Source organism: Methylomarinum vadi, from assembly GCF_000733935.1.
GTDB lineage: Bacteria > Pseudomonadota > Gammaproteobacteria > Methylococcales > Methylomonadaceae > Methylomarinum > Methylomarinum vadi.
In genome coordinates this window covers 3,172,501-3,287,843 of record NZ_JPON01000001.1, presented here as the reverse complement: position 1 = coordinate 3,287,843, position 115,343 = coordinate 3,172,501, and the positions used below count along the sequence as shown (strand labels likewise).

The following is a 115,343-nucleotide window of genomic DNA, read 5'->3' as shown; positions in this document are numbered from 1 at the left end:
TCGGCAAGGATTATCAGGTCCTTGCGTCCTATGGCCATGTCAGGGATCTGATTCCGAAGGAAGGCGCGGTCGATCCGAATAACCATTTCGCGATGAAATATCAGGTCATCGAACGAAACCTGCGTCATTTACAGGAAATCGGCAAAGCCATGAAAAAGGCCGATACCTTGTATCTGGCAACCGACCCAGATCGCGAGGGAGAAGCAATTTCCTGGCATGTATTCGAACACTTAAAGGAAAAAAACCTTTTGAAAAACAAGGAAGTTCACCGAGTCGTCTTTCACGAAATCACCAAAAAAGCGGTTACCGAAGCTATCGCCCACCCGACCGAACTCTCCACCAAACTGATTAACGCACAACAGGCGCGCCGGGCATTGGATTATTTAGTGGGGTTCAACCTATCGCCGCTGCTGTGGAAGAAAATTCGCCGCGGCTTGTCGGCCGGTCGCGTACAAAGTCCCGCCCTGCGCATGATTGTGGAGCGAGAGCTGGAAATCGAGGCATTTAAAAGCCGCGAATACTGGAGCCATACCGCCGACGTCAGTTCACAGGGGCAACCGTTCAAAGCCAAACTGACCCATTTTGCCGGCGAGAAGCTCGAACAATTCAGCATCACCGACGAAAAACGCGCCAACGAGGTTAAGCAAACCTTGCTCGAAGCCGCGGACGGTAAACTGATTGTCGCCAAACTGGAGAAAAAGCAGCGCCGGCGCAACCCGGCCGCCCCGTTCATTACGTCGACCTTGCAACAGGAAGCCGCCCGTAAACTGGGGTTTACCACCAAACGTACGATGATGGTGGCGCAGCAACTTTACGAAGGTATCGATCTAGGAGGCGAAACCGCCGGCCTGATCACCTACATGCGTACCGATTCGGTTAATCTGGCGGATGAGGCGGTGGCCGAAATCCGCGAACTGATCGTGGAAAAATACGGCGCCGACAATTTACCGAAAGAACCGCGTTCCTTCAAAACCAAATCGAAGAATGCGCAGGAAGCGCACGAGGCAATCCGCCCCACCTCGATCAGACGACTGCCGGAACAAGTCAAGGAAAGGCTCTCTGCCGATCAGTTAAAATTGTATGAATTGATCTGGAAGCGCACCATCGCCTGCCAAATGATCCATGCGACCCTGAACCTTGTCGCGGTGGACCTCCACTGCGGCGGCCCCGAAAACGTATTCCGCGCCACCGGTTCTACGATCGCCAAACCGGGCTTCATGGCCGTTTACCTGGAAGGCCGCGATGACAGCAAGGAAAGCGACGATAAGGAAAGTTTTTTGCCGCCGATGGAGGAAGGCCGCCCGGTCGATCTGCACGACATACTCGCCGCCCAGCACTTTACCGAACCGCCGCCGCGCTACAGCGAGGCAAGCCTGGTCAAGGCCCTGGAAGAGCATGGCATCGGCCGCCCTTCCACTTACGCGACGATCATTTCGACACTGCAAAATCGCGACTATGTCATTTTGGAAAACAAACGTTTCCATCCGACCGATGTCGGCCGAATCGTCAATAAATTCCTGACCGAGCATTTCACCAAATATGTGGATTACAGCTTTACCGCCAATCTGGAAGACGAACTGGATGCCGTATCGCGGGGCGAAAAAGACTGGATCCCATTGATGAACGACTTTTGGCAGCCCTTCAGCAAACTGATTGGCGAAAAAGAACAAAGCGTGCAACGCAAAGACGTGACCCAGGAAGTCATCGAGGAAAAATGTCCCGAATGCGGAGGGCAACTATCGATCCGCTTGGGGCGTAATGGCCGCTTCATCGGCTGCACCAATTATCCCGATTGCTCCTACACCCGGAATCTCAACGAAGACGGCAATCAAGCGGCCGAGGCGGAAGTCGTGGAAGGTCGCAGCTGTCCGAAGTGCGGCTCTAACTTGGTCATCAAAACCGGTCGTTACGGAAAATTCATCGGCTGCAGTAATTATCCTGCCTGCAAACATATCGAACCACTGGAAAAACCGGTCGATACCGGCATCGAATGCCCCAAATGCCATAAGGGCACGATATTCAAACGCAAATCGCGTTCCGGGAAAATTTTTTATTCTTGCTCGGAATATCCCAAATGCGATTATGCCTTGTGGAATGCGCCGATCAAGGAAAGCTGCCCAGATTGCGGCTGGCCGATCCTTACCTTGAAAACCACCAAACGACGCGGCACCGAAAAAGTCTGCCCGCAAAAGGATTGTAAATACGCGACGCCTTACGAGGGCGACCCGGAGGATGCTAACGGCCCATCATTGGAAACAGCCTAAATTTGCGTGCGAGCGGAAGCTCCGATGCGCTTTTTCCCAGCGACAAAAGGATAGAGATATGGCATTGGACACAAAAAAGGCAGCTACCGCTGCCTTTTTTGTCCGGCCAATTGCGGACGGTTTGTTTTAAACAATACCGACTATGGATTGATTTCCAGATACAAGGCTCGAAACTCCTCGGTCAGTTTATGATTCGGCGCGAAATGAACCAGCGGCTTGGACAAGCTGTGGGACTCGCGGATCTTGACCGATGGCGATATTTTCGGCTCGAGCACGGCATGCCCTTCCTGGATCAATTCCTCGACCAATTGCCGCGGCAGATTGGCCTGTTTTTGATACTGGTTAACGACGATGCCTTCGACTTCCAAGTCCTGATTATGGTCGGCCTTGACTTCGGAAACGGCGTTCAGCAACGTGTATAGCGCTTCCCGAGCGAAGGTATCGCAGTCGAACGGAATCAGGCATTTTTGCGCGGCGATCAGCGCCGATTGACTATAGAAGTTCAGCGTCGGCGGCGTATCCATGTAGATATGGTCGAACCCTTCCAACTTTTCCAACGCTTCCTTCAATTTGAAAATCTTATAGCGGGCATCCAATCGGCTTTGCAAGGCTTCCAAATCGGGGTGCGCAGGGATGATATAAAGATTAGGAAAAGGCGTTTCGTGGATTACCGCGCTCAAATCCTCCTTGCTGCCGCCAAACAATGCCACACCCAAGCAATCCTTGAAAAAGTGAGCGATGGTCCTATCCGCGTCCTCAACTTTTTCGCCAAGCAAATATTGGGTCGAGTTGCACTGAATATCGAGATCGATCACCAGCGTTTTTTTGCCTTCAACCGCACTGATGGCAGCCAGATTACAGGTAATTGTCGATTTGCCTACCCCACCTTTTTGATTGAAGATGACCCTGCGCATGTTTTTCCTCATTAAAGCTAATGGATTGAAGTCTGCATTATCAGACTTTTAACCTTTGATATCAACAGCGTGTAAAGTTTTCCCCGCCGCAGGCCGGACACTTGGGAATGACGCCAGGTGATTTGAAGGCAATCTGTTTACCGCACGAGTCGCAAACCAGCGTGCCGGGGCCGGCGATTTCGCCGCTTTTATAAGGATGATACTGTTTGGCCTGGTTTTCCAGCCTGGCCAATTCGATCCGGGTTTTATCGGCCACATCCATAAACGCATCGAGGGCGAAATTTTCGATCAAATCGATGTCGAATTTCAGCCATTCCGCCAACGAATCATCTTCCTTCTTGATCGGGGTCGGGTTGGCCGCCGCGTGTTCGATATCGCGCATCACATAATGAGCAAGCCGGTCGAGTTCCTCCTGGGTGAATTCCTGGGCATGGCCGCCGATTTCGCTGATTTTCTCCTTGGCGATTTCCATCGCCTCGGCAGCGGTATGCAAGGTGTCATCCATCGCTTCGTACAGATGTTCCATTAATTTGTTATAGGCATCGATAAATTTATTTTCGCTCATGTCTTGCTCCATTAAATGACACTTTAGATTTGTGCGTCTGTAAGGTATTCTAACGCTTTTGACCGGTAAAAGACGAGCAGGATGGAAGAAAATTACAAACCGTTAGCCATAGAGCAAAAAGTTCAGGAACAATGGGAGCAATCGGGAGTGTTCAATGCTTCCGAGGACACGGGCAAAGAGAAATATTACTGTCTGTCGATGTTTCCATATCCCAGCGGCAAATTGCATATGGGGCATGTTAGAAATTACACCATCGGAGACGTCATCAGCCGCTTTCAACGCATGCAGGGGAAAAACGTCATGCAACCGATGGGCTGGGACGCCTTCGGCCTGCCGGCGGAAAACGCCGCCATGCAGAACAAGGTACATCCTGCCGATTGGACCTACGAGAACATCGCCTACATGCGTGATCAATTGAAACGTCTCGGCTTCGGTTACGATTGGAACCGCGAACTGGCGACCTGCGACCCGGACTATTACCGCTGGGAGCAATGGTTTTTCATCAAGCTATTGGAAAAAGACCTGGTTTATAAAAAAGTATCTCCGGTCAACTGGTGCCCGAACGACATGACCGTACTGGCAAACGAACAAGTCATCGACGGTTGCTGCTGGCGCTGCGACACCAAGGTCGAGAAAAAGGAAATCTCGCAATGGTTTCTGAAAATCACCGCTTACGCCGACGAACTGTTACAGGACCTGGAAAAACTGGAAGGCTGGCCGGAACAGGTCAGAACGATGCAGGCCAACTGGATCGGCCGTTCCGAAGGTGTGGAAATGGATTTCGTCGTGCCCGGGCAAGAACAGCCGATCCGCATTTACACGACCCGACCCGATACCTTGATGGGCGTCACCTATGTCGCCGTGGCCGCGGAGCATCCGGTAGCTCTAACCGCAGCCGAACACAACCCAGACATCGCCGCGTTCCTGGAAGAATGCAAGCTTATGGAGACTTCCGAGGCGGCCCTGGAAACGATGGAAAAACGCGGCATCGATTCCGGCGTCAAGGCCACCCACCCGATCACCGGCGAGGAAGTCCCGGTATGGATCGCCAATTTCGTGCTGATGAGCTACGGCACGGGCGCGGTGATGTCGGTACCGGGGCACGACCAACGCGATTACGAATTCGCCAAGAAATACGGAATTCCGATCAAACAAGTCATTTTCGCCGCCGACGGCGCCGATGACAGCATTGCCGAACAGGCCTTTACGGACAAAGGCGTGTTGAAGCATTCCGCCCAGTTCGACGGTCTGACCTCGGCCGAAGCCTTCGAGGCCATCGCCAAGCATTTGGAAAAGGCCGGCAAGGGCGAGCGCCGGACCAATTTCCGCCTGCGCGACTGGGGCGTCTCCAGACAGCGCTATTGGGGCGCGCCGGTGCCGGTCATTTACTGCGACGATTGCGGCATGGTGCCCGTGCCCGAGCAGGATTTGCCGGTGACGCTGCCGCGCGATGTTGTGTTGGACGGCTCGCAGTCGCCCCTGGCCGCGCACCCGACTTTCCCGCATGCCGCTTGCCCACAGTGCGGTCAGGCCGCGAAACGGGATACCGATACCTTCGACACCTTCATGGAATCGTCCTGGTATTTCGCCCGCTATGCCGGCGCCAGCGACAAATCCATGTTGGCCGAATCGGTCGATTACTGGCTGCCGGTCGACCATTATATCGGCGGCATCGAACACGCCATTCTGCATTTGCTTTATGCCCGCTTCTACACCAAGTTGCTGCGCGACGAAGGCCTGGTCAAGGTCGACGAACCGTTCAAGAACCTCTTGACCCAAGGCATGGTGGTCGCCGAGACGTTTTATCAAACGGACGAGCACGGGCACAAACGCTATTTCAACATGACCCAAGTCGATGTCGAGCGCGATGACAAAGGACGCATCGTCGGCGCCAAACTGCGGGAAGACGGTTCGCCGGTTACGGTCGGCCCGATCGAAAAAATGTCCAAATCCAAAAATAACGGCGTCGACCCGCAAATGCTGATCGATCAATACGGCGCCGATACCGTTCGCTTGTACACCATGTTCACGTCGCCGCCCGATCAATCCCTGGAGTGGTCCGACAGCGGCGTGGAAGGGGCTTTCCGTTTCCTGAGGAGACTATGGCGCCAGGTCTATCTGCATGCCGAAAGCGGACAACCCGGCCCGGCATTGGCCAAAAACGCACTGAACGAAGCGCAAAAGGCCCTCCGCCGGCAATTGCACCAGACCTTAAGCAAGGTGACGGACGACCTGAGCCGCCGCCATACCTTCAACACCGCCATTGCCGCCAACATGGAGTTGATCAACGCCCTATCCAAATTCGAAGACGATTCAGACAACGGCAGAGCGGTCAAACAGGAGGCTTTGGAAGCGGTCGTGCTGATGCTGGCGCCGATCATCCCGCACATCTGCCAGCAACTCTGGCAGGAACTGGGCCATGACGGCGATATCGCCACGGAAAGCTGGCCCACGATCGACCAGTCGGCCATGCAACAAGACAGCCTGCAAATGGTCATACAGGTGAACGGCAAACTGCGCAGCAGACTGGAAGTCGCCCTGACGGCCAGCAAGGAAGAAATCGAAGCGCAGGCATTGGGCGATGAAAACGTCAAACGCTATGTCGAAGACAAGCCGATCAAAAAAGTCATCGTGGTGCCGAAAAAACTGGTCAATATTGTTGTTTAACGCGAAAAGAAAGATAGTCATGGGAACCAAGTCATTTATTAGTGCCGCGCTTGTGGCGTCGATGCTGTCGCTGACGGCCTGCGGCTATCATCTGCGCGGCGCCGTCGATATTCCCGAGGAAATGAAAAGCGTCTATGTCGAAGGCGCAGGCTCGCAATTGCAGCGTGAAATGAAACAATCGTTGCGCTATTCCGACGGCCGACTGGTCAGTTCTCCCTCCCAGGCCGGAATGGTCATCAAGGTCCTCAAAGACGATATGAGAAGGCGTGTACTGGCTCTGGATTCTCAAGGCAAGGCGATTGAGTTCGAATTGACCTACACGGTCAATTACTCGCTACTCGACCCTCAAGGCAAAGTGCTGCTCAAGCAACAAGACCTGGAAATCGATCGCGAATACTTCAATAGTCAGCAAGACATCCTGGCCAAGAACAATGAAGAAGCCGTGATTCGCGATGAAATGTACCGACAAGCGGTGCGTTCGATTATTTCACGGGCACGCGCCATACTGAAAAACTAGAACGGCATGCGTTTACGTCTCGAGCAATTGCCCACCGACCTGCAAAAAAAATTACATCCGGTCTATTTGCTGTGTGGCGATGAGCCGCTGCAACTCGGCGAGGCAGCGGATGAAATCCGTGCATACGCCAAACAGGCCGGATACACGGTAAGGGAGGTATTGAACGCCGAAGGCAATTTCGACTGGCAACGGTTATCGGTGGAAGCCGATTCCCTATCCATTTTCGCCGAAAAAAAAATCATCGACCTGCGTATTCCGTCCGGCAAACCGGGTAACGAAGGCGCCAAGGCATTGCTGGAATATTGCAGCCGTCTACCGCCCGAAACGCTGTTATTGATTACGTGCGGAAAATTATCCCCGCAGGCGCAAAAATCACGTTGGTTCCAGGCACTGGACAAAGCCGGCGCGGTGCTACAGGTTTGGCCATTGCAGGGAGCCGCGCTGGTACAATGTTTACAGCGACGGAGCCAAAAAAAAGGCATGCACATCGATCCGGACGGATTGAAAGCGCTTGCCTCGCGGATCGAGGGAAACCTGCTGGCCGCCGCCCAGGAAATTGAAAAGCTTTATATCCTGCACGGCGACAACGCCGTTTCCGCGCAAGATGTTGAACAGTTGGTCGCCGACAACGCCCGTTACGACGTCTTCAAACTGATGGACAGCTTGTTACCGGGACGCATTAACCGGGCCGCCAAAATTCTACAAGGATTGAAGGCCGAAGGAATCGCCGAGCCGGTACTGCTGTGGGCCTTAAGCCGCGAAGCCAGGAATCTGTTCAACATCAAGACGGACCTGGCGCAAGGCGGCCGCAAAGACAGCGTTTTCGCCAAACACCAGGTCTGGGACAAAAGAAAACAACTGGTTGGGGCAGCCTTGAAACGGTTGTCGCTGACGCAACTAGAAGATATTTTATTATTGTGCGCCAGCGCCGACAGGCAGATAAAGGGGCAAAGTCCGGGCGATAGCTGGGAGACTTTGTTCAACATTTGCCAACGCTTTTGTGGCGCACCGCTCATGGCAGAAACAGCCTGAAACGCGCGCCGCCGAGGCGACTGTCGTTATCGATTCGGATATGGCCCCGTTTATCGCCATTGCTATGTAATGACGCAATCGTGGCAACAAAATAAAGTCCCAAGCCCGTGCTGCCGCTAATCCAGTCCATTCGCCCCTGGTCGGCCGGATCGATCGCCAGCAATTCTTCCGAATACCCCTCGCCATCGTCCTCGATGACAAAACAGACATAATCCCGCTGTTGACTGGCGGACAACTCGATCTTACGGCGGCTATAACGGCGTGCATTGTTTAGCACCGTGCCAAGCGCATTGCAGACCTGGGTGAAATCGCAGAAACACATCAATTCGTCCGGGCATGCCACGGTCAATGCGATATCGTCCAAGCGCAACAAGGGCGCCTGTTCGGCACGCACTTCATCGAAAATTTCCTGTACCGCATATTCGTCGATCTCGAGATTAAATTTATTGTTATCGATTTTATACAGGGCCAGCAATTGCATCATGCTGTGATTCATGCGATTGGCCTCGAACTCCAACTGAAGCAGATCGGGGTCGTCATGGCCGCGACTGGCGGAAATTCGCCGAATACGATCATGCAAAACCGTCAGCGAGTTTTTAATGTCATGAACCGTCGAGGCGAGAATGGTGGCAAAATGCTGGGATTGATTAAGCTGCATTATTGCTATTAGCCGACCGAGCATGAGTCAGTTTGGCGAATTCCATTTGCAGGTTACCCAGTTTATCTTCCGCGACCCCTACTTGTTTGGCTCTATTTAGGAGGGCATGGGCACGCAAGATGCGTTCTTCGTTGGGACCGGACGATTTCAACTCGTGCATCGCGATGCGGGTCATATTGAGCACGATAGTCTTGTTAGCCGGCATTTTAGCGGAGGCCTTCTCAAACAAACTCATCGCTTCGTTAGGCTTGCCCTGTTTAAACAAGGAAACGCCCTGGTTGTTAATTTCGATCAATTGCTGCCGAGTTTTTTGCATCAGGGTTTCGGAATAGTTATCGCGCCCGACACTGCTCTGCATCTGGCGAATATCATCCATGAAGGCGTCATCGTCGATATGGTTGATTATCAACGACTCGAGCACCTTATCGGCAGTTTCATGGTCGTCATTCAGAAAACAGGCCTTGGCCAGATCCAATTGCAGGTCTTTGGGCATGCTCTTGCCCATCGACTCACTCAAGTCACGCACCTTGGAAAAGGCCTCTTTCGCCAGCTTTTCATCGCCCAATTGCTGGTATAATTCCGTTTCCAGCGTGGCGGCGCGCAATTCCGCTTCCGGATTTTTGATAAATTCCTGACGCATATCATCGAGCGTTTTCAGCGCCTGCTTGGCATCGTTGGTCCGGGAGTACAACCGGGCCAATTTGGAAAAATCGCTGCTGGATTTATGGACTGAATGCTTACCCAACTTGACGACCGCCTTGTAGGCCTGTTCGGCCACGTCCAGGCTATTGTTTTTATCGGCCGTTTCCGCCAGCTTTTTTTGCCGCAAAATCGCCGTGGGCGAAAGTTCGACCGCCTGATTCAAGATATCCTGGGCCTGAATCGGTTGGTCGTCGGCCTGATAAGCCTGGCTTAACCAGTCATAGCTATCCATGTACAAAGGATTGCTGGCGATCAGTCGTTCAAAAATAGCGATCGCACTAGAAAAATTATTCTCCTTGAAGGCGATAATCCCCAACCCCAACCGGGCCCAGGGTAATTCTCGTTGCGCCAATACTTCCTGATAAATCTCTCCCGCCTTGACCAAGTCACCGACTTTCAACGCCAGATCGGCGCGGATTTTCAGCAGCAACGTACGCATTTTCTTGTCGTTTTCCTGCAGCAATTTATCGCATTGGTGAATGGCTAACGCCAGGTTCCCGCGGTCGAGCTCCCTTTCCACCGGGTACAAATAGGCTTTACGTTTGAAATTTTTTTCCAGGCGGGTACGCAATTGCAATGCATTAAAGGGCTTGGTCAAGTATTCGTCCGGCTTGTTTTCCATCGCTCCCAGCACCATGCCTGGGGCCTGTTCTCCGCTGATAATGATGAATACGGCGCTAAATGGCAGCAATTTTCGCTGCCGCGCTTCTTCCAGTACCTGCTGTCCGTTTTTCCCCTTGCCCAGATTGTAATCGCACAAGACGATATCGAATTTTTCCCTGGCCATTTCCTTGAGCGCATTCAAACCATTGTCGCTTTCCACGACATAATGTGCGTCCAGCGTGCCGAGCATGTCCTTAATGGCTTTACGCATTGTCGGAAAATCCTCGACCAAGAGTATTTTTTTATTCGATAATTTCAGCGTCATCACATGGCAAATCCGGTTAGCAAGGCTTGGTTGACGATAAAAAGCACGTGCGGAAAGGTATATAACCAATTTTAACTGCAGATTCCCAACTGTCCATACTTGAAAAATAAAAATACCATCCCCACTTTACATGCCATCTGATTCGAAAACTACCAGAGAGTAAACAATGACTGTTGAGGCAAAAAAAGAAACCTTAGGCTTTCAAACCGAAGTTAAACATTTATTGCACCTGATGATCCACTCCTTGTACAGCAATAAGGAGATTTTTCTACGTGAATTGATTTCCAACGGTTCCGATGCCGCCGACAAATTGCGTTTCCAAGCGCTATCCAACGACAGCCTGTACGAAGGCGACAGCGAACTGAAAATCCGCCTGGAAATCGACAAAGATGCCAAAACCATTAGTGTCATCGATAACGGCATCGGCATGAGCCGCGAGGAAGTTCAGGAACATATCGGCACCATCGCCAAATCTGGCACCAAACAGTTTTTCGAAAAATTGACCGGCGACCAAGCCAAAGACAGTGAGCTCATCGGCCAGTTCGGCGTCGGTTTCTACTCCGCCTTCATCGTCGCGGACAAAGTCACTTTGACTACCCGCAAAGCAGGGGAAAAAGAAGGCGTGCGCTGGGAATCCACCGGCGAAGGCGAATATACGCTGGAAACGGTGGAAAAAGCCAAACGCGGCACCGAGATCGTCCTGCACCTGAAAGAGGGTGAAGAGGAATTTCTGGAAGACTACCGCCTGCGCTCCATCGTCAAAAAATATTCCGACCATATTTCGATTCCGGTGGTCATGGATCGTGAAATTCCTGCCGAAAAAGATGACGAAGGCAACGAAACGGCTCCAGCACGCGTCGAGGAGGAAACCGTCAACGAAGCATCGGCATTGTGGAAAATGTCCCGGGACGAGATCACCGAGGAACAATACAACGAATTCTATAAACACGTCGGCCACGACTTCCAGGACCCTTTGGCCTATCTCCATAGCAAGGTCGAAGGCACCAACGAATACACGATGCTTTTGTACGTACCGTCCCGCGCACCGTTCGACCTGTGGGACCGAGACGCCAAGCACGGCGTCAAATTGTATATCCGCAAAGTCTTCATCACCGACGACGCCGAACAGCTGATGCCACGCTACCTGCGTTTCATCCGCGGCGTCATCGACGCCGATTCGCTGCCGCTGAACGTCTCCCGCGAAATGTTGCAGCAAAGCAAGCAAATCGCCAGCATCAAGGCCGGCGCCGTGAAAAAAGTATTGGGCCTGCTGGAAAGCGTCGCCAATGACGACGCCGAGAAATACGGCAACCTATGGGAACAATTCGGTAATGTGCTGAAAGAAGGCCCGATCGAAGACCACAAAAACAAGGACCGCATCGCCAAGTTGCTGCGTTTTTCCACCACCCATACCGACAGCGTAAAACAAGACGTGTCGTTAACCGATTACGTCAGCCGCATGAAAGAAGGCCAGGATAAAATTTACTATGTCACGGCCGACAGCTTCTCGGCGGCGAAAAACAGCCCGCATCTGGAAATCTTCCGTAAGAAAGGCATCGAAGTGCTGCTGTTGTCCGACCGTGTCGACGAATGGCTGGTATCCAACCTGACCGAATTCGACGGCAAGCACCTGCAATCTGTCGCCAAGGGCGATCTTGATCTGGACAAACTGGACAGCGAAGAAGAGAAAAAAGAACAGGAAGAAATCAACAAGGATTTCGAATCGGTCGTTAACCAAATCAAGGAAGTCTTGAGCGACAAGGTTGAAGACGTCAAGATCAGCCACCGCCTGACCGACTCGCCGGCTTGCCTGGTCACCGGCGCTTACGACATGAGCCTGAATATGCAACGCATCATGAAGGAAGCCGGACAATCGATGAATATGATGGGCATGGGCGGCAGCAAACCGACCCTGGAAATCAACCCTTCCCACGGCTTAGTCAATGCTTTGAAAGACGAACAAGACGATGCCCGCTTCGCCGACATCGCCAACATTCTGTTCGACCAGGCCATCCTCAGCGAGGGCGGTCAGCTGGACGATCCAGCGGCGTTCGTGCATAAGCTGAATGGACTATTGCAGGGACTGTTGAAGTAAGAAATATCATCAAAAAAAGGCCGGTTTTCAATCGGCCTTTTTTATTGCCGCCTACAACGCGATGCTATCCCAAGAAACATCAGGAAACGCGGCGCTTACATCCCCGCTTCACGTTTTATCAGGGTGAACGCCCGTTAAAAGCTCCGCTGCTTGCCGGACATTCGTCATGACGCTGCAAAACGCTGAGTGGAAAATGGATTACATGGAAAATGAATAAGTATCAGCAAAATTGTTTTAAGCATTTTTATCACCGCATTAATCAACCCTGAAAAGAGGTTACAACGGTTTGAAAAAATCTCAAGTTTATAGAAGATAAACCAAAAGTAGACCCAAGCCGATTGCCGCAAGCAACGTTCTAACCTAAAACCACCTCCAATATCGGCACCTCCCATTGCTCAACTTTACAACGTGATTGATAAGCTTCTTCGCTGTCGCTTCGGTAACGGGTAATCATGGCGATCACGCCCGCGGAGCGAATGTTGTCGACTCGCGGCGACCATCGTTGACAGGCTTTTTTCGACAGCGCCGCGACGATTACTTCCCCGTTTAACATTAAGATCTTGTCGCCTCGGCGGCAAATGTCCACCGCCGAACCGACCTCGAGTTCGGCCAAAGCCTGGTGTATCGGATGCTTGGCATCGAAACTGCCGGCATAACTGAGATCGAAGTCCTGCAACCCTAGAAATTCATAGGAATTGTCCGCCTGCTCCGGAAATTCCTCGTCCAGAAATTCAGCGCTGCGCGGCAAGAGGAAGTCGCCCTGCAGCGCCGGCAAGTAAGGATTGCGCCAATCCCCTCTTTGCATCAGACTGAGGGTTTCCCTGGCCCGCGTCATCGCCACGTACAGCAAGCGGCGCTGCTCCTCGCTAGCGACAGAAGCCCAGCCGCCGTCCAGGATGAAAACGTGGTTGAACTCCATGCCCTTGACCGAATGGATCGTGCTGAGAAAAATACCCTGCCCCAGCCGGCAGTCGCGGCGCTGTTCCGCCAGCGATTCATACAAGTATTCCAGCAATGCTTGCTTGCCGGTTTCGGCATCGCCGGTTTCATCGCGCCAGCTAAGCAGCAGTTTCTGCAACTGACGACGCCAAAGATTGTCCGGCTTGTTCGCCAAATATTCCAGCCACTCGCTCGCCGCGCACAAGCGGTCCGGGCTTTGCTTGATCGCATTGAGCAAGTCCAGGTTTTCGCGAATGCGGAACGGCGGCGGCAATGCCTGTTTGGGTAAGGCCAGGCTGAGCGGAATGTCTTGCGCTTCCAGACAGGCCCTGACCGGATTCAACAGGCGCCATTCGGTCGTCAAGATGGCGCATTGCGACCAATCCAGGCTGGGGTCCAACTGGCGCAAGCGCCGCAATTCCCCCACCAACGCCTTGGCCTGTCGATTGGCGTCGGGACAATGCAACACCTGTACCCGCCCCTTGGCCAGCGGGTCCAGTTTTTCCCAGCGGCCGCCCGCCGGCAGCGTTGCCCGGCCTCGGTTGATGCGGATCGGATGCTGCCGTTTCATCCGGTCCCGGTTAGCCTCGATCAATTGATTGGCGGCGGCAATGATATGGGCGCTGGAGCGGTAATTCTCGACCAGATAATGTTTAGTGGCCCGATAGTCCTCCTCGAACCGGCGGATAAAGACGATATTGGCGCCGCGGAACTGGTATATGTTCTGGTCGTCGTCGCCGACCGCCAGTATCGTCAACTTGCTGTCTTCGTCCCGGTTACGTCCGGCCAGCGCCGAAATCAACTGGTACTGCAAATCGTCGATGTCCTGATATTCGTCCACCAGGATGAAACGGTAGCCCGCCAGCAAGCGGTCGCGCATCTCGTCGCGATCGACATTCAAACAAGGCTTGTCGCCGTTCAATAAGTCGATTGCGTCCCTGATCATCGTCTGAAACTGTTGCTCGCTTTGCTCGGGGTCGCCGCCGTCGATGCCGGCCAAGGCGTGGCCGGTCAGGCGCAGGCTGAGGCCGTGATAGGTTTGTATCGTCACCGCCTTGGCCTCGGCGCCGACCAGTTCGAACAGGCGTTGCCGCACTTCGGCGGCGGCATTGCGGTTGAAGCACAGCACCAGGATGCTGCCGGCCTGAACCTGCTTGACCCGCAGCAAATAGGCGCAGCGGTGAACGACGACCCGCGTCTTGCCGGAACCGGGGCCGGCCAGAATCAGCTGGTTGTCGTCTTCGTGAGCGGCCACCAACGCCTGTTGCTGCGGGTTCTGCAGGTCGCTGACGATGCGTTGGAAAGACTGCTGGCTGGTGGCGCGCTGCAAAATCTCGGCGCGTCCCTTGAAATAGCGTTTGACGAACTCGGTCTTGTCCTGGGAAAAATAGGCGACGACGAAAGCCAGAGCCTGACCGATTTTCTCCAGGCCTTTGCGGGCGTATTCGTTCATGACATGGACCTGAAATATCCGCTCGCCGTAATGCTGGGACAAGGGTTCGTAATCGCCTTTGTTGTAGCGCCGTCCCTTGGCTTCCGGCAACACCTTGATCGTCATCGCCTGGCGAAACACCGCCAACCCCTTTTGCAACGTGATGATCTTTTGTTCGTGGAGAAAGTTCAGTCCTCGCTCCACCGCCGCCAAAGGGTCCTTCAAGGCCGAGCGCATGTCGATATCCTGATTCAACGCCGCCAGCAGTTCCTCGACCGCAAACTCGACCAGCACATCGGCGCTCGGCTTGGTTTCCGGCGGAATTTTGTCTATTATCGCCCGCAACGCGATTTGGGCGACGCTTTGCCGGCGCTGTACCGTTTCCAACAACGCTTGCCAGCCACGGTTCAACTTGACCCGATATTGGTCCTGCGAGTAATGACGCAGATGCAAGCTGCCTTTATTGCCGGCCATCCCCTGACCGTCCCGGCTCATCGACACCAACAACAGCCGCAGCACTTCCGGATTGCATTCGCTAAACCCCAAATCCAACAGATGTTGATTGACATGCCGCAGCGACAATACTTGCCAATCACCTTCCTCCGCATCCGGCGCCTGCTCCTGCAACACCTCGATTAGCGCCTTTTCCAAACGACAAATTTGCGGCAACAATCCGAGCGAAGTATTGGCGACCTTGTAGCGAACGAACGCGGTCAATAGCAGGTTTTTCTGGATCAATCCCTGCTCGGACATCTGGTATAAGGTGCGGATCACGCGCTGACTGGCGCTGATCCGCTGTTCCTCGTCGTCGGCCGGCGCAAACTCGCCCGATAAAGCCAATTCGTCGGCACTGAAACCCTCGTCGCTGTCGGCGTTGAACAAGGCATCCAGTATCGACAGCCAGCGTTTTTGTTGCCGTTCGGACAATCCCAGCCGGGCGATTTTTTGCTCGGCTTTCTCGCGGTTCTTCACCAGCGGTCTGCCCTGAAACACCTGGGTCTTGTTCTCGTTGCGCTCGATGAAGCCAGCCCGCTCCAACCACGACACGGCGGTGATGACCTTGGTTGCGGCATTATGGTCCTCGGCGTCGAACGAGGTCTCCACGTCGTCGTGCTGCAGCAATTCGCCGGTGGTGATGACGACATTGCCGTTGCGGTCCTTGCGCACGCGCCTGAGGCCCTTCAGAATCTGGGCGATATCGCGCTGATCCAGCTGCGAAGTGGCCGACAGCTTGAATTGGGTGTCGATGTCGTTTTCATCGAACAACAAGATGCATTCGGCGTCCTGTTGGTCGCGTCCGGCGCGTCCGGCCTCCTGCAGATAATTTTCCAGCGACCCCGGTATGTCGGCGTGAATCACCAACCTGACATCCTCTTTGTCGATGCCCATGCCGAAGGCGTTGGTCGCGGTGATGATCCGGGTCGAACCGGTGATGAAGTTATCCTGGATATGTTTTTTTTCGGCCGCGTTCTTTCCGGCATGAAAGGCCTCGACCCGCCAGTCTTGTTGCTGCAGAAACTCGGCGATTTCCTCGGTTTTCGTGCGCGTGGCGCAATAAATAATCGCGCTGCCGCTTTCCAGCCCGTCGAGACGTTCATGCAACAGCGTATTGATGCGCGGATATTTATCGACGGAATTGACCGTCTGCACCTCGAAATGCAGGTTGTTGCGTTCGACGCCGCCTTCGAATACCGTCAATTCCTGGCCCAAGTTGGCCCGGAAGTAATCGACGATCTCGTCCTTGACGTCCTGCTTGGCGGTCGCGGTAAAGCATTGCACCGGCGGCAACAGGGCTTGCTGTTTGTCGGCAAATTCCTTGATGAAGCGGGCGACATAGAGATAATCCGGCCTGAAATCGTGGCCCCATTTCGACAAGCAATGGGCCTCGTCGAACACCCAGCAACCGATTTCGCGCTGCTCGATCGCATGTTGAAATCCGACATTGCGCAACTGTTCCGGCGACACATAGAGCAAGGCGATGTCGCCCAGCTGTATCGCCTTCAGCACTTCGCCGCGTTCCGGCCCGGTCAATAGGCCGTACAAGGCCGCGACGCTGGGCGCGCCGGTCTTGTTGCGCAAGTTATCGACCTGGTCCTTCATCAAGGCCTGCAATGGCGATATGACGATGGTCAACACGCCGCGGCGCTGGTAACGCACCAGAGCCGGCAGTTGATAACACAGCGATTTGCCGCCGCCGGTCGGCAGCACCGCGAACATCGGCGTATCGGCCATGCCCGCCCTGACGATATCCTGCTGCAGGCTGCCTCCCTCGTCGTTTTCCGGTTGCGGGCGGAACGCGGAAAAACCGAAATAACGTTTTAATTGCGCGACCGGATCGTGGACTCCTCGGCAATAACCGCAATCCGGCGCCTGGCAGGGAATATCGCGTAACTGCCTCAGCGCCGGCGCGACATCGGGAAATTGCTGGCGCACCCAAGGCGGCAACACCGAGTTACCGCCGGCGACGCGCAGCCAGGCCAGACAATAGGCCAATGCCGGACGCAATTGTGGATTCGGTAAATAGGACAGAATCACCTTGTTGAAAGCGGTCTTGCATACTCTGTCCTGCGTCAGGGCTTTCAACAAATCGAATGCGGCCGAGGCCTTCATCTCCTCCGCACCCATCGCCGCCAACGCCCGTTGCAAACCGGAATAGACCGGGTTGTCGGCGAAAGCGTAATGATAAAAAGATAATACCGCCGTTTCGCTGTGCTGCTCCAGCAAGGCCTGAAACTGGTCCTGAAACAACGACAAGGCCAATTTGGCGTCGGCCAGGGGATCGTTCAGGCTGTCGCGCACCAGCTTGTAGTTTTTCACCAGGCGATGATAGGGATTTTCCGGAAAGGCCAGCGGCGACAAAAACAAGGTATCGATCACCGGCTTGGCGAACAATGCCAGTTGCGGATCGACCGCCCGGCACAACGGCAGATCGTGCCGCAGGATGTTGTGGCCGAGAATGAATTTGGCGTCGTTTGCGAAAGCGTCGAGCTCGCTCAGGGTCTTATTGCTATCGAACGGCGCCCGGCGCTGAAATTGACGCTGTTGGAAAACCGCGCCGAACGCAAAGATCTCCCCGTGTTCATCGGCCTCCAGATCCAAACTGCAGATGTTGTGTTGTAGTGTATCCCAATCCATTGTCTTGCTCGGCGAAACGTAATTCTTAACTAACAATCATAACTTACCAGCCGACCGCTGCCCATTTCCTTAAACCGTCTATAGCCATATCGGCAATATAATTGCTTGAAATCGGAAAATTCGCCCTTATCTTTCTGTCGAATCAATCGTTTGACACTTTGTTTTCAGGGAATCGCCCCTCGGACACAGGAAGATAAAACAATGTTTTTTACGACTGAAATGCCCCGCTCGGCGCGTCCTCCGCCCTGCTGTTGGCGAAAAAATAAGAATCCGCGAATGACTTGGCAACAAGTCTACATTTTTGAACGGGCTATTTGGGAAATTTATTACTCCGCAACCCGAACATTCTTAGAAAAATCCACATCCAATGAGGAGGACAACATGCTGCATGTCAGCGGTTTGACCCGTCTTTACGGCGACTTCGTGGCCGTCGACCAGGTCGGTTTCGATATCGGCAAGGGCGAAATCGTCGGCCTGCTCGGCCACAACGGCGCCGGCAAGACTACGATCATGAAGATGATCAGCGGCTATCTCGAACCCAATCAAGGTCGAATCGACATCGACGGCACCGATCTGGCCGACGATGCCAAGAAAGTACAACAAACTCTCGGCTACCTGCCGGAAAGCCTGCCGCTTTATCCGGAAATGAGCGTGGCAGATTATCTGGACTATGCCGCCGAACTGAAAGGCCTGCAAGGCGATAACAAATTTCAGGAAATCAAACGGGCAATCCGCGCCACGGCGATCGCCGATCGTCTGCTCTCGCCGATAGCGACGCTATCCAGAGGTTACAAGCAACGGGTCGGCGTCGCCCAGGCGATACTCGGCCGCCCCAAGCTGTTGATCCTCGACGAACCGACCAACGGTCTCGACCCCACCCAGACCGAACAGATGCGCCAGCTGATCCGCGATCTCGCCCAAGATGCGACGGTCATCCTTTCCACCCACATCATGCAGGAAGTCGACGCCCTGTGCGACCGGGTGCTGATCCTGCGCAGCGGCCGGCTGGTCGTGGACGCCAGACTCGACGAGTTGCGCCACAGCAATCATCTGCTGTTGGCGACGACACTGGCTCCAGACACCGCCGCCCGGCAATTACGCCCGCTGGACGGCATCGAAAACCTGGAAATCCTGAGCCATGTCGCCGAGTCGGACGACGCCTACCGCTACCGCCTGACCCTGTCCGACCTGAACGCCAGCAAAACCATCAGCGCGGCGCTGGCGAAAACCATCATCGAGAGCGGCGCCGAACTCTATCAACTGCAACCGGAACTGCGCGATCTGGAAACGCTGTTTCGGGAAGTCAACAACGCGCCGGTCGAGAAACCAGCAAAGGAGGAATTAAGCAATGCAGCCTGACAGCCCTGCCCTGCCGATGATTCGCCGGATCGCCGGCAAGGAAACCACCCTGTTTTTCGCCTCGCCGATCGCCTATTTGTTCCTGGCGAGCTTCGCGGCGATCACCTTGTTCATTTTTTTCTGGGGCGAGGCCTTTTTCGCCCGCAATATCGCCGACGTGCGGCCGTTGTTCGAATGGATGCCGGTGCTGCTGATTTTCCTCGCCAGCACGTTGACGATGCGTTTATGGAGCGAGGAAAGGCGCAGCGGCACATTGGAGCATGTGCTGACCCAGCCGGTGCCGCTATGGCATTTCGTGCTCGGCAAGTTCGCGGGCTGCCTGGCCTTGCTGGCCATCGCCCTGCTGATTACCTTGCCGCTACCGTTCACCGTATCGATGATCGGCGAATTGGATTGGGGCCCGGTTTGGGCCGGTTATCTGGCCACGCTGCTGTTGGGCGCGGCCTATCTGAGCATCGGCCTGTTCGTCTCGGCCCGCAGCGACAATCAGATCGTCAGTCTGATCAGTTCTACCGCGCTGTGCGGCGTGTTCTACCTGCTCGGCAACAGCGCCATCACCGATTTATTTGGCAATCAGGCCAGCGAATGGTTGCGCCTGCTCGGCTCCGGCTCGCGCTTCGATGCTATCACCCGCGGCGTCATCGACCTGCGCGACCTGTATTATTACCTCAGCATTATCGCCGTGTTCCTGACCTTGAACACCTACGTGTTGGAAAAAGAACGCTGGGCGACGACCGCCACGACGCCGCATCACAAGAACTGGCGCATCGCCACCACCTTGCTGCTGGCCAACGCGCTGGGCGCCAACCTTTGGCTGGGCCAGATCCACTCCTTGCGCGTCGATGTCACCGAAGGCGACCAATATTCGATCTCGCCCGCGACCGAAGGCTATCTTCGGCAACTGCGGGAACCGTTGCTGCTGCGCGGCTATTTCAGCAGCAAGACCCATCCGTTGCTAGCGCCGCTGGTGCCGCAATTGCAGGATCTGATGCGCGAATACGAAATCGCCGGCGACGGCAAGGTGCGGGTGGAATTCGTCGATCCGTTGAAGGAGCCGGAACTGGAACAGGAGGCCAATCAGAAATACGGCATCCAACCGGTGCCGTTCCAGGTCGCAGACCGTTATCAATCGGCCATCGTCAGTTCCTACTTCAACGTGCTGGTGCAATACGGCGACGAATATCAGATCCTCGGCTTCCGCGACCTGATCGAGATCCAGGCGCGCAGCGAGACCGACCTGGACGTGCAGTTGCGCAATCCGGAGCACGATTTGACTCGGGCGATCAAGAAGGTGCTCAACGCCTATCAATCCGGCGGCAATCTGTTCGATACCGTCAAGGGTAAACTGGTCTTCACCGCCTATGTTTCGGCCGACGATACGCTGCCCGAAACACTGGTGGCATTCCGCCAAACCGTACAAAAGGAACTCGAAGAGATGCGGAAGCAAGCCGGCGGTCGCCTCGAGGCGAACTTCATCGACCCGAACGCCGACGGCGGCAAGGTCGCCCGGCAGATAGGCGAGGATTACGGCTTTCAACCGATGGCCGCCAGCTTGTTCAGCGATCAAAGCTTTTACTTCTACCTGACCCTGGCCAATAACGATCAGATCGTGCAGATCCCGCTAGACGACATGAGCGAGGACAGCTTTAAACGCAACCTGGAGGCCGGCATCAAACGCTTCGCCAGCGGCTTCACCAAAACCGTGGCGCTGGTGACGCCGCCCTCCAATCCGGCGTATGCCCAATACGGCATGGGCGGACCGCAATACAGCGAGCTGGAAAACTTTCTCGGCGCCGAGCTGAACGTTCAGCCGGAAGACCTGAGCGACGGCTCCGTATCCGGTGATGCCGATATCCTGTTGCTGTTGTCGCCGAAGGACCTGGACGAGAAGCAAGTGTTCGCGGTCGATCAGTTCCTGATGCAGGGCGGCACGGTGGTCGCGGCCACTTCGCCGTTCAGCGCCACATTGACGCCGCGCAACATCAGCCTGGAAAAACAAGACAGCGGCCTGTCCGACTGGCTGGCCCATCACGGCCTGAGCATGACCGACAAGCTGGTCATGGACGCGCAGAATTCGGCCTTTCCGTTGCCGGTTACCCGCAATGTCGCGGGCTTCGTGTTGCAGGAATTGCGCATGCTCGATTACCCCTACTTCATCGACGTCCGCGGCGACGGCCTTAACCGGGACAACCCGATCACGGTGGACCTGCCGCAACTGACCCTGGCCTGGGCGTCGCCTATCGTGATTGATAAGGACAAGCAAGGGCAACGCACCATCACCGAGTTGCTGCACAGTTCCGAGCAATCCTGGCTGTCCGCTTCGACCGACGTGATGCCGCGCATCGACGCCAGCGGCCAAACCCACTATACGCCGGAAGGCGATACCGGTTCGCAACCGCTGGGCGTGATCAGCGCCGGCCGGTTCGATTCCTATTTCGCCGGCAAGCCATCGCCGTTGCTTCAACAGGAGAAATCGTCTGCAAACGAGGACAACGAACAAGCGGAGCAAGAACCGACCGTCTCCGGCGTGATCGAACATTCGCCGGAATCGGCGCGCATCATTCTTTTCTCGTCCAACGATTTCCTCAGCGATCAGGTGATTCGCGTCGCCGGCTCCACCAGCCGCAGCGAATATCTGAATACGCTGCAACTGGTCGCCAATACCATCGATTGGTCGTTGGAGGACGCCGGCTTGCTGAGCATCCGCGCCCGCGGCCACTTTAACCGCACCCTGCCGCCAATGGAGCACGGCGCGCAATTGTTCTGGGAATATCTGAACTATGCGCTGGCGGCCCTGGCACTGGGCCTGGTTGCCTTGCTGCAACGCCAGCGGCACAAGATGCGGCAACGTGACTATTTACGCTTATTGGCAGAATAACGGAGGAAGTCGATGACGAAATTACAAACAGGATTGAGCGGCCTGCTGGTATTGCAACTGCTGATCGCGGCCGCCTTGTTTTGGGGCCAGCAACAGCCCGGGCAACAAAGCAAGCGGCAGGCGTTGTTGAGTTTTCAAGCGCAGCAATTGGACCGGGTGGTCGTCAGCGATGCCGACCACAGTATCACACTGACCAAGAGCGGCGATACCTGGTTACTTCCCGACCTGCAGCGACTACCGGCCGATGACGGCAAGTTGCAGGGGTTGCTGGACAAGCTGCAACACCTGCAAACCGGCTGGCCGGTCGCGACCACCGACGCCAGCCAGCACCGCTTCGAAGTCGCGAAAGACAAGTTCCAACGCAAGCTGCAGCTGTATCAGGCCGATAAGCTGGTCGGAGAACTGTTGATCGGCACCTCGCCCGGCTTCAGGAAATCGCATGTCCGCCGAGCCGGGGATGACGCCGTTTATGCGGTGAAGCTGAACAGCTTCGATTGGCCGGCCAAGGCGGAAGACTGGCTGGACAAGGCGCTGCTCGCGGCCTCAGACATCAAGCGCATCGAAGGTCCGGATTACGTTCTGGCGAAACAAGAGGACGGTTGGCATTTCAACGCCGAACAGTCGGCAGAGGATCAGCCCGAGAATACGCCGCCGGCGCTAAACCAGGAAAAAGCCAAGCAATTGGCCTCCGCATTGACGAATCTGAGCGTGCAAGCGCTGGCCGACAATCCACCCGACTTCGACGCCGCCGACAGCAAGGCGGTGACGCTGCAAGTTTCCGGCCCCAAAGGAGACCGGCGCTATCGTCTATTGCAGAACGACGACAAGTACTATGTCAGCCGTGATGACCGGAAACCGATCTTTACGATCAGCCAGTTCGACTATGACCGGATCGCAAAGGTTGATTTGTCGCAACTGGCGATAAAAAAATCCGATAGTATTGAAGAGGCTGAAACGGAAACTGATGAGCAGTCTAGTGATGCTCAATAGAGTTTGTTCACCTACCTTCAATTGACTTAGAGAAAACCGCTTAAGTCCCTCAAATAAAGGGGATCTGTTTAGGACAAAAAGCTGGGTTGTGTAAACCATCAACCCAGCCTTTTCCGATGCACTATTCATCGCCCGGAATCTTTGCCAAAGGTTATTATACTCGTCGTTAATGTAATTTAGGCACGGGTGTCCATCAGAGGACGTCGTTCACCCAGCAACTATATTCTATAGACTATTGGCTGTGTTCATCATGTTCGTTAATTTAGGTGCAGGGGGCTTTACGTCAGCATCTGACCGCCAGGGACGCCATGAAAGGAAGAGTTTGCCGGTGCAATCCCGTCAAAGCAACGTGTTCCAGGAATGAAGACTTATGGTTGGCATCCCAGCCCCCTCCAGACAAACGGCGGCGCACAAGCCCTCGCCCAATTCGATGGCAGACACCTGCCATTGTTCAGTCTCCCCGTATTGAACCGGAATCCGAACCAACGCTAGCTCTGCAGCGGCAGCGAAAACGACTTGGTCCAGACCGAGGGCGATACCGCGCCCGGTCGCCTTGACGAAGGCTTCCTTGGCCGTCCACAAGCGGTAAAAAGCGATTGTTTGCCGTTCCTCCGGCAGCGATCGCCAATAATTCAGTTCCGTATCGGCGAAACATTTACGCGCCAGGCCGTCTAACCCTTTTCGCGGTCGTATCGTTTCGACGTCGACACCGATTTGTGCTCGGCTCGTGACCGCCAGCAACAGATTTTCGCCGCTATGGGACAGATTGAAACTCAGCTCGGGATGATCCGGCAAATAGGGCTTGCCGTGCTCGGTTCGGGCTATTTGAATCTTCGCTGGATCATGTCCCAGGTATTCGCTTAGTTTTAGACGCAAGCGGGCGCGGGTTTCCAGATAGCGGCTAAGAACTTCCGGCCTGCGCATCCTTTCCACGGCCTGGCGTTCCTGTTCATCCAGCAATGCATAGTAAAAGTCATGCTGTTGTTCCGTTCGGCAAAAAGTGCCATGCCACAATTGGACAGCGCCTTGCTTAGGTAATGTAATCACTTCGCTCAGCGCACCAACGCCAGTCCTTCCCCCCTGGGATCGCTGGCGGCCGATAATCGGCCGGTTTTTTTATGATATTGCACCGCCTGCATATTGCCGTAGCGATAACGCACTTCCTTGAGTCGATGCCCGAGAGCCTTCAAACCGGCGATTTCCTCCTCGGTCAACCCGCCCTTCTCGTATTGAATAACATCCGGCAGATATTGATGATGATAGCGCGGCACGTTGACCCAGGAATCCGGTTCGTGACCCGCGGCGAAATCCAGCACCGCCAATAACACCATCGAAATGATCCGGCTGCCGCCCGGGGTGCCGACAACGGCGATGCGTTCATCGTCTTCCAAGAAAGTTGGTGACATGCTGGACAACATGCGTTTGCCGGGCTCGATCGCGTTGGCGACACCGCCCACCAAACCGTAACCGTTCATCGAACCGGCCTTGCTGACGAAATCGTCCATTTCATCGTTCAACAACACCCCGGTTCCTTCGGCCATGGCCGCCGCACCGAACGGAAAATTGACGCTCAAGGTACCGGCCACTCGATTGCCGTCTTTATCGATAATGGAAAAATGCGTGGTATGCGGGCCGTCGTTGTTTTCCTCGATCTCGCCGGCCAGCCAAGTGCTGGGCATGGCTTTGTCCAGGCGTATCGAACGTCGGATACCGGCGGCATAATCCAGGCTCAACAATTGCGCTTGCGGAATCTCGACGAAATCGGCATCGCCCAAAAACATGGCGCGGTCATGGTAGGCGCGTTGCATCGCTGCGCTGACCAAGTGTATCCGCCCCACTCTGTCCAGTTCATCCAACGAATAAGCCGACAATATGTTCAAGGCCTGCAGCATGACGATGCCGCCGGACGACGGGGGCGCGGCGCTGACGACATCGATCCCTCGATAATTGCCGCGAATCGGCCGCCTTTCCACCACCTTATATTGATCCAGGTCGTCTTGCGTCCAGATGCCGCCGCCCTGCTTGACGCTGGCCAGCAGTTTTTCCGCGACCTCGCCGGCATAAAAACCGTCCCGACCCTGTTCGGCTAACCTGGACAAGGTCTTGGCCAGATCGCTCTGGCGCAAGACGCTTCCCGCGTCCGGTATGCGCCCATTCTGCAACAGCACCTCGCTGGCCGCCGCATCCTTAAGCAATTGCTTCAGCCGAAACGCCAGCAACTTGCGATGGCGCTCGCCGATTTGGAAACCCTGCTCGGCATAACGCATCGCGGGCCGCAAAACCTGGGGCAACGGCAGTGCGCCATAATTTTCCGATAAATGCACCAACGCCGCCGGCAGTCCCGGAATTCCGGCGGCCAACGCGCCATCGCGGGACAATCCGGGAATCACCTCGCCGTTCTGATCCAGATACATGTTCTTATGCGCCGCCAAAGGTGCCTTCTCGCGGCCGTCGACCATGGTCTCGAAACCGTCTTTCTCTCGGTGCAGCAACCAGAAACCGCCACCGCCAAGGCCGGAACCGGCCGGCTCGACGACGGCAAGCGCCGCGCTGACCGCGACCGCCGCATCGAAGGCGTTGCCACCTTGTTCGAGGATTTCGAAGCCGGCCAGCGTCGCTAAAGGATGTGCGCTGGCGATCGCCGCCTTGTCATTAGCCGCCCAGGCAGGCGTTACGCAGCAAAATAATAGAAACAAACTAACGCCGTTCAAGCGTCGTATCAGTACCGTCATGTCGAGAGCCTTGTCATTCAGAAATTTGCATAATCTTCACCGATAAAGCAGCGCAGTTCAACTAACAGATAAACAGACTCGTCAATGGCCGTCTTTATGTTTAAATAGCTTTTAAAAAACCGGTTCTGCATGTTGAAGTTGAAATCGCCAGCACAACATAGTAGATGGGGTATTCGGTGACGGTAGACAGTTTCATGCGCTATTTTTTCTTTCGGACCCGCACACCATGATTTCAATTCACTAGGAGCGATCTATGAATTACATCAACAAATTCCGCGTGGAACCTGGTAATCAAGTCAAACTCGACAAGATTGATGCCAGTTTCACGGACAAACATGAATCCCATAAACACGCCCTGCCCGAAATCCAGGCTCTTAGCCAATATATGTATGATTACCAGTATTTGATGTATGCCGAAGGCAAAAGATCGTTGCTCATTTGCTTGCAAGGGCGAGATGCCTCAGGAAAAGACGGCACTATCAATCATGTATTGAGCTCAATGAACTAGCAGGGCTGTACCGTGACCGGATTTAAAGTGCCTTCCTCAGAAGAAGCCGCTCACGATTTCCTCTGGCGTTATCACCAGCACACTCCGGCAAAAGGACAAGTCGCCATTTTCAACCGTTCGCATTACGAAGACGTGCTGGTTCAGCGCGTGCATAATATGGTGCCCAAGAACGTTTGGTCCCAACGTTATGAACATATCAATAATTTCGAGAAAATGTTGTACGACAACGGCACCCATATTCTGAAGTTTTACCTGCATATCGATTCCGACGAACAGCTTGAACGTTTCAAACAACGCATTACCGACAAGTCTCGACACTGGAAAATCAGCGAAAGCGACTATGCCGAACGCCCGTTCTGGGATAGTTATACCGAAGCTTTTGAAGACGCCTTAAGCAAGTGCAGCACCGACTACGCGCCATGGTTTGTTATTCCGTCCAACCACAAATGGTTTCGAAATCTCGCCATCTCCAAAATCGTAGTGGAAACGCTGGAATCGCTGCACATGAAATTCCCAGAACCGTCGGTCGACATCGAACAAATCAAAAAGAAATATCATGAAATCATCGCAGGGGAAGAAGTGAAAGCAAACGGCAAGAAGCACAAAAAAGATAAAAAAAAGCAAATAACTTGAATACAGCTCGGCACTCAACGAACTGATTTCATTGTGAACTTGATTGCCCTGCTTCTGGGCAAGGCCAACGAACAAAACAGAGAACCGTATAAAGCCCGGGCTACCGGCCTCTTGAGAAATCACCATGTTCACAGAAAAAACGGCAACGGAAATTTTCGGTTTCCAATTCTTCAGAATATAAAGAAGGTTTCACACAAAACACCAGACGCCTCGTTCAAGGGCCTCGAATCCGGCCAGAGCCGCCAGCGGGTGCGAGTTGGCGATCGCCCCTTGTGATAGGACATAAATCTAAATAATCAAACTAACGCGGACGGTTGACTTTTAAAATTCACCTCACCCCGAAAGCAACCGTTACGATAGGACGTTAAATCGCCCCGCCAGCTCGAATTTTAAACCGTTATCCAATACAACCTGTTCCCAATTCCGGTAGGGTTTTGGTGGCTCATAGACGGTCCGTTCGGCGTTATATTTTCCCGTCACCCCGGTCATCGCTTTCATGGAATCGGTGGCGGCGGCTTTAACGCCATCGTCTGTTGCCCGCGATCCGGCATAAAAGTCGTTTCCCGGCCAGGAAACATGGTCCCAGGCGACGATACTGAAAAGCATGAATTCGCGGAAGTCGTCGCCCGATTCCTGGTAGATTTCAGGGCGGCATAGTTGAGGTTTATCTTGGTTGCCTTGAGTCAAAGGGCGGACCATAAACACGATATGGCCAATCTCGATGCGCTGGTTTTGACATTCGTTGTAGGGGTCGAAATAAACCACCCGGATATTGCTCAAGCGTCCGCCGTGCTCGGTCAACAATCGCTGCAGTGTCGCTTTCAACACATCACCCAACGCCCCTATGAACCTTCCGGCGAATTGGCCGCAACCAAGCCCCGGGACGGTAACCAAAGCCTTGTGACCGGCAGCGCCGGCAACCGCGTCGGCATACAATAGCAAAGGCAGTAGCCGGCAAAGATACAATTGGTAATAACGTTCGCGATCGATTTCCCCGTCCTTGCCAACCACATCCCAATCGACGGGCGTCTGTCCCTTGCCGTTGCGTAATAGCGCCCCGGCCGAAAACAGCAAATGGGCAGAAAATGGCGTGGCATGAACCTCCGGAGCATGATGCTTGCCGTTATCGTAAACCGTCACCGGCACGGCGACGCCGATATCCCCTAACAGCTTGAGTTCGTCACGATTCCAGTCCTCCCCGCCGCCATGCACGGCACTCTCCGCGAAAATCTGCGGACGTTTGCTGTTGAGCAGGCATTCGAGCAATCGATCGATGGAAAGCTGGTTCATATCCTCCGATTGCAATTGTTGTTTCAGATATTGTCCGGGCTTTGTTGCGCGGGATTGCAACGCTCCCAGGTAATCCGACGCTCTTTGGTAAGCCCGACCGTGCATTATGATTTGGTAATTGCTCATGCCTACATTATTGACCTAAACTTGACAGGTGAACCTTAGCAGAGCATCAATAAAAAAGCGCGCAAAATCACAAAATTATCGGAAGAATTAAACACCTATCGAATCTTTCGATTTCATTTTCATTGCAATACGGGACGGACCATATATGCCCCCTTCGACGAGGTTCCTCTACGGTAGGGCGGATGCCCGCCAGGGTGATCCGCCAATCCAAACATCAACCATTGACCATAAACCAAGCGGCGACTTTTGTGACATATTCTTGGTTGCTTGCTCATGATGATTAATGAATATTAAGTTCCTCTGCACCATCTTCGGCGGAACCCGTCCATGGTTCCGCCTTACGGGTTTCAATCCCGCTCAGCGCATAGGCTCTTAAGAAACCGTTAGGATGATAGAGGAAAAAGCATGCGGATAGCTTCATCAGGGTCCGAAGGCCAATGAACACCTTCACCAAGAGACCGGATATATGGCGGCAATCTCGATCTCTGTTGGAACATCATTTTGACCATTCTTGGCTTGCAATTGGGGAGAAGTCCATATATGCGCTAAGGAACGAAGCGCATCACTTCGCGAACGATGCGCTTCACTCCGTTCATCCTACGAGCTGGGCAAGTTAATCACATTACCTGATTTTTTGCTCTTTTGTTTTACGTTCTTAATTTTGCTTAGCAAATGTGGCGATACGTTCCATCTTTGACCTGACTCGGTAATTACCGTGACTGTTTTCTTATTGTACTTAACGAGCGTACCCACCTGTCTACTTCGACCAGGTGGCTCAAAGCTAACTTGCTCTCCAGGATTGAACTGCATCATTTCATTATGAGTGTGCATAGACTCAAGAAACTTGAGTCTTTCAACGATCCTATGATTCAACTCAATCAATTGCTCCTCGGATAAATGATCAATATTTATACTCATATCTTTGCTCGTGTTCAAATTGCATAATGCCCTGTTCGGATGACCTTGGCAGATACTCAATAAATTTCAGAGTCGTAGCCTGGATGCAGCGCAGCGAAATCCAGGATGTCGTGACATCACCCCGCATTCCGCCGGGCTTCCTACGGGCTACTGGTCTTATACACGAGACTTATCATTAAAGACAATATTTTTTGAACGAACAGTTCCTAATCGATCGGGCGGATGCCCGCAGGGTGATCCGCCAAATAAGGAAATCACGAAAAAAATAACATTTACCGTCATTCTCATCCGGCGAAACTCGGTTAACCGGTTCCGCCTTACGGGTTAACTTGTTTGGTGAACCTTAGCAAAACATCAACAAAATGGCTCGCAAAATCACAAATTTATCGGAAGAATTAAACATCTATCGAGTCTGACCCTTTCGATACATGACCCTTTCGATACAGCGCAGTTTCCCAGGGCCATAGGATGTGCTGAACAACGTGAAGCGCATCGTTCGCGTTACTCAACATCTTCAATTTCAAATCGCTCGTCAGTTCCCCAATTCTTTGAATAAATGCCTTGTTTGACATAACGGTGGAAACTCGAATACGGCCAATCCGCCACTCTTGCTACTTTGTTGTGCTTCACCGGATTCCAATGAATATAATCGAAATGCCGATTAAAATCATCTTGGTCTGTGATTAAATGTGCCCAAAATCGACGCTGCCATATACCACGTTCACGGCGTTTTTGCCGACTTTTCGAAACTCTTTCACCAGGGGCGATTGACCGGGAAAACCGTCCTTTCAACATTCTCCATCGGGTCGAATAATCATCATCGTCTTGCGGTAATGTCCAAATGCAATGTAAATGATCGGGCATGACGACTATCGCATTTATTCGAAAGGGCTTTTGCTTCTTTACATATCTAAAGGCATCGCGTAATTCGTTAATCTTTTCGACTAACAGACGGTTGTTTTTCCGCTCGGCAAGATTGACGGTGAAAAACCAGGTGGCTTTAGGAATATAAAATCGGCGGTAGTCGGTCATGGCGTCATTTTATACCCGAACGATGCGCCTCCTAACGTCGGCACATCCTATTTGCGCACGTTATCGCGTTGGCAGCGCCGGCAACCGCGTCGGCATGCAACAGCAAAGGCAGTAGCCGGCAAAGATACAATTGGTAATAACGTTCGCGATCGATTTCTCCGTCCTTGCCGACCACATCCCAATCGACAGGCCTCAGCCCCCTGCCGTTGCGTAATAGCGCCCCGGCCGAAAACAGCAAATGGGCAGAAAATGGCGTGGCATGAACCTCCGGAGCATGATGCTTGCCGTTATCGTAAACCGTCACCGGCACGGCGACGCCGATATCGCCTAACAGCTTGAGTTCGTCACGATTCCAGTCCTCCCCGCCGCCATGCACGGCACTCTCCGCGAAAATCTGCGGACGTTTGCTGTTGAGCAGGCATTCGAGCAATCGATCGATGGAAAGCCGGCTTATATCCTCCGATTGCAATTGTTGTTTCAGATATTGTCCGGGCTTTGTTGCGCGGGATTGCAACGCTCCCAGGTAATCCGACGCTCTTTGGTAAGCCCGACCGTGCATTATGATTTGGTAATTGCTCATGCTTGACTTATTGATCTGAACTTGTTTGGTGAACCTTAGCAGAGCATCAATAAAAAAGCGCGCAAAATCACAAAATTATCGGAAGAATTAAACACCTATCGAATCTTTCGATTTCATTTTCATTGCAATACGGGACGGACCATATATGCCCCCTTCGACGAGGTTCCTCTACGATAGGGCGGATGCCCGCCAGGGTGATCCGCCAATCCAAAAATCAACCATTGACCATAAACCAAGCGGCGACTTTTGTAACATATTCTTGGTTGCTTGCTCATGATGATTAATGAATATTAAGTTCCTCTGCACCATCTTCGGCGGAACCCGTCCATGGTTCCGCCTTACGGGTTATGATTCGGTAATTGCTCATGCCTACATTATTGCCCTAACTTGACAGGTCAACCTTAGCAAAACATCAACAAAATGGCGCGCAAAATCACAAATTTATCGGAAGAATTAAACACCTATCGAGTCTGACCCTTTCGATGTTTACCCCTTTGTTGTCGCCTTACGAAGGTTCACTCTCGTTTAGGTGACCGATTTGGCTAGAGCTTCTTTCAGATTCCGCATTGGCTCCCGATAACCGTGTTTCCCTGTTGGGTAGCTTTCGGAAGTTTCTTTGGACACCCTTGCTTTCGCCTACGTCTTCCTTTCTCACAGGGCAAAGGCTGGACTTTCACCAGCTAGCTGACTACCATGCCAGTCACACCGCCCTACGGCCCTCTCCGCAAAAATCTGCGGACGCTTGGTATTGAGCAGGCATTCGAGCAATCGCTCGGCGGAAAGCTGGTTTATATCCTCCGATTGCAACTGTTGTTTCAGATATTGTCCGGGCATCGTTGCGCCGGATTGCAGCGTCCGCAGGTAATCCAACGCTCTTTGGTAAGCGTGGCCGTGCATTATGATTTGGTAATTGCTCATGCCTACATTATTGACCTAAACTTGACAAGTGAACCTTAGCAAAACATCAATAAAATGGCGCGCAAAATCACAAAATTATCAAAAGGATTAACCACCTATCGAGTCTGACCCTTTAGATTTGTGACCCTTTAGATTTGACCCTTTAGATTTTTAGATTCCTTAATTCTAAAGTTCCTTAGTCCTTTTTATGACGATGATTATAGTTTTATCTGAATGGCTAACGTCACAAACCAGGCGCGCTGCTTTTTGGCGTCGGCTGAATTTGTTTTGTTAGGCCATCGCTCTTCTTGCTTTCGCCAATAACACTTTGACTAGGTTTGTTTTCTTGCGCACGCTGGTTCATTTCAACTTTTTTTCTTAATTCAATAATCTGGCTGTCTAATTTATTTAGACCATCCGAAATACTAGATTTAACATTACTCTCAATCGAGCTAAGTGCTGAAAAATAAAACGCTAGAAATGCTATTATAAAGGCAACAACAATTGAGACTATTATAGTTACAGTATGCTTGTTAGAAGAGTCCCTAATATCTGAGATTTTTTTCTCTAGCTCGCTCTTCATCTCATATAACATCGATGTCGTTTGTGCACCTATGCGTGTCTCAACATTACTTATCTTTTCATCATGAAATTTCTCATACCATTGAAGACTTCCACCAGTAGGGTCTTCTTGCGATAGGTCATTAGAGCCCATAGATTTTCCAACTTTTCCAGGTGCTGCTTGGGTAACAGCCTCTATAGCTTTTGGCTTAGAGCTATTTTGGAGTTTTTTAACTTCCTTAAGAGCATCTAACGCAGTTTTTTCCTTATTGCTGGCCGTGCCGATTGGCCTTTTTTTACTTTTTCGTTTTCTGCTCAAAGTTATTCCTCCATGAAGGAGGTAACCACCTCTGACTCAGTAGCTTTAGTTAAATCGAATATTGCTGAAATGCTTTTGGCGATTTGAGAATCACTTGCAATCTCTATGTTTGATGCGTGGCTATCAATATCAACTCCTAATCCAAATGATGGGACATTCTTCTCAGGCAATGAAAATGTTTGTTTAACCCATGCTTCGTCCTCTTTTATTGGGCCAAGAGCTATGATCATTTCTGGTGTATGACTTGAGAAGAAAGCGGTGTAACCTGTTTGGCTAAGATCTCGCCAGATCAACCACCAAACGAGAAGGAAACACCACCATGGTACATAGTAATGTCATCAACCTGAATAAGCTAGAGCAAAATGATCCGTTGCAAGAAGTGTTGCGAGACGGTGCCCGTAAAATGCTGGAGGTAGCGATTGAAGCGGAAGTAAAAGCCTTTATTGATCAGCATAGCGGGCTGAAGACCGACGAAGGTAAGGCAGCGGTCGTTAGAAATGGTTATTTGCCTGAACGTTCAATTCAAACAGGGCTGGGTGATATTGAAGTCAAAGTCCCGAAGGTTCGGGATCGATCCGGTTCGGGGATCAAGTTTAACAGTCGCTTGGTGCCGCCATATTTGAAGCGAAGCAAGAACATCGAGGAATTTCTGCCTTGGCTGTATTTGCGAGGAATCTCGACGGGAGATTTCCCGGAGACCTTAAAACACCTATTGGGATCGGACGCTCCTGGCTTATCCGCTGCGACGATCAGTCGGCTCAAGCAGGATTGGGAGCATCACTATCGGGACTGGACGCGTCGGGATCTGAGTAATAAACGATATGTGTATGTCTGGGCCGATGGTATTTACAGCAACGTCAGAATGGATGATCGACTCTGTCTACTAGTCATCATTGGTTCCGATGAAACGGGGCGCAAAGAACTCATCGCCTTAGTCGATGGCTACCGGGAATCGGCTGCGAGCTGGGAAGAGGTGTTGATGGATTTAAGGCAGCGTGGCCTCTCTACGGACCCGAAATTAGCGATTGGAGATGGCGCTCTCGGTTTCTGGAAAGCCGTCGCTAAGCTTTGGCCGCAGACCGACCAGCAACGCTGTTGGGTGCATAAGACAGCCAATGTACTGGAGAAATTGCCCAAAGCCATGCAACCCAAGGTTAAAGAGGCGTTGCACAATATCTGGCAAGCCGAGACGCGGGAGGCGGCCTATCAAGCCTTTGATCACTGCCTCGAACGGTTTAGTCCGAAATACCCGAAGGCTATGGAATGCTTGGCAAAAGACAAAGCCTCGATGTTGGCATTTTATGATTATCCTGCTGAAAACTGGCAGCATATTCGAACGACCAACCCGATCGAGTCCGTCTTTGCTACGGTGAGATTGAGAACGACTAAGACCAAGAATTGCGGCAGCCGGATAACCACGTTGGCGATGGCGTTTAAACTGATCGAAACAGCCCAGAGAAGATGGTTTCGGCTTAGGGGCTATAAACATTTAGCCGATGTGATTACCGGCGTGAAATTCGTCGACGGTATTAAACAAACGGGAGATCAAAAACAGGACGCCGCTTGATTCTCTTCTATACACCAGATTTGACAATAGCTCTTGGGCCAACGGTCAGCATGCCATTGTCATGTACAAAGGTTGCTCTACAGTCATTTGGTTTTATCGATATCGGAAGGTTACTTTGAAAATACTTTTTCATCACGAGCGACAATGCATCACTATAGCTCTTCAGATGATCAGCTTCAAATATACTTATATGTCGGACGCCTAATCTTTCAATATTTGATAGCTCACTTGGGAATACCTTTTTTAGCGCCTTAACGAATCGTATAGCGTCATCCTTAAACTCACCTTCTGTAGCCGGGTCTTCATACATAATGAAAGAGCGCAAGTGATCCACTAGGATCTGTTTTGACGTGGCGTCAAAATTATCAGCAAAATGTACAGCCACACTTTCGCATTTCCAATGCTCGATTTTTAACTTAAATTCACTCCTTACCTCATCAAGGACTATTCCACGTCTATCAAATGCAGCGAGCAACGCGGGATACCGAATTTCCATGATCATTCGAGATTTTCGTTTTTCTAACTTTTTCATTTAAATGTGTTCCTATCGGAAGTCTCGGTATTAAAATACACTTGGTCTTACGCTTGTTAGCTTTGGATTCTAGCCCTTGCAAAGGTTACAAACTCCTGATGCTGTTCGAATAGGTTTGTAGCAATATCATTTAGCTCTTTGATTTGCTTCGTAACCCAATCAGGCAGATTCCAGTCGTCAGCGCGTAAATGATCGGGAATAACTGAGCTAAAGTTGCTGCTGCCAACTGGACCAGAGTATTCTGCTACCTTGAGCAAAAACTGTTTACACCCCTCGTACAGTGCTTTTCTTTTAGTGTCAATTCTGGATCAATGAAGTGATACTCGGCACCATTCCAGCGATAATAAAACTCATCAAGTTGCTTTAGTTTCTCGCGATTAAATGAGTTTCCGAAGTCATGCTCCTTCAGTAGTATTGCGCTTCCACAATTTGATGGAAAATCAATTAGGAATTTTTCGAGAAGCTTGTAATCTCCAATGCGCTGCTCCTGGCGAACCTTGTGCTCAAATATTAATTTTTGTAATCCAAAATATTTATAGCCTATGTTATGTGACAACGCCATAAAGACAAGAATCACACCAATGCTGTAATCAGTGCTAGCCTCCATATCTGGCAAATTAAGCGTAAGACCTGAATTAACATTAAAGACTTTGATAAGCCAGTTAATAATAAAGAGTTTTATGGGCTGCGGGACTAATATGAATCCGGCTCCCAACGTAACAACGTACCATGTAAGCTTATTTGTGAAATCTGGAAAAAACCATTTTTCAACAATTCTAGTGATAAACGCCTTTTTTTCTTCATTGCTAAACACTACAGTGCCCTTATTCCCTTTGAAAGCTAAAGTTATTATCCAGGTCTGAATATCTTACACACTAGCCCGGTAAATCGAAGCAATTTTATCTTTAAAGCCCCGTAGTTCTAAACGGGATAACATACAAATTTTCATGATAAACATGTCCGGATAGTTTTAATTCAATAGTTTACCAAAACGACTCGATCATTGGCCCCCTGATCCTCAAATTAACGCCATTCAGCAATTTGAACGATCGACATCGGAACAAACTATGGTAACTATTATAACCTAACACACAGGCTTAACCTTTCGCCTTTCGCCTTTCGCCTTTCGCCTTTCGCCTTTCGCCTTTACCGGCTATGATAACGAGCTTCACAATTTCCGAAGAAAAGATGCAAGAAAATTGCCATACCCTCGGTTTCATCGGCATCGGCCTGATGGGCAAGCCGATGACTTTACGTTTGCTGGAGGCCGGTTTTAAGGTCAATGTCTGGAACCGTAGCCCGGAAAAGCTCGAAAGCGTCGTCGCGGCCGGCGCGACGGCCTGTTATTCGATCGCCGATCTGGTTCGGGCCTCCGATGTCGTGCTGCTGTGTTTGGCCGATACCGCCGTCGTCGCTTCGATCGTCGACAACGAAATCTTGCACAACGGTGCGGCCGGCAAACTGTTGATCGACCTGTCCAGCATCGATCCGGAAGCGACCCGGCAACTGGCCGGCAAATTACATGACAGCTGCGGCATGCGTTGGGTCGATGCGCCGGTCTCGGGCGGCACGGCGGGCGCCGAGCAAGGCACATTGGCGATCATGGCCGGCGGCGAGGCGGAAGACATCGCCGTTGCCCGGGACGTATTAAGGCCTTTGTATAAGCAACTGACCCACATGGGGCCGGTCGGCAGCGGGCAAACCACGAAGATTTGCAATCAGATGATCGTCAGTTGCAATGTGCTGGTGATCGCCGAAATGATGGCGTTGGCGAAACAGGCCGGGGTCGATGCGGAAAAAATCCCCCAGGCGCTGGCCGGCGGCTTCGCCGACTCTAAGCCGTTGCAGATCGTCGGCCCGGAAATGGCGACGGACACCTTCGAACCGGTCAAGTGGCGGGTCAAGACCTTATTGAAAGACCTGAACATGGCGGTGGGATTGGCGCAGCAACAAGGCAACGCGATACCGATGTCGGGGCTGGCCGCGCAACTGATGCAATTGCATGGAAGTGGGGGCTTTCTGGAACAGGACCCTGCCACGCTGATCAAACTGTACCAAAAAGACTGATGCTGCGTTTCACCGCCAATCTGAGCCTGTTGTTCACCGAAGTCCCATTGCTGGAGCGTTTTCAAGCCGCCGCCGAGGCCGGTTTCGAGGCGGTCGAAATTCAATTTCCTTACGAGCTGAGTATCGATCAGATTCAACAGCAATTGCAGCGCCATCGCTTGAAATTGGTCTTGTTCAATGTCGATGCCGACACCTTGTTGCAAGGCGGCGAAGGCTTGGCGGCCGTGCCGGATAAACGGGACAGGTTTCGTCAGGCCGTCGAACAAACGCTGGCATATGCCGAAGTATTGCGACCCGAGGTGATCAATGTGCTGCCGGGGCGCTGCCTCGACGGCGAGCGCCTGGACGAATATATGGCGACTTTCAAAGACAATTTACGCTATGCCGCCGACGCTTTTGCCGCCATCGGCATCAAGACCGTGTTCGAGGCGGTCAACACCGTGGATATGCCCGGCTTCGTCATTCATAACGGCCGGCAAATGCTCGATATATTGGCCGAATTGCGGCATCCGAACCTGGCGCTGCAATACGACCTTTATCATATGTGGATGATGGGAGAGGACTGCGGCGATTTCCTGCGCCGACATTCCGAGAAAATCGGCCACATCCAATTTGCCGATTGTCCGGGGCGCGGCCAACCGGGTACCGGCGACGGCGATTTCGAACAAGTCTTCAGCATCATTGCAGCATACTGTTACCAAGGCTGGACCGGCGCCGAATATCGCCCCATCGGAAAAACCGCAGAAAGCTTAGGCTGGTTTAGCGCTTACCGCGACGGCGCGTTATAATCGTCACATTATCACTCCGGCAATACAGACCATGAGTACTATCGAATACACCCTGCATCATGCCAGCCTGGTCGTCTCCGACACGGAAAAATCGTTACATTTTTATCGCGACGTGCTGGGCATGCAACAAACCGCCCGCCCCAAACTACCCTTTCCCGGCGCCTGGTTGAAAATCGGCGAGCAACAAATTCATCTGCTGGAACTGGACAATCCCGATCCGACCACCGGCCGCCCGGCCCATGGCGGACGCGACCGTCATGTCGCTTTAACCGTCAAAGACCTGACTCCCGTTAAAGAGGCGCTTGACAAAGCCGATGTCACTTATACGTTGAGCATTTCCGGCCGGCAGGCTTTGTTTTGCCGCGACCCGGACGGCAACGCAATCGAAGTGATCGCCGAGGCCGAACTGGCTAATATGCCGGGCAACTGATCCTTCGTACCCAAAAGCCTCTTTCTTTCATGCGACGGTTTCGGGTTGATAAAGCTCAACCCGATTCCTGCCGTTTTCCTTGGCGCAATAAAGCGCACGGTCGGCGTGGTTAATGAGTTGTTCGTAATCCGGATGGCGGTCGAAAATCGCCACGCCCAAGCTGATCGTGATAGGCTCGTTGATGACCGGCATATCGCTGAAGGAGTTTCGCTCCACTTTCCTTCTCAGGTTTTCGGCGATGGTGAGACAATTGGCCGCATCGGTATTGTTGACGATGACCAGAAACTCCTCGCCGCCATAACGGAAAATATAGTCGTAGGCTCGCAGCGATCCCGATAACAGATTCGCCGTTTGGCTCAGCACTGTGTCGCCGACGCCGTGGCCATAGCGATCATTGATCCGTTTAAAATGGTCGATATCGATCATGATCACTCCCAACTGGCTATCATGTTCGAGACAATAACGGATTTCGTGCTGAATGATATTCGGCAAATAACGCCGGGTGAACAACCGGGTTAAGGTATCCTTATTGTTTTCCAACGAAACGATTTCGCGGGCGACCCGCTCCAGCAACCAGTCGGCTCCCGAGATCAAATTATTCATGCGTTCGATTTCATCGGCCAGTGCCTTCCAGTTTCCCTGCTTGCTTAACCTAATGACCGATTCCAGCTTTACGTCTATTTCATCGAGCTTACTTTGAAAATTCACCACTTCGCTTTGGTTATAAAAAAGCAAACTGGCGCGATGATCCACCCATAACCCGAATTTCGATTGGCGTAGCGGGACAATATGACGATGCTTCACGTGAGAGTAAGGATGATAAAGCAATGTGATGATTTCCCGGAACCAGTGCAACAGATTGGCGCGCGATTGTTCGAATTCTATCGCCAGATTATGGCTGATGTAATAATGGCGTAAATTCTGTTCGATTTTTTCCTGCTTGATGGACTTATTCAGATAAACATCATTAAACACCATCACTGCCAGATCGATCGCGCGCTGCATAAAATTCAGCAAATTTATGCTGCAACGCTCATCCGTTTCTTGCTGATGCACGATAGTAAAAAGCGCTTGTTTCAGATGATCGACGGCGAAATTAACGAATTGCATCGGAATTTTTACCCGGGCATGCAGTTCGCCGACGGTGCGTTGGCGTTCAAAATAAGGCATGAATTCATGATTAGCCTCGAACTCGAAGAGTGACAACAACCAATTGCGCAGCGATTTTTTCAGCCGCGATTCGACCAACTCGGTGGTCAAAAAAAGTTCACTGCCCTTCGTCTGCGTCAAGGTCTGATAAAACCCATTGACGATTTGCTGATCATGGCTGGCCAGCAGAAAACTAACATCCCTCATAAGCGGCAGATTCCGTTTATGATAGATTTCCGCATGTATCTCTTGGAACAGCGTATTATTACTCATATTAGGAACCCCCACCGCCAGCTCAACTTGTAAGAATCTGATTACATTTTAATCTTCAATGATCCTTTTTTCCAGTCAAGCCTGCCGTCGCCTTTTCATCCATTTGCGCAGGGATGACCGCCTTCCCTGGCGGCCGTTCATTGCAACGGCTTATTGCGCGACGAATTGCAGTGAAGTCAGTACCGTCGATTTGTTGGTCGACTCGTTATACATCTTCTTGAAATCGTTCACTTCCGCCGAAGGATCTTCGAACAAGTCGCGGGCGAAGCCGAAAGCCAGGGTTTGGTAAACCAGTTCGGCTTGCACGGTATAGCTTCCCGCTGGCAAATCAGCAATGCGATAACTGATGCGGTCGCTGCCGCCGATGAAGTTGTTGTCGTCGAAAGCCGTACCGGCCACCGCGACATCGTCCGGCGCCGTCGCCTTGTTGAAGCCGGCCGGCAACAGGCGATTGTCCTTCAGATAGCTCATGCCGCGCAACAAGGTGTAGGTAACCTCGTTGTTGTTGTCGCCCATGATCGCTTCATAGACCTGCACCTGATCAGGAGACGTGATCAGATCGTAATGCGGTTCGAAGGCTGTCGCATCGACATCGGCATCGACGCCTTGCACGCTGCCGTCGGCATTGACCTTGCCGGATTCGAACACGATAGTGTTTTGCGCATCGGTCACGGTGACATGCACGATCGCACGGCGCGACGGATAGGCGCTAGGCAATTTATGCCCGGTCTGGCTGTTGATCTGCAACGTGAAATCCAATTGCCCTGCATTCAACGACTGGCTGACCAGTTCGATGTTGGCAGAGCTTTGCAGCATCACTTCGGTCGCTGCCAGGATGTCGGTGAAGTTGTTCGACGGTACGCCCAGTTGTTGTTTGTTGTCGTTCAACATATTCAGCATCAGCTTGTTAGCGCCGACAAATTCGTGAATCGCGAAGTTATCGCGTCCGGACAGCCACATCGGCCGGTTGGAAATCGGTACGCCGTTGGCGCGTGCCATATGGCATTGCTGACAGCTTTGCGTGCCGGCGTAGTCGCTGTGCAGCCATTCCGAATACGGCATTTGTTCCGGGAATTCCGATTCCGGCGTCGAGCTCAGCACGTTACCGAATTCATCGACATAAGGCGTTTTCAGGTTATGACAGGTCGAACACAATTCCGATTCCTGGGTATGAATGCTGTACATCGGCGTATAACCGGTGTTCATGATCATCGGGTTCGGGAACAGGTTGTCATAAGGGCCGTAGATTTCCTTGTTGTTACCGATTTCGTAATGGCCGGTGAAACCGTCCAGAGTGCCCAGGGTCGGTGCGTCCTGAATCTGGTGGCACAGCGTACAGCTGACGCCGTTCATCGCCTCGTCGTGGCGCGGATGGTTGGCGTCCAGGAAACCGTTATCCAGCACGACGATCGTTTCGTTATTGCTTTTCGCTTCGAAATTCGCCATTGGCGCATGGCAACGGGTACATTTGTCGTTGATGACATCGGCCAGTTGCGGATTGCGGTTCAGCTCCGTGCGCACTTTCGCCTTCCAGAACGGATCGCGGGCGGAATTGGCCATCATCGTCGCCGACCAGTCGGTTTCGATCGAGACATCCTGGCCCTGATTATCGCTCAAACCGTTATGGCACATCGTGCAGTTGTCGGAACCCAAGAAATGCTCGCTAGTGAAACTCGCATTACCGCTCGGCTGCGGCGGTAATTGAAAAGTCAGGTTGGCGTCCGCCAGCGTCGTCACGCTGAAGATATCGCTGACGCCGCCGATGGTCAGCATCGTATTGGTCGTGGTTTGATAGCCCGAAGATGAGGTTTGTCTAACGGTGACTTGGTCGCCATTATTAACACTGCCATTGGTTGACATATAGGCGCCGCCATTGACCGCGTATTCACCGCCGCTGATGCTGATACTGGCCGCGCTATTGATACCGCCGACCATGATGGTATTAGACTCGACCAGGGTATTCAATTCCACATCCGTCTGATCGATGAAACTGAAGGCATCAGGCGTGGTATCGCTGGTGTCGGCCAAGGTTGTCACACTGAAGGTATCGCTGACACCGCCGATGGCCAGTGTGGCATGGGTCGTGGTTGAATAATTCGCCGAGGAAGCCTGACGCACGACAACTTGGTCCCCGTTGTTCACGCTACTACTGGTCGAAGTATAAGCGCCGCCGTTAACCGCGTATTCGCCGCCGTCGATGCTGATAGTGGTTGCTGTATTGATGCCGCCGACGGTGATCGTGTTGGACTCGATAGTCGTGCTCAATGCTACGTCAGTTTGATCGATGAAGCTGAAGGCATCGGGCGTGTTATCGCTGGTGTCGGCCAAGGTTGTCACACTGAAGGTATCGCTGACACCGCCGATAGCCAGGGTGGCATGGGTCGTGGTTGCATAATTCGCCGAGGAAGCCTGACGCACGACAACCTGGTCGCCGTTGTTCACGCTACTACTGGTCGAAGTATAAGCGCCGCCGTTGATTGCGTATTCGCCGCCGTCGATGCTGATAGTGGTTGCCGCATTGATACCGCCGACAGTGATCGCGTTGGACTCGACCAAGGTATTCAATGCAACATCGCTTTGATCGATAAAACTAAATGTATCAGGAGTGGTGTCGGTGCTATTCGCTAGCGTCGTCACGTCGAAACTGTCGCTGACGCCATTCAAATCCAAGACGGCATGCGTTGTCGTCGAATATTGACCGGAAGAAGTCTGGCGAACGGAGATGCTGTCGCCATTATTGACTTTACTTGAAGCGCTGGTAAACGCACCGCCATTGATCGAATATTCGCCACCGCTGATCGCGACCGATATCGAGGTATTAATACCGCTGACGGTGATGGTATTGGCGTCGATCAGCGTCGACAAGGGCACATCGGTCTGGTCGACAAATTGAAAGGCGTCGGGCGTTTTGTCCCAACGCATGCCGTTTCTGCCGGCCCAGGCCGACGACTGGTAAGAGAGGGCTGTGGCCCCAATCAGAATGAGATGAAATAACTTCTGCCGCCAAGCATACATGTTTTTCTCCTGTTGTTATAATTTTTCCAAAGCCAGGAGAAAAGCAAAGACCATACCGTAATTAAGGACTATTAGCGTTTAAACTAATTCGAATTTCCATAAACCTTACCTTCTTCCCACAAGGCAATGTTTTTATTAGCGTTACCAATCAAACACTTAAGTTATGGCGACCAATCAAAACATCCCTTTTAATGATGCTTTAAGGATTGGCCGATAGCATTAAACATTCGAATGAAAGAAAACTATGTCATTTAATAATCCTCCAAACCTTTAAATAACATAGTTCAATTATAGATAATCCAGCAACAAGCCGATAAACACAGTCAAGCCGAACCAATTGCTGTTCAGAAAAGCTTTAAAACAATCGGCCTTGACCCGGTGAAAGATTAATTTTTGCTGATAAACGAACAAACCGGCGCCGCCCAGCAAACCGGCATAATAAAACCCGCCTAAGTCTCGCATTTGTCCGACCCAAACCAGTAAACCGAGAATAATCAGCTGCAGAATTGCCATGATTTCCCGTTCACGGTCGCCAAACAAAATGGCCGTCGATTTAACACCAATCTTCAAATCATCATCCTTATCGACCATGGCATACATCGTATCGTAAACCAACGCCCACAACATCACCGCCAAATACAACACCCAGGCGACCACTGGAATACTATTAGTCTGGGCGGCGAAGGCCATCGGTATCGCAAAACCGAAGGCCATGCCCAGATAGGCCTGCGGCAGATGAGTATAACGTTTCATGAACGGATAACTCGCGGCCAAAAATGCCGCGACAAAGGACAGCATGATCGTGTAAAGATTGAGTAGCAACACCAGGCCAAAAGAAAGCAGACACAGGACCACGAACAAGACCAACGCTTCCTTGGCCGTAACCTTGCCCGCGGCGATCGGCCGTAATTTCGTCCTTTCGACATGCGGATCGATCTTGCGGTCGGCATAATCGTTGATCACGCAACCTGCCGCCCGCATCGATATGACGCCGACACAAAAGACCACCAACACCAATGGGTCGGGACGTCCGTCACCGGCCAGCCATAACGCCCACAGCGCCGGCCATAACAGTATCAGGGTACCGATCGGCCTGTCGAAACGGCACAATAACCAATACTGCCTAGCCCTGTCCTGCAACCATGCCTTATCCATTGCGCTCTCCCCTGATGGTCTTGATGATCGATGTGGTGGAATGGCCCTCGATAAAGGAGAGAATCTTGACTTCGCCGCCGTTGGCCAGCACGCTTTCGTGGCCGGCGATTTGGGTAATATCGCTGTAGTCCCCTCCCTTGACCAGGATGTCGGGCAGCAATTGGTCGATCAACTCCTTGGGCGTGTCGCTGTCGAACGAAACCACCCAGTCGACGCATTCCAACGCAGCCAACATCTCCATGCGCTGTTCCAGCTTGTTGACCGGCCGTTCAGGCCCTTTCAGCCTTCTCACCGAATCGTCGCTGTTAACCAAGACCACCAGGCGATCGCCTAAAGCCCGGGCTTGTTGCAAATAACGCACATGACCGGGGTGCAGAATATCGAAACAACCGTTGGTCAACACGATTTTCTCGCCCTCGTCGTGGGCTTCTTGCATCGCCTCCTGCAATTCCGCCACCGATACGACGCCGCGATGATGCGCGCGTTGTCCCTGCAGAGCATACTGCAATTCCTCGGTATTGACCGTCGCGGTCCCCATTTTGCCGACCACGATGCCGGCTCCGATATTAGCCAGCATCGTCGCGTCGGGCAATGACTGTTTTGCCGCCAAACTGGCCGCCAACACCGAAATCACGGTATCGCCTGCGCCGGTCACATCGAACACCTCGCGGGCGTGGGTCGGCAAATGCAAAGGTTCCTGCTCCCGCTGCAGCAAGGTCATGCCTTGCTCGCCACGGGTTATCAATAAGCCTTCGAGATTGAGCTCCGCCAATAGATTCATTCCTCGTTCGACCAACTGCGCCTCGTCGTCGCAGCGGCCGACCACCGCCTCGAATTCGCTCAGATTAGGGGTAATGAGTGTCGCATCCCGGTAAATGGAAAAATCGCTGCCTTTCGGATCGATCAACACCAGCTTCTTCATCATCCGGGCCAATTTGATGAATTGTTCGACCTTGTTCAACGTACCCTTGCCGTAGTCCGACAGGACAACCACCTGCGCCATAGTTAACTCGGCATGGCATTGGTGTAACAAACGATCGCTATCGACCCGATGAAAGCCGTCTTCGAAATCCAGCCGGATCAATTGTTGGTGCCGGCTCATGACCCGCAATTTGGTGATGGTCGGATAATCCGCCACCTGCTCGAATAAACACAGTACTCCCGCCTGCTTCAGTATCTGCTGTAACGACTGCGCCGCCTCATCGGCGCCGGCAAAGCCCATCAACGACACCTTCGCCCCCAAGGCCGCAATATTCAGCGCCACGTTACCAGCGCCGCCGGGCCGTTGTTCGTCTTGATTGACATGCACCACCGGCACCGGTGCTTCGGGAGAGATACGCGAAGTTGCGCCGTGCCAGTAGCGATCCAGCATCAGATCGCCGACCACCAACACGCGCGCAGTGGAATAATTGGGTAATTGCATAGCTTTGAACGCAGTTCTTAAGACAAAATGTTATTATAACGTTTTATCCTGATAATGAAGCGTGCAAACGATGAGCGTAAAAATTTATCATAATCCCCGTTGCAGCAAATCGCGAGAAACCCTGCAATTACTAAAAAATCAAGGCATCGAGCCGGAAATCATCGAATATTTAAAAACCCCGCCGACCGCCGAAGAATTGAACGACATTCTGCACAAACTGGACATGCAACCGCGCGAGCTGATGCGCAAAAAGGAAAAGGAATACAAGGAAACCGGGATGGATAACGAAAACCTGAGCCGCGAGGAATTAATCGACGGCATGATCAATACTCCGAAATTAATCGAACGCCCCATTGTGTTGGCCAACGATAAAGCCGCGGTCGGCCGTCCTCCGGAAAATGTCCTAGCGATACTTTAAGCTCATGGTCAAGATATTGGTTCTGTACTACAGCCGCAACGGCAGCACCGAAGCGATGGCCCGCCAGATTGCCCGCGGTATCGAGGCTGTCCCCGACAACGAAGCGGTGCTGCGCACCGTTCCCGCCGTTTCCACGGTTTGCGAGAAAACCGCCGCCGACATTCCCGAACAAGGCGCGCCGTATGCGACACTGGACGACCTGAAGCAGTGCGCCGGGCTGGCGCTGGGAAGTCCGGCTTATTTCGGCAACATTGCCTCACCGTTGAAATACTTCCTTGAAAGCACCACCGAACTCTGGTTTTCCGCCGCCCTGTCCGGCAAACCGGCTGCGGTGTTTACCTCTAGCGGCAGCCTTCATGGCGGCCAGGAAAGCACCCTCTTAGCCATGATGCAATCGCTCATTCATCACGGTATGATGATCGTCAGCGTACCCTGCAATGAAATCGCCCTGAAAGAAACTAAAACCGGCGGAACGCCTTATGGGCCCAGTCACGTCGCCGACGACCATAGCGGCATAAGCGAACACGAAAGAGCGATCTGCCATGCCCTAGGGAAACGGCTTGCCACGACCGCCCTCAAATTGTCGAAATGAAGCGAATCTATTATTATTACGCGGCCCTGGCCGGTTTTTTCGGTTTGTTCGCCTTGCTAATGGCCTGGAACACGGTGCTGATGCCATCCACTCGTTTTCCCGTGGCGATGGTGCTGTTGGTCTCCGTCACGCCCTTATTGTTGCCTTTCCGTGGCTTGCTGCACGGCAATTTGAAAAGTTGCACATGGATGAGTTACGTCAGTTTGATCTATTTTGTCCACGGTGTCGCCGAAGCTTATGCCAACCCGGTCGAACGTTATTACGCCCTGGCCGAGATAGGCCTAAGCCTGCTGCTTTGTTTCGGCGCCGGATTGTATGTCTACAAAGCCGATAACAACTGAATCCCATGGCGGAACAGCTACCCTTACAGTTTGAATTTCAAAGCGACCAAAGTTTTGCCAGTTTTTATGCCGGTAATAACCAAGAAGTTCTAAACCACTTGCACGACTTCATCGAGGTCGGCACGGAACAACAAATTTATCTTTGGGGTGATGCGGGACAAGGCAAAACACATTTATTGCAAGCCTGCTGCCATTGCGCCAGGCAACATGATAAGAGTGTTTTTTACTTGAGTTTTAATGGTGCGGATCTACCCGATCCCGCCCTGCTGGAAGGTCTGGAAACATTGGATATCGTCTGTCTGGATAACATCGAACAGATCGCCGGACAAAAAGACTGGGAACAGGCGTTGTTCAATTTCTACAACCGCCACCGCGACCATGATAAGCAATTGTTGCTATCTGCCGACTGCCCACCCAAATACCTGCCTTTTCAGTTACCCGACCTAAAAACGCGCATGAGCTGGGGCCTGACGTTAAAACTTCAAGCCATGAACGATGAACAACTTGTCAAGGCGCTCAGCCATAAGGCGAAATACATGGGATTCGACATTGCCGAAAATGTGGGCGCTTTCCTGCTTTCCCATTATGCCCGCGATTTGCCGGCTTTATGGCTATTACTGAAAAAAATCGATCACGCCACGCTGGCGGCCAAACGCAAACTGACCATTCCGTTTTTGAAACAAATCATGGCCCATTTCGATGAGCGATAACGTTTTAATCGTCGGCGCCGGCGCCATCGGCGCATTTTATGGCGCTTTGTTGGCGAAAGCCGGCGCCGACGTCTCGGTGGTCTGCCGCTCCGACTATGACATCGTCAAACAGCGTGGTTTCAATATCGTGAGTAGCGACTTGGGTAACTGGACTTTCAAGCCGGCACAAGTTGTCAAATCGGCAAGGGAATATCAAGGCTCGGCTGATTATGTCATTCTCTGCACAAAAATGACCACCCCTAACCGGGCCGCATTAATCAAAGACGCTGTCGGACCGGAGACGGTTATCGTCTTCATCCAGAATGGCGTTGAGACCGAGCAGGAATTACAGAACGCCTTTCCCGATAACGAAGTCGTCAGCGGCTTGGCCTTTATTTGCTGCAATCGTCTGCAAGCGGGAGAGATTACGCACCTGGCTTACGGCAAACTTTCCTTGGGCAATTTGCCTTCCGGAGTCAGCTGCAAAACGCGACATCTGGCCGATTTATTTCGACAAGGCGGCATAGAATGCGTGACATTGGAAGATATCGTCACAGGCCGCTGGGTTAAATGCGTCTGGAATGCGCCTTTTAATCCGTTATCGGTGTTATCGGGCGGTTTGGCCACGCTGGATATTTTGCGCACCCAAGAGGATTTCGTTCGCAGCATCATGCAGGAAGTCTGCTCAATCGCGGCCGCCTGTAACCATCCGCTTCCCGCTGACATCGTCGAGCAGAATATTCAAAAAACCTTTACGATGCCGCCTTATAAAACCAGTATGTTGCTGGATTATGAAAAAGGGCAAACCATGGAAACCGAAGCGATTCTTGGCAATGCGGTGCGTGCGGCCGCTCGCGAAGGCACTTCCTGCCCAAACTTGAACGCGCTTTACGCGATGATGAAATTGCGTGAACTACAATTGCAACAAGCCAAACGGCATCGAAAGAATTAGAAACAGTCACTACTGTTTAAATTCGCCAACGTCAACCTCTTGGCATTTATCCACCCTCCTCGGTTCTTCATCAAAATTTGCCATTTGCCGGCATAAAGCAAACTCTTTACAGGATTTATTCTGTTTTTTCAAATTTTTAAGTTACAATAGGAAATTTTTTAAAGCTGCTACAAAGCAGTTTTAAAAACGGTAAATATTCGCTGCATTAATCGGCATTCGCGCCAGATTAACCATAAGGTTTATGAATCCGGTACTATCAACCCTTGCCTGAAAGCCGGGGTATTAATCGTTTTTTATGTCCATTTTTAGAGTACAAACATGACAGATCTATCGCTTTACAGAAACATCGGTATATTCGCGCACGTGGATGCCGGTAAAACCACTACGACGGAACGTATCCTTAAACTAACCGGTAAAATTCATAAAACAGGTGAGGTTCATGACGGTGAAGCAACAACCGATTTCATGGAACAGGAAGCGGAGCGCGGCATCACCATTCAATCCGCCGCCACTTCTTGCCAATGGAACGGCCACCGCCTGAACATTATCGACACCCCGGGGCACGTTGACTTCACTATTGAAGTGTATCGTTCATTGAAAGTTTTGGACGGTGGTATCGGTGTATTCTGCGGTTCCGGCGGCGTTGAGCCTCAATCGGAAACCAACTGGCGCTATGCGAACGACTCCGAAGTTTCCCGCGTGATCTTCGTTAACAAACTGGACCGTATCGGCGCCGATTTCTACCGCGTCGTCAAACAAATAGAAGATGTTCTAGGCGCACATCCATTAGTCATGGTTTTACCTATCGGCATCGAAGACCAGTTCAAAGGTGTTGTCGACCTGCTTTCTCGCAAAGCCTATGTCTGGGACGACTCTGGCCTGCCGGAAAATTACGAAATTCAAGACGTGCCTGCCGACATGGCTGACCAGGTCGAAGAATGGCGTGAAAAACTGCTCGAAACCGCCGTAGAGCAAGACGACGATTTGATGGAAGCGTACTTGGAAGGCCAAGAACCATCAGTAGAAGACATTAAACGTTGCATCCGCAAAGGAACGATCGACCTGGCCTTCTTCCCGACTTATTGTGGCTCGGCCTTCAAAAACAAAGGGATTCAACTGGTACTGGACGCCGTTACCGACTTCCTGCCGAACCCGACCGAAGTCAAACCGCAACCGGAAACCGACGAGGAAGGCAACGAAACCGGCAATTTTGCGATCGTCGACCCTAACAAACCATTGCGCGCACTGGCGTTCAAGATCATGGACGACCGCTTTGGCGCCCTGACCTTCATCCGCATTTACTCAGGCCGCATGAACAAAGGTGACACCGTACTGAACACTTTTACCGGCAAAACCGAGCGTATCGGCCGCATCGTGGAAATGCACGCCAACGATCGCATCGAACTCGAGGGCGCTCAAGCCGGCGACATCGTCGCGGTCATCGGCATGAAAAACGTGCAAACAGGACACACCTTGTGTGATCCGAAATCACCGGCCACACTGGAACCAATGGTATTCCCCGACCCGGTTATCTCGATCGCCGTCGCCCCGAAAGACAAAGGCGGTTCCGAAAAACTGGGTATTGCGATTGGTAAAATGGTACAGGAAGACCCGTCTTTCCGCGTTGAAACCGATGAAGACAGCGGCGAAACCATCCTGAAAGGCATGGGTGAGCTGCACCTGGATATCAAAATCGACATCCTGAAACGGACTTACGGTATTGACGTTGAGGTGGGTAAACCTCAGGTTGCTTATCGAGAGACCATCACACAACGCATCGAAGACAGCTATACGCACAAGAAACAATCAGGCGGTTCCGGTCAATACGCGAAAATCGATTACATCATCGAGCCGGGCGAGCCAGGCAGCGGCTTCCAGTTTGAATCTACTGTAACCGGCGGTAACGTGCCGCGCGAATACTGGCCTGCGGTTGAAAAAGGTTTTGAGCTTAGCCTGGATAAAGGCGTATTGGCGGGCTTCCCATGCCTGGACTTCAAAGTTAACTTGTTCGACGGCGCCTTCCATGCCGTTGACTCGTCAGCAATCGCGTTCGAAATCGCCGCAAAAGCAGCTTATCGTCAATCGATCCCCAAAGCCGGCCCTCAATTGCTGGAGCCCATCATGAAAGTCGACGTCTTCACCCCGGAAGACCATGTCGGCGATGTGATCGGCGACTTGAACCGTCGCCGCGGCATGATCAAATCGCAAGAAGCCGGTCCAACAGGCGTTCGCATCAAAGCCGATGCACCTTTAAGCGAAATGTTCGGTTATATCGGCGACTTACGTACGATGACCTCCGGTCGCGGCCAGTTCTCGATGGAATTCTCTCATTACTTGCCATGCCCTAAAAACGTGGCCGAAGAAGTAATTAAGGAAACCCAGGAACGCAACAAAAACAAGTAATCGGATTACGAGGCCTGAGTCATCGGGCCTTTCTTTCGGACATAAAAAAAGCCCGCTTACTTAAGGTAAGCGGGCTTTTTTTTGCGACCCCTAATTATTTGTCGTAATTAGCGCCGGCAAAATCCCAATTCACCAAGGCCCAGAAAGCTTCCAGGTATTTTGGTCGCGCATTACGATAATCGATGTAATAAGCATGCTCCCAAACGTCGCAGGTCAAAATGGGTGTTTTGCCGTCGGTCAAAGGACAAGCGGCATTACTAGTACTAACCAACTCCAAACCACCATCGGCATTTTTCACCAACCATGCCCAACCGGAACCGAAAGTAGTCACCGCACACTTGGTAAATTCTTCTTTAAATTGCTCGAAAGAACCGAATGTTCTGTTGATCGCGTTCGCTAAACCACCAGCGGGCTCTCCTCCACCATTAGGCGACAGACTGTTCCAATAAAATGTGTGATTCCATACCTGCGCCGCATTGTTGAATACACCCCCGGAAGATTTCATGATGATTTCTTCCAAGGACAGGCCATCAAACTCCGTACCTGGCACCAGATTATTCAGATTAGTCACATAAGTTTGGTGATGCTTACCGTAATGATACTCGATGGTTTCCTCGGATATATGAGGAGCTAGCGCATCGTTTGCGTATGGTAATGCAGGTAATTCAAAAGCCATTATTATTCTCCAAAACAAAAAACAAAATGAAAGCTATCAACTAAAACCCAGTATTATAATAAAGAATTGTCACTTTAGCATGCCAAATCCGTAATGCCTAGCTCTTTAGCCTTCAGCATTTATTTATTAAAATATAAGAATCCTTTAATCCACAACAATCCAATAAATCACTTATGCCGTTAGAAATTGAACACAAATTCCTGCTAGCCAATGACGAGTGGCGCCAGCATATTAAAAAGAGCGTTTACTACAAGCAAGGATATTTAAGCAGCACTAAGCAGAACTCCATCCGCATCAGAATATCCGACACTCATGCCTGGATAAACATTAAAAGCGCAGTTATTGGAACACATCGACTGGAGTACGAATACGAAATCCCATTATCAGAAGCAAACGAAATCTTAGAGCAACTTTGCCATAAGCCGCTAATTGAGAAAAAACGACATTTTGTTGCCCAGGATAAACACACTTGGGAAATAGACGAATTTCTAGGCGCCAACCAAGGACTAGTTGTTGCAGAAATCGAGTTATCGTCTTTAGACGAGGAGTTTCACAAGCCTTCTTGGCTAGGCAAGGAAGTCACCCATGATTTGCGCTATTACAACAACAATTTATGCAAATTCCCTTACCGTGACTGGCCTATAAAAGATTAATTTTAAATACATATTGAAATATAGTTCGTTTTACTCTATATTTCCTGTATGAATAAAACCACTGTTGTTGCTTTTTTGCTACTTTTTAACTCAGGCATTGTCGCAGCCTCCCCATTGTCCGACTCAATCAGCCGGATTGAATCCGATTGGGCGATAAGCTACTACCTAAAAACGCCTGAACAGCAAAAGACCGATTACCCCTTACTCTTACAAAGGGCTCGCACAGTGGGCCAACGCTATCCTCATGCCGCCGAACCCAGAATTTGGCAAGCCATTCTCTTGTCGGCAAATGCGGAATTTGAGCCAGCCTTAACAGCCCTGAAGTCCTTAGACGCCGCAAAAAGCCTTTTGGAAGACGCCATAAAGACTCAACCGGATGCACTTGAAGGAGCCGCCTACGTCACTTTAGGCACGCTTTATTACATGGTGCCGGGATGGCCTATTTCATTTGGAGACAAAGACAAAGCGGAACAATTATTAAAAAAGGCATTATCAATAAATCCCAATGGTATCGACGCAAATTATTTTTATGGCGATTATTTACTTTCACAAGATAAATTTTCCGACGCGGTAAAATATTTTACCGCCGCAATAAAAGCCCCTACCCGCAAAGAACAAATGCTAGCCGATTTACAGCTACAAAAAAACGCCAGCATGGCGCTTGCAAAAGCCCAACACAATATGAATGAAGGCAAGAGCAAGTTTCTATCGTTATTTTCGACGCACAATTACTAAACAACACTACAGTTTAATCGTTACTATTGCATTAAACTTCTTGCAATAAGTATTCAACGCTTTTCTAGCAACACCGTAAAAACAATAAGCCGCTTCATGCTATAACGGTTATTTTTTAATGCCTCGGTTTCTGCTAATATATCGCGAATAATTCCTTATTAACTATCGGATGAAACCATGACCTTTGTAGTCACAGAAAATTGTATCAAATGTAAATTTACCGATTGCGTCGATGTATGCCCGGTCGACTGTTTTCACGAAGGGCCGAATTTTTTAGTGATTGATCCGGATGAATGTATCGATTGCACCCTATGCGAACCAGAGTGTCCGGCAAATGCAATATTCGCCGAAGATGAACTTCCTGAAGGGCAGGAGATGTTTATTGAACTAAACGCAGAATTGGCCAAAACATGGCCGAGCATTACCGAAGTAAAGGACGCATTACCGGATGCCGACGAGTGGAACGGAAAACCCGACAAAGCCGAGTTACTCGAACGATAAGCCCGCCGCCTTTCTTCCTCATGTATCCGGCCGACTTAGCTTGTGGCCGGATATGCAAGCCTCCCCCACAATCAAACTAGTACTAGAATACGCTCCGCTCTATACGTTTGCTCATCCATCATATAGCCTTTAGTCCGCCGCCAAAAAATCACCCCCAGCTCATGTTAGCTTAATGGCGGCCGTAAACTAAAATTTTATTGTCGCCCCGACCTCATCCTAAACCGTACTATATTCTAGGCAAAAAAAAGCCGGCTTACGCCGGCTTTTGCTTATTCTTCCTCGGAGACATCCTGACTCTCGGGTCGGTCTACCAACTCAACATAAGCCATCGGAGCATCATCTCCGGGCCTGTAGCCACATTTTATAATTCGTAGATAACCACCGGGTCTTTGTTGATAACGCGGCCCCAGCTCATTGAAAAGCTTGGACACAACTTCGCGATCACGTAATTTCGCGAATGCTTGACGCCTCTTAGCGACGCTATCCACTTTTGACATTGTAATCAAAGGTTCAGCGACTTTCCGCAATTCTTTAGCCTTAGGCAAAGTGGTCTTTATCAACTCATGCCTGATCAAAGAACCTGCCATATTGCTAAACATAGCTTTCCGATGACTACTATTTCTATTTAACTGTCTTCCAGATTTACGATGTCTCATTTCTACAACGACCTTATATTAGTTTACATTCCAGCTTGGGATTGATCCAGATTTTCGGGCGGCCAATTTTCAAGACGCATACCCAATGATAAACCTTTTATTGCAAGTATATCTTTAATCTCTGTTAAGGATTTTTTACCCAAATTTGGAGTTTTTAATAACTCAACTTCTGTCCGCTGAATCAAATCACCAATATAGAATATATTTTCAGCTTTCAAGCAATTTGCCGATCTAACAGTCAGTTCCAGATCATCAACTGGACGCAACAAGATAGGATCGAATTCCGGCTCCGGCTCTGTCGGCTCTTCCACCACCTGCTCTTTGACCTTTTCAAAGTCTACAAAAACAGATAACTGATCATGCAATATCGTGGCAGCGAGCTTAATAGTCTCTTCCGGATCGACGGTTCCATTAGTTTCCAACTCAACGATCAACTTATCAAGATTAGTACGTTGTTCAACACGAGTACTTTCCACATGATAAGCCACCTTGGTCACCGGGCTAAAAGAAGCATCCACCATCAAAGACCCGATTGGAATGTTCTCCATGTTTTCTTTTCTGGCATGAGCCGGAACATAACCACGACCACGCTCTATCTTCAGGTTAATATTAATGCTTCCTTCCTGAGTTAGATTAGCGATCACAAGATCAGAATTCACGATCTCAACGTCGTGAGGTAATTTGATATCACCTGCCTTGACAGGACCTGGACCACTTTTTGTCAGAGTTAATGTGACTTCATCTTTGGAATGCAGGATTACAGCAAGCTTCTTCAAATTGAGCAGGATATCGATCACATCCTCATGCACACCCTCGATGGTAGTGTACTCGTGCAAGACGCCTTCTATCTCAACTTCTGTAACTGCACACCCTGGAATAGAAGACAATAAAACTCGTCTTAATGCGTTTCCCAATGAATGCCCGAATCCTCGTTCTAAGGGTTCGATAACAATTCGCGAATGGTTTGCCGTCTGACTTACAACCTCAACTAATTGAGGTCTTAACAAGCCAGCAATTGAATTCTGCATAATATAAATCTCAGAATAGTTATTTAGAATAAAGCTCTACAACCAGCTGCTCATTTATTTCACTACCTAAATCGGCACGATCAGGCAATGATTTGAAGGTTCCACTCATTTCCTTAGAATTTACCTCGACCCAAACTGGAAAACCGTATTGTTCGGTCACAGTCAACGAGTCAATGATCCGCTGTTGTTTTTTTGCTTTTTCTCTAACCTTAACAACGTCACCTGGCTGCACTTGGTAAGAGGGTATATTTGTTACTTGATCATTAACCAAAATGGCTTTATGGGAAACCAATTGCCTTGCTTCCGCACGAGTTGCTGCGTAACCCATTCTGTAAACCACGTTATCCAGACGACTTTCCAGCATATTCAATAAATTTTGACCGGTTGCACCTTTTTGCTGGTCAGCCTTCTTGTAATAATTCCTGAATTGTTTTTCCAGAACTCCGTACATCCGGCGAATTCTTTGTTTTGCACGAAGCTGCAAAGCATAGTCCGAGCTTCTGGTACGCTTGGTACCATGTTGACCAGGACGTTGATCAAGCTTACACTTCCCTTCTAACGATTTGCCTCTGCTTTTGAGGAACAAATCCGTACCTTCTCTGCGACTTAGCTTACAAGTCGGACCAAGATATCTTGCCATTATAACTACTCCGAAATCTTAAACGCGGCGTTTTTTAGGTGGGCGACATCCATTGTGTGGAATAGGAGTCACGTCAACTATATTAGAAATTTTAAAACCCAGATTGTTCAAAGAACGTACAGCTGACTCTCGACCGGGACCAGGACCTTTAATCATGACGTCAAGATTTTTCATACCGTATTCCTGAGCAATTGAGCCGGCTTTTTCCGCAGCGACCTGGGCAGCAAAGGGCGTGCTTTTACGAGAGCCACGAAATCCGGAGCCGCCCGAAGTAGCCCAGGACAGAGCATTACCTTTTCTATCGGTAATGGTAATTATGGTATTATTAAAAGAAGCATGAACGTGGGCAATGCCGTCAGCGACTTCTTTTTTAATTCGTTTTTTTGCACGATTTTGAGTTGCCATTTCTTAGCCTTCCAAGAATATCTTATTTTCTAATCGGTTTACGAGGACCTTTACGAGTACGCGCATTAGTTCTGGTTCTTTGCCCTCTTAACGGTAATCCGCGACGATGACGAATACCTCGAAAACAGCCCAAATCCATCAAGCGCTTAATATTCATGGAGACTTCTCTACGAAGATCACCTTCGACAGTCATGCCAGAAATTACTTTACGGATAGACTCCAATTGGTCTTCAGATAAATCTTTAATTTTAACCGAAGGTTCAATACCAACCTCAGCGCAAATATTTTTTGCAGTTTGACGCCCAATACCATAAATTGCAGTTAAAGCTATTTCTGCATGCTTATGCTCTGCTACGTTTATTCCGGCAATACGTGCCATCTAGATACTCCTACAACGGTACTCTAAAGTTAAGCGCGAAATTATAGCATCCCACCAATTCCAGCGCAACAAAATTCAACCTTGACGCTGCTTATGCCTTCCATCTTTACAGATGACACGTACAACACCATTTCTTTTTATAACCTTACAATTTCTACAAATTTTCTTTACAGATGCGCGAACTTTCACAACAATCCCCTTGGATACAATAAACTACTTTTTCAGATTGGCCTTTTTCATCAGGCCATCATATTGTTGTGTCATCAGATGTGTTTGCATTTGGGAGATAAAATCCATCACCACAACTACAATGATCAACAACGATGTACCACCAAAATAAAAGGGCACATTCCAGTACACAATCAAAAACTCGGGTAACAAACATACCAGTGTAATATAGAACGCACCAACCAATGTTAAGCGGGTCATTACTCTATCGATATAGGCTGATGTTTGCGCACCAGGTCTTATACCAGGCAAAAACGCACCCGATTTCTTCAAATTATCTGCCGTCTCTTTTGAATTAAATACGATCGCCGTATAGAAGAAGCAGAAAAAAACGATTGCAGTCGCATAGCACAGTACATATACAGGCTGCCCTGGCGATAGGACAGTTGATATGTCTTGCAACCAACTAAATCCTTCTGCGTTGCCGAACCAACCAGCGATCGTAGCAGGAAATAGAATAATGCTGGAAGCAAAGATCGGAGGAATAACGCCAGCCATATTTAATTTCAACGGCAAAAAGCTGCTTTGGCCTGCGTACATTCTTCTGCCCTGCTGTCTTTTTGGATAATTTATGATTATCCGCCGTTGGCCGCGCTCGACAAAGACGACTAAAGCCGTGACCGCAACCGCGATTAAAAACAGCAGCACAATAAATGCACCATTCATTTCACCGGTTCTGGCCAATTCTAATGTTCCGCCAATCGCAGAAGGCAAGCCCGAAACGATACCGGCAAAAATGATCAACGAAATACCATTTCCGATTCCTCTTTCCGTTACCTGCTCACCTAACCACATTAAAAATATGGTTCCTGTAACCAACGTAATGGTAGTAACAATAATAAAGCCGACACCTGGATTGATTACAACGTTTAAACCACCTGCCGTTTGATTTTGCAAGGCAATGGAAATACCAATCGCTTGAAATGTCGCTAACACAACGGTGCCATAACGGGTATATTGGGAGATCTTGCGACGGCCCGCTTCGCCTTCCTTTTTCATCTGTTCTAAAGAGGGGATAACGACCGTCATCAACTGCATAATGATTGATGCAGAGATATAAGGCATGATCCCAAGCGCGAACAGGCTCAACCTTCTTAAGGCGCCACCAGAAAACATGTTGAACATATCCAGAATGGAACCACTCTGTTGTTCAAACATAATGGCCAACGCTTTGGGGTCAATCCCAGGCACAGGAATATGGGCCCCTACCCTATAAACAAAGAAAGCTCCAAGAACAAAAAGCAGCCTTGACTTAAGTTCTGAAAACCCGCCTATTTTATTCGCCATTTCAGCTCTTGAAGTACTCACTGCGTTATTCCTCTACTTTGCCACCGGCCGCTTCGATTGCCTGTTTCGCACCGGCTGTTACTGCCAAACCTTTAATCGTGACGGCTTTAGTCACCTCGCCGGATTTGATCACTTTTACTTTTTTTGTAAAAGTAGGGACCAGATTTGCCTCGACCAAGGCTTTCAAGTCGACCACATCAGTGTTAACCAACCCTAATTCGCTCAGTCTCAATTCAGCAGTAAGCTTTTTGATTCTAGAGGTAAAACCTACCTTAGGCAAACGGCGTTGCAAAGGCATTTGACCGCCCTCGAAACCGACTTTATGAAAACCACCGCTACGAGATTTTTGCCCTTTATGGCCTCTGCCGCATGTTTTACCAAGAGTTGAGCCTATGCCACGGCCCACTCGCTTAGACTTTTTGCGTGCTCCATAGGCAGACTGGATACTATTCAAGTACATTAAACTTCCTCAACTTTCAACATGTATGAAATTTTATTGATCATGCCACGATTCTCGGGCGTATCAATAACTTCAACAGTTTGACGAATCTTTCTCAAACCCAACCCTTTCAGGCAAGCCTGATGACTTTTTAAACGACCAATTTTACTTTTGGTCATTGTTACGCTAAGTTTTTTTCAGCCATGATTATTATCCGGTTATCTCTTCAACGGTTAATCCACGCTTAGCGGCAATTGCTTTGGGATCATGCATGCTGGCCAGCCCTTCGATGGTCGCCCGAACCACGTTAATCGGATTCTGCGTACCAACACATTTGGCCAGAACGTTATGCACACCGACCACTTCGAATACTGCCCGCATTGCGCCACCTGCGATAATCCCGGTACCTTCAGAAGCAGGTTGCATATAAACCTTTGCAGCTCCAGTGTTCGACATCACTGAATATTGTAAGGTATCGCCCTTCAAGGCGACCTTCTTCATATTTTTACGAGCTTGCTCTAAGGATTTTTGAATTGCTATAGGCACTTCACGAGCTTTGCAAACGCCATAACCTACACGACCTTCGCCATCGCCGACCACCGTCAGTGCCGTAAAACCAAAAACTCTACCGCCCTTAACTACTTTTGCTACACGTCGTACAGAAACTAATTTTTCCTGCAAGCCGTCTGTACTACCTTGAGATGGTGCTGTTGCCATTATATACCCCTAGAACTTCAATCCAGCTTCGCGTGCGGCATCCGCTAATGCTTTCACACGACCATGATATTTAAAACCTGAACGATCGAACGCAACTACCGTAACGCCCGCCTCAATCGCCTTTTGAGCAATTTTTTTGCCTACTTCAGAAGCAGCAGCGATGTTACCGGTCTTATTGTTTACCGCGCTTTTTACGTCAGCTTGTGTCGTTGCCGCACTAGCGAGTGTTGTTTTACCGTCGGTGCTTAAAACCTGGGCATAAATATGCTGAGATGTTTTATGCACAGTCAGCCTGTTTACACCTAGCTGTTTTATTTTGCTGCGTTGTCTCAACGCACGTTTTAAACGGGATGCTCTTTTATCCATCACTTTATCCTACTTCTTCTTGGCTTCTTTTCTTGCAACATACTCATCAGCATAACGAACACCTTTGCCTTTGTAAGGCTCTGGTGGACGGAAAGCCCTGATTTCCGATGCAACCTGACCAACCTGTTGTTTATCGCTGCCCTTTACGACTAACTCTGTTTGGCTGGGAGCCTCGACGGAAATGCCTTTTGGCACTTCATAAACAACCGGGTTGGAATAGCCCAACGATAAAGTCAGTTTACTGCCTTGGACCTGTGCACGATAACCAACACCGATCAACGTTAATTTTTTTTCGAAGCCCGCGGAAACGCCTGTCACCATGTTGTTAATAGACGCCCTTGCTGTCCCTGCGTGTGCCTTGGCATTTTTTACAGCTTCATCCCACTTCACAGAAATGACGTTATCGTTAATTTCGACATTAACGCCGTCGTGAATATCGAAAGATAACTGACCCCCTTTACCTTTCACAGTCATGCTATTTCCGTTCAATTGAACGTCGACTCCTGATGGAATGGTGATCGGGGCATTTGCTACTCTAGACATTTACTCACCCTCCTTAGCAAACTGTGCAGATGACTTCACCGCCATGCCCGATTGCCCGCGCAGCGCGATCGGTCATAACCCCTTTCGATGTGGATACGATAGCAATACCTAATCCACCCAAAACTTTTGGCAGTTCATCTTTTGATTTATAAATACGCAAACCAGGTCGGCTGACGCGCTTTACTTGCTCAATCACTGGACGACCGTTGTAATATTTCAATTCAATGGTCATATCAGTGTGGCTCCCTTTTGTCTCAGTGCCGTAATCCTTAATGTAGCCTTCTTCCTTCAGCACTTTGGCGATTGCAACCTTCACCTTAGATGAAGGCAATCTCACACTTTTCTTTCCCGCAGATTGACCATTTCTGATTCTGGTCAACATATCTGCAATAGGATCTGTCATACTCATTGTCTAATTCTCCAAAAACCTCAATCAGAAATTACCAGCTGCCCTTAGTCAAACCAGGAACGTCACCACGCATGGTGGACTCTCTCAGTTTGTTACGGCTCAGCCCGAATTTTCTGTAATAACCATGAGGCCTTCCAGTCAAGTTACAACGGTTACGCATTCTTGATGCGCTGGAATCTCTTGGTAGTTTTTGCAGCTGCAATTGAGCATTTTCTTTGTCGTCAAACGAGGCATTAGGATCTCTGATAATTTCTTTCAGAGCCTTTCTTTTTGCTTCATATTTGCTGACTAATTTTGCACGCTTCGTTTCTCGTGCAATCATTGATTTTTTAGCCATTTTCTAAATCGCCCTTTAGTTCTTAAATGGAAAATTAAAAAGCTTTAACAATGCACGACCTTCTTCATCGGTCTGAGCTGTTGTTGTGATGGAAATATCCATACCACGCAAAGCGTCAATTTTGTCATAATCAATTTCAGGGAAAATGATTTGCTCCTTAACGCCCATTGAATAATTTCCACGCCCATCAAAGCTTTTAGGGCTCATTCCACGGAAATCGCGGATTCGAGGAATTGCAATATTAATCAAGCGATCCAGAAATTCATACATTCTGTCACGCCTTATTGTTACTTTACAGCCAATAGGCATATCATCGCGGATTTTAAAACCAGCAATGGATTTTCTGGCCAACGTTACAACGGGTTTTTGACCTGAAATCTTTTCCATATCGGCAAGCGCGGATTGTAAAACTTTCTTGTCCGCCACTGCGCCGCCTACTCCCATATTCAGAGTAATTTTACTCAGCTTTGGCACTTCCATAACAGACTTGTAACCAAACTGTTCTTTCAGCGCAGGAATAATTCTTTCTTTATATTCAGTTTCTAGTCTAGCCATGATCTACTCCTTACGCATCAACAACTTCATTAGTCGATTTAAAATATCTGACTTTTTTTCCATCTTCTAGAAACTTAAAGCCAACACGATCCGCCTTCTTGGTTTCCGGGTTATACAAACCAACATTTGAAATATCGATCGGCATATCTTTTTCAATGATACCGCCAGCGATACCGGCATTCGGATTACCGCGTTGATGTTTTTTAACCTGATTAATCCCTTGTACCAAAACTTTATTATTCGCTAGGATTTTTGTTACTTTGCCTTGCTTACCTTTATCTTTTCCGGTTAGCACTACAACTTCGTCGCCTTGTTTAATTTTCTGCATTTTCTGACCCACTTACAATACTTCAGGAGCTAATGAAATGATTTTCATGAATTTATCACCTCTTAACTCACGTGTTACCGGTCCAAAAATACGTGTTCCCAGCGGCTGAAGGTTATTATTCAGAATGACGGCCGCATTGCCATCGAATCTGATCACTGATCCATCGGGTCTACGCACACCTTTGCGCGTTCTAACAACGAGTGCATTATATACATCACCTTTTTTCACACGCCCGCGAGGGATAGCGTCTTTAACACTCACCTTAATAATGTCGCCAATATTCGCATAGCGCCGGTGCGAACCACCCAGTACTTTGATACACATGACCTTTTTTGCACCGCTGTTATCGGCGACGTCAAGGTTAGTTTGCATCTGAATCATTTCTAAATCCCAACTATATTACAATTAAAGTTTTGAAAGACTTAGTTTGCTCTTTCAATAATTTCGACCATTTTGAAGGTCTTATTTTTGGATAATGGCCTGCATGAAGTTATCGAAACCGTGTCGCCTTCATTGCATTCGTTCCGTTCATCGTGAGCCAAAAATTTGGTCGTTTTTTTGACAATTTTTCCGTAGACCGGATGTTTAACTCTTCGCTCAACCAGAACTGAAATGGTTTTATCCATTTTGTTACTTATTACACGTCCCCTTAGGGTACGCATTTTTTCGGTGTTATCACTCATGCCTCGGCTCTCGCTTTTTCGTTCAACACAGTATGAATCCGCGCAATGTCACGTTTCACTTTTTTAACCTGATCTGGCTTGGTCAACTGTCCAGTGCCTTTTTGCATTCTCAGATTGAACTGTTCGCGAGATAACTCAAATAGCATATCGCTTAATTCTTCTTTCGTCTTCTGACGTAATTCACTTGCATTCATTACAGTATCGTCCGCGCAGCAAAAGTTGTTCTGACAGGTAATTTAGCCGCAGCCAATTTAAAGGCCTCACGCGCCAATTCCTCTGGTACCCCTTGAATCTCATACAACATGGTACCCGGTTTAATTTGTGCAACCCAATATTCTACACTACCTTTACCTTTACCCATACGTACTTCCAAGGGTTTTTTAGTAATAGGCTTATCCGGGAACACTCTGATCCAAATTTTACCGCCCCGTTTTACGTGCCTAGTAATCGCACGACGGGCCGCCTCAATTTGGCGGGCGGTAATTCTACCACGAGTTGTCGCTTTAAGGCCATATTCGCCAAAACTTACTGACGAACCACGCAATGCGGTCCCGTTGTTTTTACCTTTATGCTGCTTACGAAATTTTGTTCTCTTTGGTTGAAGCATCGCTCTTTTCCTTCAACTATTTTTTAGATTCTGGTTTAGCAGATGCGCTTTCGGCATCCATATCAAATACTTCACCCTTGAAAATCCACACCTTAATGCCAATAATCCCATAGGTGGTATTTGCCTCTGCGGTGCCATAATCGATATCGGCACGTAATGTATGCAAAGGCACACGGCCTTCGCGGTACCATTCGCCACGGGCGATTTCTGCGCCATTCAAACGTCCGGCGACATTAATCTTGATACCTTCTGCCCCCAACCTCATGGTATTCGTCACGGCACGCTTCATGGCACGGCGATACATGATCCGTTTCTCCAGTTGCTGTGCAATGCTTTCGGCAACCAGTTTTGCATCTAATTCTGGCTTTCTGATTTCTTCTACATTGAGCTGTACGGGAACGCCCAGCATTGCAGACACGTCCTGTCTCAATTTATCAATATCTTCGCCTTTTTTGCCGATCACAATGCCTGGCCGGGCAGTATGTACGGTGATATGGGCATTATTCGCCGGGCGATTGATTTGAATACGACTGACTGACGCATGTGCAAGCTTCTTCTGAATGTAATCACGAACCTTCAGATCCTGCAGCAGAAATACCGGATAGTTTTGGCTGTTTGCATACCATCTTGAAGTCCAATCTTTAACAATCCCAAGGCGTATACCCGTTGGATGTACTTTTTGACCCATTTTTTTGCCTCTACTCGTATTCCGCTACTTTAACTGTTATATGGCAGGTTCTTTTCAGAATATGATTTGCCCGGCCTTTAGCCCTGGCCCGAACCCTTTTTAATGTTGCACCCTCATTCACATAAACTGTCGATACGATCAATTCATCGATATCGGCACTTTCATTGTGTTCAGCGTTTGCAATAGCCGACTCCAAAACCTTTTTTATGATTGCTGCAGCTTTTTTGGAACTGAACTGTAATAAGTTCAGAGCTTTTTCAACTGGCAAACCACGTATTTGATCACCTACCAATCTCGCCTTTTGCGCTGATAAAGGGGCATTACTAAGTTTTGCTGATACTTCCATCTTTCCCTCTTATCTTGATTTTTTGTCCGCGATATGGCCTTTATAGGTTCGGGTAGGAGCGAACTCACCCAACTTGTGTCCGACCATATTTTCTGAGATCAGTACTGGCACATGTTGACGGCCGTTATGTACTGCGATTGTCAGTCCCAGCATTTCCGGGATGATCATCGACCTTCTTGACCATGTTTTAATCGGTTTCCGATTATTGCTCTTTACTGCTTCTTCAACTTTTTTCAGCAGATGATGATCAATAAATGGACCTTTTTTAATTGAACGTGGCACGCTTAATACCTCTTATTTTTGCTTACGGCGTCTGACAATCATGTTATCAGTCCGTTTGTTTTTTCTAGTTTTGTAACCCTTCGTTGGAATACCCCAAGGAGAAACGGGATGTCTTCCACCAGAAGTTCTACCTTCACCACCACCATGCGGGTGATCAACCGGGTTCATCGCAACACCTCTTACCGTAGGTCTTACGCCTCGCCAACGTTTAGCTCCCGCCTTACCCAACGAAATCAGGTTATGTTCCGAGTTGGAAACTTCGCCAACTACAGCCTTGCAATCGGCCATTACCTTGCGCATTTCACCAGAACGCAATCGCAATGTAACGTGCGCGCCTTCTTTAGCGACTAATTGCGCAGAAGCACCCGCACTTCGGGCTAATTGTGCGCCTTTTCCAGGCTTCAATTCCACGCAGTGGATATTTGTACCTAGCGGTATGTTGCGCAACGGCATACAGTTGCCAACCTTAACTGGAGTCGTCTCCGAAGAAACAAGCTCCTGACCTTTTTCCAAACCTTTTGGCGCAATGATATATTTACGCTCACCATCCTTATACAACAGCAATGCTATGTTTGCCGTTCTATTGGGATCGTATTCGATTCGTTCAACAATCGCCGGAACATCCAGTTTGTTACGTTTGAAATCAATGATACGGTAGTGCTTTTTATGACCACCGCCTATATGACGTGTTGTAATTCTACCTTGATTATTGCGACCGCCGCTTTTGCTGTTTTTGTCGAGTAACTGTGCAAATGGCTTACCTTTATGCAATTCATCATTTTTAACACGTACTACAAACCGAGAACCTGGCGATGTCGGCTTTGATTTTAGAATAGCCATGCTTTTCTACCGTTCCTATTGATTCTTTTAAGACTAAAAACTATCAAGCTGCCGCGAAATCGATATCGTGACCGGATTTTAACTTAACATAGGCCTTTTTCCAGTCAGAGCGCTTACCCAAAGTTCGGCCAAAACGTTTGACCTTACCTTTAACGTTCAAAACTTGAACCGAGTCTACTTCGACATCGAACATCAATTCGACCGCTCTTTTAACTTGTAATTTTGTTGCCGAATTCTGTACTCTGAATACGAAACGCTTGTCATTCTCCGCCGCGAATGAGCTTTTTTCCGTGATAATCGGAGCCAGCAATACATTGGCTAACTGACTTTTCTGCATACTCATGACAGACGCTCCTCGATATTTTTCAATGCCGTTGTCGTAGCAATCACTTTATCTGCGGATACCAATGTCACAGGATCGACAGATTCGGCCGTTGCAATCGCGACATAAGGAATGTTCCGCGCCGCTAAATACAAATTTTCATTAATATCGTCGGCGATGATCAGAACTCGTTTAGCGTCCAAAGCTTTCAACTTGCCCGCAAATTCTTTTGTTTTAGGCGAGGTTGGCAGAATGTCGTCGCTCACTGTCAGTCTTTCTTGACGCAGCAGTTCAGAAAAAATCGAGCGTATGCCCGCTTTATACATTTTCTTATTCAACTTCTGCTCGAAGGAGCGTGGTTGCGCTGCAAATGTCACACCGCCAGAACGCCATAGCGGACTACGAGTCGTACCCGAGCGGGCACGCCCAGTGCCTTTCTGACGCCAAGGCTTGATTCCGCCACCTCTGACAGCCGAACGATTTTTTTGTGCTTTCGTTCCAGCACGTGCGCCAGCTTGATATTTAACGACAAGCTGATGAACCAGTGTTTCATTAAATTCTTGACCGAAAACTTGTTCTGCCACGTCAACGGCAGTCGCGGAGTCCTGGTCATTGATTGCAGGTACTTGCAATGCCATATCTTAACCCTTATTTTGCTTCTTAACCGCAGGAGTGATCACAACATCCCCGCCTTTAGCTCCAGGCACGGCGCCTTTCACCAAAATTAGATTTCTTTCGGTATCTACCGCATGAATCGTCAGATTCTGCACGGTTCGTTTAACCGACCCCATGTGTCCGGCCATTTTCTTGCCTTTAAAAACCCGACCCGGCGTTTGACACATACCGTTGGAACCCGGAGCCCTATGCGACAATGAGTTACCGTGGGTTGCATCCTGGGTTCTAAAGTTGTGGCGTCTCACACCACCTTGAAAACCTTTACCGATGCTGGTTCCGCGAACATCAACGACTTGCCCTTCGGAAAAGAGACCCACATTCAATTCAGAACCGGCAGATAAGTCATCACCCTCACCGTCGTTCAACCTGAATTCCCACAAACCACGTCCAGCAGTCACATTCGCGGCTGCATAATGTCCCGCCATGGCTTTATTGACTTTAGATGACTTCTTTTCTCCCGCAGCCACTTGCACCGCACGGTATCCATCTTTTTCCAAATTCTTGACTTGAACGACTCTGTTCGAGTCAATTTGAAGAACAGTCACCGGCACTGAAGAACCATCTTCACAAAAAACTCGGGTCATACCACTTTTACGACCAATAAGACCTATTGACATCTGCCAATCCCTCTACTTTATCTATTTAGCTGTTATTTCAGCTTAATTTGAACATCTACCCCAGCCGCAAGATCCAGTTTCATCAATGCGTCAACGGTTTTATCTGTTGGCTCGACTATATCAAGCAACCTTTTATAGGTTCTTAATTCATATTGATCACGCGCGTCTTTGTTGACGTGAGGCGAGATCAATACAGTAAAGCGCTCTTTTCTAGTAGGCAAAGGAATGGGGCCCTTAACTTGGGCGCCCGTTCTTTTTGCTGTTTCTACTATCTCACCAGCAGACTGATCGATTAATTTATGATCGAATGCTTTTAAACGGATTCTGATAGTTTGATTCGACATTTCTTACTTACTCAATAATTGAAGCAACAACACCCGCACCGACGGTACGGCCACCTTCACGTACCGCGAAACGCAGACCATCGTCCATCGCGATCGGCGCGATCAGCTTGACTTCTACGGTCACGTTGTCGCCCGGCATGACCATTTCCACACCTTCCGGCAACTCTACCGCACCGGTTACATCCGTGGTTCTGAAGTAGAACTGTGGACGATAACCATTGAAGAATGGCGTATGGCGACCACCCTCATCTTTCGACAAGACGTAGATTTCGGCCTTGAAGTGCGTGTGCGGCTTGATGGTGCCAACGTGCGCCAATACTTGACCACGCTCTACTTCGTCACGCTTGGTGCCCCGCAACAGAACACCTACGTTATCACCGGCCTCACCTTGATCCAGCAATTTGCGGAACATTTCAACACCGGTACAAGTGGTTTTAGTGGTTTCTTTGATGCCGACGATCTCGACCTCTTCACCCACTTTAATGATACCGCGCTCTACCCGACCGGTAACTACCGTACCACGACCAGAAATTGAGAAGACATCTTCGATTGGCATCAGGAATGGCCCATCGACCGCCCGCTTCGGCTCTGGAATATAGGTGTCCAACGCCTCGACCAACTTTTCAACCGCCGGCACACCAATGTCGCTGGTATCGCCTTCCAGCGCCTTCAGCGCAGAACCAATGATGATTGGCGTATCGTCACCCGGGAATTCGTACTGGTTCAGCAACTCGCGAACCTCCATTTCAACCAACTCGATCAACTCTTCATCGTCAACCATATCGGCTTTATTCAGGAACACTACGATATAAGGAACACCTACCTGTCTGGACAACAGGATATGCTCACGCGTTTGCGGCATCGGACCGTCAGCAGCCGAACAAACCAGAATCGCACCATCCATTTGCGCCGCGCCGGTAATCATGTTCTTGACATAGTCGGCGTGTCCCGGGCAGTCCACGTGGGCGTAGTGTCGGGTATCCGATTCGTATTCCACGTGAGAAGTTGCAATGGTAATACCACGCTCACGCTCTTCCGGTGCATTATCAATCTGATCGAAAGCTCTGGCCGCACCACCATGCTTTTCCGCCATTACTTTCGTCAATGCCGCTGTTAATGTGGTTTTACCGTGGTCAACGTGGCCAATGGTCCCTACGTTTACGTGCGGTTTCGTTCTTTCAAATTTTTCTTTAGCCATGAGTCAATACCTAAATTTAAACAAAGAGTTAAGATACTTTTTTAATAATTGCTTCTGCAATATTTGCAGGTGCTTCGCTATATTTATCGAACTGCATACTGTATGTTGCCCGACCCTGGGTCGCTGAACGCAAGTCAGTTGCATAACCAAACATCTCAGCCAACGGAACCTCGCACTCAACCAACTTACCCGCTGGCGAATCCCCCATTCCATGGATTATTCCGCGACGCCTATTAATATCGCCGACAACATCCCCCATATATTCCTCCGGGGTAACCACTTCAACCTTCATCATTGGTTCAAGCAATACTGGGTTTGCAGCCTTGGCCCCGTCCCTAAAACCCATCGATCCTGCTATTTTGAAAGCCATTTCACTCGAATCGACATCATGATATGAACCATCGAATAAACTAACTTTTACATCAACAACGGGGAAACCAGCTAGTATACCATTTTCCATCTGCTCTTGTATGCCTTTATCAACTGCCGGTATATATTCCTTAGGCACCACGCCGCCAACTATCTCGTTGACAAACTCATATCCTGCACCTTGCTCAAGAGGCTCAATTCGTAACCAAACATGTCCGTATTGACCACGACCACCCGACTGCCTTACAAACTTCCCTTCACATTCTACTGCTTTTCTAACTGTCTCCCTGTAAGCAACTTGCGGAGCTCCGACATTAGCTTCCACATTGAATTCCCTTTGCAGCCGATCAACAATAATTTCCAAATGGAGCTCACCCATTCCGGAAATAATCACCTGACCGGACTCTTCATCTGTATTAACCCTAAAAGAAGGGTCCTCCTGCGCCAGCTTACCCAGTGCAACCCCCATCTTCTCCTGGTCCGCCTTAGTCTTTGGCTCAACTGCCACCGAGATCACCGGATCCGGAAAATCCATTTTCTCCAGCACTACCGGCTCATTCATATCACACAGCGTATCGCCGGTTGTAACATCCTTCAAACCAATAGCCGCGGCGATATCGCCAGCTCTTACTTCTTTAATTTCTTCTCGACTGTTGGCATGCATTTGCACCAATCGACCAATACGCTCCCTTTTGCCTTTAATCGTATTCAGAACAGCATCGCCGGAGTTCAACACCCCTGAATAAACCCTAAAAAACGTCAAAGCCCCCACATAAGGGTCGGTCGCAATCTTAAAAGCCAAGGCGGAAAATGGCTCTTCGTCCGAGGAATGACGCTCCACCTCTTCCTCGGAATCCACCAAATGCCCTTTAATCGCCAACACATCGGTTGGAGCGGGCATGAAATCAATCACCGCATCTAAAATGCACTGCACGCCTTTGTTCTTGAAAGCCGAACCACAAAAAACAGGCACCGCCTGATTCGCCAAAGTCAACCTTCTAATTCCCTGCTTAATTTCTTCATTGGACAGGTCGTCCGCTTCCAGATATTTTTCCATTAATTCATCAGAAGCTTCGGCCGCCGCCTCCACTAAATGCTCGCGCCACTCACTTGCCAAGCCAGACATTTCCTCAGGAATTTCCCTTTCTTCGAAAGCCACTCCCATATTGGCCTCTTCCCAATAAATAGCCTTCATTTTCACCAGATCGACCACGCCGGCAAAGCTATCTTCTGCGCCAATTGGCAGTTGCATGGGGACCGGATTCGCACCCAGCCTTACTTTAATCTGCTCAACCACACGCAAAAAATCAGCACCAGAACGATCCATTTTATTAACAAAAGCCATTCTTGGGACATGATATTTATTCGCCTGTCGCCATACCGTTTCAGACTGCGGCTCCACACCGCCCACCGCACAAAAGACTGCGCACGCACCATCTAAAACCCGTAACGAACGCTCAACCTCGATGGTAAAATCAACGTGCCCCGGCGTATCGATGATATTGATACGGTGCTGCGGATACTGCTTTTCCATTCCCGCCCAGAAACATGTCGTCGCCGCCGAGGTTATGGTAATCCCCCGCTCTTGCTCCTGCGCCATCCAATCCATAGTCGCCGCACCATCATGCACCTCGCCGATCTTATGAGACACTCCGGTGTAATAGAGGATGCGTTCGGTCGTCGTGGTCTTACCCGCATCTATATGCGCCATGATACCGATATTTCGATAACGGCTTATAGGAGTCTTACGCGCCACAACCTTACCCTTAAACTAACTACAAAAATTACCAGCGATAATGTGAGAACGCCTTATTCGCTTCCGCCATCTTATGAGTATCTTCACGCTTTTTAGCAGCTGCGCCACGACCCTCGAACGCATCCAGCAGCTCGCCCGCCAGCTTAGCGGCCATGGTACGCTCATTTCTCTTTCGGGCTGCTTCTATCAACCAACGCATAGACAAGGCGACTCTTCTAGAAGGACGCACCTCAACAGGAACCTGATAAGTCGCGCCACCTACACGGCGTGACTTGACCTCCACACGAGGCTGGACGTTTTCCAACGCTTTGGACACGACTTCCAGCGGCTCACCATGACCCTTGTCCTCGATTGTGTTCAACGCGCCATAAACGATCTTTTCCGCCACCGATTTCTTGCCATCTACCATGAGCATATTCATGAACTTAGACAGCATCTCGCTACCATAACGAGGATCAGGAATCACATCTCTTTTTGCCGCTACTCTTCTTCTAGACATTTTCTAACCCTTAACCTTTTGGCCTTTTCGCACCGTATTTGGAACGACCACACTTCCTACCATTAACACCCGAAGTATCTAAGCTGCCGCGCACGACATGATAACGGACACCCGGCAAATCTTTCACCCGACCACCCCTGATTAACACCACGGAGTGCTCTTGCAGATTATGGCCCTCGCCACCAATGTAACTAGTCACCTCGGCACCATTGGTCAACCTAACCCTGGCCACCTTTCTCAGGGCAGAATTTGGCTTTTTTGGTGTTGTGGTGTAAACGCGAGTGCAGACCCCTCTTCTTTGCGGGCATGCTTCCAACGCGGGTACGTTGCTTTTTTCAGTTTTTTTAGCGCGAGGCTTACGAACCAACTGATTGATCGTTGCCATAGATTCATCACTCCGATATACAAAATTTAACCGCCATATAAGAAAAAGAACCGCTAAACATACGAATAGCGGTTCTTATTCGGCATAGCCTGAGCTGCTTGACTCATGTGAGCAGAGTATTCTAAACCCCGACCCCATCAGGGTCAAGCTTTATTTATAATAAAGTTGTTTATTATTCGGTATTTAATGCCTGTTTTAATGCTTCTTCCACTTCATTCGTGTCAACACCTTGCACCTGCGCCTCCACTTCAGCGCCTAATTCGACTCGGCGTTTTTTGCGCCGCTCCTCATGGTAAGCTAGGCCGGTGCCGGCAGGAATCAAACGACCGACAATAACATTTTCTTTCAGACCATTCAAGTTGTCCTTGGTACCGCGAACCGCCGCATCGGTCAATACGCGCGTGGTTTCCTGGAATGAGGCTGCAGAAATAAACGACTCGGTAGCCAACGAGGCCTTCGTGATTCCCAACAACAACGACTCATAACTAGCCGGAATCTTATTTTCCTTCTCCATTTGACTGTTAATCAAATTGACTAACGTCCGCTCGACTTGCTCACCCTTGACAAAGCTGGTATCGCCAGACGAAGTAATTTCGACTTTTCTTAGCATTTGCCGAATAATCGCCTCGATGTGCTTATCGTTAATTTTAACGCCTTGCAAACGATATACATCCTGAATTTCCTTAACCAGGTAATCCGCCAGCTCCTCCACACCGCGTAAACGCAGAATGTCGTGAGGCGTCAATTCCCCTTCGGCAATGGTTTCACCTTTTTCGACGAATTCGCCTTCAAATACGGTAATATGACGCCACTTAGGAATCAAGGTCTCATACTGCTCGCCTTCGGCATCGGTTATTACCACCCGCTGTTTACCTTTGGTTTCCTTACCGAAAGAAACCATACCGGTCGCTTCAGCCAAAATTGCCGGATCTTTGGTTTTTCTGGCTTCAAACAGGTCGGCGACACGAGGTAAACCACCTGTGATATCACGCGTTTTACTCGATTCCTGAGGAATTCTTGCCAGTACATCGCCGACTTTTACTTCGCCGCCATCCTTGATACTGGCGATAGCGCCTGCAGGCAAGAAGTATTGCGCAGGAATATCAGTTCCAGGAAGATTGATCAGCTCACCATGCTCGTCGACCAATCTGACCATTGGCCGTAATTCTTTGCCTGCCGCACTCCTTTGTTTTGGATCGATAACCACACGCGAGGTCAAGCCGGTTACCTCATCGGATTGCTCTTGTACTGTCAAACCATCGATAAAGTGTTCCAACTGAATAAAACCATTTACTTCGGTGATAACCGGATGTGTATGTGGGTCCCAATTGACCACAATGTCACCCGCATTAACCGTACTACCATCTTCGACCGATATCACGGCGCCATAGGGAATTTTATAGCGTTCTTTTTCCCTGCCGTAATCATCGATCAAACCGATTTCACCAGAACGCGAAACAGCAACCAGATTGTCTTCCCGGTTTTTGACTGTTTTCAGATTCGTCAATTTGACCGTACCGCCGGATTTGACCTGTACATTACTGATCGCAGCGGATCGAGATGCAGCACCACCAATATGGAAGGTACGCATGGTCAACTGAGTACCCGGCTCGCCGATGGATTGGGCCGCAACGACACCAACCGCTTCGCCGATATTCACCAGGTGGCCACGCCCTAAGTCTCGACCATAACACTTAGAACAAACCCCTTGCTGACTTTCGCAGGTAATTACCGAACGCACCAACAACTGATCGATACCGTTCTCTTCCAGAACATTAACCAAGTTTTCATCGATCATGGTCCCGGCTGGAATCAACAATTTCTCGCCAGCTTGATCCATGACATCAAGCGCGTTGACGCGCCCTAATACACGTTCGGACAATGGCTCAACCACATCACCGCCTTCAATGAGCGGCATCATGGTCAGACCTTTTTCCGTTCCGCAATCATCTTCCGAAATCACCAAATCCTGAGCCACGTCGACCAAGCGTCTGGTCAAATAACCGGAGTTTGCGGTTTTCAATGCGGTGTCGGCCAAACCTTTCCGGGCACCATGGATGGAAATAAAGTACTGCAGTACATCCAGACCCTCCCGGAAATTTGCGGTAATCGGTGTTTCGATGATCGAACCGTCTGGTTTCGCCATCAATCCCCGCATACCGGCCAACTGACGAATCTGCGCAGCGGAACCCCGCGCACCAGACTCTGCCATCATAAAAATCGAGTTAAACGACTTTTGCTTGACTGTTTCGCCTTCCGCATTGACGACGTCATCTTCACCCAAGCCTTCCATCATCACCTTGGCTACTTGGTCATTGGCATGCGACCAAATATCAACCACCTTGTTATAGCGTTCGCCATCGGTTACCAAACCCGATGCATATTGGCTTTGAATCTCGTTTACCTCCTGCTCCGCCATGCCAATGATATCCGCTTTCTTAGCTGGAATTTCCATATCTTCGATACCAAACGACACACCTGAACGAGTCGCGTATCTGAATCCCAGATACATCAATTTATCCGCCAATACCACGGTATCCTTGATGCCCAAATGGCGATAGCAATAGTTGATCAGGCGGGAGATATTCTTTTTGGTCATATCCACATTAACCACTTCGAATGGCATGCCGTCCGGCGCAATATCCCAAATCAATGCGCGGCCGACCGTGGTTTCCTTACGACTGACTTTTTCCTCCATTTCACCATTCGACTGAAGTACTTGTTCAGTGACGCGAACCTGAATCTTGCTTTGCAGTTCGACCGCTCCATTGTCCAGTGCCTTAATCACTTCGGCCACATCGGTAAAAACACTGCCTTCGCCTCGCGCATTGACTTTTTCCCGACTAATGAAATATAAGCCTAGCACCACGTCTTGCGAAGGATTGATCACCGGCTCGCCGTTAGCAGGCGATAAAATATTATTGGTCGCCATCATTAAGGTTCGGGCTTCCAATTGCGCTTCGATAGACAAAGGAATATGCACCGCCATCTGATCACCGTCGAAATCGGCGTTGAAAGCACTACAAACCAGTGGATGAAGCTGAATCGCCTTGCCTTCGATCAAGGTGGGCTCAAACGCCTGAATACCTAGCCTATGCAGCGTCGGCGCCCGGTTTAACAAAACCGGGTGCTCCCTGATAACTTCTTCCAGGATGTCCCAAACTTCCGCACTTTCGCGTTCCACCAATTTTTTGGCGGCCTTGATCGTCGTGGCCAATCCACGTAATTGCAGTTTGCTGAATATGAAAGGCTTAAACAACTCCAAGGCCATTTTCTTGGGCAAACCGCATTGATGCAGCCTGAGGGTAGGGCCTACCACGATCACCGAACGTCCGGAATAATCCACCCGCTTACCCAACAGATTTTGACGGAACCGTCCCTGCTTACCTTTGATCATGTCGGCCAAGGATTTAAGCGGTCTACGGTTGGTTCCGGTAATCGCCCGGCCTCGACGACCGTTATCCAATAAAGCATCGACCGCTTCTTGCAACATCCGTTTTTCATTACGCACGATAATATCCGGCGCATTCAGATCCAATAAACGGTTCAATCGATTATTTCTGTTGATGACCCGGCGATAAAGATCGTTCAGGTCCGATGTCGCGAAACGACCACCATCTAGCGGTACCAGTGGTCGCAATTCGGGTGGCAACACCGGCAAGACGGTCATGATCATCCATTCTGGACGATTATTCGAGGCCAGCAGTGACTCAATGACTTTCAGACGCTTGGAGAACTTCTTGATCTTGGTTTCGGAATTGGTCGAATTGATCTCTTCCCGCAGTTGTTTGACCTCTTCCTGTAAATCGATCGATTTCAATAAATCGTAGACGGCTTCCGCCCCCATTTTCGCATCGAAATCATCGCCGTATTCTTCCACCGCATCCAGATATTCGTCATCCGTCAAGAGTTGCCCTCTTTCCAGTGGCGTCATACCTGGTTCCAGTACGACATAACATTCGAAATAAAGCACCCTTTCGATACTGCGCAACGTCATATCCAGCAACAAGGCAATCCGAGATGGCAAGGATTTCAAAAACCAGATATGCGCAACCGGGCTGGCCAAATCGATATGCCCCATGCGTTCGCGACGAACCTTGGACAATGTCACTTCCACGCCGCATTTTTCACAAATAACGCCACGATGCTTCAGGCGCTTATATTTGCCGCATAAGCATTCATAATCGCTGACCGGGCCGAAAATCTTGGCACAAAATAAACCGTCACGCTCAGGCTTAAAGGTGCGATAGTTAATGGTCTCAGGTTTTTTGACTTCACCATAAGACCACGAACGTATCATATCGGGCGATGCCAAACCAATGCGAATCGAGTCAAAATCGTCGCTACGACCTTGACGCTTAAGAAAATTCATTAAATCTTTCAAGAGCTTACCCTCTCTATTACTACCTGATTGTTACCGGATTCCATGCAATAACGGAGCAGTTAGTCCTGCTCCAGTTCAATATTGACGCCCAATGAGCGGATTTCTTTAATCAGAACATTGAACGATTCCGGCATACCGGCTTCCATTGTATGGTTACCATCAACGATATTTTTGTACATGCGGGTCCGGCCTGTAACATCATCCGATTTGACCGTGAGCATTTCCTGCAACGTATATGCCGCGCCATAGGCTTCCAGTGCCCACACTTCCATTTCCCCGAAACGTTGGCCGCCGAACTGCGCCTTACCCCCTAACGGTTGCTGTGTAACCAGACTATATGGCCCGGTTGAACGCGCATGCATTTTGTCATCGACCAAGTGATTCAATTTCAACATGTACATGTAACCGACGGTGACTTCGCGCTCGAACGGTTCACCGGTCAAGCCATCGTATAGCGTTGTTTGACCATGCTCGGGCAAATCCGCCAATTTCAGCATTGCGCGGATTTCACCCTCATCTGCGCCATCGAAGACTGGTGTCGCCATCGGCACTCCGCCAACCAGATTTGCCGCCATCTCCAGGATTTCCTCGTCAGAGAAACTATCCAGGTTCTCCTTTCTACCGCTACTATTATAAATCTTTTCTAGGTAACCTCTGATTTCGGTGACTTTGGCGCGAGCTTCCAGCATCTTGCCAATTTTGATGCCCAGCCCTTTTGCGGCCCAGCCCAAATGGGTTTCCAGCACCTGCCCGACGTTCATCCGCGACGGTACGCCCAATGGATTAAGCAAAATATCGACAGGGGTGCCATCGGCCATGTACGGCATATCTTCGATAGGTACGATCTGCGAAATAACCCCCTTGTTTCCATGGCGTCCGGCCATTTTATCTCCCGGCTGTATGCATTTTTTCACGGCCAGATATACTTTGACCATTTTCAAAACACCTGGCGGAAGATCGTCTCCCATCGTGATTTTCTTGCGTTTTTGCTCGAATCGCTCGTCAAAATCCTTGCGTTGTTGTTCTATTTGATCGGCTACTTTTTCCAGCTGTAGGTTGACATCTTCATCTTGGGTTCTGATTTTCAACCAATCCGAACGTGTTAGACCCTCTAAATAGTCTTGTGTGATTTCATTGCCTTTTTTGAGGCCGCTAGGACCTTTTTCCGCAACTTTACCGACCAACATCCTGGAAACGCGACTGAAAATATCCATTTCCAAAATTTTCAACTGGTCGTCGAGATCCTTGCGATAACGTTGAATTTCGGCTTCTTCGATCTCTAAGGCGCGCTTGTCTTTCTTAACGCCGTCCCGGGTAAAGACCTGCACGTCGATCACCGTGCCGCGGATATTACCCGGCACCCGCAATGAAGTATCCTTAACATCGGCCGCTTTTTCACCAAAAATGGCGCGTAGTAATTTTTCTTCCGGCGTCAGTTGAGTCTCGCCTTTTGGAGTGACTTTACCCACCAGGATATCGCCCCCCTTAACTTCGGCGCCGACATAAACGATACCGGATTCGTCCAGTTTCGATAATGCCTCTTCGCTGACATTCGGGATATCGGCGGTGATTTCTTCCGGACTGTGCTTGGTTTCACGGGCAACACAGGTTTTCTCTTCGATATGGATCGTCGTAAAGCGGTCTTCTTTGACGACCCGCTCCGATACCAGTATGGAATCCTCGAAGTTGTAACCATTCCACGGCATGAATGCGATCAGCATATTTTGTCCCAATGCCAACTCGCCCAGGTCAGTGGAAGGCCCGTCCGCTAAAATATCACCCGCTTTGACGATATCGCCTGGTTTCACCAGCGGCTTTTGGTTAATACAGGTATTTTGGTTGGAACGGGTATATTTGGTCAGATTGTAAATATCGACGCCCGGCACGCCGGCAACCGTTTCATCGTCATTGACGCGCACTACTACGCGCGACGCGTCCACCGCCTCGATTTTACCGCCTCGCGTCGCCACCACAGCGACCCCTGAGTCTTTGGCAACCACCCGCTCCATTCCGGTACCAACCAGTGGTTTTTCCGCACGCAAGGTCGGAACCGCCTGGCGTTGCATGTTCGAACCCATCAAAGCCCGGTTAGCATCGTCATGCTCCAGGAAAGGAATGATCGACGCCGCGACAGACACGATTTGCTTCGAGGATACGTCCATATATTGCACGGTGTCAGACGAAGCCAATGTAAATTCGTCCTTATGCCGACAGGAAACCAATCCTTCGACGAGTTTGCCATTTTCATCGACGGCCACGCTGGCCTGCGCGATCACATATTCACCTTCTTCGATAGCCGACAGATAATCAACCTGGTCAGTGACATTACCGTCCACGACTCTTCGATACGGAGTTTCAAGGAAACCATAAGAATTGGTGCGCGCATAAACCGCTAGCGAGTTGATCAAGCCGATGTTGGGCCCTTCCGGTGTCTCAATTGGACAAACACGGCCATAGTGTGTGGTATGGACGTCGCGGACCTCGAAACCAGCACGTTCCCTAGCCAAACCTCCAGGCCCCAATGCCGACACACGACGCTTGTGGGTAACCTGGGACAATGGGTTGTTCTGGTCCATGAATTGCGACAATTGGCTGGAACCGAAGAATTCCTTAACCGAAGCCGAGACCGGTTTGGCGTTAATGATTTCTTGCGGCATCAGACCTTCAGAGTCCGCCAGCGTCAATCTTTCCCGGACCGCACGCTCCACTCTGACTAAGCCAACTCGGAACTGGTTTTCCACCATCTCGCCGACCGAACGCACGCGACGGTTGCCTAAATGGTCGATATCATCGACGTTGCCGTTACCGTTACGGATATTGATCAGCTCTTTCATGACATCAATGATGTCTTCCTTGCTTAACGTGCCCGGGCCGGTAATTTCTTCGCGGCCTAGGCGACGATTGAACTTCATCCGACCAACCGCGGACAAGTCGTATCGTTCTTCGGTGAAGAACAGATTTTCAAACAGATTCTCAGCCGACTCTTTGGTTGGCGGCTCGCCCGGACGCATCATGCGGTAGATTTCGACTAACGCTTCCAACCGGTTAGTCGTTGTATCCAGCGCCATAGAATTGGAAATATACGGCCCGCGATCCAGGTCGTTTACAAACAATGTATTGATTTCGGTAATACCGGCGTCGAGCAATGATTGCAGTATTTCCTCATTAATTTCATCATTGACATTTGCGACCAACTCACCGGTAGCTTGGTCAATGACGTTATGGCCTAAAATCTTGCCATAGAGATATTCTCTAGGCACCTCGATCACGTCGACATCCGCTTTTTGCAATTGTCTGACATGTTTGGCGGTTACCCTACGCCCCTCTTCGACAATCACTTTGCCATCGTGCTTGATATCGAATTGGGCCATTTCCCCCCGCAGACGCTCGGGAATGATGTGATACAGAAATTTTTCCGGGCTCAGCGTAAATTTATTGGTTTCGAAGAAAATCTTGATCATTTCTTCATTTTCATAGTCCAATGCCCGCAACAGAATGGTCGCAGGAATTTTACGCCGACGGTCTATTCTCACATAGAGTGCGTCTTTATGGTCGAACTCGAAATCCAGCCAGGAACCGCGGTATGGAATCACACGCGCATTGAACAAAAGCTTACCGGAGGAGTGGGTTTTACCTTTGTCATGATCGAAAAACACGCCTGGAGAGCGATGTAACTGAGAGACAATAACCCGTTCCGTACCATTGATGACAAAGGTTCCATTGTCTGTCATCAAGGGTAACTCACCCATATAAACTTCTTGCTCTCTAATATCTTTGACAACTTTTGCGGTAGCCGGAGCGTCTTTGTCATAAATGACCAAGCGGACCAATACTCGCAATGGAGCGGCGTATGTTGCACCACGCTGCTGACATTCTCTTACGTCAAAAGTAGGCTCTCCCAACCGGTAGTTAACATATTCGAGGACAGCATAACCAGAATGGCTGACAATGGGGAAAACACTTAAAAATGCGCCATGCAAACCGCGATCGTCCCTTTTATCAGGCGCCATACCTGCCTGCAGAAAATTGGCATAGGAATCGATTTGAGTTGCTAACAAATAGGGGACTTCGAGTACTTCCGTACCTTTGCCAAAGTTATTTCGGATACGCTTTTTTTCGGTAAAAGAATAGGCCATGTTGGTTCCATACCTTTTCGTCAAAGATTATTTACTACTGCATGCATTTTGCAAACAGCAAAAGGCCGGCGACCAAGAGTGTCACCAGCCCTGCTTAGTTAGGCTTTACAGCCTATTTCGTTCAGTTAAAATGCTTATTTGATTTCAACTGTAGCGCCTGCGTCTTCCAGCTCTTTCTTAGCGGCTTCAGCATCATCTTTACTTACACCTTCTTTCAGTGTAGTTGGTACGCCTTCAACGGCGTCTTTAGCTTCTTTCAAGCCCAAACCTGTCAGGCCACGAACCGCTTTAATCACAGCTACTTTGTTGGAACCGAATGAAGTCATTACGACGTCGAATTCGGTTTTTTCAGCAGCTGCGCCTGCGTCACCGCCAGCAGCTGGAGCCGCTACGGCAACGGCAGCCGCAGCAGAAACGCCGAATTTTTCTTCCATTGCAGAGATCAGATCTACGACCTCCATAACGCTCATGTTTGAGATCGCATCCAAGATTTCTTCTTGAGAAAGTGCCATTATTGTTTCCTCTATATTAATTGGTTTAAAACTGGTGTAAAAGTTAGCTTATGCCGCTTCTTTTTGGTCTTTAATCGCAGCCACAGTGCGGACCAATTTAGCGTGAGGCTCTGCCAAAGTACGAACAAATTTTTCGACCGGTGCTTTCATCACAGACATCAGCATGCTGACAGCCTGATCATAAGTCGGCAGATCCGCCAGACGTTTCAGTTCGGAGGCGTCATACAACTCACCACCGATGGAAACGACTTTGGCTATTAATTTGTCGTGCTCTTTGGAAAATTCACTGACTAATCGAGCTGCACATCCGGGATCTTCCATGGAGAATGCAAGAATAAGCGGGCCAACCAGGCCTTCTTTCATGCATTCAAACTCAGTTCCCTCGACAGCTTTTCTAGCCAGTGTATTCTTGACCACACGCAGATAAACGCCTGTCTCTCTCGCTTTTTTACGCAACTCTGTCAATTCGGTCACGGTTAAACCGCGGTATTCCGCAGCAACAGCAGAGTGAGCCTGAGCGGCGATTGCAGCAACTTCTTCGACGACGGTTTTTTTGTCATCTAATCTTAATGCCACAGTTTACCTCCGAGCATGGTTCCGAAGAGGTTAATCTTCGAAATGAACAAAATGTATCCTTCGGATACCCCTTTACGGTCCCTTTTACCAGTTCATACCGGTCAAAGCTTCCGTCTGCGTAGGACATTAAGCTTGCGCACCTACGGTCTTTGACGGTTGCCAGCAACCCGGCAACCCAAAGTTCTTAAAATAATTACATCGCAATGCTACTTTGATCCAGACACACGCCTGGCCCCATCGTTGACGATAGCGATATTTTTTTGAAATAAACACCTTTTGCGGCAGCCGGTTTGGCTTTTTTCAGGTCCGCCACCAAGTATTCTAAATTCTGCTGGATAGCCGCCGGGTCAAATGACACTTTGCCGATCGAGCAATGCACGATGCCGCCTTTATCCGCGCGATAACGAACCTGACCGGATTTGGCATTATTTACCGCAGTAGCAACATCCGGTGTGACGGTACCCACTTTAGGGTTCGGCATCAGACCTCTCGGCCCCAAAATTTGACCTAATTGACCCACAACGCGCATCGCATCGGGAGAAGCAATCACAACGTCAAAATCCATTTCACCTTTTTTGACTTGCTCGGCCAAATCATCCATACCCACGACATCGGCGCCTGCCTCTCTCGCTGCATCCGCATTTGGGCCTTGCGTAAAAACGGCCACGCGAACTGTTTTACCGGTGCCGTTAGGAAGAACGGAGGCACCGCGAACATTCTGATCGGATTTTCTCGGATCTATACCCAGATTAACACTGACGTCGACTGACTCGTCGAATTTACTGTTGGCGAATTCCTTTAACAACGCAACAGCCTCGGCAATGCTATATTGCTTGCTCTTATCGACTTTCGCCTTAATTTGTTTTGCTTTTTTGCTTAGTTTGGCCATTACATACCCTCCACAGTCAGCCCCATGCTACGCGCACTGCCCTCGATAATTCTGACGGCCGCCTCCAAGTTAGCCGCGTTCAGATCTGGCATTTTCGTGTTAGCAATTTCTTCCAATTGTGCCCGGGTTACGGTTCCAACCTTGGCGGAATTCGGCGTACTGCTGCCTTTCTTGACGCCTGCCGCCTTCATCAACAAAATTGAAGCCGGTGGCGTTTTTGTTATGAAGGTAAAACTTTTGTCGTTATAAACAGTTATCACGACCGGAATGGGCAAGCCTTTTTCCATATCCTGCGTTTTAGCATTGAAGGCCTTGCAAAACTCCATAATATTGACACCACGCTGTCCTAATGCCGGACCTACGGGTGGACTGGGGTTTGCTTCTCCCGCTTTTACCTGCAGCTTTATATATGCATCTATTTTTTTTGCCATTTTTTACTCCAATTGGGTTCAAACGCTTTTCAGCTCCCCTAAGATACAAAAATCCCTGTCCACGCTAAGGGAACAGGGATTAGATAAATCATCTTGAAACTATTAGATTTTTTCTACCTGATTGAATTCCAACTCAACCGGCGTAGATCGACCAAAAATCAGCACAGATACCCGCAACCGATTTTTCTCGTAATTTACTTCTTCAATATTTCCATTAAAGTCTTTGAACGGACCATCGATAATTCTGATCACCTCTCCAGCCTCGAACAGCACCTTAGGCCTTGGCTTATTTACACCCTCTTCAACCCTGTTCAAAATTGAGTTAGCTTCTTTATCGGAAATCGGCGACGGCCTATCGGAGGTACCTCCAATAAACCCTAAAACTCTTGGCACATTCCGAACCAGATGCCAGGTCTCGTCTGTCAGCTCCATTTGTACCAGCACGTAACCCGGAAAGAATTTTCTTTCACTTTTCCGCTGCTGCCCCATCTTCATCTCCACAACTTCTTCAGTGGGGACCAATATTTTACCGAAGTACTTCTGCAAACCCTCTCGTTCTATTCTTTCTTCCAGAGCCTGCTTTACTTTGTTCTCAAAGTTCGAATAAGCATGAACGACATACCAGCGAAGCGCCATGTTAGCCACCTTGACCCGTTAGCAAACGAATACCCCAAAATAAAAACATATCGAGCAACCACAGAACCAAGCCAACCACAAAAACCATTCCGAACACAAGCAACGTTGTTCTGATAGTTTCTTCGCGTGTCGGCCATACAACCTTTCTAACTTCTTGCTTGGACTCCAAGGTGAAAGCCCACACATTACGCCCAACCGCCGTCGTCAACAACAAACCCAATGCTACAGCGATTACCGCCACTAAAGCCAAAACTCGATAAAGCAAGGAAAATTCGGAGAAATAATAAAATGCAGCCAACCCGACAACAACAAAGCCAAGTGAAAACACCTGCTTTACAATATCCGCGATCGAGGTTGAGTCTTCTGCTTGTGCGTTCATTTAGACCAACATGAAGTGAATTTTAGACAATTCTCTGAATGGCAGGCCAGGAGGGACTCGAACCCCCAACTTGCGGTTTTGGAGACCGCTGCTCTACCAATTGAACTACTGACCTAATCCAGAAAACCTAATGGAGCTGGACATGATATACCAGCTCCAGACATTAATCAACTATTATTCAATAATTGAAGCAACAACACCCGCACCGACGGTACGGCCACCTTCACGTACCGCGAAACGAAGACCATCGTCCATCGCGATCGGCGCGATCAGCTTGACTTCTACGGTCACGTTGTCGCCCGGCATGACCATTTCCACGCCTTCCGGCAACTCTACCGCACCGGTTACATCCGTGGTTCTGAAGTAGAACTGTGGACGATATCCATTGAAGAATGGCGTATGGCGACCACCCTCATCTTTCGACAAGACGTAGATTTCGGCCTTGAAGTGCGTGTGCGGCTTGATGGTGCCAACGTGCGCCAGTACTTGACCACGCTCTACTTCGTCACGCTTGGTGCCCCGCAACAGAACACCTACGTTATCACCGGCCTCGCCTTGATCCAGCAATTTGCGGAACATTTCAACACCGGTACAAGTGGTTTTGGTGGTTTCTTTGATGCCGACGATCTCGACCTCTTCACCCACTTTAATAATACCGCGCTCTACCCGACCGGTCACTACCGTACCACGACCAGAAATTGAGAAGACATCTTCGATTGGCATCAGGAATGGACCGTCGACCGCCCGTTTCGGCTCCGGAATATAGGTGTCCAACGCCTCGACCAACTTTTCAACCGCCGGCACACCAATGTCGCTGGTATCGCCTTCCAGCGCCTTCAGCGCGGAACCAATGATGATTGGCGTATCGTCACCTGGGAATTCGTACTGGTTCAGCAATTCGCGAACCTCCATTTCAACCAACTCGATCAACTCTTCGTCGTCAACCATGTCGGCTTTATTCAGGAACACCACGATATAAGGAACACCTACCTGCCTGGACAACAGGATATGCTCACGCGTTTGCGGCATCGGACCGTCAGCAGCCGAACAAACCAGAATCGCACCATCCATTTGCGCCGCGCCGGTAATCATGTTCTTGACATAGTCGGCGTGTCCCGGGCAGTCCACGTGGGCGTAGTGTCGGGTATCCGATTCGTATTCCACGTGAGAAGTTGCAATGGTAATACCACGCTCACGCTCTTCCGGTGCATTATCAATCTGATCGAAAGCTCTGGCCGCACCACCATGCTTTTCCGCCATTACTTTCGTCAATGCCGCTGTTAATGTGGTTTTACCGTGGTCAACGTGGCCAATGGTCCCTACGTTTACGTGCGGTTTCGTTCTTTCAAATTTTTCTTTAGCCATCTTAAAAAAACCTTGCTAGCAAACATTTACTTTAAATTAACAACTGGAGCTCATAACCGGATTTGAACCGGTGACCTCTTCCTTACCAAGGAAGTGCTCTACCTACTGAGCTATATGAGCTTTTACCGGATTTGCGAATGGAGCGGGTGATGGGAATCGAACCCACGTAATCAGCTTGGAAGGCTGGAGTTCTACCATTGAACTACACCCGCAATTTTCCAAATTGAAGATGGTGGAGGGGGGAGGATTCGAACCTCCGAAGGTAGAACCGTCAGATTTACAGTCTGATCCCTTTGGCCGCTCGGGAACCCCTCCTGAACCGGAAAGCTGACCATTATGAAGACATAATCCAAAACAGTCAACTTTTTATTTTTCTTTTTTCTGCTACCGCATTCTCTAAAGAGCCGCTAATAATACAAAACAACCCAAACGAAGACAAGCTTTTTGCAGAAAAATTTTTAACCGTGCAATAAATTCGCCACTTGCGTAACATCGGCCGCGATTATTTTCTCAATCACACTCTCTATCTTATCAAAGCTCCCTTCAATTCGAGCCATCTCTTCAGCCGCCGGCCTAGACAACACATAATTGGCAACCGGCACACCTACAGTCGGCCTACCTATACCCACCCTTAGACGCAAAAATTCCTTGCTTCCAAGATGCGCGATAATATCACGCAAACCATTATGCCCCGCATGCCCCCCACCTTTTTTAATCCTGACGACCCCTTCATCAAAATCCAACTCATCATGCACAACAAGTATTTCTTGCGGATCCAATTTGTAGTACCGGGCAATCTTGCCAACCGCCTCTCCACTTTTATTCATGTAGGTTTGCGGCTTTAGCAACAATACCTTACGCCCGCCAATATAAACTTCAGCGAGCAACCCTTGAAAACGAGCATCTTCAAGCCAAGCCCCCCCAAGACCGGAGACCAGCCGCTCCAAAAACAAAAACCCGGCGTTATGCCGGGTTTTTTCATATTGTCGCCCCGGATTACCCAGGCCAACGATCAACTTTATCATTGCCGCTATTCAGCCGACTCTTCTTCCGCCTCAGACTCTTCCGATGAAGGTCCACGCGTCTTCATGACCTGAGCAACCGGATGGTCATGGTCCTCACCATGAGATAATTGCGGAATTTCCACGCCAGCAGGCAGCGCAATATCAGAAAGATGCACGACATCTCCCAAGCCTACTCCGGCCAAATCTACTTCCAAATACTCGGGCAACGCGGAAGGCATGCACGCAACCTCCACATCCACCATGGCATGAGTCACGACACCGCCCAATTTGACGCCGGCACAAACATCTTCATTGATGAAATGCAACGGCACATGCATTTTCACCTTATGCGATTCATCGACACGCATAAAATCCACGTGCAGAACTTGCGGCTTGGCCGGATGACGCTGCACATCCTTCAACAAGGCCTTTTGCGTCTTACCATCAACCTTCACATCGAGAATATGCGAATATACTGCCTCATGCTCAAGATGCTTAACGACCTCATTATGCTCGAGAACCAGCATTTCAGGAGCTCCATTTCCACCGTATATCACCGCAGGCACCTTACCTTCACGGCGAGCCGCTTTTGCTGCGCTTTTACCTGACATATCGCGAGTTTCTGCGACAAATTCAAATACGTTAGACATCTTTTTCTCCAAGGCTTGCTTTTACAAGCTTCACTTAATATTTATTTTATTAATCAACATACAACGAACTGACAGACTCACCTACCGCAATCCGCCTAATCGTTTCAGCCAGCATCTCAGCCACACTCAATTGCCTAATTTTGCCGATTTGCTGCAATTCCTCGGTCAAAGGAATGGTATCGGTCACAACCAGCTCATCCAATACCGAATTCCTGACATTCTCAGCCGCAGACCCCGACAAAACCGGATGCGTACAATAAGCTACCACCCTTAGCGCACCATGCTGCTTCAAAGCATGCGCTGCATGACACAAGGTTCCAGCCGTATCCACCAAGTCATCAATCATAACACAGGTACGCCCTTCAACATCCCCGATGATATGCATGATCTCCGAAACATTTGCTCGCGGCCGCCGCTTATCGATAATGGCCAAATCCGCATCATCCAAGCGCTTTGCCAACGCCCTAGCCCTGACTACACCACCCACATCGGGCGACACAACCATCAGATTCTCATATTTTTGCCGCCACACATCACCCAATAAAATGGGCGACGCATAAACATTATCAACGGGTATCGCAAAAAACCCCTGAATCTGATCGGCATGCAAGTCAACCGTCAAAACCCGGTCGGCCCCGGCATTATCGATCATATCCGCCACCAGCCTGGCCGTGATCGGCACCCTTGCGGACCTCGACCTACGGTCTTGCCTGGCGTAGCCATAATACGGAATTACCGCCGTAATACGGGATGCCGACGCTCTCTTTAACGCATCGATCATCACCAGCATTTCCATTAAATTTTCATTCGTTGGCGAGCATGTCGGCTGGATAACAAAAACATCCTTCCCCCGCACATTTTCCTCGATCTCAACGAATATTTCTCCATCACTAAAGCGAGCCACCGTCGCCATTCCAAGGCGCATATTCAGCTTCCTGACAATACCTTCAGACAACGCCTTGTTGGCATTACCTGAGAATACCATCATCGAGGCATCACTCATTCAAGGACTCCCAAAGAGATTATTCATGGAGACAAAATGGCTGGGCTGCCAGGATTCGAACCTGGGTATGCGGGGATCAAAACCCCGTGCCTTACCGCTTGGCGACAGCCCAAAAATTGAACTCAGCCTCTAAAATAGATCAAGCTTCTGATATAATGGCGACTTATTCAACCCCTTAGCCAAATAAACCCGCCATTCGTCAGCCTGCAATTTTTTCGCCGCATCCCTCGCCTCTTGCTCCGAGGAAAACTGCGCAAAAACACAGGCGCCCGTGCCAGTCAACCTCGCCTCAGAGAAACCGGACAAGGCTAACAATGCATCTTCTACAGACTGATATAGCTTGCGGACAACAGGAAGACAATCATTCACCTGATCCCCTGCAAGAAAGTCGGCTATTGTGATGGAATTACTGTCCCTTGTCAAATCTTTATGTTGAAAAATTTTACCCGTATCGACATGCACGTCCGGCTTTATGATCACAACCCATTGTTCCGGCAAGACAATTTCCTTTAATTCCTCGCCAACGCCTTCTCCCCAGGCGGCGCACCCGAAGACGAACACCGGCACGTCGGCCCCCAACCGCAAACCCATCTCCATCAACTCATCGACTGTTAGCCCCAAGCCCCACAATTTATTCAACACGACCAGGGTGGTAGCGGCATCGGAACTGCCGCCACCAAGACCGCCTCCCATGGGCAGATTTTTTTCCACCTCGATGCAGACACCGCGCCGGCACCCGGCCACCTCCTTCAACAGCTTGGCGGCGCGAACGGTCAAATCGTCCTGTTCATCAACCCCAGGAATTGCTTTCCGCAAACAGACCCTGTCTTCTTCAAGTGGATGAAAAGTCAGCCAATCGCACCAATCCAACATCTGAAAAACGGTTTGCAGCAAATGGTAACCATCCTGACGGCGTCCGGTAATCCTCAGCATCAAATTCAACTTGGCCGGCGCCGGCCATTTTTGGTCCCACACGTTATCTATTACACCCTCTTCTGCCACTATATTTCCCAACGATCCACGATTAACTTAAGCTTGTTATTGTTTTTTTCCATGCTGATTTTCCGCGGGAGCCAGCCGCCATCCACCTCTTGCAACTGGCGAAAGACCACCCGCCAACCATGTTGCCTGAAACCCAATTCACTTTCCTGATAATCGACCCTGGGCTGCGCCAATCCGAGCAGCCAGAATCGCAACGCCTGAACCGGCACATCGACCCCCCATTGCCTTAGCAGCAATTGATCCACCGAATCCCGGTAAACCCGGACCTGTTCGCCATCATTGACCACCACCCGCCCATCGGTCACGTCCAACGAAATCCGCCCTTGCCCCAGAGGCCCGGCCATATTGATCAGGTCTCGACCCGGCTCATGCCTCCAGTTGATGCTACCGGAAAACGAGTCACGTTCAGTCACGACGCCCAGCCTGCCATCGATTTGCCAGTGGGTCTGCCCATACCAATGTTCCATTTTCTGCATACGGTATGCCTGCACGGACGTCACCGGCTGCCGGGCGCACCCCACCAATGAAATAGCGACAACAATCAGGCAAACCGCGCCAAACTTCATTCCTTACCCTGTAAAAAGCGTTTTTTAAACTCCAGCAGATAACGATCATCGGGCGATTTTTGCAATGCTTTCTCAATCATGCGCCTGGCTACGCCGCGTTCGCCTGTTACCCACAGCACTTCGGCCAGATGCGCCGCGATTTCGTTTTCCGGCTGTTTATCGTAGGCCTGCCGCAAATATTTCAACGCCGCTTCGGTATTGCCGAGTTTGTATTGCAACCAACCATAACTATCGATAATCACCGCCTCGTCTGGCTGCAATTGCAATGCTTTTTGCAAATAAGCCTCCGCCTCCTGGTAGCGTTCGGTTCGGTCGACGAGAGTATAGCCCAAGGCATTCAGCGCGCCGACATCATCGGGATTCTTCGCCAAAATTTTCAATAAATCGCTTTCCAACACGTCCAGGCGATCGATGCGTTCGGCAACCAGCGCTCTGGTATATAGCAAATCCCTGCTATCGGGGTGGCTCCGCAAAGCGTCGGTCAACAGATCGAACGCTTTCCGATGCTCTCCGGTCTCGTTGTACATCTCGGCCTTGACCAGCAATATCCGAAGGTGTTGCTGAGGATAATCCCTCTCCATCGCGGCAATGCGTTCGGCCGCCTCGGCAAAACGCTTTTGCCCCAATAACAACGACACGGCCGCCATTTTCGCATCGAAAACCATGGGCCCTTGCGTGACCTTATCAAACCAGGCCAAGGCCTTGGCATAATGTTCTCGATTGTATTCGATGCGCCCCAGGTAGAAACTGGCCTGCGCTTCCCAAACAGGGTCATGCAACAGCTCTCGCAAATATTTTTCGGCCCGCCCCAATTCTTTTTGCTGCAAATAAATCAAGGCGATGGCGAAGCGGCTTTCACCGTCATCCGGCTTATCCTCCAACACTTCTTGGTATAATTCCACGGCATCATCGTATGCCTCGGTATCAAGCAACACCTGAGCCAGCATTTTTCTTATCTTGTCGTCGCCAGGCGATTGCCGCAACGCTTTTTCCAGATACTCTCTCGCCGCCTTCAAATCTCCCGCCCTGCCATACAACTGGGCTTGTAAAACCAATGCTTTCCCCCAGTCCGGCTGTAATTCCAATGCCTTAGTGTTTTTTTCCAGGGCTAAGTCATTCTGCCGCATATGCGAAGCCAGCAAGGCCTGTACAAAGAAGATACTGGCTTGATCGGGATGCTGCCGCGCCAATTCATCCAACACCTCATAGGCAAAGGCATCCCTTCCATTTTTTGCCATCACTTTATTCATCTCCACCAAGGTCGCCTCGAAACCGGCCGGATCCAAGCGCAACACCGCATTGAGATGCTCCACCGCCTTATCCTTATCGCCATTTTGCAAGGCCGCCAACACAGCGAGTTTTCTGGCGGCCAAATTGTCCGGCTCTCGTTCCAACCATAGTTTGACGGCCTCCCTCGTGTGTCGCGCATCTTTTAAAAATAACCCGATTTTTGCCGCTCGCTCGGCAATACGCGGGTCATCTACCAGTTTCGCCGCCTGCAAATAACCATCCAACGCAACCTCATATTGATGGCGCTGCCCGGCCAACTCGGCCGCCAGCAACAGATACAACACTTTAGGCTCGATAAAGGTTTCGGTTTCGGGTTCGTTTTCCTCGAGTGACGCAACGGTCTGTTTTTCGTCTGGCGCTTGCGTGTCATGTTCAATAGGCTTTTCAGAAGAACTCGCACAGCCGGCGAGCATTGCGCAGACTAGTATTATTTCTATCCATCTATTCATTGATACAGACCATTAGGTATTGAAATATAACTGCTATAGAGTAGCAGAAAAACGCATGGTTTCAGACTGGTGATTGATTCCATTTGGACAAAGTCGTTATATTCCTTAGAATATGCGGTTTTTATTATACGGTTGTTTCACGCTCAATGACATTTCTTGCTGTAGGGATTAATCACAATTCGGCTCCGGTCGCTATCCGCGAACGACTAGCCTTCCCTGCCGAAGTCTTGCATAGCGCGCTACAAAGCCTTCGCAAGCAGCTAGACATAACCGAAGCGGCCATTTTATCCACCTGCAATCGCACCGAATTCTATTATTATTCGGAAGCAGATAATCAAGACAATCTTATCAAATGGATTGCCGGCAACAAGAATATCGAGCCCAACGGTTTCATCCCCTACTTATATCGCCATAAGGACAGCCAATCCATCCGCCACATGTTTCGAGTCGCTTGCGGCCTCGACTCGATGGTGCTAGGGGAGCCGCAAATCCTGGGGCAAATGAAAAACGCCTATCAAGCCGCTCACGAAGCCGGCACCTTAGGCAAAAACCTGAGTAAGTTGTTTCAGCATACCTTTTCCGCTGCCAAGAAAGTCCGCACCGACACCGCGATAGGCTCCAGCCCAGTTTCCGTGGCCTTTGCCGCCGTGCAATTGGCCCAGCAAATTTTCGACAAGCTCAGCGAGCAAACCGCATTATTGATCGGCGCCGGCGAAACGATCGAACTGACCGCCCGCCACCTGCATCAACACGGTATCGGCCGCATCATCATCGCCAATCGCACTTTCGACAAGGCCCATACCCTGGCCAGCCAATTTGACGGCTATGCCATCGCCCTGTCGGAATTGCCTTCTCATCTGGCCGAAGCCGACATCGTCGTCTCGTCCACCGCCAGCCAATTGCCGATTCTGGGCAAAGGCCGGGTGGAAAGCGCCATCAAAAAACGCAAACACAAGCCGATGTTCATGGTCGACTTGGCGGTCCCCCGCGATATCGAAGCCGAGGTCGAACAATTACGCGACGTGTATCTCTATACCGTCGACGATTTACAAAACACCATCAATGAAAACATGGACTCGCGGCGGCGGGCGGCCGAACAGGCGGAAGAAATCATCGACACCGAAGTCGAGCATTTTCTCGCCTGGATGCGCTCGCAAGGCGCCCAGTCGACCATCCGCGATTACCGTAGCCAGGCGGAATTGGCACGGGACGAGGTATTGCAAAGGGCCCTGGCGCAATTGCGCAACGGCGCCTCACCCGAGGAGACGCTGACCCGGCTGGCTCATACGCTGACCAATAAACTGATCCATACTCCGAGCGCGCAATTACGCGAGGCCGGCGCCAACGAAAGGCCGGATCTGATTGCCGCGGCACGAGAACTGTTCAAATTGTAAAACTTTCGATGAAACCCTCAATACAAGTCAAACTGGACAATTTAAGCGAACGCTTCGAAGAAATCTCGGCATTGCTGTCGCAACCCGAAATCCAAGCCGAGCAAAATAAATTTCGCTCATTGAGCCAGGAATATGCGCAATTGGACCCATTGGTCAATTGCTATAAAAAATACCAGGCCAACGAGGATAATCTGGCTGCCGCCCGGGAAATGGCCAAGGATTCCGACCCGGAACTGCGGGAAATGGCCAAAGAGGAGATAGAGCAGACCGAACGGCGCCAAGAAGAACTGGAACAACAGTTACAGATCTTGTTACTGCCTAAAGACCCTAACGATACCCGCAACATCTTTTTGGAAATACGGGCCGGCACCGGCGGCGACGAGGCGGCGATTTTTTCCGGCGATCTGGCCAAAATGTATCAACGCTATGCCGAAAAACAAGGCTGGCAAATCGAAATCATCTCGGAAAACCGCGGCGAACATGGCGGCTATAAAGAAATTATCATGCGCGTAAGCGGACAAAACGTGTATTCGCAATTGAAATTCGAATCCGGCGCCCACCGCGTGCAAAGGGTACCTGAAACCGAATCGCAGGGCCGCGTGCACACCTCCGCCTGCACCGTCGCGGTGATGCCGGAAGTCGACAGTATCGACGAATTCGAGATCAACCCCGCCGATTTACGCATCGACACATTCCGTGCCTCCGGTGCCGGCGGCCAGCACGTCAACCGCACGGACTCGGCCATCCGCATCACCCACTTGCCGACCGGCGTCGTGGTCGAATGCCAGGACGAGCGTTCGCAGCACAAAAACAAGGCCCGCGCGATGTCGCTGCTGCAGTCGCGCCTGTTGGTCGCGGAACAAGAAAAACAGCAGGCCGAACAGGCGCAAAACCGCAAACTGCAAGTCGGCAGCGGCGACCGCTCCGAACGGATCCGCACCTACAACTATCCGCAAGGACGAATGACCGACCACCGCATCAACCTGACGCTATATAAACTGGAAGAAATCATGCAAGGCGGCCTGGAACATGTCATCCAACCCTTGATTCACGAGCATCAAGCCGAATTGCTGACCCAACTGGGCAATGACTAACGCCGACATACAGTCGTTATTGGCGGATGCTTGCGCCAGCCTCGAGGGCATCTCCGAATCGCCCCTGCTCGATGCCGAAATCTTGTTGTGCCATTGTTTGCACAAACCGCGGACCTACCTAAGAACCTGGCCCGAAAAAATACCGACACAAGCACAACGGGAGGCCTTCCGCCAACTACTCGCTCAACGCCGGCAAGGACTGCCGATCGCTTATATCGTCGGTAAGCGGGAATTCTGGTCACGGGAATTCGAGGTCACGCCGGACGTGCTTATCCCCAGGCCCGATACCGAATTATTGGTCGAATTGAGTTTGCAATTGATTCCGCCAAAGCAGCCGGCCAGACTCATCGACCTCGGCACCGGTTCGGGCATCATCGCCATTACTCTGGCCGCGGAACGGCCGGAGGCGCAAGTCACCGCCAGCGACCGCAGCCAAGCCGCCCTGAAAATCGCCCACGCCAATGCCGAGCGCTATCGATTGCGTAACATTCGCTTTGTCGAGTCAAACTGGTTCGAGGCCATTGCCGAGCATGATTTCGACCTAGTCGTCAGCAATCCCCCTTATATCGCGGCAGACGATCCCCATTTACGGCGAGGCGACGTCCGCCACGAACCGGAATACGCATTGATATCCCCGGAACAAGGTCTTCGTGACATCCGAACGCTGGCCCAACAAGCCAGGCAGCATTTAAACAAAGGCGGCCATTTATTGATTGAACACGGCTATAATCAACAACACGCCGTACAGGAGATTTTTGCTTCCTGTCATTACCAGCAGATCGAAACGCATCGGGATCTGTCCGGTAACCCCAGGGTCACCAGCGGAATTTGGCGCCCTGACTAGCAAATGATGGCAAATGCGTCGCTCCGGCGCGGCCTGCTCCGGCTGTCTAGATAGGGCTGATCATGGCTGCGTTAAAGATTAACCAGTCGCCATGGAACCTGATGAATACCGCTTTGCTTCATGCTTCTTAAACATTTGAACGGGATCTAGCATGCTCAAGAAAGAAATTCAGTTATCGAGAAAAATAACCACGCAATTGCTCCACCAAGCACAGATTTCACCCAGGGCCGAAGTCTGCGGGCTGATTGGCGGCAAAGACGGCATCGCGGTCAATTGTTATCCGATCGAGAATACCGCCTCCAATCCCGCCAGCCGTTTTCAACTGAATGCCAAACAGCACATCGCCGCCTTCAAGCAAATGCGGGATAACGGCGAGGAACTGTTTGCCATTTATCACTCGCACCCGAGCACACCGGCCGAACCCTCCGCGACGGATCTCGATATGGCCGAATATCCGGAAGCCTTGTATTTAATCATCTCACTGAATACCAAAGGCGTATTGGAGATCCGCGGTTTCCATATCGTCGACAAACAAGCCCTAGAAGTCACGCTATCCATGACCGAATGATGCGATGGTTCCGGGCATTTCGCATAAGTGCATTATTGCTGATTTTCGTCGCCGTGGCATTTTATGCGAAAACGCAAAAAATCAAATCCCGTACCTGGATCAAGCCACTGGAAGTCGTAGTTTTTCCGATCAATGGCGAAAATAGCCAGGAGGTTGAGCAATACATCCAAACGCTGGATAGCGCCGTTTTTAGCGATATCGATCGCTTTTTTCAGAGCGAAGCGGAATTTTATCAATTGAATACCCCGACGCCTTTCAGGGTGACGCTAGGTCCGACGTTACGAAAACACCCTCCGGCATCCCCCAGGCCGGACAGCAACATCCTTTCAATCATCTGGTGGGGGCTTCGATTCCGCTATTGGGCCTATCGCCATACCCCCGATGACAAGTCCAATTTACGGCGGATTCGCGTCTTCGCCCATTATCACGAGGCGCATAAGGGCAAAAAACTGCAACATTCGCTGGGGCTGGACAAAGGGCTCCTAGCGGTGGTGCATGCCTTCGCGTCGGAAAACCAGGAAGCTCAGAACAATATCGTCATCGCCCATGAACTGCTGCATACGGTGGGAGCGACCGATAAATACGACAACGATGGAGAACCGGTCTTCCCCAACGGCTATGCCGATCCGGAGCGGCAGCCGCTTATCCGCAGGAAAAGGCCGAGATCATGGCGGCACGCATTCCCTTGCTGACCGACAGATCGGTCATGGCGGAAAACCTGGAACAGTGCGTCATCGGCCCGCAAACCGCGATGGAGATTAACTGGATCAAGGCTACGCCTGCCCAATAATTGCATCTCCATCGAGACCGAAAATCATGAGCCGACAATCTCCTTGGCCTGAAGATCGGCGTGATAAGACGAGCGTACCAGCGGCGCGCTGGCGACTTGCTTGAAACCGAGTTCCTTGGCAATATCGGCATAGCGATCGAATTGCGCTGGCGTGATGTATTCTTTCACCGCCAAGTGGTCCTTGCTCGGCTGCAGATATTGCCCCAGCGTCAACATGCTACAGCCATGTTGCAACAAATCCTTCATCACCTCGACCACTTCCGCTTCGGTTTCGCCGATACCCACCATCAAACCGGATTTGGTCGGTATTTGCGGATGCTGTTGGCCGAATTGTTTCAACAACTGCAGCGATTCTTGATAATCGGCGCCGGGCCTGGCCTCCCGATACAGGCGGGGAATGGTCTCCAGATTATGATTGAAGACATCGCAAGGTTGGCGACCGAGAATATCGATGGCGACTTGCTGCCTCCCCCGAAAATCCGGCACCAGAATTTCGATTTTGGTGGCAGGCGTTCGTCGCCGTATGGCTTCGATGCAATCGGCAAAGTGCCCGGCGCCACCGTCTCTCAAATCGTCTCGATTGACCGAGGTAATCACGACGTACCTGAGCCCCATTTGCTCGATCGTGGCGGCCAAATTCTCGGGTTCCTGCCGGTCCAGCGCTTGCGGTTTGCCATGGGCGACGTCGCAGAACGGGCAACGCCGGGTGCATAAATCGCCCATGATCATGAAAGTCGCCGTGCCGTGACTGAAACATTCGCCAAGATTCGGGCAGGCCGCCTCCTCGCATACCGTATGCAGGCTATTCGCTCTCAACGATTGCTTGATATGGGCGACTTTATCGCTGGCCGACACCCTGATCCGAATCCAGTCTGGTTTGCGCAGCAGGGTTCCCGTTTTTTCCACCTTGACCGGAATCCTGGACAACTTATCGGCATTGCGTTGGTGGGTTTCAGGGGTCGCTCTCGAGGGGGCATTCAGCTTCATGTTTCGATAGCCTTGATGATGTCGTGGACAACCGGCACAGCCAGTTCGTGAGTAAAAATGTCGACGCCTTCCTCGACCAACTGCGTGACCGCAAGACCGGCATAACCGCAGGGATTGATATGCCGAAACGGCGTCAAATCCATATTGTTGTTCAAGCTCAAGCCGTGATAACTGCACCCATTTTTGATGCGCAGACCGACCGATCCGATTTTCCTGTCGGCCACATAGACGCCGGGAGCTTCCGCCCTGGCTTGAGACTCGATGCCATATTGGGCCAAAGCCTTTATCATAGCATTTTCCAGTATCGTGACCAGTTGTCGCGGCCCCAATTTCAACCTGCGCAAATCGGCCAGCAAATAAACGACCAGCTGTCCCGGTCCGTGGTAAGTCACCTGACCGCCACGATCGCTTTCCACCACCGGAATATCGCTCAAGCCGAGGATATGTTCGCGCTTGCCGTTCAGGCCCAGGGTATAAACCGGCGGGTGCTCGACCAGCCAAATTTCGTCATCGGTTTCCGCCGTCCTGTTTGCCGTGAATCGCTGCATTTGCCGCCAGACAGTTTGATAATCCTGCCGGCCCAGATCGGTCAGTCGGATCTGCATCAGTCCAATTGCCGGCTGACGGTAAAAGCGCCGCGGATGTCGCCGAGGCCGAATCCTGTTGCCTGGTCATCGGGGTAGAGTTTGCGCAGTTCGTCTCCGAGTTGACCAGCGATATGCTCGCCATGACAGGTCAAACAAAGGGCTTGGGTCGGGATCGCCTTCATGTAACGAAAATAGCGGTCGCCGTCGCGCTCCACGATTTCATGATATTCCAAAGCGGCGATCTTTTCGCCCTGCCGCCGGCGCTGCTCGAACTGTTGTAGCACCGCCCGTTCCCAGGAGTCCGCATGATTCAGCGGATTACGTACGCGTAGCGCCGTCCGCCTAACTCGCCAATCGTCGTGGTTAAGTTGTTGGCTAATTGCTGGCGCCACGGCATGGCAACGGCGAATTGCCAGCAACGGCCCTTCGCGCTGCAAACCCTTCTGCAGCTCCGCTTGCAAACGCTGAGCGTAACTCTTGACGAGTTGGCGGCTTTGATCGATCAGCACCTGTTCATCGGCGCCGGCCGACGTGGCGAATGCGGCTAACACCATGGCATTCAGATAATTTCTCATGTTTTCAATAGCGAAGTCTAAAAGCAGCCTGAGTACTAACGGACGCTACAATGCCATCAACACATCGGGATGATCGGTCAAATCCTGATAGATCGCATCCAGCTGCTTCCGACTGGTCGCCTCGATAACCACTGTCACCGCCGTATATTTACCGCCCTTGCTGGGCCGGCTGGTAACGGCACCTTCCTTGATGTCATCGACATGACGCCGAACGATTTCAATCACAGTTATATCGAATTGGTCGGAACTAACCCCCATGGCCTTGATCGGAAATTGGCAGGGAAATTCCAACAGCGTTTCTTTATCGCTCATGATACGGATTGCTTATAGTCTTGAAAAAGCTCGTGCATTTTTTGCCAAAGCGGGCCCGGCAGGCCATCCGCGACTTTTTTGCCGTCCAACTCTACTACCGGTATGATTTCACGGGTCGAGCTGGTCACCCAAATTTCACTGGCGGTTTGCAAGGCATCCAGGGAAATAATGTCTTCCTTAACCGGAATATCGTTTGCCCGAGCCAACTCGATGATGACATCACGGGTAATGCCCGGCAGGATATCACCGCTTTTCGCCGGCGTCATCAACACGCCGTCGATCACGGCGAACAAGTTACTGGCCGCGCCTTCGGTAACATAACCGTTCTTGATGAGAATAGCCTCGGCGCAACCCTGCTCGATCGCCTGCTGCCGCAATAAAATATTGGCCAACAAGGTGGTCGCCTTGACATTACACATATCCCAGCGGCTGTCCTCCATGGTCACCGCCTTGACACCGCTATCCCTATCGGCGACATGCTGTATGTCGGAACACATCGCGAACACCGTCGGCACTGGACTAACGGGAAACGCATGGTCGCGCTTAGGCGCGACGCCGCGGGTGATTTGCAGATAAATATATTGGTCTTTGTCCTTATCCAATAACGGTTCCAGAATCTGGCGCCATTTGTCCATGTTATAGGATAATCCCAAGCGAATATTGCTCAAGCTACTCTCTAGGCGATCCAAATGTTCTTGCAAGCGGAACAATTTACCGTGGTAAGCGGGTATGACCTCGTAAACTCCGTCTCCAAACAAGAATCCGCGATCGAGTACCGATATTTTCGCCTTGGACAAAGGCAAATATTCGCCGTTTAAATAAACCTTATTTTCCATCAACGCTCCATCAGCAACAATGCTTCATCATAAAGACGCTGGACCAAACTTCCCTTGGACACGGTATTCAAAGCAACCAGCGGCTTATTGACGACGACGTCGCCGGCTAGCGTCACGTTCAACGTCCCTACCGCTTCCCCTTCCTTGACCGGCGCGGTAATGCGCTTATCGACAATGGTTTCGGCCTTCAGATCATTGAAGTGCCGCCGCGGGATCGTGACATAAAGATCATGTAACAAGCCTAACTCCAGCTGCTTGTTGTCCCCTTTCCAGACTCGCGTTTCCGTGAGTGGCGCCATTCCCTCATAAAGCCTGTGTGTCTCGAAAAAACGAAAGCCGTAATTGAGCAAGGTCTGACTCTCGTTGGCCCTGGCATTCTCGTTGGCGGTTCCCATGACCACCGAAATCAAACGCATGTCGTTGCGTTTGGCCGAAGCGACCAAACAATATCCCGCCTCTTCCGTATAACCGGTTTTCACGCCGTCGACCGATTCGTCACGCCACAGTAATTTATTGCGGTTATGTTGAGTGATATTGTTGTAGGTAAATTCCTTTTGCGAATCCCATTTATAATAGTCGGGGAATTCCCGGATCAACGCCTGAGTCAACGTTGCCAGATCCCGAGCCGTAGTATAGTGATTCTCGCTGGGCAGGCCCATGCTGTTTTCGAAATGGGTATTGGTCATGCCCAGGCGTTGCGCATGCTGATTCATCAAGGCCGCGAAAGTGGCCTCGTCGCCGGCGACATGCTCGGCCAGAGCCACGCTAGCGTCATTGCCGGACTGAATGATCACACCCTTCAACAAATCCTCGATGGCCACCTGTTTGTTGACTTCGACGAACATCCTCGACCCTGGCGTTTGCCAGGCTTTTTTACTGATGGTTACTTTCTCGTCCAAACTCAAGTGGCCATTACTCAATTCACGGAAAACGACATAGACCGTCATGATTTTGGTCAGGCTGGCTGGCGGCAATTTCTCATCCGCGTCTTTTTCCACCAGCACCCGGCCGCTATTGAAGTCCATCAAAAAATAACTACTACCGGCTACTGTCGGAGGAGCCGGAATCAGAATGTTGTCGGCGGCCGATGCGGTCTGCAACAAAGCTGCCAACACCAGGACGCTGAATAGGACGACGGTTCTATGAAAAAAATAAGTCATGCTCATAATTCGGATTTACTTATAAAAATCGGGAATATTGTATCATTGCTGGTCACTGCATTGGCATTTCGCCACAGTGACAGGAAGCCTCGGCTGCTCAGTTGTCGCTGACCAGCGTACTACTGGTAACCCCCATTGCCACCAGTTGTTCATTGAGACGGTCGGCCATCTCCACCGAAGCTACCGGCCCTAATTGTACTTTATAGACCGTGTCGCCTTGATGCTGGGCTACTTTGAGGCGAGCAGCCGCCAACGGTATTTGGGCGACTTTTTGTTGCAACTGCCTTGCGTTAAATTGATTGCTGAAGGCGCCGATTTGCAAATACAGCTTTTCATCGGGATTTACTTCAGGCTTTTGCGCTAGTTTTGCAGCGGGCTGTGACGAAGGATCTAGCGCCACGACTTCGACGAAGCCGGTACCAGCTTGCTGTACCCCCAGTTTGACGGCCGCGGCATAGGACAGGTCGATGATGCGGTTATCATGAAACGGGCCTCTATCGTTGATTCTCACGACCACGCTACGCTGGTTCTTTAAATTGGTTACCCTGACGTAACTGGGAATCGGTAACGTTCTATGGGCCGCGGTCATCGCAAACATATTATAAATTTCGCCGTTGGCTGTTTTTCTGCCATGAAACTTCTTACCGTACCATGAAGCGATGCCTCGCTTTCGATAGCCGTTACTGTCCACCAAAACCTGATAACGCTGACCCAACACTTCATAAGTGCCGGGGTTGCCCGCCCGGGTACGCTTCTCGTAACGCGGTACTGCATCGGGGATTGCCATGATATCGACCGGCACCGTATCCGGCGCACTATCCTTGACTAATGGATCGATACTACAACCATTAACAATAATAAATGCGAAGCATAAGACTCTATTCTTCATTGCTCATTTTTTTCTGCTCGGCGATAGCCTGGCTCAGCTGGTAAACCGCCATCGCGTATAAAGGACTATGGTTATAGCGGGTAATGACATAAAAATTATGCAGGCCCAGCCATAATTCTTCATCGTTTTCCTGTTCGAAAGCCAACAATTTAACTTTCTCAGCCTGATTTAATTGCTCGGGAACACTCACTTGCCAATGTTTCAATTGAGCCACGCTTGTATCGGGCTGCAGGCCTTTCGTCAAAGCTTGCCGGTAGGCATCCCCCGAGGCGGTCACGGGGAAAGCGATCGCCGCCCCTTTCTGCCACCGGTGCTGGGCGAAATAATTGGCGACACTGGCAATCACATCGGCATTGTTATGCCATATATCGCGCTTAGAGTCTAAATCGAAGTCCGCCGCATAGCGGATATAACTGCTGGGCATGAATTGCGGTACGCCCATGGCTCCTGCATACGACCCTAATGGCTCTAGCGGGTCTAATTGCTCATCGCGGCATAAGATCAAAAACTGAACCAGTTCGCTGGAGAAAAACTGACTGCGCTTGGGATAAGCGAAAGCCAGCGTGGCCAGGGCATCGATCACCCGATACGAGCCGGTATGGGCGCCATAGCGCGTCTCCACGCCAATGATCGCGGTGATAATTTCCGGCGGCACGCCGTATTCTTTCTCGACCGTAGTCAATACCGGCTCATTCTCCCGCCAAAACCTTAAGCCATCCTTTATTCGCGAATCGGTCAGAAAAATTTTGCGGTATTTATACCATGGCAATGCCTCGGCCGGCGCGGATATGGCCTGCAGAATTTTATCCTTGATTTCCACCGCCTGAAACAAATGCCGCAATTCCGTTTCATCAAACTGGTGCTCGCTCACCATCGTGCCGATAAAATCGTTAAACGCCTGATTCTCCTCGATCAGCGCAAACGCCGGGAGGGAAATCAACGTCAAAATGACAGCTCCTAACATGGAAGTTTTCTTTCGCATTTTCATCACAGCATCAGGTCGGCAAAAATTTTCTATGAGTATGAATCGACATCAGGATGCCGAAACCGGCCATCAACGTCACCATCGAGGTGCCGCCATAACTGATCAACGGCAAAGGTACTCCGACTACTGGTAAAATTCCGATCACCATGCCGATATTCACAAAAACATAGACGAAAAAGGTAAAGGTCAGGCTACCCGCCAATAATCGACTATACGTATCCTGAGCCTGGACCGCAATATAAAGACAGCGGCTGATAATCAATAAGTATAATAATAGCAAGCCTAAACATCCGGACAAGCCGAATTCTTCGGCAAAAACGGCAAATATAAAGTCGGTTGAACTTTCCGGCAAAAAATCCAGTTGTGCCTGGGTACTGCCTAACCAGCCCTTGCCATGGACGCCGCCGGAGCCGATCGCGATTTTAGACTGGATGATATGATAGCCACGCCCCATCGGATCGGCTTCGGGATTCAAGAAAGTCAGCACCCTGGCGCGTTGATAATCGCGCATAAAATGCCATAAAATCGGGGTCAAGGAAGCCAGTATCGCCAGTGTCGTCAACATGAACCGCCAAGACAGTCCGGCGAAAAACAACACCGCCGCTCCCGAGCTGGCCACCAGCAATGAGGTGCCGAGATCCGGCTGTTTCGCGATCAACACGGTCGGCACGATAATCAACAGACCAGCGATAAACAGCTGCTTACGCTTCGGCGGCAGGGAAAATTCGGACAAATACCAGGCGATCATCATCGGCGTCGTGATCTTGATCATTTCCGAGGGTTGAAAACGGAAAAACCCCAGATCCAGCCAACGTTGCGCTCCCTTGCCGATTTCCCCCATGACCAACACCGCGACGAGTAACGCGACGCCGATGACGAACAGTAGCACCGAATGCCGCTTGAATTGATGCGGGTTAACATGCGCTAAAGCGGTCATGAGTCCAAAGGCGACCCCCATCCTCGCCGCCTGCTTTACCAAGATCCCTATTTCCTGCCCGCCGGCACTGTACAACACTAAAAAACTCAAGGCACAGATCAAAAGCAAGGCGACAAACAACGGAATATCGATGTGCAGCTTCCTCAGCAAATTCCCCAACAGCGAATGTGGAACAAACTGCTCGCTGCGAGTTTCATTCTTCATCGGGACTTCCTTCGTTCGAACCGAGATATTGCTTGATGATCTTACCGGCTATCGGCGCCGCAACCGACCCTCCGTGACCACCATTTTCGACCACTACCGCCACCGCAATTTTGGGCGCATGCGCCGGCGCAATGGCAATAAACAAAGCATGGTCGCGCAATTTGAATTCAATTTCCTCTTCATTGTATTTTTCTTCCTGTTTAACCGAAAAAACCTGAGCGGTCCCGGTTTTACCGGCGATCTGATAATCGATCCCATCGGCGATTCTCTTTGCCGTACCTCGCGCGCCATGAACGACATTGACCATCGCCATCACGATGTCTTCGATATTGCGCTGTTTAAGTGCAATCACTTCGCCGCTTTGCGCCGGGCCAGGGATGGTATAGTTGGTGCCAATGATTCTATCGACCAGATAAGGCGTTACGATCCGGCCATGATTAGCCAGCGTCGCCGTCGCTCGGGCCAATTGCAGCGGCGTCACTTGAGTAAAACCCTGGCCGATACCGGTAATCAACGTTTCTCCCGGATACCAGGGTTGATTGCGCTTTGCCCTCTTCCACTCCCGCGATGGCAGCAATCCGGCTTGCTCTCCGACCAAATCGATGCCCGACTTACGGCCAAAACCGAATTTATCGAGGAATTCATGCATATTATCGATCCCCAGCGTCAGAGCCAAATCATAAAAATAAACATCGCAGGATTGGGTGATCGCGTCCTTCAAATCCATCCAACCGTGTCCCCATCGTTTCCAGTCTCGGTATTTATGACTGACATTAGGCAATTGGTAATAGCCGGGGCAAAACAACTTATGCTGAAAATCGGTCGCGTTATACTCCAAACCAGCCAATCCGATGAAGGGCTTCATGGTAGAACCGGGAGGATATTGGCCACGCAATGCTCGGTTGAAGAGCGGTTGATCATCCGATTCCTGCAACGCTTTATACGCTTTGCGACTGATCCCGTAAACAAACGGATTGGGATCGAAGCCCGGACGGCTGGCGAACACCAGCACGTCACCGCTATCTATTTCTATCGCAACGGCCGCGCCATTATAGTCTCCGAGTGCATCATAAGCGGTTTTTTGCAGGTCGATATCGAGCGTCAAATAAAGATTGGCACCGGGCACCGGATCCAAGGCATCGACCGAATTGACCGAGCGCCCCTGGGCATTGGTCTCAATTTCGGCATACCCGGTTGTACCGTGCAAATATTCTTCATAGGTCTTTTCGATCCCGATTTTACCGATATGATTGGTGCCGCGATATTCTGAGACCGGCAAGGACTTTAATTCCCTTTCATTAATCCTGCCGACATAACCGACCACATGCGAAGCCAATTCCCCGTAAGGATAATAACGAACCAAGCGGGCCTGAATATCCACGCCGGGAAAATAAGGCCTGACTGCGGCAAATTTGGCGACTTCCTCATCGCTCATGCGCAGCAATAACGGCGTACTGCTAAAGGATTTTCGCCGGTGTCTTTGCTTGTCGAATTGCTCTATTTGTTCATCCGAAATATCCAACAAGCTCTGTAATCGTGTCAGCGTATCATCAAGATCCTTGACCTGCTCGGGGATGAGTTCGAGACTGTAAGAGGGCAGGTTTTCCGCCAAAATTCTGCCATGGCGATCATAGATGATGCCTCGCGTCGGCGGCAATGGCGCAATCTTGATACGGTTGTCCTTGGCCAACATGGCATAATGCTCATGACCGACAATTTGCAAATAAATCAGCCTGACAACCAGCCCTAATGTCAGCAAAAACATGAAAGCAAAGGCCGCAACCACCCGGCTTAAAAAAACGCGACTCTCCGCTAGGGTATCCTTGACCGCAAATTTTTTTTGCATGGTGCGTCAAACGATACGCCAGAAAGACCGTACGAAACGCAGCACTAGATATACCGCAGGCCATAGAATAGTGCCGGACAATACAGGAAACCAAAACATCAGCGGCAAACGATTGCTGGCCTGCATATTTTCAATCCAAAAAATAATCAGTTGCCCGACCAACAAACAGACAAAAACGAAAAGGCTTTGCTGAACAATAGGATAATGACGAATCCGCTTGTGCAGTTTGACGCAAAAATAGCAAATCAATGAATAAATCAAGGCGTTCTGACCGAGCAAGCGGCCGGTCAATACATCAACCAGCAACCCTATTACCCAAGCATTGAATACACCAAATCTTTCTGGAAGCGCCAACGACCAATAAATCAACACCAGCAATACCCAATCCGGATTGAAATATTCCAGCGACTGAGGTAAGGGTATGATTTTTAGCGCCATTGCCATGATAATGGTCAAAAAATAAGGTAATTCACTATTGTCCGGCATCGTTTAGTTCCTGACTTGCTTCGCTTGGCTCTTCGGTCAGCGGAACGGGCGTTGAATCGCTCCAAACGATCAAAAACTCCCGGCTTTTATCCAGTTCCGCCTTCGGTGTCGCGGAAATACTGGCAAAGGGTTTATTCGGCCGGACGGTGAAATCATCGACCACGGCGACCGGATAGCCTTGCGGGAATGTTCCTCCTAGCCCCGAGGTCACCAATAAGTCACCCGGTAAAATATCGGCATTATTGGGCAAAAACGGTAAATTCAAGCGATTGATCTGGCCACTGCCAATTGCAATGGTTCTAAGGCCGTTACGATTCACCTGCACCGGTATCGCATGGTTAGGGTCCGTAATCAGCATGATTTCCGAGCTGGCCGGCAAGGTCCTGACAACTTGGCCGACCACGCCATGAGCATCCAAAACAGGTTGTTTGCTATGCACTCCGAAACGGCTTCCCTTATTGACCACGACGATGTGCTCATAAGGCACCAGATTGACAGCCAGCAGTTCCGCCACCAGCACCTGCTCGCCCAACTTGAATGAGTTTTCCAATAAGGCCCGCAAACGAATATTTTCCTTTTCCAACGCAGCCAGCTTTAATAACTTAGCCTCGTTAACCAACTGCAATTCTTTCAATTCACGGTTTTCTTTTTTCAACGTCCGGTAGGACACGAAAGTATCGCTAAGGTAATTCGCCGCATCGCCAGGAAAATTGATCACTAATTGCACCGGATAAACCAATAACGACAAAGCCGCCCGTAACGGCTGCAATTTCGTGCTGCGATGATCGGCAATCAACAAAACCAACGATAATAGAACCGCAACGAGCAATCGGGTGTTGAGTGATGGACCTGTTGCGAACAAAAGCTTTATAACAAAACCTCTATCTACGAAAGTGTTACTAGGCTGACTCCGGAATGGGGTAGATTTATTTTACTTTTCGGCAAGTACAAAACAAACGAAAACCCATTACCGGCCAAACTTGCTATCGAGATCAGCTTTTTATTCCAGGGAAAACGCCGATACCCCTTTTTCATCCAGCATTTCCAGCACTTTTCCACCGCCGCGCGCGACGCAAGTCAGTGGATCTTCCGCAATGTGCACTGGCAACCCTGTCTCTTCGGCGATCAAGCGATCGATGTCTTTCAACAAGGCACCGCCACCAGTCAGGACAATACCACGACTGGCCACATCGGCCCCCAATTCCGGCGGTGTCTGTTCCAGAGCCACCTTGACCGAACCGACGATGCCGGATAACGGTTCCTGCAAGGCTTCCAAAATTTCATTACTGTTCAAGGAAAAGCTGCGGGGCACCCCTTCCGCCAGGTTGCGTCCGGTCACCTGAATTTCCTTGACCTCGCTGCCGGGATAGGCCGCCCCGACTTGATGCTTGATTTTTTCCGCGGTCGCCTCACCGATCAAGGTGCCATAGTTTCTCCGCACGTAATTAATGATCGCATCATCGAAGCGATCGCCACCAATTCTTACCGAAGCCGAATAAACGATGCCGTTCAATGAAATCACCGCGACTTCCGAAGTACCGCCGCCGATATCCAATACCATCGAACCATGAGCCTCATCGACAGGCAAGCCCGCCCCTACCGCCGCGGACATCGGCTCCTCAATCAAATACACTTCCCGGGCACCGGCCATGGCCGCCGACTCCCGAATGGCACGTCTTTCTACCTGAGTCGATCCGCATGGGACACAAATCAAAATTCTTGGACTCGGACGCAATAATTTGCTTTCATGAACCTTTTCGATAAAGAATCGCAGCATGCGTTCGGTCACGGCAAAGTCGGCAATCACACCATCTTTCAGAGGCCTGATTGCGGTGATATTACCCGGAGTACGGCCTAACATATTTTTGGCATCGAGCCCCACGGCGGCAATCGTCTTGACGCCGCGAATCCGATCCTCCTTGATCGCCACTACAGATGGCTCATTCAGAACAATTCCCTGGCCTGGCACATAAATCAAGGTGTTTGCAGTCCCTAAATCGATCGACAAATCATTAGAAAATAGGCCGCGAATTCTTTTGAACATCTTTTCCGGTATCCTTAGCGAACAAAAAATTAAGCTACTTTAACAATCAAGCAGGTATTTGAGCAAGATATAAAGTATCATATTTATCTTAAATGTAACTTGGAGTTGTAAAATGTCGTTAACGGCTGATGACGTAAAAAAAATCGCCCATCTTGCACGACTGGGCATTAATTCGCAAGACATTGAAAATTATGCCAAAGATCTTTCCAACATCTTGGACCTGATGACCCAGATGGGCGAACTGGATACCGCCGGTGTCCAGCCGATGGCCCATCCGCTGGATCAAACCCAAAGATTGCGCGCCGACGTGGTCATCGAAGAAAATCAACGCGAACATTTTCAAGCCATTGCGCCGCAAGTAGAAAACGGCCTTTATCTGGTACCCAAAGTGATCGACTAACGGATGGATATGCACAACAAAACCCTCACCGAACTGGCCCAGGGGCTGCGCGAAAAACAATATTCAAGCGTAGAGTTAACCCAATTTTTTTTAGACCGCATCAATCAACATCAAGCTCTTAACAGCTTTATCACCGTCGCCGATGAAAGCGCGCTGGAACAAGCCAAAGCCGCCGACACCAGGCTGGCTGCGGACGACAATACGACGCCACTGACCGGCATCCCGGTCGCGCAAAAAGATATATTCTGCACGCAAGGCATCAAAACCAGTTGCGGCTCGAAAATGCTGGATAATTTCATCGCCCCTTACGATGCGACCGTGATCGAAAAATTCAATCAGGCTGGCGCAGTGATGCCCGGCAAACTGAACATGGATGAATTCGCGATGGGTTCGTCCAACGAAACCAGCTTCTACGGCCCGGTCAAGAACCCTTGGAACCTCGAAACTGTACCGGGCGGCTCTTCCGGCGGTTCCGCCGCGGCATTGGCCGCACGATTGGTACCGGCAGCGACCGGTACCGACACCGGCGGCTCGATTCGCCAGCCTTCGTCGCTGTGTAACATCACCGGCCTGAAACCGACCTACGGCCGCGTATCCCGCTACGGCATGATCGCTTATGCCTCCAGTCTCGACCAGGGCGGCCCGATGGCCCGCAGCGCCGAGGATGCGGCGTTATTGTTGCAAACCATGGCCGGTTTCGATCCCAAAGACTCGACCAGCGTCGACACCGAAGTGCCCGATTACAGCGCGACACTGAATGACAGCCTAGAAGGCCTGAAAATCGGCTTGCCCAAGGAATTCTTCAGCGAAGACCTGAACAACGATATCGCCGCGGTGATCGAAACGGCGATCAACGAGTACAAGAAACTTGGCGCTGAAGTCAAAGAAGTATCGATGCCCAACCTGAATCTGGCGATTCCTTCTTATTATGTGATCGCCTCGGCCGAATGCTCGGCCAACCTGTCCCGCTTCGACGGCGTCCGTTTCGGCTATCGCTGCGACAAACCGGCCGATTTGACCGATATGTACACCCGCTCCCGCGGCGAAGCCTTCGGCCCGGAGGTCAAACGCCGCATCCTGATGGGCACCTATGCCTTATCGGCCGGTTATTACGATGCCTATTATTTAAAGGCCCAACAGGTACGCCGCCTGATCAGCGACGACTTCAAGAAAGCGCTTTCCGAAGTCGACGTACTGATGGGCCCGGTTTCGCCATCGACGGCCTTCGCAATCGGCGAAAAATCCGGCGATCCGATCCAGATGTATCTGTCGGACATCTACACCATCGCGATCAACCTGGCGGGACTACCGGCGATGTCGATTCCAGCCGGCTTCGCCAATGAAAAACCCGTCGGCCTACAGATCATCGGCAATTATTTCGCTGAAGCCCGCCTGCTGAACATCGCTCATCAATATCAACAAGTGAGCGACTGGCATAAACTCACGCCCAAAGGTTTTGAATAAGGAGTCGTAAATGGAATGGGAAACAGTTATCGGCCTGGAAATTCACGCCCAACTGGCCACACAATCGAAAATCTTTTCCGCCGCATCGACTGCCTACGGCGCGGAACCGAATACCCAGGCCTGCGCGGTCGACTTAGGCCTGCCCGGCGTACTGCCGGTGCTGAATGAGAGCGCCGTGCGCATGGCCGTCAAATTCGGCTTGGCGATCGAAGCGGAAATCGCCCCTTATTCGGTGTTCGCGCGCAAAAACTATTTTTACCCTGACTTACCGAAAGGCTATCAAATCAGCCAGTTCGAATTGCCGATCGTCGGTAACGGCCATCTAGATATTGAAGTCGACGGCGTCACCAAGCGCATCGGCGTGACCCGCGCGCATCTGGAAGAAGACGCCGGAAAGTCCCTACACGAGGATTTTCACGGTCTTACCGGCATCGACCTGAACCGTGCCGGCACACCGTTGCTGGAAATCGTCTCCGAACCGGACATGCGCTCGGCCAAGGAAGCCGTTGCCTATATGCGCAAACTGCATGAACTGGTGCGTTATCTGGGCGTCTGCGACGGCAACATGCAGGAGGGATCGTTCCGCTGCGACGCCAACGTCTCGGTGCGTTTGAAAGGCGAGGAGAAATTCGGCACACGCACCGAAATCAAGAACATCAATTCGTTCAAATTCGTCGAGAAGGCGATCAATTACGAGGTCGAACGGCAAATCGATATTCTGGAAGGCGGCGGCAAGGTCATACAAGAAACCCGCTTGTATGACGCCAACAAAGATGAAACCCGTTCGATGCGCAGCAAGGAAGAAGCCAACGATTACCGTTACTTCCCGGACCCGGATCTGCTGCCGGTCCATATCGAGGAAGCATTGAAAGACCAGATTCGATCCGAGCTGCCCGAGTTGCCGGATGCCAAGAAAGCCCGCTTCATCGAACAATACGGCATGGATAATGAAAGCGCCGCGACGCTGACCTCATCGCGAGAACTGGCCGATTATTACGAAACGGTCGTGAAAGAATCGGGCGGCGAGACCAAACTGTCGACCAACTGGATCAGCGGCGATTTGATCGGCGCCTTGAACAAGGCCGGTTTGGAAATCGGCCAATGCCCGATCGAACATACGCGTCTTGCCGGCCTGCTGAAACGCATCGCCGACAACACGATATCCGGTAAGATCGCCAAACAGGTGTTCGACGAGCTGTGGAACAGCAAAGCCAGTGCCGATCAGATTATCGAAGAAAAGGGCTTGAAGCAAATCACCGACACGGGCGCGATCGAAGCGATCATCGACAAGATCATCGCCGACAACCCGGCTCAGGTCGAGCAGTATCTAGGCGGCAAGGACAAGGTGTTCGGCTTCTTCGTCGGTCAGGTCATGAAGGAAACGCAGGGCAAGGCCAACCCGGGCGAAGTCAACAAGATGCTGAAGGAAAAACTGAAACGATAAATTTTACACAAGGTGCAAGGTTCAAAAACTACCTTGCACCTCGTCGATAAGGTAGAGAACCTATGCCTCGCTATATTTTTTAGCCAACCAATAGTCGATGCTGACGAATCGACCGCCCCCCATAAAAAACAGCACCAACAACATAATAAAATAAGTAGCAGCGAATTCGATGCCGTTATTCAGCACGACGAAATTGCCGTTTTCGGTCAACCACTCATAATTGCCGTAATCCTTTAAGATGGTTTTGGCCATATCCAGCCTTTCGATAGCGCCTATCGTCCTATCGGTTGCGAAGATGCCGCTCCCTGTTGCAATCGCCAACCAGCCGTTTTTCAGATGCACGGTGACCGCCGCACCGATCATCACCAACATTAATGGAATCGATATCAGGCGCACGCCAATACCCAGCAATAAAAAGAGGGCTCCAAGAACCTCGACTAAACCTACCAGAATAACCAGCAGATAAGGGAGAGGAAGGCCTAATCCCCACTCGCTATTGCCGAACCATTCAGCAGTGCTGCTAAAATTGGTAAATTTCTTACTGCCCGCCATCCACAATACTGGCGCCAGGTAGAGACGCAAGGCTAATGGCGCGAGAAAATCGAGAAACTTGGCTTTATCGAACCATTTCAATATCAATAAGATCATGCCTGGTGTTTTCTCTATCACAACGGAAAGCAATTGTTTATTCATGTGACCAACCCGCTATTTTTAAATTGAATTCGATCGGCTTAATAAGTAAATCCGTGGAAAATGATGACTATATCAACACCCAAAAACATTTTCAGCAATATCCCGACAGAATTACCTGAAGAATTCTTCGAAACGCTCTTGCAACAGGATAATATTCGCATCGAGCGGATTATTTCCAAGGGACATCACAATGCGGCAAACGACTGGTATGATCAAGTTCAGGATGAATGGATAGTATTATTGCAAGGTCAAGCCAAGCTCGAGTTCTACGAGCCGGCATCTATTCAACTATTGAATTCTGGCGATTATCTATTGATTCCAGCCCATATCAAACATAGGGTCGCCTGGACGCTGGAGAACAGCGAAACAATCTGGCTGGCTATTCATATTTTCCCCAATGCGGGAAATGAGGGATGAAGCTACCCCGTTTCCCGGATTCCGCTGCGCGCTGCATCCAGGCTACTTTTTTAGGCAAAGCTTCCGCGTCCTGCTCACGCCCCTTGCCTACATCCGTGTAGGCAAAGCTTCCGCGTCCTGCTCACGCTCCTTACCTACGTCCCTGTAGGCAAAGCTTCCGCTCCTGCTTATTCACAGGGATACGATGTATGCCGGTTTTGCTGGTAGAAAATTGCTCCTGCATTTTCGACATTCCCGACTTCCTTGTCGGTCAGAGCCTAAATCTGCCGTCTGTGTAGGCAAAGCTTCCGCGTCCTGCTCACGCTCCTTACCTACGTCCCTGTAGGCAAAGCTACCGCGTCCTGCTTATTCACAGGGACGTGATGTATGCCGGTTTTGCTGGTAGAAAATTGCTCCTGCATTTTCTATCTTTCCGCCTTCCTTGGCGGTCAGAGCAAAAACCGGTCACGCTCGAAACACAAGGATGTGTTGAATGTGGATATCGCAGGAGCACATATCCACCTTACCTACATCCCTGTAGGCAAAAAAAAACCCGTCCAGGATTCTGAACGGGTTTTTTGGATTAAACGCTTGGCGATTCCCTACTTTCACATGGCAACCTGCCACACTATCATCGGCGCTAAGAGGTTTCACTACCGAGTTCGGGATGGGATCGGGTGGTTCACTCTCGCTATGTTCACCAAGCAAACGGTGTTAGTGGGATTTTAGTTTTTTACCCACTGTCATGGTCAGCTCAGCTTTCACTGTCTAACCCATGGAAATCTGTATCAGTTCTCGTGCATTGAGCGGTTATTAGCTTTTATACAACACGCTCTCGATTCGCAAACCGATTGGGTGTTATATGGTCAAGCCTCACGGGCAATTAGTATCAGTTAGCTTCACACATTACTGCGCTTCCACACCTGACCTATCAACCTTGTCGTCTCCAAGGGCCCTTCAGGGGACTCACGGTCCCAGTGAGATCTCATCTTGGGAGGGGCTTCCCGCTTAGATGCTTTCAGCGGTTATCCTGTCCGATCATAGCTACCCGGCAATGCCACTGGCGTGACAACCGGAACACCAGAGGATCGTCCACTCCGGTCCTCTCGTACTAGGAGCAGCTTCCCTCAAATCTCAAACGCCCACGGCAGATAGGGACCGAACTGTCTCACGACGTTCTGAACCCAGCTCGCGTACCACTTTAAATGGCGAACAGCCATACCCTTGGGACCTGCTTCAGCCCCAGGATGTGATGAGCCGACATCGAGGTGCCAAACACCGCCGTCGATATGAACTCTTGGGCGGTATCAGCCTGTTATCCCCGGAGTACCTTTTATCCGTTGAGCGATGGCCCTTCCATTCAGAACCACCGGATCACTAAGACCTACTTTCGTACCTGCTCGACTTGTACGTCTCGCAGTCAAGCACCCTTATGCCTTTGCACTAATCTCCTGATTTCCGACCAGGATTAGGGTACCTTCGTGCTCCTCCGTTACTCTTTGGGAGGAGACCGCCCCAGTCAAACTACCCACCATACACTGTCCCTAACCCGGATCACGGGTCGAGGTTAGAACTCCAAACATACCAGGGTGGTATTTCAAGGTCGGCTCCACGACAACTGGCGTCGCCGCTTCAAAGCCTCCCACCTATCCTACACAAGTAGGCTCAAAGTCCAGTGTAAAGCTATAGTAAAGGTTCACGGGGTCTTTCCGTCTAGCCGCGGGTACACTGCATCTTCACAGCGATTTCAATTTCACTGAGTCTCGGGTGGAGACAGTGTGGCCATCGTTACGCCATTCGTGCAGGTCGGAACTTACCCGACAAGGAATTTCGCTACCTTAGGACCGTTATAGTTACGGCCGCCGTTTACCGGGGCTTCGATCAAGAGCTTCTCCGAAGATAACCCCATCAATTAACCTTCCGGCACCGGGCAGGCGTCACACCCTATACGTCCTCTTTCGAGTTTGCAGAGTGCTATGTTTTTGCTAAACAGTCGCAGCCACCAGGTTAATGCTACCCCTTTCCGCTCCAGCCGCAGGGCCTTCACGTAACAGAGGCGTACCTTCTCCCGAAGTTACGGTACCATTTTGCCTAGTTCCTTCACCCGAGTTCTCTCAAGCGCCTTAGAATTCTCATCCCACCCACCTGTGTCGGTTTGGGGTACGGCTCGTCATAACCTGAAGCTTAGAGGTTTTTCTTGGAAGCAGGGCATCAATCACTTCGTCTCCTTATAAAGAGACTCGTCATCACGTCTCAGCATTAAGAGTCCGGATTTGCCTAAACTCTCTGCCTACGCGCTTAAACTACCTAGTCCAACAGGCAGCTGACCTAGCCTTCTCCGTCTCCCCATCGCAGTTATCACAAGTACAGGAATATTAACCTGTTTTCCATCGACTACGCCTTTCGGCCTCGCCTTAGGTGCCGACTAACCCTGCGTCGATTAACGTTGCGCAGGAAACCTTGGGCTTTCGGCGTGGAGGCTTTTCACCTCCATTATCGTTACTCATGTCAGCATTCGCACTTCTGATACCTCCAGCCAACTTCTCAATTGACCTTCGCAGGCGTACAGAACGCTCCTCTACCGCTCATACTCAAAAGTATGAACCCGTAGCTTCGGTACATAGCTTAGCCCCGGTAAATCTTCCGCGCAGGCCGACTCGACCAGTGAGCTATTACGCTTTCTTTAAAGGGTGGCTGCTTCTAAGCCAACCTCCTGGCTGTCTGGGCCTTCCCACATCGTTTTCCACTGAGCTATGATTTGGGGACCTTAGCTGACGGTCTGGGCTGTTTCCCTTTTCACGACGAACCTTATCACCCGCCGTGTGTCTCCCGTACTAAAACTTGCTGGTATTCGGAGTTTGCATCGGTTTGGTAAAGCGGGATGCCCCCCTAGCCGAAACAGTGCTCTACCCCCAGCAGTTATATACGAGGCGCTACCTAAATAGCTTTCGAGGAGAACCAGCTATCTCCGGGCTTGATTAGCCTTTCACTCCGATCCACAGCTCATCCGAATCTTTTTCAACAGATCCCGGTTCGGTCCTCCAGTTGGTATTACCCAACCTTCAACCTGGCCATGGATAGATCGCCCGGTTTCGGGTCTACACCATGCGACTCAACGCCCTATTAAGACTCGCTTTCGCTACGCCTCCCCTACTCGGTTAAGCTTGCCACATAATGTAAGTCGCTGACCCATTATACAAAAGGTACGCCATCACAGAACTAGTCTGCTCTGACTGCTTGTACGCATACGGTTTCAGGATCTATTTCACTCCCCTCTCCGGGGTTCTTTTCGCCTTTCCCTCACGGTACTGGTTCACTATCGGTCAGTAAGGAGTATTTAGCCTTGGAGGATGGTCCCCCCATGTTCAGACAAGGTTTCACGTGCCCCGTCCTACTCGATTTCACACTGAGCAAATTTTCGTATACGCGGCTATCACGCTGTATCGCCAGACTTTCCAGACTGTTCTACTAATTTGCTCAATGCTTAAGGGCTGGTCCCCGTTCGCTCGCCACTACTTAGGGAATCTCGGTTGATTTCTTTTCCTCGGGGTACTTAGATGTTTCAGTTCCCCCGGTTCGCCTCTTACCCCTATGGATTCAGGATAAGATAATGGGCTTACGCCCATTGGGTTGCCCCATTCGGAAATCCGCGGATCAAAGTTTGTTTGCAAACTCCCCGCGGCTTATCGCATGCTACAACGTCCTTCGTCGCCTCTTACTGCCTAGGCATCCACCGTATGCGCTTAGTCACTTGACCATATAACCCCAATCAGTCTGTTCACTCAGTCATTTCTCACTTTCGTTTAAAACGACTTCGCATTCAGCCTTCCGGCGCTATACAATCGCTAACATTTTCGCTTTTCTGCTTGAGAACTCATTAAAATTTAACCTTACGGTTTTACTTTAATTCGTTTACAGATTTCCACATTGTTAAAGAGCTATTCGTTTCTTTCGAAAACGAATGCTATAGGCTCATTGAATAAACCTATAGCATTCACTTCCTATCACCTTAGCAAAAGCTTTCGCTTTCACCTGAAGCCTTTCCCTTCCCAACCACTCATCTTAAGATCAATGGTGGAGCCAGGGAGGATCGAACTCCCGACCTCCTGCGTGCAAGGCAGGCGCTCTCCCAGCTGAGCTATGGCCCCTTTTTACTGGCTATTCTCATTAAGCGCCTG

114 protein-coding genes, 6 tRNA genes, 2 rRNA genes and 1 pseudogene (1 of these 123 running past the window's edge) are annotated in these 115,343 nt (G+C 50.4%); 33 read left to right on the top strand and 90 right to left on the bottom strand.

Going from position 1 to position 115,343, the window contains the following annotated elements:
* Positions 1–2,264: the 3' portion of a type I DNA topoisomerase gene (topA, locus tag EP25_RS0116390; protein WP_031434896.1), read on the top strand. 61 nt of this gene lie to the left of the window's left edge; the window shows 2,264 of its 2,325 coding nt (coding positions 62–2,325); the start codon falls outside the window, past its left edge; it ends in the stop codon at positions 2,262–2,264.
* A 140-nt stretch (positions 2,265–2,404) separates the two neighbouring features.
* Here topA and EP25_RS0116385 read toward each other — a convergent pair whose 3' ends face one another.
* On the bottom strand, positions 2,405–3,178 hold the full coding sequence (locus EP25_RS0116385; RefSeq protein ID WP_031434895.1) for a ParA family protein: 774 nt from the start codon (positions 3,176–3,178) through the stop codon (positions 2,405–2,407).
* A gap of 61 nt (positions 3,179–3,239) precedes the next feature.
* Entirely contained in the window at positions 3,240–3,743 is a 504-nt protein-coding gene (locus tag EP25_RS0116380) for a zinc ribbon-containing protein (protein ID WP_031434894.1), read from the bottom strand.
* Positions 3,744–3,824: 81 nt separating this feature from the next.
* On the opposite strand from EP25_RS0116380, the gene leuS reads away from it, so the two are divergent.
* Genes leuS through holA form a run of 3 tightly spaced genes read left to right on the top strand, consistent with a single transcriptional unit; the run spans position 3,825 to position 7,959 of the window.
* A complete protein-coding gene (leuS, locus tag EP25_RS0116375; RefSeq protein WP_031434893.1) occupies positions 3,825–6,410 on the top strand; it encodes a leucine--tRNA ligase in 2,586 nt (861 codons plus the stop codon).
* A gap of 19 nt (positions 6,411–6,429) precedes the next feature.
* On the top strand, positions 6,430–6,927 hold the full coding sequence (locus EP25_RS0116370) for an LPS-assembly lipoprotein LptE (protein ID WP_031434892.1): 498 nt from the start codon (positions 6,430–6,432) through the stop codon (positions 6,925–6,927).
* Between the two features lie 6 nt (positions 6,928–6,933).
* Positions 6,934–7,959, top strand: coding sequence for a DNA polymerase III subunit delta (gene holA / locus EP25_RS0116365; RefSeq protein WP_031434891.1), 1,026 nt, complete (start codon positions 6,934–6,936; stop codon positions 7,957–7,959).
* Here holA and EP25_RS0116360 read toward each other — a convergent pair.
* Both EP25_RS0116360 and EP25_RS0116355 read right to left on the bottom strand, forming a co-directional pair.
* Entirely contained in the window at positions 7,940–8,617 is a 678-nt protein-coding gene (locus tag EP25_RS0116360; protein ID WP_031434890.1) for a sensor histidine kinase, read from the bottom strand. The genes holA and EP25_RS0116360 overlap by 20 nt on opposite strands.
* The gene (locus EP25_RS0116355; RefSeq protein ID WP_031434889.1) at positions 8,607–10,247 is read right to left on the bottom strand and encodes a response regulator; all 1,641 of its coding nucleotides are present in this window, start codon (positions 10,245–10,247) and stop codon (positions 8,607–8,609) included. Before EP25_RS0116355 ends, EP25_RS0116360 begins: the two co-directional genes overlap by 11 nt.
* A 166-nt stretch (positions 10,248–10,413) precedes the next feature.
* Here EP25_RS0116355 and htpG point away from each other — a divergent pair, with 166 nt between their 5' ends.
* The gene (gene htpG / locus EP25_RS0116350; RefSeq protein ID WP_031434888.1) at positions 10,414–12,342 is read left to right on the top strand and encodes a molecular chaperone HtpG; all 1,929 of its coding nucleotides are present in this window, start codon (positions 10,414–10,416) and stop codon (positions 12,340–12,342) included.
* 355 nt (positions 12,343–12,697) lie between these two features.
* Here the strand turns inward: htpG and EP25_RS0116345 are convergent, their stop codons facing one another.
* On the bottom strand, positions 12,698–17,848 hold the full coding sequence (locus EP25_RS0116345; RefSeq protein WP_031434887.1) for a RecQ family ATP-dependent DNA helicase: 5,151 nt from the start codon (positions 17,846–17,848) through the stop codon (positions 12,698–12,700).
* A 381-nt stretch (positions 17,849–18,229) separates the two neighbouring features.
* Here EP25_RS0116345 and EP25_RS0116340 point away from each other — a divergent pair, with 381 nt between their 5' ends.
* Genes EP25_RS0116340 through EP25_RS0116330 form a run of 3 tightly spaced genes read left to right on the top strand, consistent with a single transcriptional unit; the run spans position 18,230 to position 23,075 of the window.
* A complete protein-coding gene (locus EP25_RS0116340) occupies positions 18,230–19,207 on the top strand; it encodes an ABC transporter ATP-binding protein (RefSeq protein ID WP_031434886.1) in 978 nt (325 codons plus the stop codon).
* Positions 19,197–22,085: a Gldg family protein gene (locus EP25_RS0116335; protein ID WP_031434885.1), complete on the top strand. Its 2,889-nt coding sequence runs from the start codon at positions 19,197–19,199 to the stop codon at positions 22,083–22,085. Before EP25_RS0116340 ends, EP25_RS0116335 begins: the two co-directional genes overlap by 11 nt.
* 12 nt (positions 22,086–22,097) lie before the next feature.
* Positions 22,098–23,075, top strand: a complete 978-nt coding sequence (locus EP25_RS0116330) for a DUF4340 domain-containing protein (RefSeq protein ID WP_031434884.1) — start codon at positions 22,098–22,100, stop codon at positions 23,073–23,075.
* A 339-nt stretch (positions 23,076–23,414) separates the two neighbouring features.
* On the opposite strand, the gene EP25_RS0116325 is transcribed toward EP25_RS0116330, so the two are convergent.
* Together EP25_RS0116325 and ggt are read right to left on the bottom strand one after the other, a co-directional pair.
* Positions 23,415–24,122, bottom strand: coding sequence for a 4'-phosphopantetheinyl transferase family protein (locus EP25_RS0116325; RefSeq protein WP_152555666.1), 708 nt, complete (start codon positions 24,120–24,122; stop codon positions 23,415–23,417).
* A 5-nt stretch (positions 24,123–24,127) separates the two neighbouring features.
* Complete coding sequence (gene ggt, locus EP25_RS0116320) at positions 24,128–25,807, bottom strand: gamma-glutamyltransferase (protein WP_036300703.1); 1,680 nt, start codon at positions 25,805–25,807, stop codon at positions 24,128–24,130.
* Positions 25,808–26,060: 253 nt separating this feature from the next.
* On the opposite strand from ggt, the pseudogene EP25_RS22075 reads away from it, so the two are divergent.
* Both EP25_RS22075 and EP25_RS23950 read left to right on the top strand, forming a co-directional pair.
* Positions 26,061–26,948 (top strand): annotated as a pseudogene (locus EP25_RS22075) (polyphosphate kinase 2 family protein).
* Between the two features lie 33 nt (positions 26,949–26,981).
* Positions 26,982–27,224, top strand: coding sequence for a hypothetical protein (locus tag EP25_RS23950; protein ID WP_031434881.1), 243 nt, complete (start codon positions 26,982–26,984; stop codon positions 27,222–27,224).
* Positions 27,225–27,299: 75 nt separating this feature from the next.
* On the opposite strand, the gene EP25_RS0116305 is transcribed toward EP25_RS23950, so the two are convergent.
* The 7 genes from EP25_RS0116305 to EP25_RS0116275 all read right to left on the bottom strand — a co-directional run bounded on the left by EP25_RS0116305 (position 27,300) and on the right by EP25_RS0116275 (position 32,901).
* Entirely contained in the window at positions 27,300–28,364 is a 1,065-nt protein-coding gene (locus EP25_RS0116305; RefSeq protein WP_031434880.1) for a hypothetical protein, read from the bottom strand.
* Positions 28,365–28,961: 597 nt separating this feature from the next.
* On the bottom strand, positions 28,962–29,282 hold the full coding sequence (locus tag EP25_RS23945; protein ID WP_031434879.1) for a hypothetical protein: 321 nt from the start codon (positions 29,280–29,282) through the stop codon (positions 28,962–28,964).
* A gap of 501 nt (positions 29,283–29,783) precedes the next feature.
* Entirely contained in the window at positions 29,784–30,314 is a 531-nt protein-coding gene (locus tag EP25_RS0116295; RefSeq protein WP_031434878.1) for an REP-associated tyrosine transposase, read from the bottom strand.
* 31 nt (positions 30,315–30,345) lie between these two features.
* Positions 30,346–30,894: a hypothetical protein gene (locus tag EP25_RS0116290; protein WP_051906778.1), complete on the bottom strand. Its 549-nt coding sequence runs from the start codon at positions 30,892–30,894 to the stop codon at positions 30,346–30,348.
* A gap of 651 nt (positions 30,895–31,545) precedes the next feature.
* Complete coding sequence (locus EP25_RS0116285) at positions 31,546–31,812, bottom strand: hypothetical protein (protein WP_031434876.1); 267 nt, start codon at positions 31,810–31,812, stop codon at positions 31,546–31,548.
* Positions 31,813–32,035: 223 nt separating this feature from the next.
* A complete protein-coding gene (locus EP25_RS0116280) occupies positions 32,036–32,671 on the bottom strand; it encodes a hypothetical protein (protein WP_031434875.1) in 636 nt (211 codons plus the stop codon).
* A 2-nt stretch (positions 32,672–32,673) separates the two neighbouring features.
* Positions 32,674–32,901, bottom strand: coding sequence for a hypothetical protein (locus EP25_RS0116275; protein ID WP_031434874.1), 228 nt, complete (start codon positions 32,899–32,901; stop codon positions 32,674–32,676).
* A gap of 89 nt (positions 32,902–32,990) precedes the next feature.
* Between EP25_RS0116275 and EP25_RS0116270 the strand changes: the two genes are divergently transcribed.
* Positions 32,991–34,238, top strand: coding sequence for an IS256 family transposase (locus EP25_RS0116270; RefSeq protein WP_031432313.1), 1,248 nt, complete (start codon positions 32,991–32,993; stop codon positions 34,236–34,238).
* A 7-nt stretch (positions 34,239–34,245) separates the two neighbouring features.
* Here the strand turns inward: EP25_RS0116270 and EP25_RS0116265 are convergent, their stop codons facing one another.
* Positions 34,246–34,770, bottom strand: a complete 525-nt coding sequence (locus EP25_RS0116265; RefSeq protein WP_031434873.1) for a hypothetical protein — start codon at positions 34,768–34,770, stop codon at positions 34,246–34,248.
* 244 nt (positions 34,771–35,014) lie between these two features.
* On the bottom strand, positions 35,015–35,584 hold the full coding sequence (locus EP25_RS0116260; RefSeq protein ID WP_031434872.1) for a hypothetical protein: 570 nt from the start codon (positions 35,582–35,584) through the stop codon (positions 35,015–35,017).
* Between the two features lie 374 nt (positions 35,585–35,958).
* Here EP25_RS0116260 and EP25_RS0116255 point away from each other — a divergent pair, with 374 nt between their 5' ends.
* Genes EP25_RS0116255 through EP25_RS0116245 form a run of 3 tightly spaced genes read left to right on the top strand, consistent with a single transcriptional unit; the run spans position 35,959 to position 38,055 of the window.
* Positions 35,959–36,837 (top strand): NAD(P)-dependent oxidoreductase, encoded by an 879-nt coding sequence (locus EP25_RS0116255; RefSeq protein WP_031434871.1) that lies wholly within the window; start codon positions 35,959–35,961, stop codon positions 36,835–36,837.
* Positions 36,837–37,625, top strand: a complete 789-nt coding sequence (locus EP25_RS0116250) for a hydroxypyruvate isomerase family protein (protein ID WP_031434870.1) — start codon at positions 36,837–36,839, stop codon at positions 37,623–37,625. The genes EP25_RS0116255 and EP25_RS0116250 overlap by 1 nt, the downstream gene beginning before the upstream one ends.
* 31 nt (positions 37,626–37,656) lie before the next feature.
* Entirely contained in the window at positions 37,657–38,055 is a 399-nt protein-coding gene (locus EP25_RS0116245) for a VOC family protein (RefSeq protein WP_031434869.1), read from the top strand.
* 27 nt (positions 38,056–38,082) lie between these two features.
* Here EP25_RS0116245 and EP25_RS0116240 read toward each other — a convergent pair whose 3' ends face one another.
* The 4 genes from EP25_RS0116240 to hldE all read right to left on the bottom strand — a co-directional run bounded on the left by EP25_RS0116240 (position 38,083) and on the right by hldE (position 45,070).
* On the bottom strand, positions 38,083–39,477 hold the full coding sequence (locus tag EP25_RS0116240) for a GGDEF domain-containing protein (protein ID WP_031434868.1): 1,395 nt from the start codon (positions 39,475–39,477) through the stop codon (positions 38,083–38,085).
* 150 nt (positions 39,478–39,627) lie between these two features.
* Positions 39,628–42,492: a multiheme c-type cytochrome gene (locus EP25_RS0116235; RefSeq protein WP_051906777.1), complete on the bottom strand. Its 2,865-nt coding sequence runs from the start codon at positions 42,490–42,492 to the stop codon at positions 39,628–39,630.
* A gap of 288 nt (positions 42,493–42,780) precedes the next feature.
* The gene (ubiA, locus tag EP25_RS0116230) at positions 42,781–43,647 is read right to left on the bottom strand and encodes a 4-hydroxybenzoate octaprenyltransferase (RefSeq protein WP_031434866.1); all 867 of its coding nucleotides are present in this window, start codon (positions 43,645–43,647) and stop codon (positions 42,781–42,783) included.
* Positions 43,640–45,070 carry a bifunctional D-glycero-beta-D-manno-heptose-7-phosphate kinase/D-glycero-beta-D-manno-heptose 1-phosphate adenylyltransferase HldE gene (gene hldE, locus EP25_RS0116225; RefSeq protein WP_031434865.1) on the bottom strand — a complete coding sequence of 477 codons (1,431 nt, stop codon included), beginning with the start codon at positions 45,068–45,070 and terminating at the stop codon, positions 43,640–43,642. Before hldE ends, ubiA begins: the two co-directional genes overlap by 8 nt.
* Before the next feature lie 70 nt (positions 45,071–45,140).
* On the opposite strand from hldE, the gene arsC reads away from it, so the two are divergent.
* From arsC to fusA (EP25_RS0116195), 6 genes are all read left to right on the top strand, one after another.
* Positions 45,141–45,488, top strand: coding sequence for an arsenate reductase (glutaredoxin) (gene arsC, locus EP25_RS0116220; RefSeq protein WP_031434864.1), 348 nt, complete (start codon positions 45,141–45,143; stop codon positions 45,486–45,488).
* Positions 45,489–45,492: 4 nt separating this feature from the next.
* Entirely contained in the window at positions 45,493–46,080 is a 588-nt protein-coding gene (wrbA, locus tag EP25_RS0116215) for an NAD(P)H:quinone oxidoreductase (protein ID WP_031434863.1), read from the top strand.
* The gene (locus tag EP25_RS0116210) at positions 46,077–46,421 is read left to right on the top strand and encodes a DUF2069 domain-containing protein (RefSeq protein ID WP_031434862.1); all 345 of its coding nucleotides are present in this window, start codon (positions 46,077–46,079) and stop codon (positions 46,419–46,421) included. Before wrbA ends, EP25_RS0116210 begins: the two co-directional genes overlap by 4 nt.
* 5 nt (positions 46,422–46,426) lie before the next feature.
* Positions 46,427–47,131: a DnaA regulatory inactivator Hda gene (gene hda / locus EP25_RS0116205; RefSeq protein WP_031434861.1), complete on the top strand. Its 705-nt coding sequence runs from the start codon at positions 46,427–46,429 to the stop codon at positions 47,129–47,131.
* Entirely contained in the window at positions 47,121–48,062 is a 942-nt protein-coding gene (locus tag EP25_RS0116200; protein ID WP_031434860.1) for a ketopantoate reductase family protein, read from the top strand. The genes hda and EP25_RS0116200 overlap by 11 nt, the downstream gene beginning before the upstream one ends.
* A 318-nt stretch (positions 48,063–48,380) precedes the next feature.
* Entirely contained in the window at positions 48,381–50,465 is a 2,085-nt protein-coding gene (gene fusA, locus EP25_RS0116195) for an elongation factor G (RefSeq protein WP_031434859.1), read from the top strand.
* Between the two features lie 94 nt (positions 50,466–50,559).
* On the opposite strand, the gene sodB is transcribed toward fusA (EP25_RS0116195), so the two are convergent.
* Positions 50,560–51,141 (bottom strand): superoxide dismutase [Fe], encoded by a 582-nt coding sequence (gene sodB, locus EP25_RS0116190; protein ID WP_031434858.1) that lies wholly within the window; start codon positions 51,139–51,141, stop codon positions 50,560–50,562.
* A gap of 173 nt (positions 51,142–51,314) precedes the next feature.
* Between sodB and EP25_RS0116185 the strand changes: the two genes are divergently transcribed.
* The 3 genes from EP25_RS0116185 (at position 51,315) to fdxA (ending at position 53,030) form a co-directional block, all read left to right on the top strand.
* Positions 51,315–51,794, top strand: coding sequence for a CYTH domain-containing protein (locus EP25_RS0116185; protein WP_031434857.1), 480 nt, complete (start codon positions 51,315–51,317; stop codon positions 51,792–51,794).
* A gap of 48 nt (positions 51,795–51,842) precedes the next feature.
* Entirely contained in the window at positions 51,843–52,529 is a 687-nt protein-coding gene (locus EP25_RS0116180; protein ID WP_031434856.1) for a tetratricopeptide repeat protein, read from the top strand.
* Positions 52,530–52,706: 177 nt separating this feature from the next.
* Positions 52,707–53,030: a ferredoxin FdxA gene (fdxA, locus tag EP25_RS0116175; protein ID WP_031434855.1), complete on the top strand. Its 324-nt coding sequence runs from the start codon at positions 52,707–52,709 to the stop codon at positions 53,028–53,030.
* Positions 53,031–53,299: 269 nt separating this feature from the next.
* Here fdxA and rplQ read toward each other — a convergent pair whose 3' ends face one another.
* The 52 genes from rplQ to EP25_RS0115920 all read right to left on the bottom strand — a co-directional run bounded on the left by rplQ (position 53,300) and on the right by EP25_RS0115920 (position 90,230).
* Positions 53,300–53,686 carry a 50S ribosomal protein L17 gene (gene rplQ / locus EP25_RS0116170; protein ID WP_031434854.1) on the bottom strand — a complete coding sequence of 129 codons (387 nt, stop codon included), beginning with the start codon at positions 53,684–53,686 and terminating at the stop codon, positions 53,300–53,302.
* Between the two features lie 23 nt (positions 53,687–53,709).
* Positions 53,710–54,714: a DNA-directed RNA polymerase subunit alpha gene (locus EP25_RS0116165; protein WP_031434853.1), complete on the bottom strand. Its 1,005-nt coding sequence runs from the start codon at positions 54,712–54,714 to the stop codon at positions 53,710–53,712.
* 19 nt (positions 54,715–54,733) lie between these two features.
* On the bottom strand, positions 54,734–55,354 hold the full coding sequence (gene rpsD, locus EP25_RS0116160) for a 30S ribosomal protein S4 (RefSeq protein ID WP_031434852.1): 621 nt from the start codon (positions 55,352–55,354) through the stop codon (positions 54,734–54,736).
* Positions 55,355–55,372: 18 nt separating this feature from the next.
* Positions 55,373–55,759 carry a 30S ribosomal protein S11 gene (rpsK, locus tag EP25_RS0116155; RefSeq protein WP_031434851.1) on the bottom strand — a complete coding sequence of 129 codons (387 nt, stop codon included), beginning with the start codon at positions 55,757–55,759 and terminating at the stop codon, positions 55,373–55,375.
* A 22-nt stretch (positions 55,760–55,781) separates the two neighbouring features.
* Positions 55,782–56,138, bottom strand: coding sequence for a 30S ribosomal protein S13 (rpsM, locus tag EP25_RS0116150; RefSeq protein WP_031434850.1), 357 nt, complete (start codon positions 56,136–56,138; stop codon positions 55,782–55,784).
* A 75-nt stretch (positions 56,139–56,213) separates the two neighbouring features.
* The gene (rpmJ, locus tag EP25_RS23025; protein WP_084191067.1) at positions 56,214–56,327 is read right to left on the bottom strand and encodes a 50S ribosomal protein L36; all 114 of its coding nucleotides are present in this window, start codon (positions 56,325–56,327) and stop codon (positions 56,214–56,216) included.
* A 24-nt stretch (positions 56,328–56,351) separates the two neighbouring features.
* Positions 56,352–57,653, bottom strand: a complete 1,302-nt coding sequence (secY, locus tag EP25_RS0116145) for a preprotein translocase subunit SecY (protein WP_031434849.1) — start codon at positions 57,651–57,653, stop codon at positions 56,352–56,354.
* Between the two features lie 25 nt (positions 57,654–57,678).
* Positions 57,679–58,113, bottom strand: coding sequence for a 50S ribosomal protein L15 (gene rplO, locus EP25_RS0116140; RefSeq protein WP_031434848.1), 435 nt, complete (start codon positions 58,111–58,113; stop codon positions 57,679–57,681).
* Positions 58,113–58,271, bottom strand: coding sequence for a 50S ribosomal protein L30 (gene rpmD, locus EP25_RS0116135; RefSeq protein ID WP_031434847.1), 159 nt, complete (start codon positions 58,269–58,271; stop codon positions 58,113–58,115). The genes rplO and rpmD overlap by 1 nt, the downstream gene beginning before the upstream one ends.
* 31 nt (positions 58,272–58,302) lie before the next feature.
* Complete coding sequence (gene rpsE / locus EP25_RS0116130; protein WP_031434846.1) at positions 58,303–58,809, bottom strand: 30S ribosomal protein S5; 507 nt, start codon at positions 58,807–58,809, stop codon at positions 58,303–58,305.
* A 9-nt stretch (positions 58,810–58,818) separates the two neighbouring features.
* Positions 58,819–59,175 carry a 50S ribosomal protein L18 gene (gene rplR, locus EP25_RS0116125; protein ID WP_031434845.1) on the bottom strand — a complete coding sequence of 119 codons (357 nt, stop codon included), beginning with the start codon at positions 59,173–59,175 and terminating at the stop codon, positions 58,819–58,821.
* A 9-nt stretch (positions 59,176–59,184) separates the two neighbouring features.
* Positions 59,185–59,718, bottom strand: a complete 534-nt coding sequence (gene rplF, locus EP25_RS0116120; RefSeq protein ID WP_031434844.1) for a 50S ribosomal protein L6 — start codon at positions 59,716–59,718, stop codon at positions 59,185–59,187.
* Between the two features lie 13 nt (positions 59,719–59,731).
* Positions 59,732–60,127 (bottom strand): 30S ribosomal protein S8, encoded by a 396-nt coding sequence (rpsH, locus tag EP25_RS0116115; RefSeq protein ID WP_031434843.1) that lies wholly within the window; start codon positions 60,125–60,127, stop codon positions 59,732–59,734.
* Between the two features lie 31 nt (positions 60,128–60,158).
* The gene (gene rpsN / locus EP25_RS0116110; protein WP_031434842.1) at positions 60,159–60,464 is read right to left on the bottom strand and encodes a 30S ribosomal protein S14; all 306 of its coding nucleotides are present in this window, start codon (positions 60,462–60,464) and stop codon (positions 60,159–60,161) included.
* A gap of 15 nt (positions 60,465–60,479) precedes the next feature.
* The gene (gene rplE, locus EP25_RS0116105; protein WP_031434841.1) at positions 60,480–61,019 is read right to left on the bottom strand and encodes a 50S ribosomal protein L5; all 540 of its coding nucleotides are present in this window, start codon (positions 61,017–61,019) and stop codon (positions 60,480–60,482) included.
* Positions 61,020–61,029: 10 nt separating this feature from the next.
* Positions 61,030–61,347, bottom strand: coding sequence for a 50S ribosomal protein L24 (gene rplX / locus EP25_RS0116100; protein WP_031434840.1), 318 nt, complete (start codon positions 61,345–61,347; stop codon positions 61,030–61,032).
* A 12-nt stretch (positions 61,348–61,359) separates the two neighbouring features.
* Complete coding sequence (gene rplN / locus EP25_RS0116095; RefSeq protein ID WP_031434839.1) at positions 61,360–61,728, bottom strand: 50S ribosomal protein L14; 369 nt, start codon at positions 61,726–61,728, stop codon at positions 61,360–61,362.
* Between the two features lie 41 nt (positions 61,729–61,769).
* Positions 61,770–62,030 carry a 30S ribosomal protein S17 gene (gene rpsQ / locus EP25_RS0116090; RefSeq protein WP_031434838.1) on the bottom strand — a complete coding sequence of 87 codons (261 nt, stop codon included), beginning with the start codon at positions 62,028–62,030 and terminating at the stop codon, positions 61,770–61,772.
* Positions 62,027–62,224, bottom strand: coding sequence for a 50S ribosomal protein L29 (gene rpmC, locus EP25_RS0116085; RefSeq protein WP_031434837.1), 198 nt, complete (start codon positions 62,222–62,224; stop codon positions 62,027–62,029). Before rpmC ends, rpsQ begins: the two co-directional genes overlap by 4 nt.
* The gene (gene rplP / locus EP25_RS0116080; protein WP_031434836.1) at positions 62,224–62,637 is read right to left on the bottom strand and encodes a 50S ribosomal protein L16; all 414 of its coding nucleotides are present in this window, start codon (positions 62,635–62,637) and stop codon (positions 62,224–62,226) included. Before rplP ends, rpmC begins: the two co-directional genes overlap by 1 nt.
* Before the next feature lie 16 nt (positions 62,638–62,653).
* Entirely contained in the window at positions 62,654–63,325 is a 672-nt protein-coding gene (gene rpsC / locus EP25_RS0116075; RefSeq protein ID WP_031434835.1) for a 30S ribosomal protein S3, read from the bottom strand.
* A 10-nt stretch (positions 63,326–63,335) separates the two neighbouring features.
* The gene (gene rplV, locus EP25_RS0116070; protein WP_031434834.1) at positions 63,336–63,671 is read right to left on the bottom strand and encodes a 50S ribosomal protein L22; all 336 of its coding nucleotides are present in this window, start codon (positions 63,669–63,671) and stop codon (positions 63,336–63,338) included.
* 9 nt (positions 63,672–63,680) lie between these two features.
* Positions 63,681–63,953, bottom strand: coding sequence for a 30S ribosomal protein S19 (rpsS, locus tag EP25_RS23020; RefSeq protein WP_084191066.1), 273 nt, complete (start codon positions 63,951–63,953; stop codon positions 63,681–63,683).
* 12 nt (positions 63,954–63,965) lie between these two features.
* Positions 63,966–64,793 carry a 50S ribosomal protein L2 gene (gene rplB / locus EP25_RS0116065; protein ID WP_031434833.1) on the bottom strand — a complete coding sequence of 276 codons (828 nt, stop codon included), beginning with the start codon at positions 64,791–64,793 and terminating at the stop codon, positions 63,966–63,968.
* Between the two features lie 43 nt (positions 64,794–64,836).
* Entirely contained in the window at positions 64,837–65,136 is a 300-nt protein-coding gene (gene rplW, locus EP25_RS0116060) for a 50S ribosomal protein L23 (protein WP_031434832.1), read from the bottom strand.
* Entirely contained in the window at positions 65,133–65,753 is a 621-nt protein-coding gene (gene rplD / locus EP25_RS0116055) for a 50S ribosomal protein L4 (protein ID WP_031434831.1), read from the bottom strand. Before rplD ends, rplW begins: the two co-directional genes overlap by 4 nt.
* A 3-nt stretch (positions 65,754–65,756) precedes the next feature.
* On the bottom strand, positions 65,757–66,407 hold the full coding sequence (gene rplC / locus EP25_RS0116050; RefSeq protein WP_031434830.1) for a 50S ribosomal protein L3: 651 nt from the start codon (positions 66,405–66,407) through the stop codon (positions 65,757–65,759).
* 32 nt (positions 66,408–66,439) lie between these two features.
* Positions 66,440–66,751: a 30S ribosomal protein S10 gene (gene rpsJ / locus EP25_RS0116045; protein WP_031434829.1), complete on the bottom strand. Its 312-nt coding sequence runs from the start codon at positions 66,749–66,751 to the stop codon at positions 66,440–66,442.
* A gap of 7 nt (positions 66,752–66,758) precedes the next feature.
* Entirely contained in the window at positions 66,759–67,949 is a 1,191-nt protein-coding gene (gene tuf / locus EP25_RS0116040) for an elongation factor Tu (RefSeq protein ID WP_031434817.1), read from the bottom strand.
* Positions 67,950–67,977: 28 nt separating this feature from the next.
* A complete protein-coding gene (gene fusA, locus EP25_RS0116035) occupies positions 67,978–70,074 on the bottom strand; it encodes an elongation factor G (RefSeq protein ID WP_031434828.1) in 2,097 nt (698 codons plus the stop codon).
* Positions 70,075–70,102: 28 nt separating this feature from the next.
* A complete protein-coding gene (rpsG, locus tag EP25_RS0116030; protein WP_031434827.1) occupies positions 70,103–70,573 on the bottom strand; it encodes a 30S ribosomal protein S7 in 471 nt (156 codons plus the stop codon).
* Between the two features lie 10 nt (positions 70,574–70,583).
* Positions 70,584–70,958, bottom strand: coding sequence for a 30S ribosomal protein S12 (gene rpsL, locus EP25_RS0116025; protein ID WP_031434826.1), 375 nt, complete (start codon positions 70,956–70,958; stop codon positions 70,584–70,586).
* Between the two features lie 172 nt (positions 70,959–71,130).
* On the bottom strand, positions 71,131–75,330 hold the full coding sequence (gene rpoC, locus EP25_RS0116020) for a DNA-directed RNA polymerase subunit beta' (protein ID WP_031434825.1): 4,200 nt from the start codon (positions 75,328–75,330) through the stop codon (positions 71,131–71,133).
* 71 nt (positions 75,331–75,401) lie between these two features.
* Positions 75,402–79,478, bottom strand: coding sequence for a DNA-directed RNA polymerase subunit beta (gene rpoB, locus EP25_RS0116015; RefSeq protein ID WP_031434824.1), 4,077 nt, complete (start codon positions 79,476–79,478; stop codon positions 75,402–75,404).
* Positions 79,479–79,612: 134 nt separating this feature from the next.
* Positions 79,613–79,990, bottom strand: coding sequence for a 50S ribosomal protein L7/L12 (gene rplL / locus EP25_RS0116005; protein WP_031434823.1), 378 nt, complete (start codon positions 79,988–79,990; stop codon positions 79,613–79,615).
* Positions 79,991–80,038: 48 nt separating this feature from the next.
* Positions 80,039–80,566 carry a 50S ribosomal protein L10 gene (gene rplJ / locus EP25_RS0116000; protein ID WP_031434822.1) on the bottom strand — a complete coding sequence of 176 codons (528 nt, stop codon included), beginning with the start codon at positions 80,564–80,566 and terminating at the stop codon, positions 80,039–80,041.
* A gap of 193 nt (positions 80,567–80,759) precedes the next feature.
* Positions 80,760–81,455 carry a 50S ribosomal protein L1 gene (gene rplA / locus EP25_RS0115995; protein WP_031434821.1) on the bottom strand — a complete coding sequence of 232 codons (696 nt, stop codon included), beginning with the start codon at positions 81,453–81,455 and terminating at the stop codon, positions 80,760–80,762.
* A complete protein-coding gene (gene rplK / locus EP25_RS0115990) occupies positions 81,455–81,886 on the bottom strand; it encodes a 50S ribosomal protein L11 (RefSeq protein ID WP_031434820.1) in 432 nt (143 codons plus the stop codon). Before rplK ends, rplA begins: the two co-directional genes overlap by 1 nt.
* A gap of 102 nt (positions 81,887–81,988) precedes the next feature.
* The gene (gene nusG / locus EP25_RS0115985; RefSeq protein WP_031434819.1) at positions 81,989–82,522 is read right to left on the bottom strand and encodes a transcription termination/antitermination protein NusG; all 534 of its coding nucleotides are present in this window, start codon (positions 82,520–82,522) and stop codon (positions 81,989–81,991) included.
* Position 82,523: 1 nt separating this feature from the next.
* A complete protein-coding gene (gene secE, locus EP25_RS0115980; protein WP_031434818.1) occupies positions 82,524–82,901 on the bottom strand; it encodes a preprotein translocase subunit SecE in 378 nt (125 codons plus the stop codon).
* 39 nt (positions 82,902–82,940) lie between these two features.
* Positions 82,941–83,016 (bottom strand) — tRNA-Trp (locus tag EP25_RS0115975).
* A 59-nt stretch (positions 83,017–83,075) separates the two neighbouring features.
* Entirely contained in the window at positions 83,076–84,266 is a 1,191-nt protein-coding gene (gene tuf, locus EP25_RS0115970; protein ID WP_031434817.1) for an elongation factor Tu, read from the bottom strand.
* A 44-nt stretch (positions 84,267–84,310) separates the two neighbouring features.
* Positions 84,311–84,386, bottom strand: a tRNA-Thr gene (locus EP25_RS0115965).
* A gap of 18 nt (positions 84,387–84,404) precedes the next feature.
* Positions 84,405–84,478 (bottom strand) — tRNA-Gly (locus EP25_RS0115960).
* Positions 84,479–84,496: 18 nt separating this feature from the next.
* Positions 84,497–84,581, bottom strand: a tRNA-Tyr gene (locus EP25_RS0115955).
* 143 nt (positions 84,582–84,724) lie between these two features.
* Positions 84,725–85,291, bottom strand: a complete 567-nt coding sequence (gene pth / locus EP25_RS0115950) for an aminoacyl-tRNA hydrolase (RefSeq protein WP_031434816.1) — start codon at positions 85,289–85,291, stop codon at positions 84,725–84,727.
* A 5-nt stretch (positions 85,292–85,296) separates the two neighbouring features.
* Complete coding sequence (locus EP25_RS0115945; RefSeq protein ID WP_031434815.1) at positions 85,297–85,920, bottom strand: 50S ribosomal protein L25/general stress protein Ctc; 624 nt, start codon at positions 85,918–85,920, stop codon at positions 85,297–85,299.
* 49 nt (positions 85,921–85,969) lie between these two features.
* A complete protein-coding gene (locus EP25_RS0115940) occupies positions 85,970–86,923 on the bottom strand; it encodes a ribose-phosphate diphosphokinase (RefSeq protein ID WP_031434814.1) in 954 nt (317 codons plus the stop codon).
* 37 nt (positions 86,924–86,960) lie between these two features.
* Positions 86,961–87,035: transfer RNA gene (locus EP25_RS0115935), tRNA-Gln, on the bottom strand.
* A gap of 17 nt (positions 87,036–87,052) precedes the next feature.
* Positions 87,053–87,925, bottom strand: coding sequence for a 4-(cytidine 5'-diphospho)-2-C-methyl-D-erythritol kinase (gene ispE / locus EP25_RS0115930; RefSeq protein WP_268745419.1), 873 nt, complete (start codon positions 87,923–87,925; stop codon positions 87,053–87,055).
* Positions 87,925–88,491 (bottom strand): lipoprotein insertase outer membrane protein LolB, encoded by a 567-nt coding sequence (gene lolB, locus EP25_RS0115925; protein WP_031434812.1) that lies wholly within the window; start codon positions 88,489–88,491, stop codon positions 87,925–87,927. Before lolB ends, ispE begins: the two co-directional genes overlap by 1 nt.
* Positions 88,488–90,230: a tetratricopeptide repeat protein gene (locus tag EP25_RS0115920; RefSeq protein ID WP_031434811.1), complete on the bottom strand. Its 1,743-nt coding sequence runs from the start codon at positions 90,228–90,230 to the stop codon at positions 88,488–88,490. The genes lolB and EP25_RS0115920 overlap by 4 nt, the downstream gene beginning before the upstream one ends.
* A 146-nt stretch (positions 90,231–90,376) precedes the next feature.
* Here EP25_RS0115920 and hemA point away from each other — a divergent pair, with 146 nt between their 5' ends.
* The 6 genes from hemA (at position 90,377) to EP25_RS24075 (ending at position 94,920) form a co-directional block, all read left to right on the top strand.
* Positions 90,377–91,624: a glutamyl-tRNA reductase gene (gene hemA / locus EP25_RS0115915; protein WP_031434810.1), complete on the top strand. Its 1,248-nt coding sequence runs from the start codon at positions 90,377–90,379 to the stop codon at positions 91,622–91,624.
* An 8-nt stretch (positions 91,625–91,632) separates the two neighbouring features.
* Entirely contained in the window at positions 91,633–92,718 is a 1,086-nt protein-coding gene (gene prfA, locus EP25_RS0115910; RefSeq protein ID WP_031434809.1) for a peptide chain release factor 1, read from the top strand.
* A complete protein-coding gene (gene prmC / locus EP25_RS0115905; RefSeq protein WP_031434808.1) occupies positions 92,711–93,562 on the top strand; it encodes a peptide chain release factor N(5)-glutamine methyltransferase in 852 nt (283 codons plus the stop codon). The genes prfA and prmC overlap by 8 nt, the downstream gene beginning before the upstream one ends.
* Before the next feature lie 151 nt (positions 93,563–93,713).
* Positions 93,714–94,130, top strand: coding sequence for a Mov34/MPN/PAD-1 family protein (locus EP25_RS0115900; protein WP_031434807.1), 417 nt, complete (start codon positions 93,714–93,716; stop codon positions 94,128–94,130).
* Between the two features lie 35 nt (positions 94,131–94,165).
* Entirely contained in the window at positions 94,166–94,822 is a 657-nt protein-coding gene (locus tag EP25_RS22070) for a hypothetical protein (protein WP_235185925.1), read from the top strand.
* Positions 94,798–94,920, top strand: a complete 123-nt coding sequence (locus EP25_RS24075; RefSeq protein WP_268745418.1) for a hypothetical protein — start codon at positions 94,798–94,800, stop codon at positions 94,918–94,920. Before EP25_RS22070 ends, EP25_RS24075 begins: the two co-directional genes overlap by 25 nt.
* A gap of 24 nt (positions 94,921–94,944) precedes the next feature.
* Here the strand turns inward: EP25_RS24075 and lipA are convergent, their stop codons facing one another.
* The 13 genes from lipA to EP25_RS0115830 all read right to left on the bottom strand — a co-directional run bounded on the left by lipA (position 94,945) and on the right by EP25_RS0115830 (position 106,768).
* Positions 94,945–95,907 carry a lipoyl synthase gene (gene lipA, locus EP25_RS0115890; protein ID WP_031434806.1) on the bottom strand — a complete coding sequence of 321 codons (963 nt, stop codon included), beginning with the start codon at positions 95,905–95,907 and terminating at the stop codon, positions 94,945–94,947.
* On the bottom strand, positions 95,904–96,512 hold the full coding sequence (gene lipB / locus EP25_RS0115885) for a lipoyl(octanoyl) transferase LipB (RefSeq protein WP_031434805.1): 609 nt from the start codon (positions 96,510–96,512) through the stop codon (positions 95,904–95,906). Before lipB ends, lipA begins: the two co-directional genes overlap by 4 nt.
* Positions 96,512–97,069, bottom strand: a complete 558-nt coding sequence (locus EP25_RS0115880; RefSeq protein ID WP_031434804.1) for a Tll0287-like domain-containing protein — start codon at positions 97,067–97,069, stop codon at positions 96,512–96,514. Before EP25_RS0115880 ends, lipB begins: the two co-directional genes overlap by 1 nt.
* A gap of 45 nt (positions 97,070–97,114) precedes the next feature.
* Positions 97,115–97,381, bottom strand: coding sequence for a YbeD family protein (locus EP25_RS0115875; RefSeq protein WP_031434803.1), 267 nt, complete (start codon positions 97,379–97,381; stop codon positions 97,115–97,117).
* On the bottom strand, positions 97,378–98,217 hold the full coding sequence (locus EP25_RS0115870; RefSeq protein ID WP_031434802.1) for a D-amino acid aminotransferase: 840 nt from the start codon (positions 98,215–98,217) through the stop codon (positions 97,378–97,380). Before EP25_RS0115870 ends, EP25_RS0115875 begins: the two co-directional genes overlap by 4 nt.
* Positions 98,217–99,377, bottom strand: coding sequence for a D-alanyl-D-alanine carboxypeptidase family protein (locus EP25_RS0115865; RefSeq protein WP_031434801.1), 1,161 nt, complete (start codon positions 99,375–99,377; stop codon positions 98,217–98,219). The genes EP25_RS0115870 and EP25_RS0115865 overlap by 1 nt, the downstream gene beginning before the upstream one ends.
* Before the next feature lie 97 nt (positions 99,378–99,474).
* Positions 99,475–100,266, bottom strand: a complete 792-nt coding sequence (locus EP25_RS0115860) for a septal ring lytic transglycosylase RlpA family protein (RefSeq protein ID WP_031434800.1) — start codon at positions 100,264–100,266, stop codon at positions 99,475–99,477.
* Positions 100,256–101,230, bottom strand: a complete 975-nt coding sequence (gene mltB, locus EP25_RS0115855) for a lytic murein transglycosylase B (RefSeq protein ID WP_235185924.1) — start codon at positions 101,228–101,230, stop codon at positions 100,256–100,258. Before mltB ends, EP25_RS0115860 begins: the two co-directional genes overlap by 11 nt.
* A gap of 31 nt (positions 101,231–101,261) precedes the next feature.
* Positions 101,262–102,392, bottom strand: a complete 1,131-nt coding sequence (rodA, locus tag EP25_RS0115850) for a rod shape-determining protein RodA (RefSeq protein ID WP_031434798.1) — start codon at positions 102,390–102,392, stop codon at positions 101,262–101,264.
* Positions 102,382–104,238 carry a penicillin-binding protein 2 gene (mrdA, locus tag EP25_RS0115845; RefSeq protein ID WP_031434797.1) on the bottom strand — a complete coding sequence of 619 codons (1,857 nt, stop codon included), beginning with the start codon at positions 104,236–104,238 and terminating at the stop codon, positions 102,382–102,384. The genes rodA and mrdA overlap by 11 nt, the downstream gene beginning before the upstream one ends.
* A gap of 6 nt (positions 104,239–104,244) precedes the next feature.
* Positions 104,245–104,724, bottom strand: coding sequence for a rod shape-determining protein MreD (gene mreD / locus EP25_RS0115840; protein WP_031434796.1), 480 nt, complete (start codon positions 104,722–104,724; stop codon positions 104,245–104,247).
* Positions 104,711–105,586 (bottom strand): rod shape-determining protein MreC, encoded by an 876-nt coding sequence (mreC, locus tag EP25_RS0115835; protein WP_407661366.1) that lies wholly within the window; start codon positions 105,584–105,586, stop codon positions 104,711–104,713. The genes mreD and mreC overlap by 14 nt, the downstream gene beginning before the upstream one ends.
* Before the next feature lie 138 nt (positions 105,587–105,724).
* On the bottom strand, positions 105,725–106,768 hold the full coding sequence (locus tag EP25_RS0115830; RefSeq protein ID WP_031434794.1) for a rod shape-determining protein: 1,044 nt from the start codon (positions 106,766–106,768) through the stop codon (positions 105,725–105,727).
* Between the two features lie 112 nt (positions 106,769–106,880).
* Between EP25_RS0115830 and gatC the strand changes: the two genes are divergently transcribed.
* The 3 genes from gatC to gatB are packed head-to-tail and all read left to right on the top strand — an operon-like array spanning position 106,881 to position 110,076.
* Complete coding sequence (gene gatC / locus EP25_RS0115825) at positions 106,881–107,168, top strand: Asp-tRNA(Asn)/Glu-tRNA(Gln) amidotransferase subunit GatC (RefSeq protein ID WP_031434793.1); 288 nt, start codon at positions 106,881–106,883, stop codon at positions 107,166–107,168.
* A gap of 9 nt (positions 107,169–107,177) precedes the next feature.
* Positions 107,178–108,632 (top strand): Asp-tRNA(Asn)/Glu-tRNA(Gln) amidotransferase subunit GatA, encoded by a 1,455-nt coding sequence (gene gatA, locus EP25_RS0115820; protein ID WP_031434792.1) that lies wholly within the window; start codon positions 107,178–107,180, stop codon positions 108,630–108,632.
* A 10-nt stretch (positions 108,633–108,642) separates the two neighbouring features.
* Complete coding sequence (gene gatB, locus EP25_RS0115815; protein ID WP_031434791.1) at positions 108,643–110,076, top strand: Asp-tRNA(Asn)/Glu-tRNA(Gln) amidotransferase subunit GatB; 1,434 nt, start codon at positions 108,643–108,645, stop codon at positions 110,074–110,076.
* Positions 110,077–110,136: 60 nt separating this feature from the next.
* On the opposite strand, the gene EP25_RS0115810 is transcribed toward gatB, so the two are convergent.
* Positions 110,137–110,769, bottom strand: a complete 633-nt coding sequence (locus EP25_RS0115810; protein WP_152555664.1) for an HvfX family Cu-binding RiPP maturation protein — start codon at positions 110,767–110,769, stop codon at positions 110,137–110,139.
* A 63-nt stretch (positions 110,770–110,832) separates the two neighbouring features.
* On the opposite strand from EP25_RS0115810, the gene EP25_RS0115805 reads away from it, so the two are divergent.
* Positions 110,833–111,186 carry a cupin domain-containing protein gene (locus EP25_RS0115805; protein ID WP_031434789.1) on the top strand — a complete coding sequence of 118 codons (354 nt, stop codon included), beginning with the start codon at positions 110,833–110,835 and terminating at the stop codon, positions 111,184–111,186.
* Between the two features lie 568 nt (positions 111,187–111,754).
* Here EP25_RS0115805 and rrf read toward each other — a convergent pair.
* The 3 genes from rrf to EP25_RS0115790 all read right to left on the bottom strand — a co-directional run bounded on the left by rrf (position 111,755) and on the right by EP25_RS0115790 (position 115,313).
* Positions 111,755–111,870: ribosomal RNA gene (rrf, locus tag EP25_RS0115800) — 5S ribosomal RNA — on the bottom strand.
* Between the two features lie 157 nt (positions 111,871–112,027).
* Positions 112,028–114,922: ribosomal RNA gene (locus tag EP25_RS0115795) — 23S ribosomal RNA — on the bottom strand.
* 315 nt (positions 114,923–115,237) lie between these two features.
* A tRNA-Ala gene (locus EP25_RS0115790) sits at positions 115,238–115,313 on the bottom strand.
* Positions 115,314–115,343: the final 30 nt, after the last annotated feature.

What these genes read in the sequence shown, in the direction of transcription:
- EP25_RS0116385 (WP_031434895.1), bottom strand. Translation starts at nt 3,178, where the DNA reads ATGCGCAGGGTCATCTTCAATCAAAAAGGTGGGGTAGGCAAATCGACA.
- EP25_RS0116380 (WP_031434894.1), bottom strand. Translation starts at nt 3,743, where the DNA reads ATGAGCGAAAATAAATTTATCGATGCCTATAACAAATTAATGGAACAT.
- leuS (WP_031434893.1), top strand. Translation starts at nt 3,825, where the DNA reads ATGGAAGAAAATTACAAACCGTTAGCCATAGAGCAAAAAGTTCAGGAA.
- EP25_RS0116370 (WP_031434892.1), top strand. Translation starts at nt 6,430, where the DNA reads ATGGGAACCAAGTCATTTATTAGTGCCGCGCTTGTGGCGTCGATGCTG.
- holA (WP_031434891.1), top strand. Translation starts at nt 6,934, where the DNA reads ATGCGTTTACGTCTCGAGCAATTGCCCACCGACCTGCAAAAAAAATTA.
- EP25_RS0116360 (WP_031434890.1), bottom strand. Translation starts at nt 8,617, where the DNA reads ATGCAGCTTAATCAATCCCAGCATTTTGCCACCATTCTCGCCTCGACG.
- EP25_RS0116355 (WP_031434889.1), bottom strand. Translation starts at nt 10,247, where the DNA reads ATGACGCTGAAATTATCGAATAAAAAAATACTCTTGGTCGAGGATTTT.
- htpG (WP_031434888.1), top strand. Translation starts at nt 10,414, where the DNA reads ATGACTGTTGAGGCAAAAAAAGAAACCTTAGGCTTTCAAACCGAAGTT.
- EP25_RS0116345 (WP_031434887.1), bottom strand. Translation starts at nt 17,848, where the DNA reads ATGGATTGGGATACACTACAACACAACATCTGCAGTTTGGATCTGGAG.
- EP25_RS0116340 (WP_031434886.1), top strand. Translation starts at nt 18,230, where the DNA reads ATGCTGCATGTCAGCGGTTTGACCCGTCTTTACGGCGACTTCGTGGCC.
- EP25_RS0116335 (WP_031434885.1), top strand. Translation starts at nt 19,197, where the DNA reads ATGCAGCCTGACAGCCCTGCCCTGCCGATGATTCGCCGGATCGCCGGC.
- EP25_RS0116330 (WP_031434884.1), top strand. Translation starts at nt 22,098, where the DNA reads ATGACGAAATTACAAACAGGATTGAGCGGCCTGCTGGTATTGCAACTG.
- ggt (WP_036300703.1), bottom strand. Translation starts at nt 25,807, where the DNA reads ATGACGGTACTGATACGACGCTTGAACGGCGTTAGTTTGTTTCTATTA.
- EP25_RS0116305 (WP_031434880.1), bottom strand. Translation starts at nt 28,364, where the DNA reads ATGAGCAATTACCAAATCATAATGCACGGTCGGGCTTACCAAAGAGCG.
- EP25_RS23945 (WP_031434879.1), bottom strand. Translation starts at nt 29,282, where the DNA reads ATGAGTATAAATATTGATCATTTATCCGAGGAGCAATTGATTGAGTTG.
- EP25_RS0116295 (WP_031434878.1), bottom strand. Translation starts at nt 30,314, where the DNA reads ATGACCGACTACCGCCGATTTTATATTCCTAAAGCCACCTGGTTTTTC.
- EP25_RS0116290 (WP_051906778.1), bottom strand. Translation starts at nt 30,894, where the DNA reads ATGAGCAATTACCAAATCATAATGCACGGTCGGGCTTACCAAAGAGCG.
- EP25_RS0116285 (WP_031434876.1), bottom strand. Translation starts at nt 31,812, where the DNA reads ATGAGCAATTACCAAATCATAATGCACGGCCACGCTTACCAAAGAGCG.
- EP25_RS0116275 (WP_031434874.1), bottom strand. Translation starts at nt 32,901, where the DNA reads ATGATCATAGCTCTTGGCCCAATAAAAGAGGACGAAGCATGGGTTAAA.
- EP25_RS0116270 (WP_031432313.1), top strand. Translation starts at nt 32,991, where the DNA reads ATGGTACATAGTAATGTCATCAACCTGAATAAGCTAGAGCAAAATGAT.
- EP25_RS0116265 (WP_031434873.1), bottom strand. Translation starts at nt 34,770, where the DNA reads ATGAAAAAGTTAGAAAAACGAAAATCTCGAATGATCATGGAAATTCGG.
- EP25_RS0116255 (WP_031434871.1), top strand. Translation starts at nt 35,959, where the DNA reads ATGCAAGAAAATTGCCATACCCTCGGTTTCATCGGCATCGGCCTGATG.
- EP25_RS0116250 (WP_031434870.1), top strand. Translation starts at nt 36,837, where the DNA reads ATGCTGCGTTTCACCGCCAATCTGAGCCTGTTGTTCACCGAAGTCCCA.
- EP25_RS0116245 (WP_031434869.1), top strand. Translation starts at nt 37,657, where the DNA reads ATGAGTACTATCGAATACACCCTGCATCATGCCAGCCTGGTCGTCTCC.
- EP25_RS0116240 (WP_031434868.1), bottom strand. Translation starts at nt 39,477, where the DNA reads ATGAGTAATAATACGCTGTTCCAAGAGATACATGCGGAAATCTATCAT.
- EP25_RS0116235 (WP_051906777.1), bottom strand. Translation starts at nt 42,492, where the DNA reads ATGTATGCTTGGCGGCAGAAGTTATTTCATCTCATTCTGATTGGGGCC.
- ubiA (WP_031434866.1), bottom strand. Translation starts at nt 43,647, where the DNA reads ATGGATAAGGCATGGTTGCAGGACAGGGCTAGGCAGTATTGGTTATTG.
- hldE (WP_031434865.1), bottom strand. Translation starts at nt 45,070, where the DNA reads ATGCAATTACCCAATTATTCCACTGCGCGCGTGTTGGTGGTCGGCGAT.
- arsC (WP_031434864.1), top strand. Translation starts at nt 45,141, where the DNA reads ATGAGCGTAAAAATTTATCATAATCCCCGTTGCAGCAAATCGCGAGAA.
- wrbA (WP_031434863.1), top strand. Translation starts at nt 45,493, where the DNA reads ATGGTCAAGATATTGGTTCTGTACTACAGCCGCAACGGCAGCACCGAA.
- EP25_RS0116210 (WP_031434862.1), top strand. Translation starts at nt 46,077, where the DNA reads ATGAAGCGAATCTATTATTATTACGCGGCCCTGGCCGGTTTTTTCGGT.
- hda (WP_031434861.1), top strand. Translation starts at nt 46,427, where the DNA reads ATGGCGGAACAGCTACCCTTACAGTTTGAATTTCAAAGCGACCAAAGT.
- EP25_RS0116200 (WP_031434860.1), top strand. Translation starts at nt 47,121, where the DNA reads ATGAGCGATAACGTTTTAATCGTCGGCGCCGGCGCCATCGGCGCATTT.
- fusA (WP_031434859.1), top strand. Translation starts at nt 48,381, where the DNA reads ATGACAGATCTATCGCTTTACAGAAACATCGGTATATTCGCGCACGTG.
- sodB (WP_031434858.1), bottom strand. Translation starts at nt 51,141, where the DNA reads ATGGCTTTTGAATTACCTGCATTACCATACGCAAACGATGCGCTAGCT.
- EP25_RS0116185 (WP_031434857.1), top strand. Translation starts at nt 51,315, where the DNA reads ATGCCGTTAGAAATTGAACACAAATTCCTGCTAGCCAATGACGAGTGG.
- EP25_RS0116180 (WP_031434856.1), top strand. Translation starts at nt 51,843, where the DNA reads ATGAATAAAACCACTGTTGTTGCTTTTTTGCTACTTTTTAACTCAGGC.
- fdxA (WP_031434855.1), top strand. Translation starts at nt 52,707, where the DNA reads ATGACCTTTGTAGTCACAGAAAATTGTATCAAATGTAAATTTACCGAT.
- rplQ (WP_031434854.1), bottom strand. Translation starts at nt 53,686, where the DNA reads ATGAGACATCGTAAATCTGGAAGACAGTTAAATAGAAATAGTAGTCAT.
- EP25_RS0116165 (WP_031434853.1), bottom strand. Translation starts at nt 54,714, where the DNA reads ATGCAGAATTCAATTGCTGGCTTGTTAAGACCTCAATTAGTTGAGGTT.
- rpsD (WP_031434852.1), bottom strand. Translation starts at nt 55,354, where the DNA reads ATGGCAAGATATCTTGGTCCGACTTGTAAGCTAAGTCGCAGAGAAGGT.
- rpsK (WP_031434851.1), bottom strand. Translation starts at nt 55,759, where the DNA reads ATGGCAACTCAAAATCGTGCAAAAAAACGAATTAAAAAAGAAGTCGCT.
- rpsM (WP_031434850.1), bottom strand. Translation starts at nt 56,138, where the DNA reads ATGGCACGTATTGCCGGAATAAACGTAGCAGAGCATAAGCATGCAGAA.
- secY (WP_031434849.1), bottom strand. Translation starts at nt 57,653, where the DNA reads ATGGCGAATAAAATAGGCGGGTTTTCAGAACTTAAGTCAAGGCTGCTT.
- rplO (WP_031434848.1), bottom strand. Translation starts at nt 58,113, where the DNA reads ATGTACTTGAATAGTATCCAGTCTGCCTATGGAGCACGCAAAAAGTCT.
- rpmD (WP_031434847.1), bottom strand. Translation starts at nt 58,271, where the DNA reads ATGACCAAAAGTAAAATTGGTCGTTTAAAAAGTCATCAGGCTTGCCTG.
- rpsE (WP_031434846.1), bottom strand. Translation starts at nt 58,809, where the DNA reads ATGGCAACAGCACCATCTCAAGGTAGTACAGACGGCTTGCAGGAAAAA.
- rplR (WP_031434845.1), bottom strand. Translation starts at nt 59,175, where the DNA reads ATGGATAAAAGAGCATCCCGTTTAAAACGTGCGTTGAGACAACGCAGC.
- rplF (WP_031434844.1), bottom strand. Translation starts at nt 59,718, where the DNA reads ATGTCTAGAGTAGCAAATGCCCCGATCACCATTCCATCAGGAGTCGAC.
- rpsH (WP_031434843.1), bottom strand. Translation starts at nt 60,127, where the DNA reads ATGAGTATGACAGATCCTATTGCAGATATGTTGACCAGAATCAGAAAT.
- rpsN (WP_031434842.1), bottom strand. Translation starts at nt 60,464, where the DNA reads ATGGCTAAAAAATCAATGATTGCACGAGAAACGAAGCGTGCAAAATTA.
- rplE (WP_031434841.1), bottom strand. Translation starts at nt 61,019, where the DNA reads ATGGCTAGACTAGAAACTGAATATAAAGAAAGAATTATTCCTGCGCTG.
- rplX (WP_031434840.1), bottom strand. Translation starts at nt 61,347, where the DNA reads ATGCAGAAAATTAAACAAGGCGACGAAGTTGTAGTGCTAACCGGAAAA.
- rplN (WP_031434839.1), bottom strand. Translation starts at nt 61,728, where the DNA reads ATGATTCAGATGCAAACTAACCTTGACGTCGCCGATAACAGCGGTGCA.
- rpsQ (WP_031434838.1), bottom strand. Translation starts at nt 62,030, where the DNA reads ATGAGTGATAACACCGAAAAAATGCGTACCCTAAGGGGACGTGTAATA.
- rpmC (WP_031434837.1), bottom strand. Translation starts at nt 62,224, where the DNA reads ATGAATGCAAGTGAATTACGTCAGAAGACGAAAGAAGAATTAAGCGAT.
- rplP (WP_031434836.1), bottom strand. Translation starts at nt 62,637, where the DNA reads ATGCTTCAACCAAAGAGAACAAAATTTCGTAAGCAGCATAAAGGTAAA.
- rpsC (WP_031434835.1), bottom strand. Translation starts at nt 63,325, where the DNA reads ATGGGTCAAAAAGTACATCCAACGGGTATACGCCTTGGGATTGTTAAA.
- rplV (WP_031434834.1), bottom strand. Translation starts at nt 63,671, where the DNA reads ATGGAAGTATCAGCAAAACTTAGTAATGCCCCTTTATCAGCGCAAAAG.
- rplB (WP_031434833.1), bottom strand. Translation starts at nt 64,793, where the DNA reads ATGGCTATTCTAAAATCAAAGCCGACATCGCCAGGTTCTCGGTTTGTA.
- rplW (WP_031434832.1), bottom strand. Translation starts at nt 65,136, where the DNA reads ATGAGTATGCAGAAAAGTCAGTTAGCCAATGTATTGCTGGCTCCGATT.
- rplD (WP_031434831.1), bottom strand. Translation starts at nt 65,753, where the DNA reads ATGGCATTGCAAGTACCTGCAATCAATGACCAGGACTCCGCGACTGCC.
- rplC (WP_031434830.1), bottom strand. Translation starts at nt 66,407, where the DNA reads ATGTCAATAGGTCTTATTGGTCGTAAAAGTGGTATGACCCGAGTTTTT.
- rpsJ (WP_031434829.1), bottom strand. Translation starts at nt 66,751, where the DNA reads ATGTCGAATCAAACTATCAGAATCCGTTTAAAAGCATTCGATCATAAA.
- tuf (WP_031434817.1), bottom strand. Translation starts at nt 67,949, where the DNA reads ATGGCTAAAGAAAAATTTGAAAGAACGAAACCGCACGTAAACGTAGGG.
- rpsG (WP_031434827.1), bottom strand. Translation starts at nt 70,573, where the DNA reads ATGTCTAGAAGAAGAGTAGCGGCAAAAAGAGATGTGATTCCTGATCCT.
- rpsL (WP_031434826.1), bottom strand. Translation starts at nt 70,958, where the DNA reads ATGGCAACGATCAATCAGTTGGTTCGTAAGCCTCGCGCTAAAAAAACT.
- rpoC (WP_031434825.1), bottom strand. Translation starts at nt 75,330, where the DNA reads ATGAATTTTCTTAAGCGTCAAGGTCGTAGCGACGATTTTGACTCGATT.
- rpoB (WP_031434824.1), bottom strand. Translation starts at nt 79,478, where the DNA reads ATGGCCTATTCTTTTACCGAAAAAAAGCGTATCCGAAATAACTTTGGC.
- rplL (WP_031434823.1), bottom strand. Translation starts at nt 79,990, where the DNA reads ATGGCACTTTCTCAAGAAGAAATCTTGGATGCGATCTCAAACATGAGC.
- rplA (WP_031434821.1), bottom strand. Translation starts at nt 81,455, where the DNA reads ATGGCCAAACTAAGCAAAAAAGCAAAACAAATTAAGGCGAAAGTCGAT.
- rplK (WP_031434820.1), bottom strand. Translation starts at nt 81,886, where the DNA reads ATGGCAAAAAAAATAGATGCATATATAAAGCTGCAGGTAAAAGCGGGA.
- nusG (WP_031434819.1), bottom strand. Translation starts at nt 82,522, where the DNA reads ATGGCGCTTCGCTGGTATGTCGTTCATGCTTATTCGAACTTTGAGAAC.
- secE (WP_031434818.1), bottom strand. Translation starts at nt 82,901, where the DNA reads ATGAACGCACAAGCAGAAGACTCAACCTCGATCGCGGATATTGTAAAG.
- tuf (WP_031434817.1), bottom strand. Translation starts at nt 84,266, where the DNA reads ATGGCTAAAGAAAAATTTGAAAGAACGAAACCGCACGTAAACGTAGGG.
- pth (WP_031434816.1), bottom strand. Translation starts at nt 85,291, where the DNA reads ATGATAAAGTTGATCGTTGGCCTGGGTAATCCGGGGCGACAATATGAA.
- EP25_RS0115945 (WP_031434815.1), bottom strand. Translation starts at nt 85,920, where the DNA reads ATGTCTAACGTATTTGAATTTGTCGCAGAAACTCGCGATATGTCAGGT.
- EP25_RS0115940 (WP_031434814.1), bottom strand. Translation starts at nt 86,923, where the DNA reads ATGAGTGATGCCTCGATGATGGTATTCTCAGGTAATGCCAACAAGGCG.
- lolB (WP_031434812.1), bottom strand. Translation starts at nt 88,491, where the DNA reads ATGAAGTTTGGCGCGGTTTGCCTGATTGTTGTCGCTATTTCATTGGTG.
- EP25_RS0115920 (WP_031434811.1), bottom strand. Translation starts at nt 90,230, where the DNA reads ATGAATAGATGGATAGAAATAATACTAGTCTGCGCAATGCTCGCCGGC.
- hemA (WP_031434810.1), top strand. Translation starts at nt 90,377, where the DNA reads ATGACATTTCTTGCTGTAGGGATTAATCACAATTCGGCTCCGGTCGCT.
- prfA (WP_031434809.1), top strand. Translation starts at nt 91,633, where the DNA reads ATGAAACCCTCAATACAAGTCAAACTGGACAATTTAAGCGAACGCTTC.
- prmC (WP_031434808.1), top strand. Translation starts at nt 92,711, where the DNA reads ATGACTAACGCCGACATACAGTCGTTATTGGCGGATGCTTGCGCCAGC.
- EP25_RS0115900 (WP_031434807.1), top strand. Translation starts at nt 93,714, where the DNA reads ATGCTCAAGAAAGAAATTCAGTTATCGAGAAAAATAACCACGCAATTG.
- EP25_RS24075 (WP_268745418.1), top strand. Translation starts at nt 94,798, where the DNA reads ATGGCGGCACGCATTCCCTTGCTGACCGACAGATCGGTCATGGCGGAA.
- lipA (WP_031434806.1), bottom strand. Translation starts at nt 95,907, where the DNA reads ATGAAGCTGAATGCCCCCTCGAGAGCGACCCCTGAAACCCACCAACGC.
- lipB (WP_031434805.1), bottom strand. Translation starts at nt 96,512, where the DNA reads ATGCAGATCCGACTGACCGATCTGGGCCGGCAGGATTATCAAACTGTC.
- EP25_RS0115880 (WP_031434804.1), bottom strand. Translation starts at nt 97,069, where the DNA reads ATGAGAAATTATCTGAATGCCATGGTGTTAGCCGCATTCGCCACGTCG.
- EP25_RS0115875 (WP_031434803.1), bottom strand. Translation starts at nt 97,381, where the DNA reads ATGAGCGATAAAGAAACGCTGTTGGAATTTCCCTGCCAATTTCCGATC.
- EP25_RS0115870 (WP_031434802.1), bottom strand. Translation starts at nt 98,217, where the DNA reads ATGGAAAATAAGGTTTATTTAAACGGCGAATATTTGCCTTTGTCCAAG.
- EP25_RS0115865 (WP_031434801.1), bottom strand. Translation starts at nt 99,377, where the DNA reads ATGACTTATTTTTTTCATAGAACCGTCGTCCTATTCAGCGTCCTGGTG.
- EP25_RS0115860 (WP_031434800.1), bottom strand. Translation starts at nt 100,266, where the DNA reads ATGAAGAATAGAGTCTTATGCTTCGCATTTATTATTGTTAATGGTTGT.
- mltB (WP_235185924.1), bottom strand. Translation starts at nt 101,230, where the DNA reads ATGTTAGGAGCTGTCATTTTGACGTTGATTTCCCTCCCGGCGTTTGCG.
- rodA (WP_031434798.1), bottom strand. Translation starts at nt 102,392, where the DNA reads ATGAAGAATGAAACTCGCAGCGAGCAGTTTGTTCCACATTCGCTGTTG.
- mrdA (WP_031434797.1), bottom strand. Translation starts at nt 104,238, where the DNA reads ATGCAAAAAAAATTTGCGGTCAAGGATACCCTAGCGGAGAGTCGCGTT.
- mreD (WP_031434796.1), bottom strand. Translation starts at nt 104,724, where the DNA reads ATGCCGGACAATAGTGAATTACCTTATTTTTTGACCATTATCATGGCA.
- EP25_RS0115830 (WP_031434794.1), bottom strand. Translation starts at nt 106,768, where the DNA reads ATGTTCAAAAGAATTCGCGGCCTATTTTCTAATGATTTGTCGATCGAT.
- gatC (WP_031434793.1), top strand. Translation starts at nt 106,881, where the DNA reads ATGTCGTTAACGGCTGATGACGTAAAAAAAATCGCCCATCTTGCACGA.
- gatA (WP_031434792.1), top strand. Translation starts at nt 107,178, where the DNA reads ATGCACAACAAAACCCTCACCGAACTGGCCCAGGGGCTGCGCGAAAAA.
- gatB (WP_031434791.1), top strand. Translation starts at nt 108,643, where the DNA reads ATGGAATGGGAAACAGTTATCGGCCTGGAAATTCACGCCCAACTGGCC.
- EP25_RS0115810 (WP_152555664.1), bottom strand. Translation starts at nt 110,769, where the DNA reads ATGAATAAACAATTGCTTTCCGTTGTGATAGAGAAAACACCAGGCATG.
- EP25_RS0115805 (WP_031434789.1), top strand. Translation starts at nt 110,833, where the DNA reads ATGACTATATCAACACCCAAAAACATTTTCAGCAATATCCCGACAGAA.